Source organism: Arthrobacter sp. NPDC056691, assembly GCF_042791415.1.
In the GTDB taxonomy this organism is placed as follows: Bacteria; Actinomycetota; Actinomycetes; order Actinomycetales; family Micrococcaceae; genus Arthrobacter.
Map to the genome: position 1 here is coordinate 1 of NZ_JBHTXX010000015.1, position 111,375 is coordinate 111,375.

The 111,375-nt window shown below is 66.7% G+C and carries 101 protein-coding genes, 2 tRNA genes, 1 rRNA gene, 2 pseudogenes and 3 riboswitches; of the genes and pseudogenes, 60 read left to right on the forward strand and 46 right to left on the reverse strand.

Going from position 1 to position 111,375, the window contains the following annotated elements:
• Nucleotides 1-94 (forward strand): 5S ribosomal RNA (gene rrf, locus ACFRAU_RS13320); the annotation flags it as partial.
• 308 nt (nucleotides 95-402) lie between these two features.
• Complete coding sequence (locus tag ACFRAU_RS13325; RefSeq protein WP_378000248.1) at nucleotides 403-891, forward strand: hypothetical protein; 489 nt, start codon at nucleotides 403-405, stop codon at nucleotides 889-891.
• Nucleotides 892-904: 13 nt separating this feature from the next.
• On the opposite strand, the gene ACFRAU_RS13330 is transcribed toward ACFRAU_RS13325, so the two are convergent.
• The gene (locus ACFRAU_RS13330; RefSeq protein ID WP_378000249.1) at nucleotides 905-1,918 is read right to left on the reverse strand and encodes a LacI family DNA-binding transcriptional regulator; all 1,014 of its coding nucleotides are present in this window, start codon (nucleotides 1,916-1,918) and stop codon (nucleotides 905-907) included.
• A gap of 3 nt (nucleotides 1,919-1,921) precedes the next feature.
• Nucleotides 1,922-3,667, reverse strand: a complete 1,746-nt coding sequence (locus ACFRAU_RS13335) for a glycoside hydrolase family 13 protein (protein WP_378000250.1) — start codon at nucleotides 3,665-3,667, stop codon at nucleotides 1,922-1,924.
• Between the two features lie 219 nt (nucleotides 3,668-3,886).
• On the opposite strand from ACFRAU_RS13335, the gene ACFRAU_RS13340 reads away from it, so the two are divergent.
• Nucleotides 3,887-5,257 carry an FAD-binding oxidoreductase gene (locus ACFRAU_RS13340; protein WP_378000251.1) on the forward strand — a complete coding sequence of 457 codons (1,371 nt, stop codon included), beginning with the start codon at nucleotides 3,887-3,889 and terminating at the stop codon, nucleotides 5,255-5,257.
• 75 nt (nucleotides 5,258-5,332) lie between these two features.
• On the opposite strand, the gene ACFRAU_RS13345 is transcribed toward ACFRAU_RS13340, so the two are convergent.
• From ACFRAU_RS13345 to ACFRAU_RS13360, 4 genes are all read right to left on the reverse strand, one after another.
• Nucleotides 5,333-6,751: a DUF4032 domain-containing protein gene (locus tag ACFRAU_RS13345; RefSeq protein WP_003798280.1), complete on the reverse strand. Its 1,419-nt coding sequence runs from the start codon at nucleotides 6,749-6,751 to the stop codon at nucleotides 5,333-5,335.
• Between the two features lie 171 nt (nucleotides 6,752-6,922).
• Nucleotides 6,923-8,005 (reverse strand): ABC transporter ATP-binding protein, encoded by a 1,083-nt coding sequence (locus tag ACFRAU_RS13350; protein WP_102973130.1) that lies wholly within the window; start codon nucleotides 8,003-8,005, stop codon nucleotides 6,923-6,925.
• Between the two features lie 236 nt (nucleotides 8,006-8,241).
• Nucleotides 8,242-9,072, reverse strand: a complete 831-nt coding sequence (gene otsB, locus ACFRAU_RS13355) for a trehalose-phosphatase (protein WP_378000252.1) — start codon at nucleotides 9,070-9,072, stop codon at nucleotides 8,242-8,244.
• Entirely contained in the window at nucleotides 9,062-10,588 is a 1,527-nt protein-coding gene (locus tag ACFRAU_RS13360) for a trehalose-6-phosphate synthase (RefSeq protein ID WP_378000253.1), read from the reverse strand. Before ACFRAU_RS13360 ends, otsB begins: the two co-directional genes overlap by 11 nt.
• Before the next feature lie 179 nt (nucleotides 10,589-10,767).
• Here ACFRAU_RS13360 and ACFRAU_RS13365 point away from each other — a divergent pair, with 179 nt between their 5' ends.
• Together ACFRAU_RS13365 and ACFRAU_RS13370 are read left to right on the forward strand one after the other, a co-directional pair.
• Nucleotides 10,768-11,658 carry a DsbA family protein gene (locus ACFRAU_RS13365; RefSeq protein WP_377996312.1) on the forward strand — a complete coding sequence of 297 codons (891 nt, stop codon included), beginning with the start codon at nucleotides 10,768-10,770 and terminating at the stop codon, nucleotides 11,656-11,658.
• A gap of 160 nt (nucleotides 11,659-11,818) precedes the next feature.
• Nucleotides 11,819-11,892 (forward strand) — tRNA-Thr (locus ACFRAU_RS13370).
• Nucleotides 11,893-11,993: 101 nt separating this feature from the next.
• Here ACFRAU_RS13370 and ACFRAU_RS13375 read toward each other — a convergent pair.
• The 6 genes and pseudogenes from ACFRAU_RS13375 to ACFRAU_RS13400 all read right to left on the reverse strand — a co-directional run bounded on the left by ACFRAU_RS13375 (nucleotide 11,994) and on the right by ACFRAU_RS13400 (nucleotide 16,385).
• A complete protein-coding gene (locus ACFRAU_RS13375; protein WP_377996311.1) occupies nucleotides 11,994-12,323 on the reverse strand; it encodes a pyrroline-5-carboxylate reductase family protein in 330 nt (109 codons plus the stop codon).
• A 47-nt stretch (nucleotides 12,324-12,370) separates the two neighbouring features.
• Nucleotides 12,371-12,523 (reverse strand): hypothetical protein, encoded by a 153-nt coding sequence (locus ACFRAU_RS13380; protein WP_377996309.1) that lies wholly within the window; start codon nucleotides 12,521-12,523, stop codon nucleotides 12,371-12,373.
• Nucleotides 12,524-12,549: 26 nt separating this feature from the next.
• A pseudogene (locus tag ACFRAU_RS13385) lies at nucleotides 12,550-12,732 on the reverse strand (acetolactate synthase); the annotation flags it as partial.
• 198 nt (nucleotides 12,733-12,930) lie between these two features.
• Nucleotides 12,931-14,229 (reverse strand): flavin-containing monooxygenase, encoded by a 1,299-nt coding sequence (locus ACFRAU_RS13390; RefSeq protein WP_378000254.1) that lies wholly within the window; start codon nucleotides 14,227-14,229, stop codon nucleotides 12,931-12,933.
• A 36-nt stretch (nucleotides 14,230-14,265) separates the two neighbouring features.
• Nucleotides 14,266-14,985 (reverse strand): SDR family NAD(P)-dependent oxidoreductase, encoded by a 720-nt coding sequence (locus ACFRAU_RS13395; RefSeq protein WP_378000255.1) that lies wholly within the window; start codon nucleotides 14,983-14,985, stop codon nucleotides 14,266-14,268.
• Nucleotides 14,986-15,005: 20 nt separating this feature from the next.
• On the reverse strand, nucleotides 15,006-16,385 hold the full coding sequence (locus tag ACFRAU_RS13400; protein WP_378000256.1) for an MFS transporter: 1,380 nt from the start codon (nucleotides 16,383-16,385) through the stop codon (nucleotides 15,006-15,008).
• A gap of 138 nt (nucleotides 16,386-16,523) precedes the next feature.
• Between ACFRAU_RS13400 and ACFRAU_RS13405 the strand changes: the two genes are divergently transcribed.
• Complete coding sequence (locus tag ACFRAU_RS13405; protein WP_377996305.1) at nucleotides 16,524-17,462, forward strand: LysR family transcriptional regulator; 939 nt, start codon at nucleotides 16,524-16,526, stop codon at nucleotides 17,460-17,462.
• A gap of 74 nt (nucleotides 17,463-17,536) precedes the next feature.
• Here ACFRAU_RS13405 and ACFRAU_RS13410 read toward each other — a convergent pair whose 3' ends face one another.
• The 7 genes and pseudogenes from ACFRAU_RS13410 to ACFRAU_RS13440 form a co-directional block, all read right to left on the reverse strand.
• Nucleotides 17,537-17,797, reverse strand: coding sequence for a hypothetical protein (locus ACFRAU_RS13410; RefSeq protein ID WP_378000257.1), 261 nt, complete (start codon nucleotides 17,795-17,797; stop codon nucleotides 17,537-17,539).
• A gap of 77 nt (nucleotides 17,798-17,874) precedes the next feature.
• Nucleotides 17,875-18,840, reverse strand: a complete 966-nt coding sequence (locus ACFRAU_RS13415) for a flavin-containing monooxygenase (protein WP_378000258.1) — start codon at nucleotides 18,838-18,840, stop codon at nucleotides 17,875-17,877.
• Nucleotides 18,837-19,574 (reverse strand): SDR family NAD(P)-dependent oxidoreductase, encoded by a 738-nt coding sequence (locus tag ACFRAU_RS13420; RefSeq protein WP_378000259.1) that lies wholly within the window; start codon nucleotides 19,572-19,574, stop codon nucleotides 18,837-18,839. The genes ACFRAU_RS13415 and ACFRAU_RS13420 overlap by 4 nt, the downstream gene beginning before the upstream one ends.
• A gap of 35 nt (nucleotides 19,575-19,609) precedes the next feature.
• Nucleotides 19,610-20,476 carry a substrate-binding periplasmic protein gene (locus tag ACFRAU_RS13425; RefSeq protein ID WP_378000260.1) on the reverse strand — a complete coding sequence of 289 codons (867 nt, stop codon included), beginning with the start codon at nucleotides 20,474-20,476 and terminating at the stop codon, nucleotides 19,610-19,612.
• A 45-nt stretch (nucleotides 20,477-20,521) separates the two neighbouring features.
• Nucleotides 20,522-21,175, reverse strand: coding sequence for an amino acid ABC transporter permease (locus ACFRAU_RS13430; protein ID WP_377996301.1), 654 nt, complete (start codon nucleotides 21,173-21,175; stop codon nucleotides 20,522-20,524).
• Nucleotides 21,175-21,805: pseudogene (locus ACFRAU_RS13435) on the reverse strand (amino acid ABC transporter permease). The gene ACFRAU_RS13430 and the pseudogene ACFRAU_RS13435 overlap by 1 nt, the downstream one beginning before the upstream one ends.
• Before the next feature lie 5 nt (nucleotides 21,806-21,810).
• Complete coding sequence (locus ACFRAU_RS13440; RefSeq protein WP_378000261.1) at nucleotides 21,811-22,599, reverse strand: amino acid ABC transporter ATP-binding protein; 789 nt, start codon at nucleotides 22,597-22,599, stop codon at nucleotides 21,811-21,813.
• A gap of 207 nt (nucleotides 22,600-22,806) precedes the next feature.
• Between ACFRAU_RS13440 and ACFRAU_RS13445 the strand changes: the two genes are divergently transcribed.
• The 12 genes from ACFRAU_RS13445 to ACFRAU_RS13500 all read left to right on the forward strand — a co-directional run bounded on the left by ACFRAU_RS13445 (nucleotide 22,807) and on the right by ACFRAU_RS13500 (nucleotide 38,630).
• The gene (locus ACFRAU_RS13445) at nucleotides 22,807-23,718 is read left to right on the forward strand and encodes a LysR substrate-binding domain-containing protein (RefSeq protein ID WP_377996298.1); all 912 of its coding nucleotides are present in this window, start codon (nucleotides 22,807-22,809) and stop codon (nucleotides 23,716-23,718) included.
• A 389-nt stretch (nucleotides 23,719-24,107) separates the two neighbouring features.
• On the forward strand, nucleotides 24,108-26,201 hold the full coding sequence (locus ACFRAU_RS13450) for an Ig-like domain-containing protein (protein WP_378000262.1): 2,094 nt from the start codon (nucleotides 24,108-24,110) through the stop codon (nucleotides 26,199-26,201).
• 81 nt (nucleotides 26,202-26,282) lie between these two features.
• Nucleotides 26,283-27,374 (forward strand): hypothetical protein, encoded by a 1,092-nt coding sequence (locus tag ACFRAU_RS13455; RefSeq protein WP_377996295.1) that lies wholly within the window; start codon nucleotides 26,283-26,285, stop codon nucleotides 27,372-27,374.
• A 10-nt stretch (nucleotides 27,375-27,384) separates the two neighbouring features.
• Nucleotides 27,385-28,197 (forward strand): glycosyltransferase, encoded by an 813-nt coding sequence (locus ACFRAU_RS13460; protein WP_378000263.1) that lies wholly within the window; start codon nucleotides 27,385-27,387, stop codon nucleotides 28,195-28,197.
• Between the two features lie 11 nt (nucleotides 28,198-28,208).
• A complete protein-coding gene (locus ACFRAU_RS13465; protein WP_378000264.1) occupies nucleotides 28,209-29,480 on the forward strand; it encodes a lipopolysaccharide biosynthesis protein in 1,272 nt (423 codons plus the stop codon).
• Between the two features lie 8 nt (nucleotides 29,481-29,488).
• Nucleotides 29,489-30,898, forward strand: coding sequence for a hypothetical protein (locus tag ACFRAU_RS13470; protein ID WP_378000265.1), 1,410 nt, complete (start codon nucleotides 29,489-29,491; stop codon nucleotides 30,896-30,898).
• A 382-nt stretch (nucleotides 30,899-31,280) separates the two neighbouring features.
• On the forward strand, nucleotides 31,281-32,609 hold the full coding sequence (locus ACFRAU_RS13475; RefSeq protein WP_378000266.1) for an MFS transporter: 1,329 nt from the start codon (nucleotides 31,281-31,283) through the stop codon (nucleotides 32,607-32,609).
• Nucleotides 32,610-32,925: 316 nt separating this feature from the next.
• Entirely contained in the window at nucleotides 32,926-34,311 is a 1,386-nt protein-coding gene (locus ACFRAU_RS13480; protein ID WP_377996289.1) for a protoporphyrinogen/coproporphyrinogen oxidase, read from the forward strand.
• A gap of 77 nt (nucleotides 34,312-34,388) precedes the next feature.
• Nucleotides 34,389-35,282 carry a 4-hydroxy-tetrahydrodipicolinate synthase gene (gene dapA, locus ACFRAU_RS13485; protein ID WP_378000267.1) on the forward strand — a complete coding sequence of 298 codons (894 nt, stop codon included), beginning with the start codon at nucleotides 34,389-34,391 and terminating at the stop codon, nucleotides 35,280-35,282.
• Nucleotides 35,283-35,285: 3 nt separating this feature from the next.
• Nucleotides 35,286-36,770: an alanine/glycine:cation symporter family protein gene (locus tag ACFRAU_RS13490; protein WP_378000268.1), complete on the forward strand. Its 1,485-nt coding sequence runs from the start codon at nucleotides 35,286-35,288 to the stop codon at nucleotides 36,768-36,770.
• A 50-nt stretch (nucleotides 36,771-36,820) separates the two neighbouring features.
• Complete coding sequence (locus ACFRAU_RS13495) at nucleotides 36,821-38,314, forward strand: aldehyde dehydrogenase family protein (RefSeq protein WP_378000269.1); 1,494 nt, start codon at nucleotides 36,821-36,823, stop codon at nucleotides 38,312-38,314.
• Nucleotides 38,315-38,351: 37 nt separating this feature from the next.
• A complete protein-coding gene (locus ACFRAU_RS13500) occupies nucleotides 38,352-38,630 on the forward strand; it encodes a hypothetical protein (protein WP_378000270.1) in 279 nt (92 codons plus the stop codon).
• Nucleotides 38,631-38,751: 121 nt separating this feature from the next.
• Here the strand turns inward: ACFRAU_RS13500 and ACFRAU_RS13505 are convergent, their stop codons facing one another.
• Nucleotides 38,752-39,099 carry a hypothetical protein gene (locus tag ACFRAU_RS13505; RefSeq protein ID WP_377996283.1) on the reverse strand — a complete coding sequence of 116 codons (348 nt, stop codon included), beginning with the start codon at nucleotides 39,097-39,099 and terminating at the stop codon, nucleotides 38,752-38,754.
• A gap of 207 nt (nucleotides 39,100-39,306) precedes the next feature.
• Between ACFRAU_RS13505 and ACFRAU_RS13510 the strand changes: the two genes are divergently transcribed.
• The 4 genes from ACFRAU_RS13510 to ACFRAU_RS13525 all read left to right on the forward strand — a co-directional run bounded on the left by ACFRAU_RS13510 (nucleotide 39,307) and on the right by ACFRAU_RS13525 (nucleotide 42,643).
• The gene (locus tag ACFRAU_RS13510; RefSeq protein WP_378000271.1) at nucleotides 39,307-39,567 is read left to right on the forward strand and encodes a hypothetical protein; all 261 of its coding nucleotides are present in this window, start codon (nucleotides 39,307-39,309) and stop codon (nucleotides 39,565-39,567) included.
• A gap of 120 nt (nucleotides 39,568-39,687) precedes the next feature.
• The gene (locus ACFRAU_RS13515; RefSeq protein ID WP_378000272.1) at nucleotides 39,688-41,115 is read left to right on the forward strand and encodes an IS1380 family transposase; all 1,428 of its coding nucleotides are present in this window, start codon (nucleotides 39,688-39,690) and stop codon (nucleotides 41,113-41,115) included.
• Between the two features lie 289 nt (nucleotides 41,116-41,404).
• Complete coding sequence (locus ACFRAU_RS13520; protein WP_076798765.1) at nucleotides 41,405-41,707, forward strand: DUF4193 domain-containing protein; 303 nt, start codon at nucleotides 41,405-41,407, stop codon at nucleotides 41,705-41,707.
• Nucleotides 41,708-42,094: 387 nt separating this feature from the next.
• Entirely contained in the window at nucleotides 42,095-42,643 is a 549-nt protein-coding gene (locus tag ACFRAU_RS13525) for a hypothetical protein (protein WP_378000273.1), read from the forward strand.
• 176 nt (nucleotides 42,644-42,819) lie between these two features.
• Here the strand turns inward: ACFRAU_RS13525 and ACFRAU_RS13530 are convergent, their stop codons facing one another.
• Genes ACFRAU_RS13530 through ACFRAU_RS13540 form a run of 3 tightly spaced genes read right to left on the reverse strand, consistent with a single transcriptional unit; the run spans nucleotide 42,820 to nucleotide 46,460 of the window.
• Entirely contained in the window at nucleotides 42,820-44,376 is a 1,557-nt protein-coding gene (locus ACFRAU_RS13530; protein WP_378000274.1) for an APC family permease, read from the reverse strand.
• 12 nt (nucleotides 44,377-44,388) lie between these two features.
• Entirely contained in the window at nucleotides 44,389-45,414 is a 1,026-nt protein-coding gene (locus tag ACFRAU_RS13535; RefSeq protein WP_378000275.1) for an agmatine/peptidylarginine deiminase, read from the reverse strand.
• On the reverse strand, nucleotides 45,411-46,460 hold the full coding sequence (locus ACFRAU_RS13540; RefSeq protein WP_378000276.1) for a nitrilase-related carbon-nitrogen hydrolase: 1,050 nt from the start codon (nucleotides 46,458-46,460) through the stop codon (nucleotides 45,411-45,413). The genes ACFRAU_RS13535 and ACFRAU_RS13540 overlap by 4 nt, the downstream gene beginning before the upstream one ends.
• 215 nt (nucleotides 46,461-46,675) lie before the next feature.
• Here ACFRAU_RS13540 and ACFRAU_RS13545 point away from each other — a divergent pair, with 215 nt between their 5' ends.
• Complete coding sequence (locus ACFRAU_RS13545) at nucleotides 46,676-47,155, forward strand: Dps family protein (protein WP_377996276.1); 480 nt, start codon at nucleotides 46,676-46,678, stop codon at nucleotides 47,153-47,155.
• 80 nt (nucleotides 47,156-47,235) lie between these two features.
• On the opposite strand, the gene ACFRAU_RS13550 is transcribed toward ACFRAU_RS13545, so the two are convergent.
• Nucleotides 47,236-48,810, reverse strand: coding sequence for an MFS transporter (locus tag ACFRAU_RS13550; RefSeq protein WP_378000277.1), 1,575 nt, complete (start codon nucleotides 48,808-48,810; stop codon nucleotides 47,236-47,238).
• A 66-nt stretch (nucleotides 48,811-48,876) separates the two neighbouring features.
• Between ACFRAU_RS13550 and ACFRAU_RS13555 the strand changes: the two genes are divergently transcribed.
• The 6 genes from ACFRAU_RS13555 (at nucleotide 48,877) to ACFRAU_RS13580 (ending at nucleotide 57,726) form a co-directional block, all read left to right on the forward strand.
• On the forward strand, nucleotides 48,877-49,416 hold the full coding sequence (locus ACFRAU_RS13555; protein ID WP_377996274.1) for a TetR/AcrR family transcriptional regulator: 540 nt from the start codon (nucleotides 48,877-48,879) through the stop codon (nucleotides 49,414-49,416).
• A gap of 190 nt (nucleotides 49,417-49,606) precedes the next feature.
• Nucleotides 49,607-49,705: riboswitch (glycine riboswitch) on the forward strand.
• Nucleotides 49,706-49,895: 190 nt separating this feature from the next.
• Complete coding sequence (gcvP, locus tag ACFRAU_RS13560; protein ID WP_378000278.1) at nucleotides 49,896-52,754, forward strand: aminomethyl-transferring glycine dehydrogenase; 2,859 nt, start codon at nucleotides 49,896-49,898, stop codon at nucleotides 52,752-52,754.
• 76 nt (nucleotides 52,755-52,830) lie between these two features.
• Nucleotides 52,831-53,964 carry a glycine cleavage system aminomethyltransferase GcvT gene (gene gcvT / locus ACFRAU_RS13565; RefSeq protein ID WP_378000279.1) on the forward strand — a complete coding sequence of 378 codons (1,134 nt, stop codon included), beginning with the start codon at nucleotides 52,831-52,833 and terminating at the stop codon, nucleotides 53,962-53,964.
• 502 nt (nucleotides 53,965-54,466) lie between these two features.
• Nucleotides 54,467-54,850 (forward strand): glycine cleavage system protein GcvH, encoded by a 384-nt coding sequence (gcvH, locus tag ACFRAU_RS13570; RefSeq protein WP_377996271.1) that lies wholly within the window; start codon nucleotides 54,467-54,469, stop codon nucleotides 54,848-54,850.
• The gene (gene glyA / locus ACFRAU_RS13575) at nucleotides 54,847-56,181 is read left to right on the forward strand and encodes a serine hydroxymethyltransferase (protein ID WP_378000280.1); all 1,335 of its coding nucleotides are present in this window, start codon (nucleotides 54,847-54,849) and stop codon (nucleotides 56,179-56,181) included. Before gcvH ends, glyA begins: the two co-directional genes overlap by 4 nt.
• Before the next feature lie 132 nt (nucleotides 56,182-56,313).
• A complete protein-coding gene (locus tag ACFRAU_RS13580; RefSeq protein WP_378000281.1) occupies nucleotides 56,314-57,726 on the forward strand; it encodes an L-serine ammonia-lyase in 1,413 nt (470 codons plus the stop codon).
• Between the two features lie 27 nt (nucleotides 57,727-57,753).
• Here the strand turns inward: ACFRAU_RS13580 and ACFRAU_RS13585 are convergent, their stop codons facing one another.
• Nucleotides 57,754-58,323 (reverse strand): TspO/MBR family protein, encoded by a 570-nt coding sequence (locus ACFRAU_RS13585; RefSeq protein ID WP_378000282.1) that lies wholly within the window; start codon nucleotides 58,321-58,323, stop codon nucleotides 57,754-57,756.
• A 61-nt stretch (nucleotides 58,324-58,384) separates the two neighbouring features.
• On the opposite strand from ACFRAU_RS13585, the gene ACFRAU_RS13590 reads away from it, so the two are divergent.
• The 3 genes from ACFRAU_RS13590 to ACFRAU_RS13600 all read left to right on the forward strand — a co-directional run bounded on the left by ACFRAU_RS13590 (nucleotide 58,385) and on the right by ACFRAU_RS13600 (nucleotide 61,970).
• On the forward strand, nucleotides 58,385-59,236 hold the full coding sequence (locus ACFRAU_RS13590; protein WP_378000283.1) for a DNA/RNA non-specific endonuclease: 852 nt from the start codon (nucleotides 58,385-58,387) through the stop codon (nucleotides 59,234-59,236).
• Between the two features lie 125 nt (nucleotides 59,237-59,361).
• A complete protein-coding gene (locus ACFRAU_RS13595; RefSeq protein ID WP_378000284.1) occupies nucleotides 59,362-60,435 on the forward strand; it encodes a lipid II:glycine glycyltransferase FemX in 1,074 nt (357 codons plus the stop codon).
• 38 nt (nucleotides 60,436-60,473) lie between these two features.
• The gene (locus tag ACFRAU_RS13600; RefSeq protein WP_377996388.1) at nucleotides 60,474-61,970 is read left to right on the forward strand and encodes a threonine/serine exporter ThrE family protein; all 1,497 of its coding nucleotides are present in this window, start codon (nucleotides 60,474-60,476) and stop codon (nucleotides 61,968-61,970) included.
• A gap of 21 nt (nucleotides 61,971-61,991) precedes the next feature.
• Here the strand turns inward: ACFRAU_RS13600 and ACFRAU_RS13605 are convergent, their stop codons facing one another.
• From ACFRAU_RS13605 to ACFRAU_RS13615, 3 genes are all read right to left on the reverse strand, one after another.
• Nucleotides 61,992-62,831, reverse strand: a complete 840-nt coding sequence (locus ACFRAU_RS13605) for a siderophore-interacting protein (RefSeq protein WP_378000285.1) — start codon at nucleotides 62,829-62,831, stop codon at nucleotides 61,992-61,994.
• A gap of 10 nt (nucleotides 62,832-62,841) precedes the next feature.
• Nucleotides 62,842-63,561 carry a uracil-DNA glycosylase gene (locus ACFRAU_RS13610; protein WP_377996455.1) on the reverse strand — a complete coding sequence of 240 codons (720 nt, stop codon included), beginning with the start codon at nucleotides 63,559-63,561 and terminating at the stop codon, nucleotides 62,842-62,844.
• 62 nt (nucleotides 63,562-63,623) lie between these two features.
• Nucleotides 63,624-64,343 (reverse strand): aspartate/glutamate racemase family protein, encoded by a 720-nt coding sequence (locus ACFRAU_RS13615; RefSeq protein WP_378000286.1) that lies wholly within the window; start codon nucleotides 64,341-64,343, stop codon nucleotides 63,624-63,626.
• A 205-nt stretch (nucleotides 64,344-64,548) separates the two neighbouring features.
• Here ACFRAU_RS13615 and ACFRAU_RS13620 point away from each other — a divergent pair, with 205 nt between their 5' ends.
• The 6 genes from ACFRAU_RS13620 (at nucleotide 64,549) to ACFRAU_RS13645 (ending at nucleotide 70,295) form a co-directional block, all read left to right on the forward strand.
• A complete protein-coding gene (locus ACFRAU_RS13620; protein WP_378000287.1) occupies nucleotides 64,549-64,911 on the forward strand; it encodes a DUF3263 domain-containing protein in 363 nt (120 codons plus the stop codon).
• 49 nt (nucleotides 64,912-64,960) lie between these two features.
• The gene (locus ACFRAU_RS13625) at nucleotides 64,961-65,584 is read left to right on the forward strand and encodes a LytR C-terminal domain-containing protein (protein ID WP_378000288.1); all 624 of its coding nucleotides are present in this window, start codon (nucleotides 64,961-64,963) and stop codon (nucleotides 65,582-65,584) included.
• A gap of 158 nt (nucleotides 65,585-65,742) precedes the next feature.
• Nucleotides 65,743-65,946, forward strand: coding sequence for a cold-shock protein (locus ACFRAU_RS13630; RefSeq protein ID WP_378000289.1), 204 nt, complete (start codon nucleotides 65,743-65,745; stop codon nucleotides 65,944-65,946).
• A complete protein-coding gene (locus ACFRAU_RS13635; RefSeq protein ID WP_378000290.1) occupies nucleotides 65,946-67,220 on the forward strand; it encodes an ABC transporter substrate-binding protein in 1,275 nt (424 codons plus the stop codon). Before ACFRAU_RS13630 ends, ACFRAU_RS13635 begins: the two co-directional genes overlap by 1 nt.
• A gap of 290 nt (nucleotides 67,221-67,510) precedes the next feature.
• Nucleotides 67,511-69,139, forward strand: a complete 1,629-nt coding sequence (gene groL / locus ACFRAU_RS13640) for a chaperonin GroEL (protein WP_377996401.1) — start codon at nucleotides 67,511-67,513, stop codon at nucleotides 69,137-69,139.
• 103 nt (nucleotides 69,140-69,242) lie between these two features.
• The gene (locus tag ACFRAU_RS13645; RefSeq protein WP_378000291.1) at nucleotides 69,243-70,295 is read left to right on the forward strand and encodes an RNase H family protein; all 1,053 of its coding nucleotides are present in this window, start codon (nucleotides 69,243-69,245) and stop codon (nucleotides 70,293-70,295) included.
• Nucleotides 70,296-70,343: 48 nt separating this feature from the next.
• Here ACFRAU_RS13645 and ACFRAU_RS13650 read toward each other — a convergent pair whose 3' ends face one another.
• The 6 genes from ACFRAU_RS13650 to ACFRAU_RS13675 all read right to left on the reverse strand — a co-directional run bounded on the left by ACFRAU_RS13650 (nucleotide 70,344) and on the right by ACFRAU_RS13675 (nucleotide 77,582).
• Complete coding sequence (locus tag ACFRAU_RS13650) at nucleotides 70,344-70,631, reverse strand: WXG100 family type VII secretion target (RefSeq protein WP_111902971.1); 288 nt, start codon at nucleotides 70,629-70,631, stop codon at nucleotides 70,344-70,346.
• A gap of 157 nt (nucleotides 70,632-70,788) precedes the next feature.
• Complete coding sequence (locus tag ACFRAU_RS13655; protein WP_378000315.1) at nucleotides 70,789-72,339, reverse strand: sensor histidine kinase; 1,551 nt, start codon at nucleotides 72,337-72,339, stop codon at nucleotides 70,789-70,791.
• A gap of 74 nt (nucleotides 72,340-72,413) precedes the next feature.
• Nucleotides 72,414-73,127, reverse strand: coding sequence for a response regulator transcription factor (locus ACFRAU_RS13660; protein ID WP_043419482.1), 714 nt, complete (start codon nucleotides 73,125-73,127; stop codon nucleotides 72,414-72,416).
• A 61-nt stretch (nucleotides 73,128-73,188) separates the two neighbouring features.
• Complete coding sequence (locus ACFRAU_RS13665) at nucleotides 73,189-74,832, reverse strand: DNA repair helicase XPB (protein WP_377996404.1); 1,644 nt, start codon at nucleotides 74,830-74,832, stop codon at nucleotides 73,189-73,191.
• Nucleotides 74,833-74,845: 13 nt separating this feature from the next.
• Nucleotides 74,846-77,338, reverse strand: coding sequence for a helicase-associated domain-containing protein (locus tag ACFRAU_RS13670; RefSeq protein ID WP_378000292.1), 2,493 nt, complete (start codon nucleotides 77,336-77,338; stop codon nucleotides 74,846-74,848).
• 10 nt (nucleotides 77,339-77,348) lie between these two features.
• Nucleotides 77,349-77,582 carry a hypothetical protein gene (locus ACFRAU_RS13675; protein ID WP_378000293.1) on the reverse strand — a complete coding sequence of 78 codons (234 nt, stop codon included), beginning with the start codon at nucleotides 77,580-77,582 and terminating at the stop codon, nucleotides 77,349-77,351.
• Between the two features lie 182 nt (nucleotides 77,583-77,764).
• Between ACFRAU_RS13675 and ACFRAU_RS13680 the strand changes: the two genes are divergently transcribed.
• Complete coding sequence (locus ACFRAU_RS13680; protein WP_377996407.1) at nucleotides 77,765-78,148, forward strand: cold-shock protein; 384 nt, start codon at nucleotides 77,765-77,767, stop codon at nucleotides 78,146-78,148.
• Nucleotides 78,149-78,156: 8 nt separating this feature from the next.
• Nucleotides 78,157-78,759, forward strand: a complete 603-nt coding sequence (locus ACFRAU_RS13685; RefSeq protein WP_378000294.1) for a DUF3027 domain-containing protein — start codon at nucleotides 78,157-78,159, stop codon at nucleotides 78,757-78,759.
• A gap of 139 nt (nucleotides 78,760-78,898) precedes the next feature.
• On the opposite strand, the gene serC is transcribed toward ACFRAU_RS13685, so the two are convergent.
• Entirely contained in the window at nucleotides 78,899-80,029 is a 1,131-nt protein-coding gene (gene serC / locus ACFRAU_RS13690; RefSeq protein ID WP_377996410.1) for a phosphoserine transaminase, read from the reverse strand.
• Nucleotides 80,030-80,372: 343 nt separating this feature from the next.
• On the opposite strand from serC, the gene ACFRAU_RS13695 reads away from it, so the two are divergent.
• The 10 genes from ACFRAU_RS13695 (at nucleotide 80,373) to ACFRAU_RS13740 (ending at nucleotide 91,653) form a co-directional block, all read left to right on the forward strand.
• Nucleotides 80,373-81,068 (forward strand): metal-dependent transcriptional regulator, encoded by a 696-nt coding sequence (locus ACFRAU_RS13695; protein ID WP_377996412.1) that lies wholly within the window; start codon nucleotides 80,373-80,375, stop codon nucleotides 81,066-81,068.
• A 151-nt stretch (nucleotides 81,069-81,219) separates the two neighbouring features.
• Nucleotides 81,220-81,461, forward strand: a riboswitch (cyclic di-AMP (ydaO/yuaA leader).
• 11 nt (nucleotides 81,462-81,472) lie between these two features.
• Nucleotides 81,473-82,288, forward strand: coding sequence for a M23 family metallopeptidase (locus ACFRAU_RS13700; protein WP_377996458.1), 816 nt, complete (start codon nucleotides 81,473-81,475; stop codon nucleotides 82,286-82,288).
• 112 nt (nucleotides 82,289-82,400) lie between these two features.
• A riboswitch (cyclic di-AMP (ydaO/yuaA leader) is annotated at nucleotides 82,401-82,594 on the forward strand.
• Between the two features lie 70 nt (nucleotides 82,595-82,664).
• A complete protein-coding gene (locus tag ACFRAU_RS13705; protein WP_378000316.1) occupies nucleotides 82,665-83,357 on the forward strand; it encodes a C40 family peptidase in 693 nt (230 codons plus the stop codon).
• Nucleotides 83,358-83,459: 102 nt separating this feature from the next.
• A complete protein-coding gene (locus ACFRAU_RS13710) occupies nucleotides 83,460-84,248 on the forward strand; it encodes an NlpC/P60 family protein (protein ID WP_378000295.1) in 789 nt (262 codons plus the stop codon).
• 223 nt (nucleotides 84,249-84,471) lie between these two features.
• Nucleotides 84,472-84,972 (forward strand): HNH endonuclease, encoded by a 501-nt coding sequence (locus ACFRAU_RS13715; protein WP_306921098.1) that lies wholly within the window; start codon nucleotides 84,472-84,474, stop codon nucleotides 84,970-84,972.
• 35 nt (nucleotides 84,973-85,007) lie between these two features.
• Nucleotides 85,008-85,601: a molybdenum cofactor guanylyltransferase gene (locus ACFRAU_RS13720; RefSeq protein WP_378000296.1), complete on the forward strand. Its 594-nt coding sequence runs from the start codon at nucleotides 85,008-85,010 to the stop codon at nucleotides 85,599-85,601.
• Nucleotides 85,602-85,637: 36 nt separating this feature from the next.
• Nucleotides 85,638-85,985 carry a DUF6457 domain-containing protein gene (locus ACFRAU_RS13725; RefSeq protein WP_378000297.1) on the forward strand — a complete coding sequence of 116 codons (348 nt, stop codon included), beginning with the start codon at nucleotides 85,638-85,640 and terminating at the stop codon, nucleotides 85,983-85,985.
• A complete protein-coding gene (locus ACFRAU_RS13730) occupies nucleotides 85,982-87,517 on the forward strand; it encodes a molybdopterin molybdotransferase MoeA (protein ID WP_378000298.1) in 1,536 nt (511 codons plus the stop codon). Before ACFRAU_RS13725 ends, ACFRAU_RS13730 begins: the two co-directional genes overlap by 4 nt.
• Nucleotides 87,518-87,563: 46 nt before the next feature.
• Nucleotides 87,564-88,436: a formate dehydrogenase accessory sulfurtransferase FdhD gene (gene fdhD, locus ACFRAU_RS13735; protein ID WP_378000299.1), complete on the forward strand. Its 873-nt coding sequence runs from the start codon at nucleotides 87,564-87,566 to the stop codon at nucleotides 88,434-88,436.
• Between the two features lie 190 nt (nucleotides 88,437-88,626).
• Nucleotides 88,627-91,653 (forward strand): alpha-mannosidase, encoded by a 3,027-nt coding sequence (locus ACFRAU_RS13740; RefSeq protein ID WP_378000300.1) that lies wholly within the window; start codon nucleotides 88,627-88,629, stop codon nucleotides 91,651-91,653.
• A 10-nt stretch (nucleotides 91,654-91,663) separates the two neighbouring features.
• On the opposite strand, the gene ACFRAU_RS13745 is transcribed toward ACFRAU_RS13740, so the two are convergent.
• The 7 genes from ACFRAU_RS13745 to ACFRAU_RS13775 all read right to left on the reverse strand — a co-directional run bounded on the left by ACFRAU_RS13745 (nucleotide 91,664) and on the right by ACFRAU_RS13775 (nucleotide 97,245).
• Nucleotides 91,664-92,500: an amino acid ABC transporter ATP-binding protein gene (locus tag ACFRAU_RS13745; RefSeq protein ID WP_378000301.1), complete on the reverse strand. Its 837-nt coding sequence runs from the start codon at nucleotides 92,498-92,500 to the stop codon at nucleotides 91,664-91,666.
• Nucleotides 92,487-93,152, reverse strand: coding sequence for an amino acid ABC transporter permease (locus tag ACFRAU_RS13750; RefSeq protein WP_378000302.1), 666 nt, complete (start codon nucleotides 93,150-93,152; stop codon nucleotides 92,487-92,489). Before ACFRAU_RS13750 ends, ACFRAU_RS13745 begins: the two co-directional genes overlap by 14 nt.
• A complete protein-coding gene (locus ACFRAU_RS13755; protein ID WP_378000303.1) occupies nucleotides 93,153-93,974 on the reverse strand; it encodes an amino acid ABC transporter substrate-binding protein in 822 nt (273 codons plus the stop codon).
• A 289-nt stretch (nucleotides 93,975-94,263) separates the two neighbouring features.
• On the reverse strand, nucleotides 94,264-95,001 hold the full coding sequence (locus tag ACFRAU_RS13760; protein WP_378000304.1) for a hypothetical protein: 738 nt from the start codon (nucleotides 94,999-95,001) through the stop codon (nucleotides 94,264-94,266).
• Nucleotides 94,998-95,741: a hypothetical protein gene (locus tag ACFRAU_RS13765; RefSeq protein WP_377996430.1), complete on the reverse strand. Its 744-nt coding sequence runs from the start codon at nucleotides 95,739-95,741 to the stop codon at nucleotides 94,998-95,000. The genes ACFRAU_RS13760 and ACFRAU_RS13765 overlap by 4 nt, the downstream gene beginning before the upstream one ends.
• 35 nt (nucleotides 95,742-95,776) lie before the next feature.
• Entirely contained in the window at nucleotides 95,777-96,511 is a 735-nt protein-coding gene (locus tag ACFRAU_RS13770; RefSeq protein ID WP_378000305.1) for a hypothetical protein, read from the reverse strand.
• A complete protein-coding gene (locus ACFRAU_RS13775; RefSeq protein WP_378000306.1) occupies nucleotides 96,508-97,245 on the reverse strand; it encodes a hypothetical protein in 738 nt (245 codons plus the stop codon). Before ACFRAU_RS13775 ends, ACFRAU_RS13770 begins: the two co-directional genes overlap by 4 nt.
• Nucleotides 97,246-97,440: 195 nt before the next feature.
• Between ACFRAU_RS13775 and ACFRAU_RS13780 the strand changes: the two genes are divergently transcribed.
• Nucleotides 97,441-99,105 (forward strand): ABC-F family ATP-binding cassette domain-containing protein, encoded by a 1,665-nt coding sequence (locus tag ACFRAU_RS13780; protein WP_378000307.1) that lies wholly within the window; start codon nucleotides 97,441-97,443, stop codon nucleotides 99,103-99,105.
• Nucleotides 99,102-101,015 (forward strand): ABC transporter ATP-binding protein, encoded by a 1,914-nt coding sequence (locus ACFRAU_RS13785; protein ID WP_377996435.1) that lies wholly within the window; start codon nucleotides 99,102-99,104, stop codon nucleotides 101,013-101,015. Before ACFRAU_RS13780 ends, ACFRAU_RS13785 begins: the two co-directional genes overlap by 4 nt.
• Nucleotides 101,016-101,099: 84 nt before the next feature.
• On the opposite strand, the gene ACFRAU_RS13790 is transcribed toward ACFRAU_RS13785, so the two are convergent.
• The 3 genes from ACFRAU_RS13790 to ACFRAU_RS13800 all read right to left on the reverse strand — a co-directional run bounded on the left by ACFRAU_RS13790 (nucleotide 101,100) and on the right by ACFRAU_RS13800 (nucleotide 102,126).
• Nucleotides 101,100-101,504, reverse strand: coding sequence for an NUDIX domain-containing protein (locus ACFRAU_RS13790; RefSeq protein WP_377996437.1), 405 nt, complete (start codon nucleotides 101,502-101,504; stop codon nucleotides 101,100-101,102).
• The gene (locus tag ACFRAU_RS13795; RefSeq protein WP_378000308.1) at nucleotides 101,501-102,052 is read right to left on the reverse strand and encodes a DUF6314 family protein; all 552 of its coding nucleotides are present in this window, start codon (nucleotides 102,050-102,052) and stop codon (nucleotides 101,501-101,503) included. Before ACFRAU_RS13795 ends, ACFRAU_RS13790 begins: the two co-directional genes overlap by 4 nt.
• 1 nt (nucleotide 102,053) lies before the next feature.
• A tRNA-Arg gene (locus ACFRAU_RS13800) sits at nucleotides 102,054-102,126 on the reverse strand.
• Between ACFRAU_RS13800 and ACFRAU_RS13805 the strand changes: the two genes are divergently transcribed.
• Entirely contained in the window at nucleotides 102,100-102,996 is an 897-nt protein-coding gene (locus tag ACFRAU_RS13805; RefSeq protein WP_378000309.1) for a hypothetical protein, read from the forward strand. The two genes, ACFRAU_RS13800 and ACFRAU_RS13805, sit on opposite strands and share 27 nt — an antisense overlap.
• Here ACFRAU_RS13805 and ACFRAU_RS13810 read toward each other — a convergent pair.
• Nucleotides 102,993-103,652, reverse strand: a complete 660-nt coding sequence (locus ACFRAU_RS13810) for a hypothetical protein (RefSeq protein ID WP_378000310.1) — start codon at nucleotides 103,650-103,652, stop codon at nucleotides 102,993-102,995. The two genes, ACFRAU_RS13805 and ACFRAU_RS13810, sit on opposite strands and share 4 nt — an antisense overlap.
• 77 nt (nucleotides 103,653-103,729) lie before the next feature.
• On the opposite strand from ACFRAU_RS13810, the gene ACFRAU_RS13815 reads away from it, so the two are divergent.
• The 7 genes from ACFRAU_RS13815 to ACFRAU_RS13845 all read left to right on the forward strand — a co-directional run bounded on the left by ACFRAU_RS13815 (nucleotide 103,730) and on the right by ACFRAU_RS13845 (nucleotide 111,326).
• Nucleotides 103,730-104,605, forward strand: coding sequence for an inositol monophosphatase family protein (locus tag ACFRAU_RS13815; protein WP_378000311.1), 876 nt, complete (start codon nucleotides 103,730-103,732; stop codon nucleotides 104,603-104,605).
• A gap of 120 nt (nucleotides 104,606-104,725) precedes the next feature.
• The gene (gene pcrA, locus ACFRAU_RS13820; protein ID WP_378000312.1) at nucleotides 104,726-107,269 is read left to right on the forward strand and encodes a DNA helicase PcrA; all 2,544 of its coding nucleotides are present in this window, start codon (nucleotides 104,726-104,728) and stop codon (nucleotides 107,267-107,269) included.
• A gap of 2 nt (nucleotides 107,270-107,271) precedes the next feature.
• The gene (locus tag ACFRAU_RS13825; protein ID WP_378000313.1) at nucleotides 107,272-108,003 is read left to right on the forward strand and encodes a hypothetical protein; all 732 of its coding nucleotides are present in this window, start codon (nucleotides 107,272-107,274) and stop codon (nucleotides 108,001-108,003) included.
• Nucleotides 108,004-108,227: 224 nt separating this feature from the next.
• Nucleotides 108,228-109,397 (forward strand): ADP-forming succinate--CoA ligase subunit beta, encoded by a 1,170-nt coding sequence (sucC, locus tag ACFRAU_RS13830; protein ID WP_377996447.1) that lies wholly within the window; start codon nucleotides 108,228-108,230, stop codon nucleotides 109,395-109,397.
• Between the two features lie 11 nt (nucleotides 109,398-109,408).
• The gene (gene sucD / locus ACFRAU_RS13835; protein ID WP_377996448.1) at nucleotides 109,409-110,311 is read left to right on the forward strand and encodes a succinate--CoA ligase subunit alpha; all 903 of its coding nucleotides are present in this window, start codon (nucleotides 109,409-109,411) and stop codon (nucleotides 110,309-110,311) included.
• A 176-nt stretch (nucleotides 110,312-110,487) separates the two neighbouring features.
• Nucleotides 110,488-110,856: an ArsR/SmtB family transcription factor gene (locus tag ACFRAU_RS13840; RefSeq protein WP_377996450.1), complete on the forward strand. Its 369-nt coding sequence runs from the start codon at nucleotides 110,488-110,490 to the stop codon at nucleotides 110,854-110,856.
• Nucleotides 110,853-111,326, forward strand: a complete 474-nt coding sequence (locus tag ACFRAU_RS13845) for an SRPBCC family protein (protein ID WP_378000314.1) — start codon at nucleotides 110,853-110,855, stop codon at nucleotides 111,324-111,326. The genes ACFRAU_RS13840 and ACFRAU_RS13845 overlap by 4 nt, the downstream gene beginning before the upstream one ends.
• Nucleotides 111,327-111,375 lie beyond the last annotated feature (49 nt).

Sequence of the window (111,375 nt, forward strand, 5' to 3'; positions counted from 1 at the left end):
AACGCCCGGTCCCATTCCGAACCCGGAAGCTAAGACCCACAGCGCCGATGGTACTGCACCCGGGAGGGTGTGGGAGAGTAGGTCACCGCCGGACACTATTTACGGCTCAGGCCCTGACGATGAACGTCAGGGCCTGAGCCTTTTAACACCCTCCTGCTAAAACCCAGGGCAACCCACCATCCCTCACCTCCCGCAGGTTTTCCGCAAACGCTCCATCACATCCTGCAGCGTATCCTTCAACGCTCCATCACGTCCTGCAGCGTTTCCCTCAACGCTCCATCACATCCTGCAGCGTATTCCCAAGCGCTTCCGCAGTTCCCCGCCAGGGGTGCGGAAGCGTTGGGGGCGGGGCGGCAGGATCTGAGGGAGGATCCGGGTTTGGGGCCGGTAGAGTTGGTAGCCATGGAAAACCTCTTCAGCCACGCAGCCGGTAGCGACGTGCCCCAGCCCATCGAGAGCCTGGACCCCGTCATCTGCACCGTGGTGGTCCCCGGTCCTGTTTCCCGGGCCTTCATGGGGTTCACCGACCATACACATCTCTGGTGGCCCATGGAGACCAACAGCGTCTACGGTCCCGGCTCCTACGTGGAGTTCGAGGAGAACCTCATCCTGGAGTCGGCTGACGACGGCCGCAGCACCATCTGGGGAACCATCGACGATTGGCAGCCTCCGCTGTCCTTCCACGCATCGTGGTACCCCGGCAGCACCGCCCTGTGGTCCACCGAGCTGCGTGTCGTGCTCCGGGGCGTCGAAGCAGGCACTGAGGTGCGCGTAGTCCATGACGGCTGGGAAGGTGCAGAGGATCCGGCCGGCACCCGTGCCGTCTGGGAGAAGGGTTGGCCCGAGGTCCTGGGCCGGTACGTGCGGTTCATGGGCGGGGTTTCAAAGTAGGACCAGTCCGGTCCTACGCCGGAGGAACCGCAGTGCTCCGCCGAATCACATACCGGGTGGGGTATTCGGTGCCCACAGCCGCCCGGTCCGCCCCGCCATCGAACCCTTGGAGCAGCAGCCGCACCGCCAGGGCTCCCTGGCCGCGCGGATCCTGATCGATCGTTGTCAGCCCGAACAGTTCACCCAGCTCGTGTCCGTCCAGGCCGATGACTGAGAGGTCGTCTGGCACCCTGAGCCCGAAGTCCCGGGCCGCCAGGATGGCGCCAATCGCCATCTCGTCAGAGGCGGCGAAGACTGCGGTGGGCCGTTCGGCGGTCCCGCCCAGCAGGCTCCGTGCCGCGGCGTAGGCGCCCTCGACGGTGAAGTCCGCCCGGACCACCCATGAAGGCCGCAGCGGAAGTCCCGCCGCCTTCATGGCCTCCTCATAACCTGCACGCCGGGTGCTCGGGATCTTGAAGTCCGGCTCATTCAGCGAGTCGCCCGTAATGTGCGCAATACGGGTGTGGCCGAGCCGGATGAGGTGATTGACGGCGGCCTCCGCCAGGCCGTGGTCGTCAACGCGGATGGTGGAAGCTCCGGGCAGCGGTCCGCCGATGCCCACGAGCGGACGATCGATGGACAGCATCTGGCTGATTTCCTCCTCCGTCAGCGCCAGCGCCACCGCGATGACCGCATCGACCCGTTTCCGCAGCAGGAAGTCCTGGAGGATGCTTCGCCGCCGGACCGCCCCCTCGGTGATGTTGTAGAGCGTCAGGTCGTAACCGGCGTCGAGGAGGGCAGCCGAAACTCCCTCCACCACCGAGGAGAAGTACCAGCGGCGGACTGTGGGGACCAGGACACCGATGTTGCGGGTACGGCCGGAGGCGAGGCTGGACGCCTGATAGGAGGGCACGAAGCCGAGCTCGACGGCGGCCGCCTTGGCACGCGCGCGGCTCGCCGGCGATACATGGCCCTTGCCGCTCAAGGCGCGCGAAACGGTGGCTATGGAAAGCCCGGCCTGTTCCGCAACGTCCTTGATGCCGGCCATGCCTTAGCCCCCCGTGGCCTCGGCGGACATCCGCAGCCAGACGGTCTCGCCGGAGCCCAAGGCAAACTGCTGGTCATCCTCGCCGTAGCCTGAGGACGAACTGCGGAGCACGACCTCGCCGGCGGGGAGATCCAGCGGATCGGTGCCGATGTTCATGGCCACCAAAATGTCCCCGTTGAGGAACGCGAGGGACGAAGCGGTGCACCATTCCTCCGCCCACGCGAGGGAGCCCCGCCCAAGATCCAGTTCGCGGCGGACAGTGAGCATTCTGCGGTACAGGTTCAAGTGCGACGACGGGTCCCCGGCCTGGGCGTCACGGGCCAGTTTCGCGAAGCTCTCCGGCTGGGGGAGCCAGGGCGCATCGCCGTCGCCGAATCCGCCGTGGCGCTCGGACGCCTTCCACGGCAGGGGGACCCGGCAGCCGTCACGTCCCAGCCGGGCGCCCCCGGACCGCGCGAACGTCGGGTCCTGCCGCTGCCGGTCCGGGATATCGATGCCGTCGGGCAGGCCAAGCTCCTCGCCCTGGTACAGGTAGGCGCCGCCGGGGAGCCCCAGCATGAACAGGGATGCCGCCGCGGCCCGGGTCCTGCCCAGCTCCTCGTCCGGCTGGGGGTCCAGGGGGCCGATGCCGTCGCCGTCCCGCGGCCCGGACCAGTCGTACCCAAAGCGGGTGGCGTGCCGGACGACGTCGTGGTTGGACAGCACCCAGGTGCTCGGCGCGCCCACGGCATCAAGGCACGTGAGGGATTCGGTGACGACGTGGCGCAGCCGGGGGAGGTCCAGCCCTGCGTGGAGGTACGGGAAGTTGAAGGCCTGGTGCATTTCGTCGGGCCGGACCCAGTGGGCCAGCCGCGGCAGTTCAACACTGGCTTCGGCGCAGAGGATGCGGTCGGGGCCATACTCCTCCAGGATCCGGCGCCACGCACGGTAGACGTCGTGCAGGGCCGGCTGGCCGAACATCGGAGCTTCGTGTCCGGGGAACCCGTCGGAGCTGGCGCCGTCCGCGCGGCCGCCCCAGGCGGGAAGGCCCGGTGCTTTGACAAGGGCATGCGCGACGTCCACACGGAAGCCGGAGACACCCCGGTCCAGCCAGAAACGCAGGATGCGCTCAAACTCGTCATGCACCGCTTGGTTGTCCCAGTTAAAGTCAGGCTGCGATGAATCGAAGAGGTGCAGGTACCACTGGCCAGGAGAACCGTCGGGTTCGGTGGTGCGGGTCCAGGCTGAGCCGCCGAAGTGCGACTGCCAGTTGTTGGGTGGTTCATTACCCTCGGCGCCCTGGCCGTCGCGGAAGATGAACATGTCCCGTTCGGGGCTGCCCGGCCCGGCAGCCAGTGCCGCCCGGAAATCGCGGTGCTGGTCCGAGCAGTGATTCGGGACCAGATCCACGATGACGCGCAGGCCCAGGCGGTTAGCCTCGGCCACCATGCCGTCGAAGTCGCCGAGCGTGCCGAAAATCGGGTCGACGTCGCAGTAGTCGCTGACGTCATATCCGGCGTCGCGCTGCGGAGAACGGTAGAAGGGCGACAGCCAGACGGCGTCCACGTTGAGCTCGGCAAGCTGCGGCATCTCGGCGGTGATCCCTGCCAGGTCACCGATGCCGTCGCCGTTCATGTCCCGGAAGGAACGCGGGTACACCTGGTAAATGACGGCAGACCGCCACCAGCCGTGTGCGTTGTCGGGGGCGTGGATGGGCGTCAGGGCGCCGGCCTGCGGCGACGCCGGGTGCAGAAACGAGTCAACAGACATTGGGCAATCCTAAAGGGGGGATGCGCATAAATGAAAGCGCTTACACCATCACGAGGGTTGACAGTTCAGGTCAACCTTGCGGGTGGCGGCGTCAGTACCATCACAAAGTTGGAAACGCTTCCATGAGCGAATTGCAGGCCCACCGGCGAGGGACCCGGCAGGGCAGAGTGTGGCCCGGGTGACATCTAGACTGAAGCAAAGTGATCGAACGGGAGACCCATGGGCAGCATCGCCGACGAACTGACATCAATCCTGGGGCCGGGGAAAGTGCTCCGGGACGGGGCCGCACTAGCCGCCTACGCGGTGGATCAGGCCCCCGTGGTGGACTACCGGCTGCCCGCCGCCGTTGTTTTGGCGGAGTCGGTCGACGACGTCCAGGCCGCCGTCAAAGCCTGCGCCGCCCGGAATGTGCCGCTGGTGCCACGCGGCGCCGGAACCGGAGTCTCGGGAGGCGCCCACGCCAGCGAGGGCTGCGTCGTCCTCGGTCTGGAACGGATGAACCGCATTCTGGAGCTTAACGCGGATGACGAGACCGCCGTCGTCGAACCCGGCGTCATCAACGCCGACCTGAACGACGCCGCCGCGGCGCACGGGCTCATGTTTGCCCCGGACCCGGCGAGCTTCAGGATGTCCACCATCGGCGGCAACGTGGCCACCAACGCCGGCGGCCTGCGGTGTGCCAAGTACGGCGTGACCCGGGATTCCGTGCTGGCGCTGGACGTGGTTCTCGCGGACGGATCGCTGCTCCATACCGGGCACCAGACCTTCAAGGGCGTGGCCGGCTACGACCTGACCGGGCTGTTCGTGGGTTCGGAGGGCACGCTGGGCATCGTGGTCGGCGCGACGGTCCGGCTGAAGTACCTGCCCCGCGAGGTGCACACCATCGCCGCGTTCTACCCTGATTTCCGGCAGGCGGCAGCCGGTGTGCTCGCCGTCGGCAGGGCCCGCGTCCAGCCGGCCATCATGGAACTTCTCGACGGCGGGTCGCTGGCCCAGTTGGATGAGCTGCACGGCTCGGACCTCGCAGCGCGGGGAGCCTCGCTGCTCCTTGTCCAGACGGACGGTTTCGGGGCGGCGGCGGAGGCCGACGTGGTGCGGAAGGTCCTGGCAGCCGGCGGTGCCGTGGTGACCACGGAGGCCAACGCGGAGGCGGAGCATCTGGTGGAACTGCGGCGGAACAGCAGGGGCGTCGAGGTGGACGATCAGTACCGGGTCGGCGAGGACATTGCCGTGCCGCGCTCCAGGCTGGTGGACTACGTGGCGGCGCTCGAGGCGCTGGCCGAGGCCCACGACGTGAAGCTGAAAGTGGTGGCCCACGCCGGTGACGGAAACCTGCATCCGACGTTCTGGATCGACCGCGTCAACGACGAGGTGGACGCAGGTGCCATGCGCCGGCTGAACACGGCACTCGACGCGTCCATCGTGGCGGCACTGGAGATGGGCGGGACCATCACCGGCGAGCACGGCGTGGGGCAGTACAAGCTGCGCTGGCTGGGCCTGGAACAGCCCGAGCCGCTGCGGGAACTGCAGCGCCGGGTCAAGGACCTCTTCGATCCCGCCGGCATCCTGAATCCCGGCAAAGCGATCTAAAGCAAGGGGCGATCTATAAGAGGGCTAAGGCCGGGCCCCGCAAAATTCAGGGCCCCGCCGGACCGGCCAGAAGACTCAGTCGTCGGCGTCGGGATACTCGTCCTCGGTCTCATCGGCCCCGTACCGCGACTCCTCGGTCTCCACGGCGAGGATTTTCAGCATCTCCGTGTCCGGGTTCAGCATGATGGCGGCTTCGTCGCGGCGGTGGCGCAGGATGGAGTCGATGTAGGACTGCACGGCCTCGGCCAGCGGGATGTGCCGTTCCTGCTTTTCCGACATGTACCAGCGGTGCTCCAGCACCTCATGCACGGCTTCGGCGGGTTCGAGCTTTCCGGAGAGGTCGCGGGGGATCGACCGGACGATCGGCTCGAAGATCTGGCTGACCCACAGGTGCGCGCTGTATTCCTCGTCCATCTCCGGGTTGTTGTCGGCCCGGAAGGAGTCCATGTCGTTGAGCAGGCGGCGGGCCTGGTTCTCCTGGGCGTCGAGTCCGGTCAGGCGCAGCAGGCGGCGCATGTGGTGGCCTGCGTCTACCACCTTCGGCTGCAGCTGGATGGTGGAGCCGTTCTGGGTGGTCTTGATCGCGTACTCCTCGACGTCGAAGCCGAGTTCGTTGAGCCGGCGGATGCGGGCGCCGACGCGCCAGCGCTCGCCCAGTTCGAAGGATTCCTTGGCGGTCAGCTCCGTCCACAGGCGGCGGTAGCTCTCCATGATGAGTTCGCTGGTGGCCACGGGGTCCACTTTCTCCTCGATCAGGCCGCCGTCGAGGAGGTCCATGAGTTCGCCGGCGATGTTGACGCGGGCGATCTCCAGGTCGTACTCGCGCTGTCCGGTGGAGAGGTCGGGGTACAGTTCGCCGGTCTCGGCGTCCACCAGGTAGGCGGCGAAGGCACCGGCATCGCGGCGGAACAGGGTGTTGGACAGCGAGACGTCGCCCCAGTAGAAGCCGATGAGGTGCAGCCGGACCATCAGCAGCGCCTGGGCGTCGATGAGCCGGGTGAGCGTGTCCTTGCGCAGCATCTGCGAGAAGAGCGCACGGTACGGCATGGAGAACTTCAGGTGGCGGGTCACGAGGACCGGGTTCAGGGGGCGGCCGTCGGGCGTGGTGCGGCCGGTGATGACTGCCACCGGCTCCACGCAGGGCACATCCAGCCGGGCGAGCTTGCGGAGCATGTGGTATTCGTGCCGGGCCACGTGCTCGGACGTTTCCTTGATGGCGATGACGGAGCCGCCCAGGTGCGCGAAGCGGACGATGTGCCGGGAGATACCTCGGGGGAGGGCCGCCAGGTTTTCGGCCGGCCAGTCCTCAAGCGCGATGTGCCAGGGCAGGTCGAGGAGTTCGGGGTCGGCGGCAGCGGCCGTGATGTTGAGGTTGCTTGCGACCGAGGCTGCCTTGTCGTCATTGGCGCTGGCCGCTTCGAACCTCGGCAGTTTGCCGATCTGCCCGTAGTCGGTGGGTTCGTCGTGCCACTGCGCGTTGTGTTCCTCGGTCATGGGTCAATTCTTCCGTATTTTGCAGGGGGTGCCTAAAGGGGCAGCGGTTAAAGCCCGACGGCGGCCCTCCGATTGAGGAGGACCGCCGCCGGTTTCAGGCAGTGCTACCTTGGGCCCACGCCGGCAGGGTTCCCTGGCCGAAGCGGAGCGAGGTTAGGGTGCCGGTGGGGACTAGTCGCCCAGGCGCTCGCCGGTCTTGGTGTCGAACAGGTGCACGTGGCCTGACTGCGGACGGACCCAGATGGACTCGCCCTTCATCGGGGGGCGGCGGCCGTCGACGCGGGCCACGATGTCGTGGGTCTTGCCGTCCAGCGTGGTGTGGCCGTAGACGTAAGCGTCGGCACCGAGTTCCTCGACGACGTCGACCTCAACCTGGATGCCTTCGCCCTGGGCTGCGGTCTCGAGGTCCTCGGGGCGGGAACCCAGGGTGACGGTCTGGCCGTGGGCCTCTTCAAGGATGTTGCGCGGCACAGGGTAAACGGTGCCGCCGAACTGGACGCCGCCGTCGACCACGGGAAGTTCCAGCAGGTTCATGGCGGGGGAGCCGATGAAGCCGGCAACGAAAACGTTCTTGGGGCGGTCGTACAGGTTGCGCGGGGTGTCCACCTGCATCAGCAGGCCGTCCTTGAGGACCGCAACGCGGTCACCCATGGTCATGGCCTCGACCTGGTCGTGCGTCACGTAAACGGTGGTGACGCCCAGGCGGCGGGTGAGGGAGGCGATCTGGGTGCGGGTCTGGACGCGGAGCTTTGCGTCGAGGTTGGAGAGCGGCTCGTCCATGAGGAAGACCTGCGGGTTACGCACGATGGCGCGGCCCATGGCAACACGCTGGCGCTGACCGCCGGAGAGTGCCTTCGGCTTGCGGTCGAGGTACTGCTCGAGGTCCAGGAGCTTCGCGGCTTCACGGACGCGCTCGGCACGCTCTTCCTTGCTGACACCGGCGATCTTGAGCGCGAAGCCCATGTTGTCGGCAACAGTCATGTGCGGGTACAGGGCGTAGTTCTGGAAAACCATCGCGATGTCGCGGTCCTTCGGCGGAACGTCGGTGACATCGCGGTCGCCAATGAGGATCCGGCCGGCGTTGACGTCCTCAAGGCCTGCGAGCATGCGCAGGGAGGTGGACTTACCGCAACCGGAGGGTCCAACGAGGACCAGGAATTCGCCGTCGGCGATTTCGATGTTGAGCTTGTCAACAGCGGGCTTTTCTGTGCCCGGGTACAGACGCGTAGCGTTGTCAAAAGTAACTGTTGCCACAGTTATCAATCCCTTCACCGGCAGGTACGTGCCGGACGATCCGTAGTGAATGGTTCATGTAATTCAGTTGTGCCCTACATGATGACTCCCCGGCAGGGGCCGAGGAGCATCGAGTGACGCCGCACGGTTCCTGTGCGCCACATCACAAAGAAGAGTATGTCAGATTTATCGCGATTCGGACAAAATGTTACGGACGTCACATATGAGATGCCCCATAGGGGCGCCTGTGTGCGGCGTCAGGAGGCGGCCGCGATGGCCTTACGGCGTTCGCGCAGCAGCGCCTCAAGGAGTTCGGCGATGTGGGCAGGTGCCTCCACCCGGAACTGCGCCTGGGTGAAGTCGAGGCCCACCTTCACTCCCACGTCGTCCTGACCGAGGCGGGCCAGGGCGTCCTCGTCGGTGGTGTCGTCGCCGGCGAAGAGCACTCCGGTGGCTCCGGTGGCCTGGCGGAGGAAATCGACGCCCTCGCCCTTGGACGCGTGCACCACAGACGTTTCCAGGACGCGCTTGCCGTTCTTGAGGTAGACGCCTGTCCGGTCCTGAAGGGCGGCGCGGGCGGCCGCGACCGCGTCCTCTGCAACGTCGTCCGCCGCCAGCCGCGTGTGCAGCACAACACCGGCAGGCTTTTCCTCCAGCACGGTCCCGGGAGCCAGTTCCGCGATCTCGGTCAGGATGCCCCTGACCTCCTCGAGGAGTGACAGCTGCTCGGGGTCCAGGGTCAGCGGCGCCGAGCCCGGACCCAGCCACGCCTCGGCGCCGTGGCTTCCGATCAGCAGGGTCTCCTCCGGAGGGGAGGCGACCGCGCGCAAACTGTCCAGGGCCCGCCCGGAGATGAGTGCCGTCGTCGTACGCGGCAGTGCGGTCAGTTCGGCGAAGGCGGCAGCCGAGCGTGGGATCGGGCGCGCGTCCCCGGCGCGGTCAACGATGGGGGATATGGTGCCGTCAAAATCCATGGCCACCAGCAGGTGCTCCGTGCCGGCGATGCGGCGCACCGCCTCCAGCAGCGCGGGTGGCAGCGTCAGGCGGGTGCTGCCGGCCTCATCGATGTGCTCTGCTTCAGGAGTCATCGCGGACCACCTTCTCGTGGAGGGCATTCAGGAAGTCGGCCGACCAGTGGTCGACGTCGTGGTCCAGGATCTGCTTGCGCATGGAGCGCATGCGCCGCGCGGCTTCCTTGGGGGCCATGTTGACGGCCCGCATCACGGCGTCCTTGAGGCCGTCGATATCGTGCGGGTTCATCAGCAGCGCCTGCTTGAGCTGGTCCGCGGCGCCGGCGAATTCGCTGAGCACCAGCGCGCCGTCGTTGTTGGTGCGGGCTGTGACGTATTCCTTGGCCACGAGGTTCATGCCGTCGCGCAGGGCGGTGACCAGCATGACGTCCGCTGCCAGGTACAGCGCCACCATCTCCTCGACGGGATAGCTGTGGTGCAGGTAGCGGACTGCCGTGTTTTCGATCGTGTCGTAGGTGCCGTTGATGTGGCCCACGGTGCCTTCGACCTCTTCACGCAGGAGCCGGTACTGCTCAACGCGCTCGCGGCTGGGGCTGGCAACCTGGATCAGCGTCGCGTCGCCCACCTTGAGCTTTCCCTCCTTCAGGAGCTCTTCGTAAGCCTTGAGGCGGTGGCCGATGCCCTTCGTATAGTCCAGCCGGTCCACGCCCAGGAGGATGGTCTTGGGATTGCCGAGGTCCTGCCGGATCTGGCGGGAGCGTTCGATGATCTCGGGCTTCCGGGCCAGTTCAGAGATGTGCTGGACGTCGATGGAAATGGGGAAGGCCTGGGCCCGCGCGATGTGCGTGTGCTCGCCGTCGGCGTCCTTGACGTGGACCTGCTGCTGCTTGACGCTGGCGCCGAGGAAGCGCCGGGCCGAACGCATGAAGTTGCCGGCGTCGCTGCTGCGCTGGAAGCCCACCAGATCGGCCCCCAGCAGCCCGTCGATGATGGCCTGTCGCCAGGGAAGCTGGGCAAAGATTTCCGGTGGTGGGAACGGGATGTGGTTGAAGAACCCGATCTTCAGGTCCGGCCTCGCCTGGCGCAGCATGCGCGGCACCAGCTGGAGCTGGTAGTCCTGCACCCAGACGGTTGCGCCCTCATCGGCAGTACGGACGACGGCGTCGGCGAACCTTCTGTTCACCCTGCGGTACGCGTCCCACCAAGTCCGGTGAAAGTCGGGCGGAGCGATGACATCGTGGTACAGGGGCCACAGTGTTGCGTTGGAGAAGCCTTCGTAATACAGCTCAACGTCATCGCTGCTGAGCTGCACCGGGACAAGGTCCATGCCTCCGTGGCTGAACGGCTCGACCGTCTCATCGGCGGCACCGTGCCAGCCCACCCAGGCGCCGTCCGTCCGGGTCATCATGGGAGCAAGGGCGGTGACCAGACCGCCGGGCGAGCGCCGCCAGCCGGAGCCGTCGTCGCCGGGCTCGCCGGGTGCGCAGCGGTCCACCGGCAGGCGGTTTGAGACCACCATGAAGTCGTATTTGGTGGCATCCTGGGTGGCGTTCTTGGTGGCGTCCGAGCTGCCGCCGGGCAGGGCCGAGCTTTCCGTTTTTGTGTCGGATTTGTCGCTTACGGCTCCGTACATTGGGGCTCCCTAAGGTTGCTTGTGACTTCCATCAACCCTATCGGGCCGGAATCTTACGGGCCATTCGTCCGTTGGGCAGGCTGAAACGAATACTTGAAAGCGCAAGCTCCAGGGTTCTCCCCTAAACTGGGGGAGTTGCCCCTGGTGGCCCGCACCTGTCCGTACGACACGAGGAACTAATGAGCCCCGCAAACGAACCCCGCCAGTCCAAAGCAGAACGCACAGCCGAGGCCCGCGAGAAAGCCCGCGAAATCCGGGAGGCGAAGCTTAAAAAGGACAAGCGGAACAAACTGCTCATTGGCTGGGGCATCGTGGTGGCCGTCGTGGCCATCCTCGCCGTCGTCGCGCTGGTGGTGACCACCAGCCTTAAGAACAACGCGCCGGTCGCGGACCAGGGTCCCACCCCGGCCAACGGCAACGTCCACGGCGGCATCACGCTGCTCAAGGGCACCGAGGTGGCAAAGTCCGCCGCCGCCAACGTGAACGTCGCGGACATTCCGTCGCCGGCAGCCTCGGCGCCTGCGACCGTCACGGCGCCGGGCGCGGAAGCCGAAAAGGGCAAGCCCGTCAAGGTGGTCCTTTACATCGACTTCATCTGCCCCGTCTGCAAGAACTTTGAGGCGACGTACAACGAGACCCTGACGAAGCTCCGCGACGAAGGCAAGATCACCGTGGAGTACCGTGCCCTGGGCTTCCTGGACAGCCGCTCCTCCACCAATTACTCCTCCCGCGCAGCCAACGCCGCCGCCTGCGTGGTGAACGAATCCCCGGAGAAGTACTCGGACTTCGTGAACGCACTTTTCGACAAGCAGCCTGCTGAAGGCAGTGCCGGGCTCTCCGACGACGAACTGAAGAAGCTGGCCACGGACACCGGCGCAAAGGACATCAGCTCCTGCGTCGAGAACAAGACATACCGCCCGTGGGTCAAGTACACCACCCAGGAAGCCGCAGCCATTGGCGTGACCGGCACCCCGACGGTCCTCGTAGACGGCAAGCAGTGGGGCAAGGGCGACAGCGCGCAGACCGAATTCCCGGCCTTCGTCGACGCCGCCATCAAGGCCAAGGCCTAAGCGTTTTTTGGGCAGTGGCCCGGTCTCCGGATTTTTCCGGGGCCGGGCCGCTGTTCGTTTCACCGTCGGCTCGTTTCTTGCCGGGCGTCCGTTTTTACGGGCGGGCGGTGCTTGGGCTAACCTTATCTAGCGCCATAGCGGCGCCAGCCCTGACGGGCACGCCTCCTTAGCTCAGTTGGCCAGAGCACCGCTCTTGTAAAGCGGGGGTCGTCGGTTCGAATCCGACAGGGGGCTCTTGCAAGGCCCTGACCTGCGGTTTTACTGCCTAAGGTGAGGGCCTTTCGACTTTCCGGCTGGCAACTCACCGGATGCCTGCTTGGCGCAGCGTCTGAACGTTACCCGCGCTGCGTCGCTTCCTGCTCGACGGCCGAGCGTAGGCCCGCTGCCACCAGCGACAGAAGGCCAAGCTCGTCGAAGACTGCAATGGCGCGTTCCGTCATGGTGCCCCGGCTGGCCATCTCGCTGCGGAGGGCGGCCGGGTTTGCGCCGTCCTCGGCGAGCAGGAAACCTGCACCGGCCACAGTTTCCCTGGCCACAAGCACGGCAGTTTCAGGCTCCAGCCCCAGTCCGACGCCAGCGGCTGCCATGGCCTCTGCCAGCTGAAATGTGTAGGCGGTCCCGGTTTCCCGGAAGACCGTCACGATGCGTTCGACTGCCAATTCCATTGCTGCGGCTCCACTTCCTGGACGAGAACCCATCGTCAAGGAACCGGTCAGTCGGTTTCGGGGCCCTGGCAGAAGGGGCAATCGTCGTCGCAGTCCGGACCCAACGGTAATGCGTTGATGGCGGGCAGGGAACCGATTCGCGGCGGAGAACACGCATCCAATACGGGCTTGCGGTCCAGCAGGGCGGTGCGGGATTTCATGACGTGACTCCTTGGGTTGGAAAGCGTTAGTAGGCCTTGACGCGCTGTTCCACGACGAGATGGATCAGGGCGAAAACGTTGTCATGCTCGATGGCGTCGAAGGCGGCTGCCAGTGCTGCGGGGACATCCACGTCCTCGTGGACGCGGATGCCGAACCCGCCGAAGGCGCGTGCCATCATGGCGAAATCCGGGTTGCGGAGTTGGAGGCCCACGCACAGCACCATCGGCGTCGAATCCTGCCATATAGGCGGCTCCGCCTTCGTGGCGGCAGACGACGGTCTGGATCGGCGAGCCGTGCAGCCCGTCCAGGACATCGAGGAAGCTCTCGTCAGCTGCGCTGCCATGGTGATCAGGGAACTCTTTCTGTGTCTGGTTGGGTGGGAAGACGTACGACGGCGGTCCGCGGCTTAGGCGTTCGAGGTCGCCGGAACGGGGGCGGACTGGGCGGCCTCGAAGGCGTGCAGGAGGCGTTCGGTGTCCTTCATCTGGTCGAGCCAGATGTCGCGGACGATGTCGATCCGGTCCTCGGGCTCCTGCAGTCCGGAGATGTAGGTGCCGATGCTGGCCCCGTTCCCGCCGGCACGGGTGTGGAGGCCGATCATCCTGGCCACGAGCTTGGCCTGCATGCCGTAGATGGGAATCTGCGGGCCGCGCGGAGCGATCATGCCCACGTAGTAGAGCTTCTCCAGGCCCTCGGGAACGATTCCGGCGCCGTACCGGACCGGAGCGCCTTTCCTGCGCGGGACCAGGGTGCTGTCAAGGAACGGCAGGCTCGAGTGGAAGCCGGTCGCCCAAAGGATGGTGTCGTACTCGCGGGCCGTGCCATCGGTGAAGTGGACGGTCTTGCCTTCGAAGCGCTCAATGCCCGGGACGATGCCAACGCGGCCGTGGTGCACCCAGTAGAGCAGGAGATCGTTGACCACCGTGCTGCCCTCGGCCAGGGTGTGGTGCCTGGGCTCAGGCATGCCTGGATAGTTGTTCCACTCGCCGATGGAGACACGGGCCAGGAGCCGGTTGATAAGATCCTGCTCGTCGGGGCGGAAGCCGGCGAGGAACTGGACTTCCTGGCGCGGCTTGCCGAAGTAGGTTTTGGGCTGGAAGTAGACGCCGTCACGGATCACGATGTCCGCCTCCAGACGGTGCTGGGCCACGTCCACGGCAAGGTCGCAGCCGGAGTTGCCGTTGCCCACCACCAGCACCCGGCTGCCGTCGACGTCCCTGACGTTGTTGTACTCGCTGGAGTGGAGCTGCTTTCCGGTGAATTCGCCCGGGAACTGGGGGACTTTCTTGTCCCAGAGGTGGCCATTGGCGACGACGACGCCGTCGTACGTTTCAGAGCCGTTGGATGTGGTGACCGTCCAGCCGGCTGAGCCGGTGGTGCCGTCGGTGGGAACAGGGGTGACGGACAGGACCTCGGTGTTGAACTGAATGATGTCGTAGTGGCCGTGCTTGCGTGCGTAGGACTCGATATAGTCGCGGACCTGGTCCCGGCGGGGGAAGTGCGGGTAGTGCGCCGGCATGGGGAAGTCCTCGAAATGGGTCATTTCGCGGGACGTGATGAGGTGCAGCGCCTCGTAGTCGGTGTGCCAGTGGCCGCCGACGCGGCTGCTCTTTTCGAAGCAGTCGACGTCGTAGCCTGCCTGGCGCAGTTGCTGGAGGGCTGAGATGCCGGCGGCGCCGGCACCGATGACGCAGTAGCGGGTCATGGTGTTGTCCGTTCAGGTAGGAGGGGTTGGAACCAGTTAGCGGATGACGTCGCCGCCGGAGAGGGTGACGGTTTCGCCGGTCATGAAGCCGGCCGCGTCACTGCCGGTGAGGAGCCAGGCCCAGCGGGCGATTTCCTCCGGCTGGGCCACCCGGCCCACCGGGATCGCAGCCGCGGCGGCTTCCATGCGGCCGGTGGCCCGGTTTCCGGGGGTGTCCACCCAGCCCGGCGCGATCGCGTTGACGCGGATTTTCCGGTCGGCCAGTTCCAGCGCCGTGGCCTTGGTGATCATGATGACGGCGGCCTTGGACGCTCCATAGACCAGCTGGCCAGGAGATACGTGGTAGCCGTCCACTGACGCGAAGTTCACCATCGCCGATCCTTCAGGCATGGACCTCGCTGCGGCTGCCATGACATTGAGAACGCCCAGAACGTTGACGTCGAAGACCAGGCGGTAAAGCTCCTCGGTGTACGTGTCCAGGCTCGACGGCGGGTAGACACCTGCGATGTTGGCGACGGCGTGGATGGAGCCGCCCAACTCCGGCAGAACGTCGTCGAGCTTTGCTTCCAGGGAGGCGCGGTCCCGGACGTCGGCCACCAGCGGGGTCACCCGTGTGGAATGACCGTTGAATTCGGGTGCGGTGACGTCGACGGCGATCACGTGCCAGCCTTCGCTGAGGAAGACTTCGGCGGTGCTCCGGCCCATGCCGCTGCCGGCGCCTGTGACGAGGGCGACGCGAGGGGATGTGTTGTTCATGGTGGCTTTCCTTGGATCTCTTAGCCCTTGACCGTGGTCAGGATCTGGGTGGTGAGTGAACTGAGGGATTTGTTGCGGGTCTCTTCGGCCCAGGCGATGGTGATCAGCAGGCCGAGGATCGTCAGGCCGACGCCGATCATCATGGTGGGGCCGGTGCCGAGGCCGCTGAGCGAGAGCGGCACCATGTACGTGCCGATGGCGGCACCGATGCGGCTGATGGCCGTTGCGAGTCCGACGGCGGAGGCCCGGACGCTGGTGGGGAACAGCTCGTTGGGGTAGATGAACACGAGGATGGTTCCGGCGCCGCTGGCCAGGGTGAAGAGGAAGAAGAACACCATGACGAGCCAGGCGGGGCCTTCCGGCCAGAGTCCCAGCGGGAGGAGGAACACCGCCGCTGCCACGAACGTCCAGATCATAAGCGGGCGCCGGCCCAGGGTTTCAACCCAGCGGAGGGCCGGGAGGGTGCCGATCAGGAAGCCCAGGTTCAGGACGATCTGGCCGAGGGTTTCCTCCGCACCGCCGTGGGCCAGACCGAATTGGGACAGGATGATGGGTCCGTAGGTGAAGAGCGCGAACTGCGGCAGGGCGATGCACATCCAGGTCAGGCCGCAGAACAGGGTCCGCTTCAGGAAGGGGGCCTTGAGCAGCGTGCCGAAGCCGGACGTGGTCCCGGGTTCGTCCGTGGCGATGAGCGCGCGTACTTCCTCGGTGGTGACGTCGCGTTCGAGTGCCTTGGAGAGAGCTTCGCGGGCTTCTTCGAACCGGCCCTTGGCTACCAGCCAGCGCGGCGACTCATGGGCGCCGAAGCGCAGAAGCATCACAAGGATGCCGAACACCGCGCCGCTTGCCAGCATCCACCGCCAGGCCTCCGGCCCAAAGGCACTCGAGAGCAGGAAGCCCACCAGGTAGGCGACGATGGCCCCCACCAGCCAGATGGTGGAGAGCCAGCCGATGATTGCACCGCGGCGGCTCTTGGGCATCCATTCGGTCAGGAGCGCTGTGGCAATCGGGTAGTCGGCGCCGACGGCCAGGCCCACAATCAGGCGGAGGAGGATCAGCTGGAAGCCGTCACCGATGAACAGGCAGGCGGCGGAGGCGATCACCATGGCCAGCAGGTCCACGGTGTACATCATCTTCCGGCCGATGCGGTCGGTGATGGGGCCCAGGACCAGGCTTCCAAGGAACAGGCCCACCAGGGATGCGGCTCCTGCGAGGCCCAGCTCCACCGAACCAAGCCCCAGCTCTGCGCTGGCGCCGGTCAGGGCCACGCCCACGATGCTGAGCAGGTAGCCGTCCAGGAATGGACCGCCTGAGCAGGCAGCAATGAGCCGGCGGTGATACCTGGTGAGTGGTCCGTCGTCTATGAGATGCGCGGACGGAGCAGCAGTTGTCGCAGTCATGGCGTAGTCCTAAGTCAGGTGGAAATAGGCCGGATTCGGCTGGGTGTGATTGCCGTCACCGGCGAGTGAAATCAACAGTACGGAGAGTTTTGCTCGAGGTGTAGACTCAATTCACGACTCTTCCTCAAGGAAACGCCTATGTCTAATCTCACGCTCCAGCAGCTCCGCTACTTTCTCTCCGCCGCGAAGCACAAGACCCTGTCCGCGGCCGCTGAGGCGGAGCACATCGCGCAGCCGAGCCTGTCCGAGCAGATCCGCCGACTGGAACAGAGCCTCGGGGTGAAGCTGTTCACCCGCACCAACCGGGAGCTGCAGCTCACGGAAGCAGCGCGGCTGCTGCTGCCCAGCGCGCAGCGTGCGCTGGCGGAGGTGGATGGCCTGACTGACCTGGTTCGGGAAGTGCGCACCCTGCAGGGCGGCACGGTGTCGTTCGGCACGTTCAACAGCGCGCACCTGTACCTGCTGACCGGCCTCATCCGTGACTTCCACGAACAGTATCCGCTGGTCAAAATCCGCGTGGTGGGCCTGAACTCTTCGGAGGTTGCGGACGCCGTGCGCTCAGGTGAACTGGAAGCCGGACTCGTGCAGCTTCCGGTGGATGACCGGGGCCTCTCGGTTGGGCCTCCAGTCCTTCGCGACGAGGTGGTCTATGTCAGCGCCGATCCGGGACGCCTGCAGGGCCCCATGTCGATCGAAAAGCTGGCGACAGCCCCGCTGATCCTGTCCGAGGCGCGGTGGTCCGATTCGGACCCGCTTCGGCTTTCCTTGACCGAGCGTGCCCAGCACGCAGGAGTCACCCTGGACCCCATCGCCGAGGTGGAGTTCCAAACGCACGCCGTGGAGTTGGCTGCGCAGGGCGTCGGAGATTCCCTGGTTTCGTACCATGTGGCCAAGTCGATGCTTCAGCAGCACGGACTCGGGCATGTCCCGCTCGAGCCGGCCTTCCACGAGCACTTCGCCTTCATCACACGGATCAACGGCTCGATTTCACCGGCGACCCGAGAATTTATCAAGCATGCCCATCGGCACATCTCACTCCTGCAGAACACCAGGCCGCGGGAACGCAAGGGCTCGTAGCCGGTTCACCCTGGGCGCAGTGAGGCACCGGCCCGGCCCGGCCTGGACGGCCAGGCCGGCGCCTGCGGGTTCACCTATGCCGCGTTGACGTTTTCCCGGGCCGGAACCATCCGTGCTTTCGGGTAGGCCGCAAGCAGCCGGCGGGTGTCTGCCATTTGCTCTTCCCAGACCGCGCGGACTATGTCGATTCTGTCGTCGGCGGCCTGCAGGGCCGAGAGGTAAGCCGCAATTCCTGCTCCGCCCTTGCCGGCCGTTTCGTGCAGTTCGATCATCTGCAGGGCAGCCTTTGCCTGCACCCCGTAGACCGGAATTTGCGGACCGCGCGGGGCGCTCATTCCGATGAGATACAGCTTTTCCAGGGTCGCTGGGACAATGCCGCCGGCATACCGCAACGGGACCCCGCCGCGGCGGCTCAGGAGGGTCTCGTCGATGAACGGCAGGCAGCGTGAAAGCCCGTTGCCCAGAGTATGGTGTCGTATTTCTTGGACGTGCCGTTGGTGAAGCGCACGGTTGTGCCGTCGAAGCCCTCGATGCCGGGCATGATGCCGACGCGGCCATGGTGGATCCAGTACAGCAGCAGGTCGTTCACCACCGTGCTGCCCTCCGCGAGGGTGCGATGCTTGGGTTCGGGCATGCCGGGGTAATTCTGCCATTCGCCTATGGAGACACGGGCCAGGAGCCGGTTGATCAGATCCTGCTCGTCCGGGGCGAACTGGGCCAGGAATGCAACTTCCTGGCGGGGCTTGCCGAAGTAGGTCTTCGGCTGGAAGTAGGTGCCTTCGCGGATGACGATGTCCGCTTCGAGCCTGTGCTGGGCAACGTCGACGGCCAGGTCGCAGCCCGAGTTCCCGGCGCCGACCACCAGCACCCGGGTTCCCTCGATGTCCTCGACGTTGCGGTAGGAGCCGGAGTGGATCTGTTGTCCGGTGAAGGTTCCGGGGAAGGCAGGGATTTTCTGGTCCCAGAGGTGGCCGTTGGCCACGAGGACACCGTCGTAGTCGATGCTCTCACCGGTTGCGAGGGTCACCGTCCAGCCCGCGGACCCGGCGGGGCCGTCTGCCGGGATCGGCACCACCGAGTTGACGGCGGTGTTGAACCGGATGATGTCGTAGTGGCCGTGGTGCCGGGCGTAGGACTCCAAATACTCCCGGACCTGGTCCCGGCGCGGGAAATGCGGATAGTGCGCCGGCATCGGGAAGTCCTCGAAATGGGTCATGTCCCGGGACGTGATCAGGTGGAGGGCGTCATAGTCGGTGTGCCAGTGGCCTCCGACCCTGTCGGTCTTTTCGAAACAGTCGACGTCGTAGCCTGCCTCGCGCAGCTGCTGGAGGGCCGAAATCCCCGCGGCTCCGGCGCCAATCACGCAGTACCTGGTCATCGCAGCGTCACCCCGCCGTCAATGAGGAAGTCCGCGCCGGTGGCAAAAGATGATGCCTCGGAGGCGAGGTACACCACCAGCGGGGAGATTTCCTCGGGCCGGGCGCGGCGGCCCAGCGGTGCGCTGGAGGATGTGCCGCCGGCGGGCTCGTCATCGTTCATGGGCGTTTCGACGCCTCCCGGGCTGATGGAATTTACCCGGATGTTGTGGGGTGCGTATTCCAGGGCGGCGGCGCGGGTGAGGGCCAGAACGGCCGCTTTTGACGCGGAGTATGCGCCGTAGGCTTCGGCACCTCGGTGGGCTGCGGTGGAGGCGACGTTGATGATGGTGCCCCCGCCACGCCGCGCCATGGCCGGGAAGGCGGCCTTCATTCCGAGCAGCACCGAGGTGGTGTTCACCTTGTGGATCAGATCCCACTCGGCAACGTTCAGTTCGTTCAGCGGGGTGACGCGGATGATGCCGGCGTTATTGACCAAGGTGTCCAGTCCGCCGTCGTGCTTTTCGATATTTTCGACGGCGGCCGCCCAGGCCGCTTCATCGGTGACGTCAAGGTGGATGTAACGAACGGCGTGGCCCTTCTCGGCCAGGGCCGCCGCCGTCTTTTCACCCACCTCGTCCAGGACGTCGGCGATCACGACCCGCCGCCCTGATGAGGCGAGGGCTTCTGCGTGTGCTGCGCCCTGACCCCGGGCGCCTCCGGTGACAAGTGCGACCCGCTCGTTGTGCTCAGTCATTGTGGCTGTTCCTTTGTGATTAGTGGCGTAACGGCTTAGAGCATGTTCGGTTCGCCGACTTCAGCGGCGCTGGGATCCATGCCATATTTCTTCAGCAGCCCGGCGATGGTTCCGTCCTTGCGCAGTTCCTCGATGTTCTCGTTGATGGCTTTGGTGAGTTCGGGGCTGTCCAGCTTGGTGGGCCAGTTCAGCTGGCCGGGGTGAGCCGTGACGGGGATGCGGGGATCGGGCTGAAGCGGGATGATCTTGGCATCCTTGATGGGGTTGGATTCGAAGCGTGCCGTGGTGGCTCCGACGCTGTCGATGACGGCGTCGATGCGGCCGGCGGCGAGGTCGTTGAAGACGGCTTCCGGATCCTGGTAGACGGCGAACTTGTCGCCAAAGACCTGCGCAAATTCGTCGTTCCAGAGGTTGCCGGACACGGAACCGATCTTCTTGCCGTCGAGCTCTGCGACCGTCTTGTAGCCGGCGACCGAAACCAGGGCGCCCTGGTCGAGGTAGACGGGGTTGCTGAGGGCCACGAGCTTTGCCCTTGCCTTGGTGCGCCACCAGTCGCTTGCTGCCAGGTCGGCGCGCCCCGCCTGGACTGCGGGGATGGCGGCGCCGGCGCCTCCGGAGGCTTCGACGCTGACGGTGAGGCATTCCCGTTTGGCGATCTCGTTGAGGAGATCGCCTTCCACTCCGGTGATCTGGTTGCCCTCGAGCTTCAGGTGGGGGGCGAAGTCATAGGCCGCGACGGTCAGCGTGCCTTTGGTGATGGTGCTGAACTGGTGTTTTGGGGTACAGGAGGGGTCGACGGCGGCACCTGCGGTGGGACTGCAGCCCGAGAGGGCGAGGGCGAGCAGGCCGGCGGCCGCGCTGAGGGGAGCGGTTTTGCGGATCCAGGCGGGGGTTGTTTTCACTGTGGGTCTTCCTTGTCGGGAGGGCTGAAATGGTTGGGGATGTGCTTAGAGGTACCGGTTGAGGCGGCGTTCGCCGAGCCGGACGAACGCGAGGGCGAGCAACGTGATGGAGCCATAGAGGACTGAGGTGAGGCAGAAGATGCTGAGGTATTGGAAAGTGATGGATCCCAGCGCGTAGGCCTTGGACATGAGTTCGGGGACTGCGATGACGAAGGCGAGTGAACTGGTCTGGAAGATCGTCACTGCCAGGCTGGCCAGCGGCGGGGTGGAGATCCTGATGGCCTGGGGCAGGATGATGTACCGGAACCCGGTCCAGCCGCGCAGGCCTGACGTCAGTGCAGCTTCGCGCTGGCCCCTGGGCACTGAGGCGATCCCGGAACGGAACAGCTCACTGGAGTAGGCGCCGGTGGTCCAGGACAGGGAAATCACGGCTGTGGCGAAGGCCGGAAGGGTGACACCGCTTTCGGGCAGACCGAAGTACAGCAGGTACAGCAGCACCAGCGCAGGGGCGCCCCGGCCAATTTCCACCAGCACGAGAGCCACGATGCGCAGGGGAGCGGTGCTGCTTTCGATCGCCAGTGCCAGCAGCAGGCCAAAGGGCATGCCGAACAAAAGGCACAGGCCTGTCAGCGTGAGGCTGATGCCGAGCCCGGGGGTCAGCGCGGGGAGCCAATCGATCCATTGGTCAAAAATGCTCATCAGGCCACCTCGAGTTTCTGGCGCAGGCTGCGGTCAACCCGCCGGGCGGCGAGGGCCAGCGGCACACTCATGGCGATGTAGAGGGCTCCGGCAATGCAAAAGGCAAGGAGTCCCTGGTGGGTGGCGCGTGAAACGGCACTGGCCTGGTAGGTGATTTCGTGGACTCCGATGGTGGAAGCCAGGGCCGAATCCTTGAGCAGCGCGATCGCGTAGGCGGCGACTGCCGGGAGGGTCACCCGGAAGGCCTGCGGGGTGATGATGCTGCGTGTGGTGGCGAAGAAGCCCATACCCAGTGGCCGCTTCCCATTGGCCGCGGGAAATGCCGAGCAGGCCCGAGCGGTAGGTTTCTGCCATGTAGGCCGAAGCGATCACGGAGAAGCCCAGGACGGATGCGGACACGGAGTCCAGCCGGAGGGCGTACTGGGGGAGTCCGAAGTACATGAGGAACAGCCAGGTGATGGGCGGAATGGCCCGGACGACGTCGATGTACAGCGTTGCGGCGACCCGGAGGGGTGTCCATGTGGAGCGGCGGGCGGCGACCAGTGGCAGGGCGAGCACACCACCGATGCCCAGGGACACCAGGGTGATGCAGGCGGTCAGGCCGATACCGGAAGCGATCTGCGTGAGCATTGGGGTCACCGGTCCAATACGGCGCGAAGGAACTTCTTTGTCCGTTCGTGCGCGGGGGCCGTCATGACCTGCTGGCTCGGACCGACTTCGAGCACTTGCCCGTCGGCCATGACCATGACCCGGTCCGAGACGTCGCGGGCGAACTGCATTTCGTGGGTAACAACGATCATGGTCATGCCCTCATCGGCGAGGTCGCGCATGACGGCGAGGACTTCGAGGCCGAGTTCCGGGTCCAGGGCAGAAGTGGGTTCGTCAAACAGCATCACCTTCGGCGTCAGGGCCAGCGCGCGGGCAATGGCGATGCGCTGCTGCTGGCCTCCGGAGAGGCGGGAAGGGTGCTGGTCGCTCTTGGCTGCCAGGCCCACCCTGGCAAGCAGGGATTCGGAGACGGCGCGGGCTTCTTCACGGCTGCGGCCCAGGACCTTTACCTGGGGAAGGGTGATGTTCTCCATCACGGTCAGGTGGGGGAAGAGGTTGAACCCCTGGAAGACCATTCCTGTGACCCGTCGTAGCCTGTCCAGGCTCCTTCGGTCCGGACGTTTGGCATGGGCGTCCACCGTTGTTCCATCGATGGTGATGGTTCCCGCCGTCGGGACTTCCAGGTAGTTCAGGCACCGAAGGAAGGTGCTCTTTCCGGCTCCGGAGGGGCCGATGATTGAGACGACCTCTCCTTCGGTCATCTGCAGGTTTACGTCGGTAAGGACGGTGTGCTTGCCGTAGGACTTGTGGAGGCCCGCCACGTGCACCGCACCCAAAGTGGGTGGTGACGTGGGGGGCACTGTTGCAGTTTCCATGACATGAGCCTCCCGGCTATCCATAGGTTTTGTCTTGGGATAAGAAAGATGTAATCAGGATCACCTTTGGATTACAAGAGTCATCCGAAGAATTTTCGGATGTTAAACAAGCGGGAAACATGAGCCGGTAGGTCTATCCATAGGCTCTATCTATGCGATTTCAAGAAGCCGCCTATAGACTGGCAGCACTCGAGGAAAGGAGTCGCCGTGACCATCCTTCAGGTCAACTACTTCCTGGCGGCGACAGCTGCCGGATCGTTGACGCAGGCCGCCGAAGAGCTGGGTATTTCCCAGCCCACGCTGTCAGAGCAGATCCGAAAATTGGAACAGGGCCTCGGCGTCGCGCTCTTCACGCGTGCCAAGCAGGGGCTCACGCTGACGGAAGCCGGCCAGCGTTTCCTGCCCCATGCCCGAAAAGTGGCACGCGACTACGAAACGGCGATGCACTCGGTCTCCGGGATTCGCGACCGTGAAGAGGGCACCGTTGCATTCGGGATGTTCAATAGCGGTCAGTACGTCCTGTCCGGGCTTGTCCCGGCCTTCCGCGCCCAGCATCCGAACATCCATGTGCGGGTAGTCGGGTGGAACTCAGCCCAGGTGGCCGATCAGGTCAGATCCGGGCGCCTTGAAGCCGGGGTGGTGGCACTGCCGATCGATGCCCGCGGCCTTACCATCGGTGACGTCCTCTGGTCCTGCGAAGCGGCCTATTTCCATACCAAACCCGCACTGACCGAACCGGTCACCATCGAGGGGCTGCTGCAGCGGCCGCTGGTCCTCCCCGATTCCGGGTGGGCGCAAAACGACCCCACCCGGCGCCAACTCAGCGAGCGGGCCCAGACCCTGGGGATGCCCTTCACGCCGGATATCGAAGTGGAAACTGGCTCCGCCGCACTGTCAGTGGCTGCGGCAGGGACAGCCGGAGCAGTGGTTTCCGTTCCGGTTGCCGAAGCCCTCGGCTACACCAAGAAACTCAACTGGGTCAGCCTCGACCCGCCCCTGATCGAAACCTTTGCGATCATCAGCCGGGACCCGGCCAGTCTTTCCCCGGCAACCCAGGCCATGATCAAGCTGGCCGAGGAACACATGCGCATGCTGCACCGGGAGTACCAGCCGTCCTAGCTCTCACGCCAAGGATGCTGGACCCCCAAAACTGGGGCTCGTTCAGGAAACGCCAAGCTTTTTACAAGTTGTTCACCAGAACATGTTCCGAGGGGGAGTGCACGCAAGTTGCCAGGACCACGGCGGCAGGCGCTTCGATTATTCGAAGCCGACTTGGAGGGTTGCTCTGGTCTGGCATAGGCAGACAACTCCAAAAAGTGGTGAGGCTAGTGAGCATCCCTATACAGGCCGACGTTCAACTCCCGGGAGCAACGTTACTGGACCCTGCATTCCCTCCCACGGGCGGGAGTGGTAGAGGTCGCAGGACATCCTGGCCCGGCCTAAGGCAGGGGGGTGATCGCTCAGCTGGTCTTCGCCTGCGCGCGTCACGGAATCCGGGGCTCCCTGCGTTGCTGGCAGCGCTGTTGCTTGCGCTGGGTGTCCTGGTGGTGCCGGTGACGGCGACGGCGGCTCCGGGTGATGTTGGTGTTGACGCTGCATCACACGTGGGGACAGGGACGCCGACGGGAACGAAGCGGCAGACAAATGCGCTGTGGTTCAACGACGGGATCTGGTGGGGGAACCTGTGGGACACCGGTAGCTCGGATTTTCACATCTTCCGGTTCAATGCGGCGACGAATTCGTGGGCTAATACGGGTGTGGCGACGGAGACACGGGCGAACACCCATCATGACGTGCTGTGGGACGGGACAACGTTGTATGTGGCGAGCTATCGGTTCGTCAACGACGGCTTGCCGGCAGAGCCGAACTTCCCGACGACGATGCGGCGTTACAGCTACAACTCGAATACGAAGACCTACTCGCTGCTAAGTTCCAGAAACATCCACAATCACAAAGTTGAGACCATGTCCATCGACAAGGACTCCAGTGGCCGGGTGTGGGCCACCTGGCAGCAGGACAACCGGATCTATCTGAACGTCACTGGCACTGACGGCACGACATGGGGTACCCCGTTCCCGCATCCTTCGTCGTTGGGCAGCGTGTCTGTAGACGACAATTCGGCTCTGATCGCGTTCGGGCCCGGCAAGATCGGTCTGATGTGGAGCCGGCAGGTCGGTGATGCCACCGACGGCATGTACTGGAGCTCCCGCGTCGATGGAGCGGCGAACACCGCCTGGACCACTCCTGTGGCGGTGGTGAAAGGGCCGCGCACCGGTGATGACCATATGAACCTGAAGTGGCTGGACTCCTCGAATTCCCGGGTTTTCGCCGCAACTAAGACGTCATTCACGTCGGCGTCTGAGCCGCTGATCCAGCTGTTGGCATTCGACGGTACGACGTGGTCGTCGCACACGATCGCGACTGTGTCGGAGTGCCCGAACCGGGTGATCGTCCTGATTGATGAGAGCACGCAAAGGCTGCGTACCTTCGCTACCTATCCGAAGCCGAGCGGCACGACGAACGCTGGTGTCTGCACAAGCTCCGGAGGCGCGATCTACGAGAAGTCCACGCCGCTGAACAGCATCAACTTCACCACCGCGAAGACCGCCCGCATCGTGGATGCCGACCAGTACGTGCACAACGTGACGTCGACGAAGCAGAACCTCAACAGTGCGGCGCGGGGCACGGCCAACAGCGGTCTGCTGCTGCTCGCCGATGTGAACGCCACGAGCCGGTACTGGCACTCCTACGACCCCAGCAGCGGTCCCGGTGGTGATACGACGGCTCCGACGGTGACGGGCACGTCTCCGGCCGCTGGTGCACCTGGTGTGTCGGTGACGGCGGATGTGACCGGGACGTTCTCGGAGGCGATGAATGCGTCGACGGTCACGTCGAGCACGTTCACGTTGACTGACGGAGCGGCGACGGTGCCGGCCGCTGTGACGTACAACAGCACGGACAGGACTGCGACGGTGAACCCCGGCGCGGATCTGGCAGCTGGCAGGACGTACACGGCTACGATCAGGGGCGGCTCCACTGGGGTAAAGGATGTTGCCGGCAACGCATTGGCGTCGAACAGGACGTGGACCTTCACCACGGCTGCCGCAGGCGGAGGCACCTCGCAGACCGTCACGCTCACGGCCACCGCCGACAGTTATGTGTCGAACGGGGCGGCGGCAACGAACTTTGGTGCGAGCACACTGCTTGGCGTGGACAACAGCCCGGTGGAGGTCACCTACCTGAAGTTCGACCTGTCGGCGTACGCGGGCAGGACACTGGAGAGTGCGACGTTGCAGCTGCGTAGCGCCGGGAGCGGATCGACGGGTACGCAGAGGGTCAAAGTGGTCGCTAGCGACACCTGGACCGAAGGCGGGATCACCTTCAGCAACCGACCGGCGCTCGGCACCACCACGATTGGCACGCTCGGTCCGACAACGACCAACACCAACTACAGCGTGCCGCTGACAGTCACCGGCCTGACCGGTGAGCTCGGACAACAGCTTTCCCTTGGTATGGACTCCAGCAGCAGCGACGGCCTGGACCTCAGCTCAAGGGAGGTCGGCAGCACTGCCGCACCCAAGCTCGTGCTCACCCTGAACTAGTAGGCGGACGGTGTCGGCTCGGCCGGCACCGTCCACACCGGCAACACCATCAGCCCGACACCACCCAGACAGGGGACGACCATGCGCACCAGGCAGACCAATGCACTGCACTTCGACATCCATGGCCGCGTCACGATCCGCGTTGACGCAAAGGCGCCGGCAGCGACCCAGCTGCAGACTATGTTGGCGTGCTTCGCCAGCGACACTGAACGGCCGGCCGATATCGTCGTCGATGACCGGCCGGAGCCGATGCCGGATGCGGGCCTGCTCGAGCACGAGCTCGCGTACACGGGCAACAGCGTGCGTTTCCAAGCCGATCGGGTCCAGGTAGTGAGGGACGCAGAGCAGTGGCGCATTCATGGGCCTGGCGAGCTGTTGACCACCGTGGTCCCTGTTCTCGATTCCGCCATGGTGGGTCGCGGAGCCGCCATGATCCACGCGGCAACGATGGCGTACCGGGGTCACGCGATCGCGCTTCCCGCCGCCGGGGGGACCGGCAAGACGAGCACCGTCGCCAAGCTGATGCGGCGCGAGGGGTGGTCGTTCATGGGCGACGACTGGGCCTTCCTCGCCGAGGACGCCACGCTGCTCGGCTACGCGAAGCCGATGTTCATCAAGCCGCACCACCGGGCCATCTACCCGCACCTGTTCGAAGGTGTCCGGAAGCCCCTCGTCCCGTCCCGGCTCTCGCAGAGCGTCGGTCGTCTTACCACGGTGGTGCACCCGTACGTCATCCGTTATCCGCGCCTCGCGGACATCGCCCGGCGATGGTCGCCGGAGCACCGCATGGTCAGGCCAGGGACCGCGTTCCCGGGCCGGGAAGTGACGACTTCGGCCCCGCTCGCGGCCGCCGTCTACATCGAGCGCTTCGAGGGCGCCCGGTCCCGGATCGTCGAGCGGACGAGCGAGTGGATGGTCGACCGCATGCTCGGCAACTTCCACATCGAGATGGCGGGCTTCTCGCAGCAGGTCGTGACCGGCCTGGCTGCCACGTCCGTCGTCCCGTGGCGCGAGCACTTCGACGCGAAGGGGGTCGTGCTGAACAAGGCGCTCGACGGACGGCCCTGCCACCTGCTGCAGGTGCCTTCTGCATACTCGGCGGACGAGGCGTCGGACGACATTGTCCAACATCTCGAGCAGCTGTTGCCGTCCTTCCTCGACGAGCAGGCGTGAGGAGGACACAGTGGATCACAGCACTGCCGATGTCACCGCCGTCGTTCCGGCACGCAACGCGGAGCGCATGCTCCCGCGCTGTCTGGAGGCCCTGCGTCAGTCGGGTGTCGCCGAGATCATCCTGGTGGACGGGTGCTCCACCGACCGCACCGTCGACCTCGCCCTCGCGGCCGGTGCCCGGGTCGTAAGTGACGAGGGCCGCGGCCTGCCATGGGCCCGAACGCTCGGTGTGCGGAACAGCAGTACCCGCTGGGTCCTGCTCGTCGACACCGACGTCGTGTTCGGGCCCACGGGGGTCGCCGATTTGCTCACGGAGCTGGTCGAAGGCGGCTATGACGCCCTGCAGGCCGGGCTGGAAAGTGTCGGTGGACCGGGATACTGGGGGCAGGCGCTGGCTCATCACCATCGGACCGGCCGCAGCCGCAACTGGTTCGGGCTCGTGGCGACTGTCGTCGACCGGGACCTGATGCTGGGCGTGGGTTTCGACGACTCGTTCAAATCGGGGGAGGACATCGAGTTGCGTTGGCGGATGCGGGAGTCCGGGCTGCGAACAGGAGTGTCACGCCGTGTCGTCGTCGAACATCGTTTCGCCGCAGACGGCTTCGACTTCGCGCTGGACCAGTTCCTCATGGACGGAACGGGACTGGGGCGGATGGTCCGCAAGCACGGCTGGCGCGGTGCGAGGTTGGCGCTGCTGCCCGCCGCTGCGGCGGTCCGGGGCAGCGCCTTGAGCCTCGCGGCGGGCCAGCCCCGGTGGCTGCGCTACTACGTCGCCTTCTGCTGGTACAACTACGTGGGCCTGACAAGGGGCCTCGCGTCGTGATGGCCAGGGGCGTGAGGGTTAGGCGGGGGACCGCTGTCACGGACGCCTCGATCGTCCGGCACTCCGCCCTGCGCAGCTCGCTCGGCCTGGTTGTGGCCAAGGCTGCCCAGACGGGCGCTGGTTTCGCCTTCTGGATCGTGGCCGCGCGCGCGACGTCCGACCGTGAAGTCGGGCTCACCACGGCGGCGGTCTCGGCGGTAATGATCTGCACGCAGCTCGCGGTGCTGGGCGCGGGGTCTGCCGTGATCGTCTCGGTGGGGCGGGGGGAGCCGCCCGCGCGGGTGCTGGACGCGGCGTTCGCCATCGTGGGGGTAGCAGGAACAGGGCTGGCCCTCGGCTACCTCGTGCTGCAGTCTGCCGTGGCGCCGGACACGGCCTCGGCATCGGTTCTCTTCTGGCTCACGTTCCTGGTGGCTGCCGTGGCCGGCACCCTGGTCATTGTGCTGGACCAGGCCCTCGTGGCGCTGGGACGCGGTTCCAGCGCAACCTTGAGGTACGCGCTGGGCGGCGGGGTCTCTCTCGCAGCGGCAGCGCTCGTGGCCTGGCAGGCGCACGGCGCCTCCGCCGACATTCTGATGGCCTGCTGGACCCTCGGGACCGCCGTGGCATGCGTCGTCGGCGCGGTCCAGCTGCGAAGACTGGTCGGCTACCGGCCGCGACCATCATTGCGCTCGATGCGTGGCCGTCCACTGCTGGCGCTGGGCATTCCGCACCAACTCCTCACCCTCACCGAGCGCGCCCCCGGGTTGGTGCTGCCGCTCCTGCTCGCGCACATGGTAGCGCCGGAGGCCGCTGCCTACTGGTATCCCGCATGGATGATGGCTTGGGCCGCCTACACAGCTCCGGTGCTGATGGGCATCGTCCAGTTCTCCGAGGGTGTCCGCGACGCGGACCGCCTGGTGTCGACCACCTGGGCGAGTCTCCGTTGGTCCCTCGCCGTAGGAGGCCTGGCTGCCGCCGTACTCGTCATCTTCGCTCACCCGCTGCTCAGTCTGCTGGGGGAGCGGTACGCCGACTCGTCCGCCGGCGCGCTGCGTTGGTTGGCGGCCGGACTGGTGCCGTACGCGGTGCTGCAGGCCTACAACGCCGTCTGCCGTGCCCGGGGCCGCTACACGGAGGCGATCGTGTTCGGCGTGACGCTCGGTACCGCCCTCTGCGCCTCAGCTCTGTCCGCCACCGACAGGGGCGCAAGCGCCATGGCCCTTGCGTGGTTGGTGGTGCTCTCCATCGGGGCCGCGATAGTCGGGCTCCGGCTGGTCGCCGTCCTCCGGCGCCTCACGTAGGACACGCGATGACCAGCACGCTTGATGGAACCGGCCGCAGCGAGGGGCGCTGGAATGCCCGTTCCGTGTGGCCGGTCGCGATGTGGCTCGCCGTCGTACTTGTGCTCGTGCTCTTCGGGGCCGGAGCCTTCGCGACGGACGTACCGCGGGATCAGCTCGCGTTCCGTGATCTGGGCATCGACGCGCTCTCGCGCACCCAGGGGATCGGCCCCGACATCGAGGGGCACTTTAGCTGGCCAGGTTTCCTCGCCCTCCGAGGTCCGATGAGCCGCACCAGTCACCGGATAGCCCACATTCCAGAGGCTCCCTGGCTCGTGGATGGTGTAGCTGCGACTCTTCCTTCCACGCGTTCCGGGACTGCTGGCGTGGAACGCGCAGGGCAGTGGTGGCTCGTCAGCGACCTCCACCTGGGCATGTCGGACGACGACCCCAGGTGCCCCGGCAGCGTGCTGCCCCAGTTCCTGTGCCGCGAGGTGCTCGCCGCCTCCGGTCCGCAGCAGCACGTCGCCTTCGTCGGTGACACGTTTGAGCTGGTCGGGTTCGCCGAGGACGAAAGCCTGGCCCGGCTCGAGTCCATCCTGACCCGCCACCCTGACACGTTCTGGGCGCTCCAGGCGTGTGCGGCGCGTGGCGTGCAGCTGCACTTCGTGTGCGGCAACCACGACGCGGAGCTGGCCCGGCCGTCGGTTGCCGCCCGCCTGTCGGCGCTGTTGTCACCCGTCGAGCCGGCGCGGGTCCGGGTGTATCCGTGGTTCCTCCACGTGCCCCACGTGCTCGTGGCCGAGCACGGGCACCAGCACCACGCGCTGCATCGGATACCCGAGGTGCTCCGGGTGGCCGTCAACGGCACCGACGGGTTGGACCTGCCACCGCTCGCCGCCTGGAACGCCGATCCGTCCAGGTCGCGCCTGAGCCGTGTCGGGGACCTTGCCCGGGCCTGTCTGGCGTCCGAACGGGCGGAACGCCGCGTCCGGAAGCTCGCGTACTTCCAGCTGTTGCAGGCCGAGTCACTGCGGCTCGCGCTCGACGAGGTGGCCGTTCGCGACCTGGCGCACCTCTCCCGGTTCCGGACGGTGTCGGCGCTCCCGGTCGCCGCAACCCGCATGCTGCTCGCGGCAGCCGGGCGGAGAATCGCCCGCGAGGAGCCTCCTGCTGCAGCGGGCCGGGTCGCGCGCACCCTGGAGGCGCACGATTCCGGGGTGGCCTGGTACGTCTCGGGCCACACCCATCGTGCCCTCGAGGCGGCACTTGAGGCGTGCCCCACCCGGTACGCCAACACCGGCACATGGTCTTCGGATGTCCGCGGTCGCGGACCTGACCAGTCGGACCGTCGGGCGTTCCCGTATGTCATGGTCGACGTCGCCCGCGACGGGGCCACCAGCGGCGGGCTGCGGTATTGGCGTCCGGACGGCGGCTGAGTCGCGCAGGTGTCGGTGCGGGGGCCGGCACGGGTGCCCGCACCCATGCAACTCGCGCGGAGTTTTTGTCCATTTGTCGCGACTTCCGAGGGCCATAGGGCCCCATATCTGGACAAAAACTCGGGGGTTCCAGGAGCTAAGAGAAGCACGACGTCGGCCGGTCACCTTGCGGGGTGGCCGGCCGGCGTCGTTGTGGTCAGCCCGGTGCGAATAAAGCTATTGCATTAATCATACAATGATGTATCTTTGATGTGTGACTTGAGCCACACGCGGCTCCCGGGGTGCACCGCCCCACAGCTTCACCAACCGGCAAACCCGCCTGAGAATAAGACCAAAACCACTCTTTCATCCCCAACCCGCAGGAGTGACGACGATGTCATCCATGAAGAATCCAACAGCCCAACAGGGCCTGGCCTCATCAGCCAGCAAGCGACGCTTCCTCATCAGGATGGTCACGGTCCTGATCGGGGGGATGTTTCTGGACGGGTACGTCCTTGGCATCATCGGCCCGGTAAGCGGGGCGATGGCCAAGGACCTGCAGCTCACGGCGCTGTGGCAGGGCCTCATCGCCGCAGCCGCCCTGATCGGTATCCTGGTCGGTTCACCCGTGGGCGGCTGGATCTCCGATAAGTGGGGCCGAAAGCCAATCTTCATGTTCGATATCGCACTGTTCGCGGTGGCGTCAGGCATGCAGTTCTTCATCGACTCGCCGGCATGGCTGCTCGTGGTGCGGCTGCTGATGGGCATTGCGATCGGTACCGAGTACGCCGTCGGCTGGCCGCTGATGGCCGAGTTCTCGCCTACGCATTTGCGCGGCCGGCTGATGGGTGCCATGGGCATCGCCTGGTATGCCGGGTTCATGATCGCGTTCCTGATCGGCCATCTGCTCACTGAATTCACCGACCTCAGCTGGCACTTCATCCTGGGAACGAGCACGTTCATTGCAGTGGCCCTGTTCCTGGCCCGGCTCGGCATGCCGGAGTCACCACGCTGGCTCTGGAGTGTGGGCCGCAAGGACGAAGCCCGTGCCCTCGCCTACAAGTACATGCCGGAGGACGCTCTCGACGACGTCCAGCATGAGGACGTCCGCAAGGGCAGCTTCGGGATGCTGTTCTCCAGGGAGTACTGGCGCTCCACGCTGTTCATCTCGGGCTTCTGGTTCTGCGCTGTGACACCGTACTTTGCGATCGCCACTTTCGCCGACAGTGTCCTGGACCAGTATGGCCTCGCCGGCGGCCTGGCCGGCGGCGTCGGGCTCTCCGCCGTCGCCCTGGCCGGAGTAGTCATCACGTTCCTGCTGATCGACAAGGCCGGGCGCCGGGTATTGACCGTTCCCACGCAGTGGCTGTGCGCCGTCGTCCTCGCGGTCATCGGCCTGTGGGCCGGAGCGCCGGCACCCGCCGTGCTCGTTCTCTTCCTGGTCTTCTCCTTCTTCAATGCCGGGTACAACACGTTGACGAATGTCTACCCGGGGGAGGTGCTCCCCACCGAGATCCGCGGAATCGGGACCGGCTTCGCTGCCGCTGTCAGCCGGGTCGGGGCGGGCATCGGCACGTTCCTCATGCCGATGTCGATGGAGAACCTCGGACCCGGCCCCACCATGCTGATCGCCGCCTTTGTCGCCCTGGCCGGCGCTGCGCTTTCCCAGTGGCTCGCCCCGGAGACCAAAGGCAAGTCGCTCACCGAAGCAGCCGCCGGGTACGCACACTAGCGGCGGCGTCCGTCCCCTATGTGAATCAAGAACGACGCCGGCCGGTCACCTTGTGAGGTGGCCGGCCGGCGTTGTTGTGGTGAGGCCGGCCGGACATGCCGCGGTGGCGGTCATATCTCCTGGTCTTCCGTAGCAGTTCCGCGCATCCGCAAAAAAGCTATTGCATTAATCATACAATGATGTATCTTTAATGTGTGACTAGGGGCACATCCCGCTCCAAGGACGCACTTGTCACCACAAATCTTCCCCACCGGCCGCTGCCTTATTGGCCGGCAGCCCCGGCACCTGGATCCCTGAGTCAGAAAGTTCAAAAATCATGAAAGATGTAGTCATTGTCGGCGCTGGACTCGCCGGCCTGTCAGCAGCATGGCGGCTGCGGCACTGGGACACTGTTGTTCTGGAGTCGGAGAACCGCGTCGGCGGCCGGATCCGCTCGGAGCGCCGCGGTGCCTACTGGCTGAACTGGGGCGGACACGTCTTCGCCGGCGCAGGATCCTCCACCGATGCACTGCTCAACGAGGTCGGCGTGACCGCCGTCAGCATCCCGGGTTCACTCCAGGCCCTGTCGATGAACGGGAAGTTCATCCGCAAGGGGCACATCGCCACGTACCCCTTCCGCATTCCAATGTCCCTGACATCGCGCATCGACACGCTGCGGGCCGGCATGAAGGTTGTCAGCGGCGTCGCCAAGTACACCGGCGTAGTTCGGAAGCGTTCAGGGGAGTCCGGTGCGATGCGCCAGCAGCGCATCTACGACTTCGAGAACAACGCCTCGTTCCAGGACTTCATTGGAAACCTGTCAGAGGACGCAGCCGCACTCTTCAAGACCACTGTCACCCGCTCGGCCGGTGACATGAACGAGATCTCCGCCGGCGCCGGCATCGGATACTTCAGCCTGGTGCTGGGTATCGGCCAGGGACTGAGCCAGGGCATCGTGGGTGGCCCGTCCACCCTGACCGAATCAGTCGCGGCCTCGCTGGGTGACCGTATCCAGCTCGGTGCCGCCGTGCAGGAGGTCGTGCACAAGAAGGAATCCGTCGTCGTCCGGTACACCCAGGGCGGTGTCGAGCATGAGGTGGAGGCCCGCACCGTCGTCCTCGCGACCACCGCTGACGTGTCGCACCGGATCGGCGTGGACCTCCCGGAGGAGCTGCGCGGTGCGCTCAGCCAGATCAAGTACGGCCCGCACGTCAGCACGGCGTTCCTGACCAACGAGACCTCGGCACGGCCCTGGGACGACATCTACGCCATCGCGGCGCCGAAGCGCTCGTTCGCGATCGCGCTGAACCAGGCGAGCATCGTTCGCGGTACCGAGTCCGTGCGGAAGCCGGGCGGCAGCTTCATGACGTTCTCGCCGGCCAGCCTCGGTAAGGCCCTGCTGGAGAAGAGCGACGAGGAAGTCATCAAGACCCACCTCACCGACCTCGACCAGGTCCTCGGCCACGGTTTCGCCGACAGCGTCGTTGAAGCCAAGACCGACCGCTGGAAGGTTGCTTCCCCGTACTGCTTCCCCGGCCGGGCCAAGATCCAGTCCACGCTCATGCGCGGGACCGACCGCGTGTTCCTGGCCGGTGACTACCTCGGAACCCTCTACACCGAAAGCTCCATCACTACCGGGTTCTCGGCAGCGCAGGAGGCCGCCAGCCTGCTGGCCACGCACCGCCAGGCCCCGCCGCATTCCGGCCTCTCGATCGTCGCGTAACAGCGACCGTCCCCTGCATCAACCACCGTTTTCCACCCACGTACCTAAACCCCGTACTTAAGAAGAGGAATCATTCAATGTCCAACGACCTCCGCGGTGTCCTGACCGCACTGTCCACCCCCTTCGGCCAGGATGGCGCCATCGACGTCGATACCCTGCGGCTCATCGTCGACCGCTCCATCGACGCCGGCGTCGACGGCGTCGTCGCGGCCGGTTCAACCGGCGAGGTCGGTGCCCTGTCCTCCGAGGAGCGGCTGCTGCTCATCAACACCGTCATCGACCAGGCCAACGGGCGCGTCCCGGTCATCGCCCAGACCGGCGCCACCTCCACCGCCGAAGCCATCCGTCTGTCGCAGGCAGCCGAGAAGGCCGGCGCGGACGTGCTCATGCTGATCACCCCGTACTACGAGCCGCTGTCCCTGGCGGAAACGGTCACGTACATCAAGGACGTCGCCCGGTCCGTCACCATTCCGGTCATGCTCTACAACATCCCGGCTGTCACCGGCGTCAACCTCGACCCGGCAACAGTCCGTGCGCTGGCCGAAGAGGTGGAGAACATCAAGTACATCAAGGACTCCAGCGCCAACTGGGAACAGGCACTGCAGCTGATCCACCACCACTCGGACGTCATTGGCACCTTCATTGGCTGGGATGTCTACCTGTACAGCGCCTTGGCCGAAGGCGCAGCGGGCGTCATGGCCGGCACGGCCAACGTCGTCCCCAACGAAATCGTGGCCGTCAGCCGGCTCATCGCCGAAGGCGACCTCACGGGCGCCCGTGAACTGTGGAACGGCCTCTACCCGGTCATCGACGCCCTGCTCTCCGTGCCCTTCATCCCGGCCGTCAAGGCCGGTCTTGCCCTGCAGGGTCTTCCCGCCGGTTCCCCCCGGCAGCCCACTGCCGACCTCAACGCCGGGGACCTCGCAAGGGTTGAACAGGCGCTCTCTGCCCTCAAGCAGACGGTGGGATAAGCGATGGGTGACTTCGCGGAGCTCCTGTCCGCTGTTTCCGACGCGATCTGGGCACCCATGGCCTACGTCGTGCTTGGGCTCGGCATCGCCTACTCGGTGGCCACCAAGGGCGTGCAGTTCCGGAGGATCCCCGACATGCTGCGGCAGCTGAGGGACAGTGAAGGCGGCGAAGGTGGCCTGTCCTCCTTCCAGGCCCTCGTGCTGGCCCTGGCCAGCCGGGTCGGCGTCGGCAGCATCGCCGGTGTGGCAACCGCCGTCGGCGCCGGCGGCCCGGGGGCCCTCGTCTGGATGGCCGTCACCGGACTGGTCGGATGCACGGTCGGCTACGCGGAGGCAGCCCTGTCCCAGACGTTCAAGCGCCAGGTCAAGGACGAGGACCGCCGCAATGCCAACGAGGACATCGGCGGCATGCCGTACTACATCAGGTACGGCCTGAAACTCCCCAAGGTGGGGGCACTCGTCGCGGTGCTTGGCGTCATCGGCTACGGGTTCGTCTTCCCGGGCCTCCAGGTCAACACCATTGCCGCCAGCGCCAAACTGGCTTTCGGCCTGGACAGCTGGGTCCCCGCTGTGCTCGTCACAGTGCTGATCGCCCTGGTCATCTTTGGCGGCACCACCCGCCTGGTGAAGGTCACCCAGGCACTGGTCCCGGTGCTCGCCATCGGCTACCTGGTCCTGGCACTGGCTGTCATCGGCATCAATATCGGCAGTGTTCCGGCCGCAGTGGCCCTGATCTTCCAGTCGGCTTTGGGTATCCACCCAGTACTTGGCGGCATCGCCGGTGCTGCTGTGGCGTGGGGCGTACGCCGGGCGGTGTTCGCCTCGTCGAACGGTTTGGGGGAAGCAACGTTCGCGGCCGCTGCGGCCCGCACCTCCCACCCGGGCAAGCAGGGGCTGGTCCAGACGTTCAGTATCTACATCGATGTGCTGCTGATCTGCATGGCCACCGGCCTCATGATGGTCGTGTCCGGCAAGTACAACGTCTCGGACGGTTCCGGCGGCTACATCGTCAACAACATGCCTGGCGTGCCGGTCGGCGCCAACTGGGTCCAGGAAGCCATCGACACGCTGCTTCCAGGCTGGGGAGCCGGCTTCGTTTCAGTCGCCGTGCTGCTCTTCGGCTTCACCTGCCTGCTGGCCTACTTCTACGTCGCCAACTCCAACCTGCTCTACCTGCTCGACGGGAAGAACGGGCACGGGTGGAAGACCACGCTCAAGGTCGGAACCATGGCCATCGTGTTCTTTGGATCCGTGGTGAACGCCCAACTGGTCTGGGCCGCGGGCGACATCGGGCTCGGCCTGATCGCCTGGGTCAACCTCATCTGCCTGGCCTTCCTGTTCCCGCTCGTCCGCAAGATCTACCGCGACTACGAACGCCAGCGGAAACTGGGCCTGGATCCCACCTTCGATCCCAGGGCCTTGGGCATAGAAGGAGCCGAGTTCTGGGAACACAAGACCGAAAAGTCGCCCGTCGCCGTCGTCAAATAGGCACGTCAGGCAGGCACATCCCGTAAGCCAAAAGGACTGAAGGAAAAACCATGACCACCACAGAAACAGCATTGTTCACCGTCCGCAGGGCGGGAGACGTCCCCACGCCGTCCCTGCCGCCTTTCGGCCAGTTCATCGGCGGGGCGTTCGTCGCCCCGGTTTCGGATGCCACCGCCGACGTGGTGAATCCGGCCACCGAGGAAACCATCATGCAGGTTCCCTCCGGCTCCGTTGAGGACGTCGACGCCGCCGTCGCCGCTGCAGTGGCGGCCAAGGCCGGCTGGGCCGCGAAGACTCCCAAGGACCGGTCCGCGGTCCTGCTGCGCATCGCGGCCATCATTGAGGACAACCGCGAACTACTCGAAACCCTCGAAGCTGCCAACACCGGCAAGCCCGCTGCCGTGGCCGAGGACGACATCTCGAGCGCGGTTGATACCTTCCGGTTCTCGGCTGGCGCTGCCCGGGCGTTCACCACGCTCGGCGCGGACGACTATGCAGAGAACCACACCTCGGTGATCTTCCGGGAACCCGTGGGCGTCGTCGGCGTCATCACTCCGTGGAACTACCCGCTGTTGATGGCTGCCTGGAAGATCGCCCCGATCCTGGCCGCCGGCAACACCCTGGTCCTCAAGCCCTCGGAGCAGACACCTTTGACCACGCTCAAGCTGGCCGAACTCATCGCCGCCGAGGTTCCCGCCGGTGTCCTTAACATCGTCACCGGCTCCGGCCGGGTGGTGGGCAACCGGATTTCGGAGCACCCGGACATTGACCTGGTCGCCATCACCGGAAGCGTCGGCAGCGGCCAGAAGGTCGCCGAAAGCGCAGCCGCCTCTGTCAAGCGTGTCCACCTGGAACTGGGCGGCAAGGCGCCCGTCGTCGTGTTCGAGGACGCCGACCTGGAAGCTGCCGCCAAGGGAGTGCGCGAGGCCGGGTTCTGGAACGGCGGGCAGGAATGCGGTTCCGCCTGCCGCGTCCTGGTCCATGAGTCCGTCGCCGAGAAGTTCACTGAACTGCTGGTGCGTGAGGTGAGCGAGATTTCGGTCGGCGCCCCGGGTGCGGGCGACGACGTCGAGATCGGTTCCATGATCTCCAAGGCCCACTACGAGAGGGTCCTGGCGGCACTGGAGGACATCCGCAAGGACGGCCTGACGATCGCCGTCGGCGGCAACGCCCTGGACGGTCCGGGCTACTTCATCGAACCCACAGTCGTGACCAACGTGCCGGCCGGCGCCCCGATCACCAGCACGGAGATTTTCGGCCCGGTGGTGTCGGTGGAGACCTTCAGCACCGATGAGGAGGCCATCACGCGGTCCAACGAAACCGTGTACGGACTGGCCGCCTCCGTGTGGACCACGAACTCCGCGCGCTCGCTGTCCGTTCCGCGCCGGCTCGACTTCGGCACCGTCTGGGTCAACTCCCACCTGGTCATCGCCAACGAAATGCCCTGGGGCGGCTTCAAGGGCTCCGGCTACGGCCGTGACCTCTCCATTTACGCCCTGGAGGACTTCTCCCGCACCAAGCACGTCATGTATAACCGCGGCTGAGACCAGTCTCGGGCACAACCGGAAGGGAAGATGCAGGTTGAATAGCAGTCGCACGGCGAAGTGGTTGTCGCTCGCCCAGGGGGACGTCATAACGTTCAGCCGCCAGGGACGGACCCTGTGGGGCGGTGTCATCGATGACCGCACTGAAGACGGCCACATCATTTGGGTGACTGACGAGGTTGGCACCCGCCGGCTGGTCCATTCCCAGGACGAATACGACTTCGCCGTCACCGGCAACGTCTATTTCAGACCGGATCGCCGGGCGGGTGAAGCCTTGGCCAGTGAAGCACTGGCCAGTGAAGCACTGGCCTGCTGAGCCTTAGGGTCGCAATCCCCTCCGTTCCGGCACTTCGCCGGGACGGAGGGGTTTCCTTCGTGTACCCCGCCAGTACTCCGCCAGGCAGCCGGCATTTGCCTGGCGTTCGGCAGCGACGCAGTCAGTCGGCGTCAATCTCCTCCAGCAGATCCTTCGCGGCCTTGCGGATGTCGTCGTGGTCGTGCTGCGCGGCCCTGCTCTCCAGCGAAATGATGGCGCAGCGGTGGACTTTCTTGAAATCCCCGAAAGGAAAACTCACGCTCCCCTTCGTGCCCTCGGATTTCTCGCTGTCAATGCCGAGATGCCACTTCGAGAACTCCTCGAAGCCGTGCTTGTCGATGAAGGAGTTCTCGTCATCCGCTGAGGGTGCGTGTTCGCTCCAGTCATCACGGACGTCCCGCTCCACCTTCCCCTTCTTGACGAGGCTGCGTGCGTGCTCCAAAGCCTTGCGGTTCAGTTTCGTAGCCATGAGATACCTCCGCCTGCCGGGTTGTCAGATCCACGAACAGCTCAAGGCTAAGACCGACGACGGCGGCCCGCCAGTCCGGCGGTTGGGCCCGGTTCCCGTTGGGCCCGGACAGTCCGGCCCAGCCGGGCCCGGCAGACCCCCTGCCCAGGCGGGCCCAGCCGGGCCGTCCGGGCACGTGGGTTAACTGTCCGGAGACGCGGCGGAAACGTGTCCACAACACAGTCCGCATACCTTGGCGCCATGACCATCACAGAGTTACTCAGCCGGGCGCGTGCGGCGCTCGCGGACGCCCTGCTCCTGCCGCCGGTTCCTGCCACTGCCGAGCAGGCCAATGACGCCCTCCAGGAGGTCACCCGGTGGGCGTGGCTGCCTCCCCTCAGCGGCGTCGCCGTCGCGGGAGACCACGCGCTCACGGCGCACGTAAATGCCGCCGGCAACGCCGCCGAACAGGCGGAAAAGACCAATTAGCCCCGGCATTTCATGAGCCGGTGATCCCGGGTGCGTGTTTAAACAGGGGAAGGGCGCTCTGAGCTGGGAAAATAGTGGTTGTCGAGACCGTTATTCGCCGAGCGAAGGAGCACCCTTCCGGTGCCTAATCTTAGCCGTACTTTCCCGTCCCTGCCGGTCTCTTTCACCGGCCAGTCGCTCGTCTCCCACGCCGGCACGAAGGTCCTGACGGAATTCCTTGACGCCCTGGACTTCGGCCGGCTCTGCGACGACAGGCTCGGCCAGTTCGTGCCCGCCGGCGCCCGGCACCGTCCCGGCCGGCTGATCGGTCCGCTGGCCCTGATGCTGACCGCCGGTGGCGAGCATGCCAGCGACCTGGACATATTCCGCGCCGCACCGGACATGTTCGGCCAGCTCCCCTCGAACGCGACGGTGTCGCGGTTCTTTGAACGCACCGTGGCCAACCCGGAACTGTTCGCCTACGGCTTCGAAACCCTCACCCGGGAACTGCGGTCCAGAGCCTGGGAGGCTGCCGGCAACCGGAATCCGGCCGTGCGGGCCACGGCCGCGGACCCCCTGATCATTGACCTGGACGCCACGCTCGTGACTTCACACTCGGATAAGGAAAGGGTCGCGGGCACGTACAAGGGCGGGTACGGGTTCGCCCCGTTCGTCGCCAGCGCTGATTACGGCACGGCCAACGGCACCGGGGAAATCCTCGCTGTCCTGCTGCGCCCAGGCAACGCCGGCGCCAACAGCGCCGATGACCACATCCGGGTCTTCGAAACCGCGACCGCCCAGCTGCCTGCGGCCTTCAACGACGCCGTGGGCAGGCTTGACGGGAAAAGGATCCTGGTCCGCACGGACAGCGCCGGGGCCTCGCGGAAGTTCCTCTGGTACCTGCACGCCGCAGGCGCCCAGTTCTCCGTTTCCTACCCCGTCCCGGCCGCCAAAGCCCACATGATTGACTGGATCAACGACAAAACCAACTGGCAACCGGCCCTGGACCAGCACGGCAACGAACGCACCGACGCGTGGGTCATCAACGCCACCGACATCATCCCCCTGACGGACTACCCGCCAGGGACCAACATCTACCTGCGCGCCGAACCCCTGCACCCAGGAGCGCAGCCGACGCTGCTGGACCTGGACGGGCACCGGATCACCGCGTTCCTGACCAACTCACCGCGCTGGCACGGCCCGTTCCTCGACGCACGGCACCGGGCCCGCGGCCGGTGTGAGAACCGGATCAAGACCCTGAAAAACACCGGGCTGGGCAAACTCCCGTTCTTCGACTTTGCCGCGAACCAGGCCTGGGCCAACATCGCCGCACTGGCCGGCAACCTCGTCTCCTGGCTGCAGCTCACAGCACTCCCGGACGGCCACCACGCCAGGAATTGGGACATCAAAGCCTGGCGCTACCGGCTCTTCGCGGCCGCCGGGAAAATCATCTCCCGCGCCCGGCGCAAGCACCTGCTGCTTCCTGAAAAGGCAGCCGAGAGGGCACTCATCGCCAGGATCCTGGACGCAATTGAACAGTTACGAGACCCACGGCCCGTCCCCATCTGAGAACCAGCCACCACGCCCTGATCCGACGAACAGAAGCACGCAACATCACACCGGCCGTGGAACCGGCACCCGCCCCGGGCGACCCGACGGGCCATCCCGCACGCCCCCAAGCGATCCGCCCGAACAAGCCGGTCAGAATCGAGTCCCGGGCGTCGGGTCAAACAACCGACGAAAAATCGGGGTTAGTGTCGCGTTGGCCACACTATTCTTGACGTTGCAGCTTTATGACCTAAACTGCTTCACTGAGGTGCCTGAATGGCGCTGTGCAGCAACGAAAGTGAACAACGCTATGGCTACCGATTACGACGCCCCACGCAAAACAGAAGAAGAGTCTCCCTCCGAATCGCTGGAGGCACTCCAGGCGTCCCGCGGCGGCGGTGCCCAGACCGCCGTTATCGACGTCGACGAGAACGACACCGCCGAGGGCATCGACCTTCCGGGCGCCGATCTTTCCAACGAGGAACTGACGGTCATCGTCGTTCCCGAGCAGTCCGACGAGTTCACCTGCGGCTCCTGCTTCCTGGTCCGTCACCGGTCCCAGGTAGCCAAGGAAAAGAACGGCATGAAGTACTGCCACGACTGCGAAGGCTAAGAGACAGCCCACCACGCAAGTCCTGCTTTGCAGCCAGGCAGCCTTCATAGCCAGGCAGCCGCCAGAGCGAAGCCACGCGAGGCGCCGGCTCCCCATCGGGAGGCCGGCGCCTCGCTTTGTTGCGCCAGCATTTCCGCCGGCGTTCGGCCGCGCCCGCACCCAGCCTCAAGGGCCTGCACCAACGCCGTTATCTGCGGTAACGGAAGCGTGGAGAAAGGGCCACGAACGCCTCTCGATACGCTTAAAAGCGCCCCCGGAATTACGGCCCCGTGACCCGCATTTTGCGAGATTAACGGTTGCGCCCCGAACCGGCCACATCCCTCGTTTAGGGCTTTTGGCGCTCCTACTCTGGAGCTATCCAATCACTCACTCGAAAGGGGTGGCCAAATGAAAAAAATACCCGCCTGGCTCACAGTCATCCTTCTGGCTGTTGGACTGGGCCTGCTGGCTCCGGGCTCCGCCTCGGCAGCCTCCTACTGCGGGCAGGTGTGGGGCTCGCTGGCGAAGGCTGACAAAAACCTGAGCACCGCAGCCATCACCAATGTCCGCACTGGGCAGCACTACTGCTTCGACCGCCTCGTGTTCGACCTCAAGGGCAAAGCCAAGGGCTATAACGTCCGCTACGTTTCCGAGGTGGCCCAGGAGGGCTCCGGCCTGCCGCTCAAACTCCGTGGCGGGGCATTCCTGCAGCTCACCATCAACTCCCCGGCCTATGACAACGCCACCGGCAAGGCCACCTTTACCCCGGCCAACCGGTCCGAGGTAACCAACGTATCCGGTTACCACACGTTCCGGCAGGTGGCGTGGGCCGGCAGCTTCGAGGGCTACACCACCCTTGGGCTGGGCGTCCGTGCCAGGTTGCCGTTCAAGGTGTACACGCTGGACGGTCCCGGCGCCGGCTCCAGGCTCGTCGTCGACGTCGCCCACTACTGGTGAGATGCCCACTACAGGGGAGCACAGCACCAGCGGGCCAGCGCAACCAGGGACCAGCGCAGCCAGGAAACAAGGGGTCCCGGCACTTTCAGTTTCCTGACAGCTAGTTAAGAGCAGCGATGCCCCGCCTCCCGGGCCAGTTCAGGCCGGGAGGCGGGGCATCGCTGCTTCCGCTGGTGCTATTCGGGAACCACCAGCGCGGGGGTGTCCTTGCGGATGGTGTCGCCGCGGAAGTAGCCGGGCCGCAGCCGCGCCATCACCAGCATGAAAACGATCCCGAGCGCCAGGATCCCCACGCCGAGCACGAACACCAGCCCCACACCGAAGATCTCCGAGCCGCTGCCGAACTCCGGCGCCCAGCTGTCGATGGCGGTCTGCAGGAAGACCACAGCCAGCCCGATACCGCCCAGCAGCGGGCACAGCAGCCGCATCACGAAGTTGCGGGCACTGCTGAAGACGCTCCCGCGGAAGTACCAGGCGCACGCAAACGCCGTCAGCCCGTAGTAGAAGCAGATCATCAGGCCCAGGGCCAGGATTGTGTCGTTCAGGACGTTCTCGCTCACCACATGCATCACGGCGTAGAACCCGGCGGACAGCACGCCGGCCGCGACGGTGGCGAAGCCCGGCGTCGAAAATTTCTTGCTCATGTGGCTGAACTGCCGTGGCAGGGCGCCGTAGTGCGCCATGGCGAGCAGGCTGCGCGACGGTGACGTGAACGTCGACTGCAGCGACGCCGCCGAACTGGACAGGACCGCCAGGGACATCAGGATGGCAAACGGGCCCATGACGGGTGAGGCCAGCGCGGTAAAGACGTTCGCGTGGTTTTCCGCGTTGTTAAGGCCGATCCCGGTGTCTCCGACGCCGGCGAACATCATGGTGGCGATGGTCACCAGCAGGTAGATGCCCAGGACGACGACGGCGGTCAGGGTGCCGGCGAGGCCGGCGGTCTTCTTGCCGTTGGCCGTTTCCTCGTTGACGGTCAGGCACACGTCCCAGCCCCAGTACACGAAGATGGACAGCGAGATTCCCGCGGCGACCTGGCCGAACGTCTCGATCTTCGTCACGTCGAACCAGTCCCAGCTGAACGGGATGGCGGTGCCGGACGTGGACCAGTTGGCGAACGCCATGGCCACGAAGAGGCCCAGAACCACCAGCTGGAATCCAACCAGCCCGTACTGGACCACCTTGGTGGTGTGCAGGCCGCGGTAGCTGACCCACACGGCCAGCGCCACGAAGACGAAGCACGTCAGCACGTTCAGCGGCTTGTTGGCGGCCAGGTCCGCCAGTTCCGGCGACCCGGTCAGCTGCGCCAGGAAGAGGTAGAAGAAGTCCACCGCCACCCCGGCCAGGTTGGACAGCACGATGATGTTCGCGGCCAGCAGGCCCCAGCCGCCCATCCAGCCAACCCACGGTCCGAACGCCTTGGTCACCCAGGTAAACGTGGTGCCGCTGTCCGGGGAGTCCGCATTCAGCTCACGGTAGGCCAGCGACACCAGGATCATGGGGATGAAGCCGATGAGGAAGATCACCGGCAGCTGCAGCCCCGCCTCATTCACGGTGGGACCCAGCGCGCTGGTCAGCGTGTAGGCCGGCGCGATGGTCGAAATACCCAGGACGACGACGGCCAGGAGGCCCAGCTGCCCGCCCTTCAGGCCCTTCCCGGTAATGCCGTGCGTTGCTTCGCCAGCCGGGGAAGTGCTCTTCCCTCCGGGCTGGACGCTCGTGGTTTGGCTCATGACTGGCCCTTTCTAGATTGCAGCGGGCTGCTGCTGGGTAATGCAGTGGATGCCCCCGCCGCGGGCGAAGAGTTCGCGGGCATCGATGCCCACCACCTTGCGCCCGGGATACGCATCGGCAAGGATGCGGAGTGCCTTCTCGTCGCTGGGGTCGGAGAACGTGCAGGCGATGACCCCGCCGTTGACAACCACATGGTTGATGTAGCTGTAGTCCACGAAGCCCTCCGGGTCCGTCAGGGCCACGGGTGCCGGGACTTCGATGATGTTCCATTCCCTGCCGGCAGCGTCCGTGGTGGAGGACAGGAAACTGATGATGTCGCGGCTCACCTCATAGTCCGGGTGGGCAGGGTTCTGCTGGGAATGGACCAGCAGGGTGCCGGGGGACGGGATGGCGGCAACAATGTCGACGTGCCCGCGCGTTCCGAACCGCTGTGCGTCACGGGTGAGGCCGCGGGGCAGCCAGACCACCTTCGTGGCGCCGATGGTCCTGGCCAGTTCGGCCTCGACGTCGGCTTTGCTGAGTCCGGGATTGCGGCCCGGATCCAGCTGAACCGTTTCGGTGACCAGCACTGTGCCCTCGCCGTCCACCTGGATTCCGCCGCCCTCGTTGATCAGCTCGGACACGAGGTGCCGGGCGCCGGACCTGCCGGCCACCTCGGCGGCGACCAGGGAGTCCTTGTCCCAGCTGGCCCAGTCCTGGGCACCCCAGCCGTTGAAGACCCAGTCGACGGCGCCCAGGGCGCCGTTACCGTCCAGGACAAACGTCGGGCCGATGTCGCGCATCCAGGCGTCGTTGAGTTCCGCCGCCAGCACCTCGACGGCGGGTGACAGGTAGCGGGCGGCGGTTCCGACGTCGGACGGGTCCACCACCATGGTGACCGGTTCAAACTCGACGGCGGCGTTCGCGACGGCGGCCCAGACGGAGCGGGCGGCGTGCGCCGCTTCTGCCGTGTCGCCGAGGGTGTACCCGCCCGTGGGGAAGGCCATCCAGAGCCGCTCCTGGCGGGCCGTCTCGGCCGGCATGCACCACGTGCTCATGCGTTTACCCCGCTGGTTGAGCCTGTAGAAACCAGCGAATCGTCGCTGCCGAAAGGCTCCTCCGGGCGGACCGGCTCGGTGAGCCGGGCGTAGGTGTCCGGGCGGCGGGTGGTCAGGAACGGGAACAGCGTCAGCCAGTCCTTGCGCTGGTCCAGGTCGAGGTCGGCCACGAGAACAGCCGACTCGTCGCGCGGCGCCTGGACCAGGATGCGGCCGTAGGGGTCCGAAATGAAGGAGGAGCCGTAGAAGTTCAGGCTGCCCTCCTGGCCCCAGCGGTTCGGGACCACCATGAACAGGCCGTTGGCGATGCCGTTGCCCACGATGACCTGCTGCCAGAGCGGCTGGGTGTCAAAGTCCGGGAACAGCGGCTCGGAACCGATCGCCGTCGGGTACACCAGCAGCTCGGCGCCCCCGAGGGAGTACATGCGGGCCAGTTCGGGGAACCATTCGTCCCAGCAGGTGGGCATGCCCAGCCGGGCGCCGCCGAGTTCGGCCGGGACGTGGACCTGGTAGGCGTCCTCCGCGGCGGGACCCTGGCGGAAGAACTTGTCCTCGTAGTATCCGGCGGTCACCGGAATGTGCAGCTTGTGCGTGCGGGCCAGGAGTTCGCCGGCCGGGGATACGAGGATGGAGGTGTTCAGCCCGAGGCCGTCATCCGAGCCGTCCGGGTTGCCTGCGCGCTGATACAGCGAGGCGTGGACGGTGATGCCGTTCCTGCGGGCGGCCTCGGCCGCGAAGCGGAAGGTGGGGCCGGTCAGCAGGTCCTCGGCGCCGTCGGCGGGGCGCGGCCGGTCCTGGCCCTGCCGCGCCAGGTCATTCTCCGGAACCTGGTCCGCGGGGTAGCGGGAGAGGGTGAGCTCTGGCAGGAACACCACGGTGGCGCCCAGCCGTGCAGCCCGGTCAATGCCGTCGTTGAGTTCGGCGCGGACTGCGGCGGCGCTGCTGTGCCAGCGGTGCTGCACGACGCCGATCCTCAGGGCGGGACGGCCGGACGGCGCTGTCCGGGCGAGCGAAGCAGGCGCGTTCAGGCAAGTTATTTCGATCATGATGATGATTACTCCAGTGAGACGACCGTCACTAAATGAATGACGTTCATTTAGTATGCATGCGCGGCGGGGGTGTGGCAAGGGGTATTTGAATGCCGATCATTTATGACCCGCCAAGTAGTAAGTAAGCTGATCGTGAAATTGGGGCGCCCGGGCTCCCCGTGCCGGGGCGGCTGCGGTAGCGTCAAAACCACTGGACCAATCGAGGAGGATTCATGAAGGCTTCACCGACACTGACCAACAACATGCAGGCCGTCCTGACGGACCTGATCGAACTGCACATCCAGGGCAAGCAGGCGCACTGGAACATCGTTGGAACCAACTTCAGGGATCTGCACCTTCAGCTCGACGAGATCGTGGATGCCGCCCGTGCCTTTGCCGACGACGTCGCGGAACGCATGCGCGCCCTGCACGCCCTGCCGGACGGCCGCACCGCCACCGTGGCGAAGTCGACCCACCTTCCGCAGTTCCCCGACGGGCTCATCAACACCAAGGATGCGATCGACCGCATTGTGGCGGCACTCGAGGCGGCCGTAGGCACCATGCGCAAGGTCCATGACGAGGTGGATGAGGAAGACCCCACCACCGCGGACCTGCTGCACACCTTCATCGAAAAGCTCGAACAGTACGCGTGGATGGTCGGTGCCGAGAACATGAAGGCGTCGGCCAGCGTCACGCATCCCGACAGCAAGTAGCCGGCCAGCGGGACACGCTCGCGCCGACGGTAACGGGCAGCCCCGGGGAGATTCTCCGGGGCTGCCCGTTTCTGTGCCGGCTACTTCGCGCGCGGGATGCGGCGAAGTGCGACGGCGGCCAGTACCGACGCTGCTGCCATCAGTGACAGTGCAATCGCCGCGGTGATGTGGACGCCCGAATCGAACGCGGCCCGGGCGGCCCCAGTGAGCGCCTCGGCCAGCGGGGCCGGAAGTGAGCCGGCGAGCTCCATGGCGCCGGCCAGCGTTTCCCGGGCCTGGTCCGCCGACGCTGCCGGGACCGTCTGGCCAACACCGTCGGGCAGGGCGAGGTGCTGCTGGTACGACGCCGTCAGAATGGATCCCAGGATGGCTGTTCCGAGGAGTGAGCCCACTTCATACCCCGTCTCCGAAATCGCCGCAGCCGCTCCCGATTTCTCCGCCGGCACGGCTCCCAGGATCACGTCGTTCGAAATGGTCTCCGCCGACCCCACACCCAGCGCCAAAACGAGGAGCGCTGCCAGCAGCGCCGTGGGCCCGGCGTCGTGATTCCCGAACGCAACCACGCCGTAGCCGGCGGCACTCAGCGCCAGCCCCGCGGCCACCACAAATCCCGGCCGCACCTTCCGGACCAGCGGAACCACGAGGAGGCCCGCCACCACGGTGGCCGTCAGGGCCGGCAGCATGGCGGTGCCCGACTCCGACGGCGACATGCCTTCGAGCAGCTGCAGATGCTGGGCCAGGAACAGGATGAAGCCGTTGTAGGAGAACAGCGCCAGGACGTTGGCCGTGATCGCCGTGCTGAACACGCGGTTCCTGAACAGCGACATATCCAGCAGTGGGGACGCGTTCAGCAGCGGGGACGCGAGGGCCTGCTGGCGGCGGACAAACACGAGGCCCATGGCCAGGCCAAACGCCAGAACTCCGAATGACGTCACGCCGGGTCCGTGGGTGGCCAGTTCCTTGATGCCGTAGACCACCGGCGCCATGGCCAGCATCGACAGCGCCACGCTGGCCAGGTCCACGCGGCCGGGGTTCGGATCCCTGGATTCCGGAATGAGGAAGCGGCCCAGGATCAGGGGCGGCAGCATGATGGGGACGGCCACGAGCAGGACAGCGCCCCACCAGAAATGCTCCACCAGCCAGCCGCCAAAGATCGGCCCCAGTGCTGCGCCGCCGGAGAAGCCCGCCGCCCAGATGGCCACGGCCAGCCGCCGCCTGCCCTGCTCCCGGAAGATGTTGCGGATCAGCGACAGCGTGGACGGCATGAGCATGGCGCCGAAGAATCCGAGGGCGGCGCGGCCGGCGATGAGCCATTCTGCGCTCGGCGCGAATGCCGACGCCGCGGAGACTGCCGCGAAGCCCGAAATGCCGACCAGCAGCAACCGGCGGCGGCCGATCCTGTCGCCGAGGCTGCCCATCGCCACCAGGAGCCCGGCGAGGACCAGGGCATAGGCATCCACCACCCACAAAAGCTGCACGCCCGAAGGGTCGAGGCTGCGGGCGATCGCGGGAAGGGCGAACGTCAGCGCAGTGTTGTCCACGGCGACCAGGAGGACCGGGAACATGAGCAGGGCCAGGGCGAACCAGTCGCGCACGCCGCCGCCGGCCTGGGTTGCGGGAGTGCGCTCCGGGGAAAGGGCTGGGTGGATGGTCATGAAATAACTATACCGTCCAGACGGTATAGTTATAAACCCCGGGTGGGACCGGGCATGATGGAAGCCATGCCCAGAAAACCGGTCGCCCGCGGCGCAGTGCTCGATGCGTTTGAATCCCTGCTGATTGAGGTGGGGGAGCGCGCTGCCACCCTCGATGCCGTGGCTGCCCGTGCCGGCGTGTCCAAGGGCGGGCTGCTGTACCACTTCCCGAACAAGGAAGCGTTGATCGGCGTCCTGCTGGACCGGCTCGATGAGTTCGCGGAAGCGGACGCGCAGGCCATGGCCGCGGCTCCCGAGGGTGCAGCCGCATACTTCATCAAGTCGTCGGTCTGGGCGGACACCCCGCTGGACCGCGCCATCGTTGCCGCGACCCGGCTTGCCGAGGTGGCGCACGAGGAGACCCGGCGCCGGTTCGCCCACATCCAGCAGCGGTGGCTCGGCGAGATCGCCCGCGACGTGGGGCCGGGCCTGGCCAAAGCGGTGCTGTACATGGGTGACGGGCTCTACTTCAACGCCATGCTGTCCGTCGGCCCGGCGGCGACGCCGTCCGAGGCCGCGGCAGACGTCGAAAGCCTCCTCGCCGCGCTTGACCGGCTGAGGGCGTAGGCCGGCGCCGTCGAAATCGCCGGAAACCTGCGTAGTCGCCGGAAACTCCGGCGAACTGGCAGCTTTCCGGCGATTTCGCACGTGCGTCTCCGGGGGTGTGCCAGCCCACGCCGCCACAGTTTGCGGACGCGATCCCGGCGTAGGACAATAGCCTCTGTGACAGCTGTCACCGCACAATTGAATAAGCCTTTGATCTGCGGCGGGAGAGTCCTGCAAGTAGGTACAAGCAGGCGCCGTAGGAGCAAAACCTCCCCAGGAATCTCTCAGGCCCATGTACCGCCGCGGCAAGGCAACTCTGGAAAGCAGCAGGCTGCCCGCTTGAAATTTTCCGCCTCCGCGCGGACGGTTCAGGGCGTGCTGTGCTCACCGACGGTGCAAGCGGTGCTGTGCGAAGGCGCAGCAAACGCGGAAACTCTCAGGTCCAATACAGAGCGGGGAGGAACCCGAATCAATGTGGCGTACCCTGCGTCGCCTTAGTTATGGAGTTCCTTTTGACCGTTAATTCAGCCTCCTCGTCCTTCGTCGACCGGCATATCGGCGCACGCCGCCAGGCCGACGTCGAAGCCATGCTCAAGGCCGTCGGCTACGACTCTGTCGACGCGCTGGTTGATACGGCAGTGCCCAATGACATCCGGCAGGACTCACCGCTGGAGCTCGCCCCGGCCCTGAGCGAGGTTGAAGCACTCGCAGAACTCCGGAAGCTGGCTGCCAAGAACAAGACCGCCGTCCAGATGATCGGCCAGGGCTACTACGACACCGTGACGCCCCCGGTGATCCGCCGAAACATCCTCGAAGCACCGGCCTGGTACACGGCCTACACCCCTTACCAGCCGGAAATCTCGCAGGGCCGTCTCGAGGCGCTGCTGAACTTCCAGACCATGGTCCAGGACCTCGTGGGCCTGCCCATCGCCAATGCCTCGCTGCTGGATGAAGCAACCGCCGTGGCCGAGGCCGTGCTGCTGATGCGCCGGGCCAACAAGAACAAGGCCGCGCATGACGGCAAGACGGTCCTGGATGCGGACTGCCTGCCGCAGACCATTGCCATCGTCAAGGGCCGCGCCGAGGCCCTCGGTTTCGAGGTGGAGGTGGCGGACCTGTCCCAGGGACTGCCCGACGGCGACATCAACGGCGTCGTCCTCCAGCAGCCCGGTGTCTCCGGCCGGGTCTTCGACCACAGTGAGGTCATCGCCGCCGCCAAGGAACGCGGCGCCCTGGTGACGGTGGCCGCCGACCTGCTGGCCCTCACCCTCATCACGCCGCCGGGCGAGCAGGGCGCGGATATCGCCGTCGGCTCCGCCCAGCGCTTCGGCGTGCCGCTGTTCTTCGGCGGCCCGCACGCTGCCTACATGGCCGTGCAGAAGGGTCTTGAACGCTCCCTGCCGGGCCGTCTCGTAGGCGTCTCCAAGGACTCCGCCGGTGTTCCCGCCTACCGCCTTGCGCTGCAGACCCGCGAGCAGCACATCCGCCGCGAGAAGGCCACGTCCAACATCTGCACCGCACAGGCGCTGCTGGCCATCGTGTCGTCCTTCTACGCCGTCTACCACGGACCGGAGGGCCTGAAAGCGATCGCCGAGACCGCCCACGGCCACGCCAGGACCCTGGCCGCCTCGCTCAAGGCCGCCGGCCTGGACGTCCTGCACACCAGCTTCTTCGACACCGTGACGGTTTCCGTCCCGGGCAAGGCCGCCGGCATCATCGCCGCCGCCGAGCAGAAGGGCATCAACCTCCGCAGCATCGACGCGGACAACGTCGGCATCTCCGCCGATGAAACCACGACGCCGGCCATCGTGGCCGACCTTCTCGCAGCCTTCGGTGCCGAGGCAGTGGAGGCGACCGACGGGTTCGCCCTGGACGCCGCCGTCGAGCGTTCCTCCGCATACCTGCAGCACCCGGTGTTCAACACGCACCGCTCGGAAACCCAGCTGCTGCGCTACATCCGCAGGCTCTCCGACCGCGACCTGGCGCTGGACAGGACCATGATCCCGCTGGGCTCGTGCACCATGAAGCTGAATGCTACGGCCGAGATGGAAGCCATTTCCTGGCCGGAGTTCGCCTCGATCCACCCGTTCGCCCCGGATTCCCAGACCGAGGGCTGGCGTGAACTCATCGCCGACCTTGAGGCGCAGCTGACCGAGATCACCGGCTACGACCAGGTGTCCATCCAGCCCAACGCCGGCTCGCAGGGCGAGCTCGCGGGGCTGCTGGCCATCCGCGGCTACCACCGGTCCCGCGGCGATGAGCAGCGCAACATCTGCCTGATCCCGGCCTCGGCGCACGGCACCAACGCGGCTTCGGCCGTGCTGGCCGGCATGAAGGTGGTCGTCGTGGCCACCGCCGCCGACGGCACGATCGACCACACCGACCTGTACGCGAAGATTGAGGCGCACAAGGACGTCCTTTCGGCGATCATGATCACCTACCCGTCCACGCACGGTGTCTACGACGCCGACGTCCGCGAGGTCTGCGACGCCGTGCACGCGGCCGGCGGCCAGGTCTACATCGATGGTGCCAACCTGAACGCCCTGGTCGGCCTGGCGCAGCCGGGCAAGTTCGGCGGCGACGTCTCGCACCTGAACCTGCACAAGACGTTCTGCATCCCGCACGGCGGCGGCGGACCCGGCGTCGGCCCGGTCGCGGCCAAGGCGCACCTGGCACCGTTCATGCCGGGCGACGCGGCAACCTGGACCGAAGGCAAGGACGTTCCGATCTCCGCCTCGCGCTTCGGTTCCGCTGGCGTGCTGCCCATCTCCTGGGCGTACGTGAAGCTCATGGGCGGCAGCGGACTGACCGAGGCCACCAAGTCCGCGCTGCTCGCCGCGAACTACGTGGCGGCCAGCCTCAACGACTTCTTCCCCGTGCTCTACACAGGCGAAGGCGGCCTCGTGGCGCACGAGTGCATCCTGGACCTGCGCGAACTCACGGCCAAAACTGGCGTGACCGCCGAGGACGTGGCCAAGCGCCTGATCGACTACGGTTTCCACGCCCCCACGCTGGCGTTCCCGGTGGCCGGCACCCTGATGGTGGAGCCCACCGAGTCCGAGGACCTGGGCGAGATCGACCGCTTTATCAAGGCGATGATCAGCATCCGCGGCGAGATCGACCAGGTGGCAAACGGCGACTTCACGGTGGAGGGCAGCCCGCTGCGCAACGCCCCGCACACCGCAGCGGCCGCGATCAGCTCCGATTGGGACCGCGCCTACCCGCGCGAGCAGGCCGTCTTCCCCGGGCACACCCACAAGCAGGACAAGTACTTCCCGCCGGTGGGTCGCATCGACGGCGCAGCCGGTGACCGCAACCTGGTCTGCTCCTGCCCTCCGATCGAAGCGTTCGAGAACTAGATCCATCCGGCCGTTGAGCCTGGGCAAACCCGGGTCTCCACAGGCTCAGCCACCCCCCCACCCAAAGGATTCCTCAATGACTGAGAACTACACTGCCCTCTACGAGGAGCACAAAAAGCTGGGCGCCTCGTTCACCGACTTCGGCGGCTGGCAGATGCCCCTGAAATACGGCTCCGAACTGGCCGAGCACCACGCCGTCCGCAACTCGGCCGGCATCTTCGATCTCTCCCACATGGGCGAAGTCTGGGTCGCCGGCCCGGACGCCGCCGCGTTCCTGGACTACGCACTGGCCGGAAAGATCTCCGCCATGGCCGTCGGCAAGGCCAAGTACTCCCTGATCTGCAACGAGGACGGCGGCATCATCGACGACCTCATCGTCTACCGCCGTGGCGACGAGAAGTTCCTGGTGGTCCCGAACGCCGGCAACGCCAAGGTAGTGGCCGACGCGCTGGTGCAGCGGGCAGCGAACTTTGACGTCGCCGTCGAGGACGCCTCCGCGGAGACGTCGCTGATCGCCGTGCAGGGTCCCAAGGCCGAGGAAATCCTTCTGCGCCTGGTCCCGGCAGCCCAGCACGGGCTGGTGACCGGACTGAAGTACTACGCCGCCGTCGAGGTTTCCTTCCTGGTCAGCGGCGCCAGCCGGGACCTGCTGCTGGCCCGCACCGGGTACACCGGCGAGGACGGTTTCGAAATATTCGTGGAGAACGACGGCGCCGCCGCCCTTTGGCAGTCCATCGTCGCCATCGCGGACGAGGGGGAGCTGACGCCGTCCGGCCTCGCCTCCCGCGATTCGCTCCGCCTTGAGGCCGGCATGCCGCTGTACGGCAACGAGCTCTCCCTCGAGGGCGACCCGTTCGCCGCCGGCCTGGGCCCCGTCGTCGCGCTGTCCAAGGAAGGCGACTTCGTGGGCAAGGCGGCGCTGGCTGCCAAGAAGGAAGCCGGCGCCGGCTCCTCCACGGGCCGCAAGCTGGTTGGCCTCAAAGGACTGGGCCGCCGTGCCGGCCGAGGTCACTACCCGGTACTCAAGGACGGCAACGTCGTCGGCGAAGTCACCTCCGGCCAGCCCAGCCCCACCCTCGGCTACCCGGTTGCCATGGCCTACGTCGACGTCGCCTACGCCGAACCCGGCACGGCACTGGACATCGACCTGCGGGGCAAGGCGGAGCCCTTCGAAGTCGTCGCACTGCCTTTCTACAAGCGCTCCAAGTAGTCCAACCTCCCGGGAGCTGACCGTGGTTGCGTCTGCCCGTCGGGCCCGACATCCTCTGCATGCTCGGTCGCGTAGACGCCCGCTGCGCGGACGTGACGCTCCCGAAGGGGCCCACGCCGTCCGGGTTCCCTGGCCGAGCTTGCGAGGTTAGGGGGACGGCGGGGAGCATGCTGCCGGATATCGGGCCCGAAGGGGCCTGCAGCTCACCTCGAGTGCCACTCACCTCCCGTTCCAAGCGTGATTGCCGGCGCCTTCGTAAGCCAAGGGTGCTCGGGAGGGGGCGCCGTCGGTTGAGTCCTCTCGAAACCAGACCGCTGAGTTATGCCCTCGCCAAGCTCGATCATTGGGGGTTGAGCTTGTCGGCACATACTCGAGAACGGCCAATCGCCGTCGTAATTTTTCAGCTGCCGGCGTTCTACATAACTGAACACTGGCGCGTCCCCTCGCGTAACCCAGCCACAACTGATTTAGCAACGACGTTTCAACAGTTAGGAAAAAACACATGGCAAAAGTTGCCGCTGAACTGCAGTATTCCGACGAGCACGAGTGGGTCTCCCGCGAGGATGGGAATGTGGTGTCCATTGGCATTTCCGCCGTGGCCACTGATGCCCTCGGCGACATTGTCTACGTGGACCTGCCCGAGGTCGGCTCGGCCGTGACCGCGGGGGAGACCTGCGGCGAGGTGGAGTCCACCAAGTCGGTCTCGGACCTGTATGCCCCGGTCACGGGTGAGGTTACGGAGATCAACCCGGTCGTCGTCGAGGATCCCGCGCTGATCAACAGCGACCCGTACGGTGCAGGCTGGCTGTTCAAGGTGGCCGCCGAGTCCGAGGGCCCGCTGCTGTCGGCCGAAGAGTACGCAGCCAAGAACGGCGGCGAGCTGTGAGCGCCGCCCGTGCCGCAGGCGCAGAGACAGTAGCTTTCGAGCAGGTTGTGTCGCCGAGCCTGAACGCGGACCTCGCGGAGCTGGACCCGGAGATCGCGGCGAAGATCGACGACGAACTCACCCGCCAGCGCACCGGCCTGGAAATGATCGCCTCGGAGAACCACACCGCCGCGGCCGTCATGCAGGCCCAGGGCTCGGTCCTGACCAACAAGTACGCCGAAGGCTACCCGGGCAAGCGCTACTACGGCGGCTGCGAGCACGTTGACGTAATCGAACAGCTGGCGATCGACCGGGTCAAGGCCCTGTTCGGCGCCGAGTTCGCGAACGTGCAGCCGCACTCCGGTGCGCAGGCCAACGCCTCGGTGATGCACGCGCTGATCAAGCCGGGCGACACCATCATGGGCCTGAACCTGGCGCACGGCGGGCACCTGACCCACGGCATGCGGATCAACTTCTCCGGCCGCCTCTACAACGTGATCCCGTACCAGGTCCGCGAAGAGGACCACCGGATCGACATGGCCGAGGTGGAGCGCCTGGCCCAGGAGCACAAGCCGCAGCTGATCGTCGCCGGCTGGTCCGCGTACGCCCGGCAGCTGGACTTCGCCGAGTTCCGCCGGATCGCCGACTCCGTGGGCGCGTACCTGATGGTGGACATGGCGCACTTCGCCGGGCTCGTCGCCGCCGGGCTGCACCCCTCCCCGGTGCCGCACGCGCACGTCACCACGTCCACCACGCACAAGACCCTGGCCGGTCCGCGCGGCGGCATCATCCTCTCCAACGACGCCGACATCGCCAAGAAGATCAACTCGGCTGTGTTCCCCGGCCAGCAGGGCGGGCCGCTGGAGCACGTCATCGCTGGCAAGGCCGTGGCGTTCAAGATCGCCGCTTCCGCCGAGTTCAAAGAGCGCCAGGAGCGCGTTCTGGCCGGCGCCCGGATCCTGGCCGACCGCCTGGTCCAGCCGGACGTCACGGCCAAGGGCATCTCCGTGGTGTCCGGCGGCACCGACGTGCACCTCGTGCTGGTGGACCTTCGCAACTGCGAGCTCGACGGGCAGCAGGCCGAGGACCGCCTCGCCGCGATCGACATCACTGTGAACCGCAACGCGGTGCCGTTCGACCCGCGTCCGCCGATGGTCACCTCCGGGCTGCGCATCGGCACCCCGGCCCTGGCCACCCGCGGCTTCGGCGAAGCAGCCTTCGCCGAGGTTGCGGACATCATCGCCGAGGCACTGACCGCTGACGCCGGCGCGGACCTGTCCGGACTGCGAAACCGCGTGGAGGCACTGGCCGCCGCGCACCCGCTCTACCCGTCAGTCGCCCCGCTGGGTTAATCCCTCCGGGCGACCGGCACCCCTCACGGGTGGAGTTTTTGTCCAGATACCGGGACTTCGAAGCCCGTTAGGAGCCATTATCTGGACAAAAACTCCGCCCTCGCCGGACCACATGTCTAGTTAGGATTGATTATGGCCGTTGGAGTCTTTGATCTCTTTTCCATTGGGATCGGCCCCTCGAGTTCCCACACAGTGGGGCCGATGCGTGCCGCTGCCGTTTTCGCGGAGGAGCTGAAGTCCTCCGGGAAGCTCGGAGGCGTGGCGTCGCTGCGGGTTGACCTGTACGGCTCGCTCGCGGCTACCGGGCACGGGCATGGCACCATGACGGCGGTCCTGCTGGGCCTGGAGGGGTATCACCCGGAGCTGATCCTGCCCGATGAGGTCGAAGAGCGGCTGGCCTCGATCGCGGAGACCGGCACCTTGCAGCTGGCAGGATCGGTTCCCCTGCCTTACGGCGTGGAGGACATGGTGCTGCGGCCGCTGACCGTGCTGCCGCGGCACACCAACGGCATGACGTTCACGGTGTCCGACGCCGGGGCGAACGTGCTTCACCAGGCAACGTTCTTCTCCGTAGGTGGCGGGTTCATTGTCCGCGAGGGCGAGGAGGACGCGGCGCAGCTGGAGCTTGAGGAGTCGAAGAAGGAGCTGCCGCTGCCGTTCCGCACGGCGGCGGAACTGCTGGAGCACTGCCGCGCGCAGGGCTTGTCCATCGCCGACATCATGCTGGTCAATGAGCGCGCCTCCCGGTCCGAGGAGGAGATCCGGGCGGGCCTGCTGCACATCTATTCGGTGATGGAAGGTTGCGTGGAGGTCAGCCTGAAGCGCGAGGGGCTGCTGCCCGGCGGACTGAAGGTCCGCCGTCGTGCTCCCGACTGGCACGAACGCCTCCTGAAGGAAGGCCGTGACCACGGAGGGAACCACCGGGACCCGAAGTACTGGCAGGAGTGGGTGAACCTGATCGCCCTGGCCGTGAATGAGGAGAACGCCTCCGGCGGCAGGGTGGTCACCGCCCCCACGAACGGCGCGGCGGGCATCATCCCGGCGGTCCTCTACTACGCTCTGCACTTTGCCCCTGGCATGGACCAGGCCTCGCAGGAAGACCGCGACGACGTCGTGGTCAAGTTCCTGCTCGCCGCGGGTGCCGTCGGGGTGCTCTATAAGGAGCAGGCGTCGATTTCGGGCGCGGAGGTGGGCTGCCAGGGCGAGGTGGGGTCGGCGTCGTCGATGGCCGCGGCCGGACTTGCCGAGGTCATGGGCGGCACGCCGGCGCAGGTGGAGAACGCCGCCGAAATCGCGATGGAGCACAACCTCGGCCTGACCTGCGATCCGATCGGCGGGCTGGTGCAGGTGCCCTGCATCGAACGCAACGCGATCGCCGCGGCCAAGGCCATCAACGCGGCGAAGATGGCGCTGTGGGGCGACGGCTCGCACCGGGTCTCGCTGGACGAGGTCATCGTGACCATGCGCGAGACCGGCAAGGACATGAGCTCCAAATACAAGGAAACGGCCATGGGGGGACTGGCGGTCAACGTCGTCGAGTGCTGACCCGGTCGCTGACCCACCAGACGGGACTTAGTTGTTGGCAGCCGCCCAGAGGTTCAGGCTCGACGCGAAGATGACCCATGACAGGTAGGGCAGCATCAGCAGGCCAGCCGTGCGGCGGATCGGCCCGAACAGCAGCACAGTGGCGGCCACAGCCAGCGCCAGCGCAATGATGATGCCCAGTGCCAGCCAGAGCGCGGCCGGACCCCACACCGGATACAGCCCAAAGAAGACGGGCGTCCACGCCAGGTTCAGGGCAAGCTGTACGCCGTAGGCAGTCAGCGCAGTCCTGCGCTCCGGGCTTCTGCTTCGCCACACAAGCCATCCCGCCACGGCCATGGCCGTGTACAGCGCGGTCCAGACCGGCCCGAACACCCAGTTGGGCGGCGACCACGGCGCCTTGTCTGCCGCCGCGTACCAGCCGGTGACGTTGCTGATGGTTGCCTGTGAGCCCAGCCAGGCCACCAGCGCGCTGCCCGCCAGGAAAGCCAGGAGCGCAAGAAGGTCGACGGCGGTGCGCCGCGGCTCAGGCTGCCCGCCGTCACTGCCGCTATTGCCGCCCCCGGCTCCGGCGGCGGCCACAGGGTCCATGCTTTCCATTGCTCTACAGTTGCGAAGGCCGCAGCCGGAGTCAAGGCGGCCCTGCCCGGGGGAGGGCAAATTGTCAGGCAGGGGTGCCACCATGGGAGCCATGGGTGATGGCTACGATCCCGGCTTCCTGCGCGAGGCCCTTGACCTGCCGGGCCCGGACGCGCCCTCGGTCCTGCTTAACTACACGCACTTTTCTGTGCGGCTGATGCCCGCACGCAGGCTTGCAGCAGTGACCGGCGTCAACATTGACGGAAAATCCCTGGTGCCGCTCCAGCGCGCGGGAACCTGGCACTACGATGTCCGGGTGCCGCAGGGGCTTCAGACCGGACCCGAGGTGTACCAGAACAATGACCTGGACCGGGGCCACCTCGTCCGCCGCCTGGACCCCGTGTGGGGTGATGACGTCACCGCGGCGACCGCCAACCAGGACACCTTCTCATACCCGAACGCGGCGCCGCAGGCAGCTGAATTCAACCAGGGCAAGGAACTCTGGGCGGGCCTGGAGGACCACGTCCTCAACCACGCCAGCCAGTACGACGCCAGGATCAGCGTTTTTACCGGACCCGTCCTCGACGCCAACGACCTTCCTTACCGGGGCATCCAGATACCCCGGAAATTCTGGAAGATTGCGGCCTGGACAATGGACGGCCGGCTGGCCGCGGCCGGCTTCCTGCTGGACCAGTCCCCGCAGCTGGGCCCGGAGGAACTGGCGCGGGACGTCAGGAAACGCCTGCTGGCCGACGAGCCGCCGCCGCTCGGACCCTACCGGACCTTCCAGGTCCCCATTCCGCACATCGCTGCCCTGACCGGCATGGCGCTGACCCGCCTGGCCGACGCCGACCGGTTCGCCGCAGGCGTTCCGGAAGGCACACCGGGCGGGGCCGCCCTGGTGCTCACCGACCTTCGGCAGGTGCGGCTCTGACCAGGATCACCTGCCGGTCAGGACCGCGTGCAAGCGTCAAGCGGGCCGGGAGGCCGGACCGATAGACTTGAGGCTGCTTCTCCGGCACCTGCACGAAACGTAAGCGAAGATTGGACACGGCACACTTGCGAGAATTCACTGCCCGCTTTGCCACCTCCGAAGAGGTCGCAAACTGGGACTCCCACGTCACCGCGAATCCGAACGGCGGAAACCTGCTGCAGTCGGAGGCCTTCGCGGAGGTCAAGCAGCACTTCGGCTGGAAGACCCTCCACCTCGTCTACGAAACAGCCGACTACACGAGCTACAACCTGGTACTGGAAAAAAGCTTCCCACTGCTCGGCAAACTCTGGTACCTCATCAAGGGACCGGACGTGGCCGGCGTCGAGGACATCCCGGGCATTGCCGCGGCAAACGCAGAGTTCGTCAAGCGTGCGCGGCTGGGCGTCTTCGCCATCAAGATCGAGCCGGACATCATCCTCAGTGACGCCGCCCGCGGGGTCATCGAGGGGGCGGGGCTGGTCAAGACGCACAACCTGCAGCCCAACGACTCCACGGCTCTGCTGGATATTTCCCCCGAGGAGAACCAGCTGCTGCGCAACCTCCACTCGCGGGGACGCAACGCCGTCCGCCGCGCCATCCGCGAAGGCGTCGAGGTGCACACCGTGGACCCCAGCGAGGAAAACTTCAAGGCCATGTACGCCCTGATGACGGACACGGTCCAGGCGAAGTCGCAGGTCCGCGTCCGCGAATACGACTACTACCGCCAGTTCTGGACGAACTTCATCAAGCGCGGCCAGGGCAGGCTTATGTTCGTGTACGAAAACAATGTCCCCTCCGTGGGCGCCTTCGTGATCAACTATGGCCGCAAGGGCACCTACAAGGACGGCGGATCCCTGCAGAAGCGCAACCAGTACGGCGATTCGCATCTGGTGCAGTGGACCGCGATCAACCAGCTCAAGGAGCTGGGGTGCACGGAATACGACTTCTGCGGAACGCCGCCCAGCGACAAGCTCAAGGACACGTCGAATCCCTTCCACGGACTGGGGCTCTTCAAGACCAGCTTCAGCAAGACGGTCACGGACTTTGTCGGCTGCTATGACCAGGTCATCAGCCCGCTGAAGTACCGGGCGTGGATTGCTGCCGGCGAACGCGTCGCCCGGCAGCTCTATACCCGCCGCACCGGGCAGCAGTTTTACTGAGATATTGAACTGGTAAGGCGACAGAAGGGGGAGCCCTGATGACCAAACAACCCCGCGGCTCCAACCGGCCGCCCACTGACGGGCTGCCCAAGACGGAGCCGCTTACCGCCTCGCAGCTGCACCAGAACGCGGCGGCCAAGCGCATGCTGCGCCGGCTGGTGCAAGGCGAAAATCCGCCGACGGCGCCACTGAGCATCGTGGACAGGCTCGCCGGGAGCCCCTACGCCAATCCCATGATCCAGGTGGGCGGGATCGATGAGTCCGCACGCAAGACGATGGACTTTGCGCTGCACCTTGCCGAGTCCATGTTCCGGTACGGCGCCGGCGCCCTCGAGGTCGAAACGAGCATCATCGCCGTGACAGCGGCGCTAGGGCTTAAAAACATCGAGGTGGACATCACCAACCAGTCCGTGGGCATCAATTACGCAGCCAAGGACCAGACGCCCATCACCCTCCTGCGGGTGGTCCGTTCCTGGACGAACAATTATGCGGGGCTCGCCCAGGTCCACCAACTGGTCACCGATATCGTGGCCGGCGGTGTCGGCCGGGACGAGGCCGTCCGCCGCCTCGACGAGATTGTCCGCCGCCCCAAGCCATTCCCGCGCTGGATGGTGACGGTGGCATTCGCGGTGTTCTCGGCCGTGTTCGTGGCAGTCATCGGCGGCGGACCCGGCGCCTCGGCCGTAGCGTTCGCCTCCAACCTCCTCATCAGCCTGCTGGCCAGGAAGCTGGGCCGCTGGCGGACGCCTGACTTCTTCATTACGGCGGCCTGCTCGTTTGTGGTGACGGTGATCGCGCTGCTGCTGTGGAGGTTCGGCAGTCCCGTGGGGATCCGGCTGGCCCCTGCCATTGTGGTGGTGGGCGGAATCCTGCTGCTGCTTCCCACCGGGCGGCTCGTGTCCTCGGTCCAGGACGCCATCAACGGCTTCCCCGTGACGGCGGCCGGCAGGTTCCTGTCCACCCTGCTGACGTTTGGGGCCGTCGTCGCCGGGATCGCGGTGGCGTTTGTGGTGGGGGACAGGATCGGCATGGAGCCGATCGACGTCACCGAAACCTTCCCGCCCGCGTACCCGCTGTGGGTGCAGGTGATCCTGGTTGCCATCGCCGTCGTGGCGATCGGTGTTACGGAACAAACCGACTGGAAGCTGCTGCTTCCGACGGCGGCCGTCGGTGTGGTGGGGCACCTGGCCCTCATCGGCAGCGAGGCGATAGGCGTTGGCCCGCGGTTCTCGCCGGCGCTCGCCGCCGTGGTGATCGGCCTGCTGGCCCGTGTGGTGGCCCTGAAGATGGGCGCCCCGCAGCTTGTGGTCGCCGTCCCCGCCGGCCTGATTCTCCTGCCCGGTCTCACCATTTTCCGGTCGATGTACGTCCTGACCATCGAAGAATCTGAGATCCTGCTTGGGGCCGGCGGGATGCTCAGCGCCGGGGCGATCGTCTTTGGCGTGGCCGGCGGCATTGTGCTTGGTGACACGCTGGCCCGGCCGCTCACGCGGAGCCTTGCCAGCAATGAGCGGCGGCGGTCCCGCCGCCGCTAGGGCCGCTTGGATCTTTGCGGGTCAGATCTTGCCTATCGGCAGCTTCTTCTCGGCCTGGAACACGTCCTCGACGCGGCCACTGGCCCAGTAGCCTGACAGCGAAACCTGGCTGCGGTCTAGGCCACGCTCGCGGAACAGCACGTCCCGCAGGCCCTTCATGTAGCCGCGCTCGCCGTGCGCAAAAACGTCCACGCGGCCGTCGGGCCAGACGGCGCTGCGCACCGCCTCCACCAGCTGGCTGCTCTCACCGGCTGGAACATCGCCGCGCTGCAGCCAGACCAATTCGAGCCCGGCCGGGGCAGCAATCTCCTGGACGTCCGCGTCCGTACCCACCTCGATGAAGGCCACGCCGCGGGCGTGCGCGGGGAGGGACTCGATGACGGCTGCCAGTGCCGGCAAGGCGGCCTCGTCACCGGCCAGCAGGTACCAGTCCGCGTCCGGATCGGGGTTGTAGCCGCCGCCGGGGCCGGTGAAGATGAGGCTGTCGCCCGGTTTGGCCGCGACGGCCCAGGGCCCGGCCAGGCCCTCGTCTCCGTGGACCACGAAATCGATGGCAAGCTCGCCGGCGGCCGTGTCCACCCAGCGGACCGTGTAGGTGCGGGTGTGCGGCCACTGCTCCCGTGGCATCGTTTCCCGGATCGCCCACAGGTCCAGGGGCTGGGGGTAATCCACCCCGGGCTGCGGGAAGACGATCTTGACGTAACGGTCCACGAAGTCGTTGTTGACGTAGTCAGCGAACCCCGCGCCGCCGGCGACAATGCGCACCATATTCGCGGAAAGCTGCTCCCGCCGAAGGACAGCCAGGGTGACCTGCGGGCGGGATTTTTTGGTGGCGGTGGTGGCGGCCGGAAGGGAAGTCATGCAGGTAAGCCTAGCCTAAGTACCTTGGTGGTACGGCCGGAAGTTTCCAGTCCACCGCACCGGCGCCCTGCTCCGCCAGCAGCGCGTTGGCGCGGCTGAACGGCCGGGAGCCGAAGAACCCGCGCGATGCAGACAGCGGGCTCGGGTGGACGCTGGACACCACCGGGGTGCTGCCCAGCAGGGGACGGACGCTCTCGGCGTCCTTGCCCCACAGCACCGCCACCAGGGGAAGCGGCCCGCCCTCTCCGGTCCGCCGGCCGGCGACGGCGGCAACAGCCGCCGTCGTAATCGTTTCCCAGCCCTTGCCGCGGTGCGATCCGGCAGCGCCCTCGCGCACGCTCAGCACGCGGTTGAGCAGCAGCACCCCTTGCTCCGCCCAGGCGCCCAGGTCGCCGTGGATGCGTGCCGGCAGGCCCAGGTCCGCCTCAAGTTCCTTGTAGATGTTGGCCAGGCTGCGCGGAATGGGACGGGTCCTGGCGTCCACGGAAAAGGCGAGTCCCACGGCGTGGCCGGGAGTCGGATAAGGATCCTGGCCCACGATCAGCACGCGCACCTCCGCCAGCGGCTGGCGGAAGGCGCGCAGAAGATTCGGCGCAGCGGGCAGAACCCGGTGCCCGGCGGCCTCCTCGCCGGCCAGGAAGGACAGCACAGACCTTAGTTCCGGCTCCACGCCGGCCAGCGCCGCGGCCCAATCCGGGGCCACCAGTTCCGCCATCGGCATCCCGGCCATCTCAGCGAAGCCAACGGTGTCCGCCCCGGTGGGCGCCAGGTGGAACAGGGGTTCCGGCTCCACTAGTGTTGCCCGCCGGCGGGAGTGGAGGCCAGCGCGAACTCGACAGCGGCCTCCACATGGATGCCGGTGGAGTCAAAGCCTGGCAGCGGCAGCTGCGCCGGGTCGAGTAGCAGGCAGATCTCTGTGCAGCCGAGAATGATGGCGTCAGCACCGTCCGACTTTGCTCGTTCCATGAGCGCGACCAGGGCCTTGCGCGAGGTGTCAAGTACTTTGCCGGCACACAGCCCGTCAAAAATGATGCTGTGCGTGAGTGCCCGGCCGTCGGGGTCCGGCACCATGACGTCGATGCCGTGTCTCTTCATTCGCTCGGCGTAAAAGCCGTGCTCCATGGTGTAGCGGGTAGCAAGCAGGAGGGGCCTCTTGGCGCCGGCGGCCTGGAGCCGAAAGGCGGTCTCGTCGATGATGTTGATCATTGGCACCCCGACGGATTCCCCGACGGCGTCGGCCACCAGATGCATTGTTACCGCGCAGATCATCACACAGTCGGCGCCGGCCGCCTCCAGTCCCCGGGCGACCCGGGCCAGGGACCGTCCCGCGTCCTCCCAGCGGCCGGCCTTCTGCAGGTCGACGATCTCCTGGAAATTGACGGAATGCAGGAGCACCTCCGCGGAATTCAATCCGCCCAGGCGTTCGCGCACAGCTTCGTTGAGCATCCGGTAGTAGACGGCCGAGCCTTCGAAACTCATGCCGCCGATCAGGCCGATCCTGCGCATCTCCATGTCGGGCATCCTTTCCTCGGTAATGAGCATAATTCAGCGGAAACTGCTGCACGGCGCTCGTCTTCGCCGTCCCCGGGACCTGCGGCAGGCGGCCGGCAACTGGCGGGCCGGCCGCCGCCGGATGCCCGTGCCCCAAATGACAATGCTGTTATTCCTCCGTAACATAGGCGAGGTACTTTGACCGGATTCAGCTAAGGAGAGCGCAGTGGCCGAGCCGTTGCAGGACCATCTCACGGAGCAGGATTCAGGGCAGGGCCCGGCGCCGGAGCGGGGCCTGCGAAGCGGCTCGCTCCTGGACGACTTCAAGCTCAGGGATTCGCCGCTGAGCGAGCGGGAGCAGCAGATTCTCGCCCTGGAGCGGCAGTGGTGGAAGTACGCCGGCGCCAAGGAACAGGCCATCCGGGAGCTCTTTGACCTGTCCGCGACGCACTACTACCAGATCCTCAATGCCCTGATCGACACAGAGCACGCGCTGGCGCACGACCCCATGCTCGTGAAGAGATTGCGTAGACTACGTACGTCACGTCAGCGGGCCCGCACTGCACGCCGCCTGGGATCTGACGCGTAATTGCTAGTGCCGGACTGCCGGCGAAAACCAACAAGGACGCCTGTTTACCATGACTAATTTTGCTCGGGACGAATTCGACAGGGTGCCTGAGGTCTCCTCCCGGCAGGGCGTGCACCGCGCTGTCTCCGCGCCGTCGCGCCCGAAGTTGTGGCCCATCCTTTCCGCGGGAATCGGGGCGCTCGCCGTCGGCCTCGTTGCTTTCCTCCTGCTGCCGCAGCTGGGTTTCCAGCCCACCATCGCGCCGCCTGCCGCGGCGGCTGACACTTCCAGGGCATCGGCCAGCCCCACAGCGACGCCCTCTGCAAAGGCAACGCCCAGCGCCTCGGCGTCGGCTTCCGAATCGGCGTCGCCCTCCGCGCTGGAACCCGCCACATCGGAAACCGTTGCCCCTGCGGCGGTGGACAAGTCGCAGCCGGTAGCCATCTTCAACGGAACGCTGACCTCCGGCCTGGCCGGCCGGGTGGGCGCCACGGTCCAGTCCGACGGCTGGGTGCTCGGTGAGGTGGCCAACTGGCAGGGCGCTCCCCAGCAGCAGTCCGTGATCTTCTACTCGGACGCCGCCCACCGGGCCAACGCCGAGGCACTCAGTGCACTGCTGGACATCCCCACGCTGGTGGAGAGCAAGGACTTCCCCACGCCCGTTGCGGTGGTGCTGGGCCCTGGCTACCAGTAGCCTTTCCGGTTACGCCTGAATAACTATTGCCTCCGCTCCGGTCCGCTGGCCTGCGCCTCTCAGGGCCTGACTGGATAGAGTGAAGGCAGGCTTCGAGGCGTAATTCATGGCACACACCGACGTGGGCCTTACGCAAGCAACCTGAAAGTGTGGGGATCATGGCATTGGGCACCGTGAAGTGGTTCAACGCGGAAAAGGGCTACGGCTTCATCACCGTTGACGGTTCGGGCGATGACGTCTTTGTGCACTGGTCGGCCATCCAGACCGACGGGTTCCGGGCGCTCGACGAGGGCCAGCGCGTGGAGCTGGAAGTGGGCGAAGGCGAAAAGGGTCCGCAGGCAGAAAAGGTCCGGCCCGTCTAGTGGCACTCCGCACAGGTCTCCGGTGTACTGCTGTCTGGGGCACCGCCGTCGTGATGACGCTGGGTGCCTGCTCGGGATCGGGAGACAACGCCCGGACAGCTCCGGTTGAAGCCAGCGGCGACGGAACGCTGCGGATCGGTCTGATCCTGGACAACACCGGACCCCAGGCCTTCCTGAACGCCGCCCAGCTGGCCGCCGCTAAGCTCGCTGTCCAGGAGATCAACGCGGCGGGAGGGCACAAAGGCAGGCCAGTCGAGCTGCTCCCCGAGTCCACCGGCGCCGACACTGCCGCGCAGGCCCGGGAACTCGCCGACGCCAAGGCGGACGTGGTGATCGGTCCCACCGATTCCAGCCACGCCCCGGCCGCTATCGACGTGCTGTCCAAGGCCAGGATCACTCTCATCTCTCCCGCAAACACCGCCGCGGAACTCAGCAGCTACAAGAGCGGCGGCTACTACTTCCGCACGGCCGCGGCGGACATTGCGCAGGCTCCCGTCCTGGTGAAGCTCGCCAGGGACGCCGGGGTCAAGAGCCTCGCGGTGCTCTACGAGGACGGCAACTACGGCCAGGACGTGTCTGCCGCCGTTTCCGCTGCCGCCAAAGCCGGCGGGCTGGACCCCGTCACCGTTTCCGGCTTCAAGGCGGGCGAGGCGCAGAAGTCCGCTGGCGGCGTCCGCGACGCAGCGCCGGACGCCGTCGTCGTCATTGCCCGCGACGGTGCGCAGGGAGCCATCGCCGAGCTCACCAATGCAGGAGTGCCGGGCAACAAGCTCATCCTCGCCGACGGTGCCTTCAGGCAGTACGGCTCAGCCCTCGGGTCGAGATCGCTGGAAGGAACGCGCGCCCTGGTGCCCGGCGTCTTTCCTTCAGCGCACTTCCAGGCCGAACTCGTGGCCATCGACGCGAAACTCAAGGACACAACGTTCGCGGCCGAGACCTATGATGCCGTGAACCTCGCGGCCCTGGCCGCCGCTGTGGCGGAGGACGACGCCGGTGCCTCCATTGCCGGTACGCTCAGCGCCGTCTCCGGCGGCACTGCCGGAAGCCGGGCGTCCGCTTCCCGGTCTGGCCAGCCGGCCGTCTGCTCGACGTACAAGGACTGCCTCGCCGCGATCCGGGACGGCAAGGCCATTGACTACGACGGTGAGTCGGGGCCAGTCCGCTTCGATGCGAACGGCGACGTCACCGTCGCGAAGTACATGGTGTTCACCTATGGAGCCGACAATAAAGCCAAGCTCACGGGCAGCGAGGCCGCCGGAAGGTCTGCCGGCTGATCGCTGGCAGCGAATACTCCGCCCGATTGCGGGATAAAACAAGCACATCTGCTTGCACTCTCCCCGGGGGAGTGCTAATTATTGATTAGCACTCCAGCGTGCCGACTGCTAAAGGGTCGTCCGGTTCCGGCCGGCACCACCCCGGCGGCGGCGCAAGGAGCGAAAGAAACACCTGGTTGGGGTGAGATCCGGACTGTCGGGCGTACAGAGGCCCGCGGAAAGGATCGTCCGTCGCGGGCACCGCAGCGAGGTTCCTTCTTAACGACTGTCCCGAAAGGACTACTGCCGTTATGGCCAAGATCATTGCATTTGATGAAGAGGCACGCCGCGGTCTTGAGCGGGGCCTGAACATCCTCGCCGACGCCGTCAAGGTCACCCTCGGCCCGCGTGGCCGCAACGTCGTCCTCGAAAAGAAGTGGGGCGCCCCCACGATCACCAACGATGGTGTCTCCATCGCCAAGGAGATCGAGCTGGACGATCCCTACGAGAAGATCGGCGCCGAGCTGGTCAAGGAAGTTGCCAAGAAGACGGATGACGTCGCTGGCGACGGCACCACCACGGCTACTGTCCTGGCCCAGGCACTGGTCAAGGAAGGCCTGCGCAACGTCGCGGCCGGCGCTGACCCGCTGTCCCTCAAGCGCGGCATCGAGAAGGCCGTTGAAGCCGTCACCACCGAGCTCCTGGCCTCCGCCAAGGAAATCGAAACCAAGGAAGAGATCGCGGCCACGGCTTCCATCTCCGCCGGTGACGACGAAATCGGCGCCCTGATCGCCGAAGCCCTGGACAAGGTGGGCAAGGAAGGCGTCATCACGGTCGAGGAGTCCAACACCTTCGGCCTCGAGCTGGAGCTCACCGAAGGCATGCGCTTCGACAAGGGCTACATCTCCGCTTACTTCGTCACGGACACCGAGCGCCAGGAAACGGTCCTTGAGGACCCGTACATCCTGATCGTCAACTCCAAGATCTCCAACGTCAAGGAACTGGTTGCTGTCCTCGAGAAGGTCATGCAGTCCAACAAGCCGCTGCTGATCATCGCCGAAGACATCGAGGGCGAGGCCCTGGCCACCCTGATCGTCAACAAGATCCGCGGCACCTTCAAGTCCGTCGCCGTCAAGGCTCCGGGCTTCGGTGACCGCCGCAAGGCGCAGCTGGCCGACATCGCCATCCTCACCGGTGGCCAGGTCATCGCCGAGGAAGTCGGCCTCAAGCTTGAGACCGCCGGCCTCGACCTCCTGGGCAAGGCACGCAAGGTTGTCGTGACCAAGGACGAGACCACCATCGTCGAAGGTGCAGGCGACGCCGACCAGATCGCCGGCCGCGTTTCCCAGATCCGCGCCGAGATCGAAAACTCCGACTCGGACTACGACCGCGAGAAGCTGCAGGAACGCCTGGCCAAGCTGGCCGGCGGCGTTGCAGTCATCAAGGCCGGTGCCGCAACGGAGGTTGAGCTCAAGGAGCGCAAGCACCGCATTGAGGACGCTGTCCGCAACGCAAAGGCTGCCGTCGAAGAAGGCATCGTTGCCGGTGGTGGCGTGGCCCTGATCCAGGCCGGCGCCAAGGCATTCGCCAACCTGCAGCTCCAAGGCGACGAAGCAACCGGTGCGAACATCGTCCGCGTTGCCATTGACGCCCCGCTGAAGCAGATCGCCTTCAACGCCGGCCTTGAGCCCGGCGTCGTGGTGGACAAGGTCCGCGGCCTGCCCGCCGGCCACGGCCTGAACGCTGCAACCGGCGAGTACGTCGACCTGCTGGCTGCCGGCGTGAACGACCCCGTCAAGGTAACCCGCTCTGCCCTGCAGAACGCGGCTTCCATTGCCGGCCTGTTCCTCACCACCGAAGCCGTTGTGGCTGACAAGCCGGAGAAGAGCGCTCCGGCCGTCGGCGGCGGCGACGACATGGGCGGCATGGGCGGCTTCTAGCCTCCCGCTGCTCCAAGCTGGCTAATGAGTGCGGCCCCCTCCACGGAGGGGGCCGCACTTTTGTCTGCGCATGTTTGTCCTTGCAGTCTGGCAGGATGGTTCGGTGACGATTACTGCAGCAGCCGACGGTTCGGCATTGGGAAACCCGGGTCCCGCAGGATGGGCCTGGTACGTGAACGACGACTGCTGGCGGGCCGGCGGCTGGCCGCACGGCACCAACAACCAGGGTGAGCTGATGGCCGTGCTGGACCTCTTCCGCTCCACCGCGCACCTCCCCGACGAGGACCTGCACATACTCTGCGACAGCCAGTACGTGATCAATTCGGTGACGAAGTGGATGCCCGGCTGGAAGCGCAAGGGGTGGCGCAAGGCGGACGGCAAGCCCGTGCTGAACGTGGACATCCTCAAGGACATCGACCGGGAGCTCGCCGGGCGCAAGTACCGCTTCGAATGGGTCAAGGGGCACGCCGGGCACGAACTGAACGAGGCCGCCGACGAGCGGGCAAGGGCCGTGGCACTCGCCTACCAGCAGGGCGTTGCCGCGCGCTCAGGACCGGGGTTCCCCGACGCGGAACCGGCTGCAGCCCGGCGGCCTGTCAAGGAGGGCCGTGGCGGGGGCGGCATCCCTTCGCTGTTCGAACCTGTTGCACCGGCCCGGGGCGCGGCCGCGACCCCGGCCCGCAGTGATGCCGCCAACCAGGGCCGCATTGAGCCAGCACCCCCGGCTCTCTTCGGATCCGACGCGCCTGATCTCTTCAGCGAACTGGGTGCCGGCGAACTTGGTGACGAGGCGTTTGCGGAACTCCCGGCGGGCGCCACGCCCGAAGAAATTGTCGAGGCCCTGGAACGAGAGCTCCTCCGCCCGGACGTCCGCAGCGACATCGGGCGCACCGGACAGCTCCTGCACCCGGACTTCACGGAAATCGGAACCGCCGGCCGGCTCTGGACCCGCGACGCGATGATGATGTCCCTCGAGGAAAGCCCGGGCGGTCCCGTCGACCTGGACGTACTCAGCGCCGACCGGATCGGTGCGGACACGATCCTGCTGACCTACCGCAGCTATTCCCGCGCCGGCTCAGCGCTGCGCAGCTCCCTGTGGGTTCTGGACGGCGACCAGTGGCGCCTGCGGTTCCACCAGGGCACGCCCGAGGCCTGAGCGGCCCCCGGCGTCAGCTGAACGCTGTGTCAGCTGGAGCGCCCGGCGTCAGCTGAAGCGTTGCGCGTTGCCCTGCTCCGCCTGGGCGTAGGTGTCCGCGGCCGACGACAGGGCCAGGTTGATGGAGGCGAGCGAGGCCTCAACCTTGCCCTGCGTCAGCGTCCACTCGGCCACAAGGGCCTGGAAATTGGTTGCCGCCGAACCGCGCCACGTGGCCTGCAGTTCGTCCAGGCCATGCTTCATCGCCTGGACGTCGGCGCTGATCCGGTCAACAGTTGCCTTGACGTTGGCTGACTTCACCTGCAGTAGGTCGGTATCGACGGAAATGATACTCATGGCGGGCCTCTCGACAATTAGGGCGACTGCCCCGGAAGGACAGCCGCTGTGGCTGGCGGACCGGCCGTTTCGGTCCGCTACGTCGAGCCTAGGAACCCGCCGGCACCCGCCGCCACAGCGGGATTCGCCATGTGGATAACCTCCGTCGGCAGCCCGGCTACCGCCCGCCGGCTGCCCGGTTCCCGCCGGTAACGCCGTCCCCGCCAACACGGTCCCCGGCAACGCTGTCCGAGAACGTCCCGATGCCATCGACCCCGATGCCACCCACCTCCGTACTGACCGCTTCCGCACCGTCCACGCCATGGCTGTCTGCCTCACGACCGTCCCACTCGGGGGAGTCCTCGCGAACGGGGAGGCTGACCACGAGTGTTGCGCCGCCGCCGTCGGTACCGTCCACCCGGACAGAGCCGCCGTGCGAGCCGACAATGGCAGCCACGATAGCCAGTCCCAGACCGCTGCCGCCCGTCTCCCGGGTGCGCGACGTGTCGGCCCGGTAGAAGCGTTCAAAGACCCTGGGGGCCTCTGTGTCGGAGATCCCGGGGCCGTGGTCCCGGACTTCGAGGACGGACATGGCGGCACCGTCGTCGGCCCGCCGGACGCCCACAGCCAGCTCGATGGGTGTTCCCCCGGGCGTGTAGCGCAGCGCGTTTCCCACCAGGTTGCCGATGACCTGGCGCAGCTTCGCCTCGTCGCCGAGCACGGGCGCCGGTTCGGCGCTGCCGCTGTGCAGGCCGGTCAGGGTGATGGCGCGCTTTCGTTCGCTGGCCTGGGTGTCCACCACGGCGTCATGCGCGAGCAGCTGCAGGTCGATGGGCTTGCGCTGCAGCGGCCGCTGCTCGTCCAGCCGTGCCAGCAGCAGCAGGTCCTCCACCATGGAGCCCATCCGCTTGGCCTCGCTCTCGATCCGGCCCATGGCGCTGGCCACATCCTCCGAGGACTGCAGCGCGCCATGCCGGTAAAGCTCCGAGTAGCCCCGAATCGTCACCAGCGGGGTGCGCAGCTCGTGGGACGCGTCCGCGGCAAACCGGCGCATCCGGTCCTCGGAGGCCATGCGGGCCGCGAACGCCGCTTCGATGTGGGCGAGCATGGCGTTCAGCGACCTGCCGAGACGGCCCACTTCCGTGGAGGGGTTCTGCACATCGACGCGCCGCGACAGGTCGCCGGCGGCAATGGCGGCGGCGGTCTTCTCCACCCTGGCCAGGGGGCGGAAGGACCTGGTGACGGTCCAGTTGGCGATAAAGAAGGCGAGGACGAGCGTCAGCAGGCCAACACCCACCACCACGAGGCTGATGTGGCGCAGTACCTCATCTACCGTGGAGAGCGGCAGCCCGATGACCACCACCGCCCGCTGCTGCTCAGTCCCAACCACAACAGGGACCGCCACCACGCGCCAGTTCTTACCGTCGGTGCCCCGCACCTGGTAGGGGCGGAAATCACGCTCGCGGGCCTCGTCCACGGAGATCGACGCGATGTCCGGGCGGGCGCCCTTGTCGTCGATGGGATCCGGCTGCGTCCCCGGGTAGTAGAGCGTCACCGTGTAGTCCGTGGGGACCGCCGGGTTGGCAATGGGGGAGATCGAGCGCTGCGACTGGGCGGCGGTGACGGCGGCCCGCAGCTTGTCGTCCACCTGGCCCTCGAGGTAGCCGCGCAGCAGCGTCAGCGCACCCGCCCCCGTTACGGCCAGGGCCACCAGCAGGAGGGCCATCATGATGGCCACCAGCTGGGACCGAAGGGTGGCGGACTTCCAGCGCTCCAGCGCGGACTTCCAGCGCTCCAGCAAGATCAGCGCTTCTCTGCTGTCCGCAGCACGTAGCCGACGCCGCGCTTGGTCTGGATCAGGGCCGGGGCGTCGGGATCGATGTCCACTTTGCGCCGCAGGTAGGAAATGTAGGACTCGACGATGGAGGCGTCACCGTTGAAGTCGTATTCCCAAACGTGGTCCAGGATCTGTGCCTTGGACAGGACCCGGTTCGGATTGAGCATCAGGTACCGGAGCAGCTTGAATTCGGTGGGGGACAGCTCGATCACCTTGCCGCCGCGGCGCACCTCGTGCGCGTCGTCGTCGAGCTCCAGATCGTCCACCCGGATGACGGCCTCGTCATCCTCCAGCATCGGCTGCGTCCTGCGGAGCACGGCGCGGATGCGGGCCACCACCTCATCAAGGCTGAAGGGTTTGGTGACGTAGTCGTCCCCGCCCACCGTCAGCCCCGTGACCTTGTCCTCGGTGTCATCCTTGGCGGTCAGGAAGAGGACCGGGAAATGCTTGCCCGCCGCGCGCAGCCGGCGGGTGACGGTGAAGCCGTCCATGTCCGGAAGCATGACGTCCAGCACCGCGAGGTCGGGCGCGTGCGCCTCGACGGCTGCCAGCGCCTCCCGCCCGTTTCCCGCCGACACCACTTCAAAACCGGCGAAGCGCAAGGACGTGGAAAGCAGTTCGCGGATGTTCGGTTCGTCATCAACCACGAGGAGCTTCGCTTCGGCGCTGTTCTTTTTCATATTTCCCATGATGCTCCCAGAATCTGGGAGTTTTCTGAATGAATGTTGTGTGTTGCTTGGGTCAGCAGGATTCGACGTCCTTGGCGTCCATGATGCGGTAGGCGTAGCCCTGTTCGGCCAGGAAGCGCTGGCGTTTGGCCGCGAAATCCTGGTCAAGGGTGTCCCGGGCAACGAGGGAGTAGAAACGTGCCGCCCGCCCGTCCTGCTTGGGCCGGAGCAGCCGGCCGAGCCGCTGGGCCTCCTCCTGGCGTGAACCGAAGGAGCCGGAGACCTGGATGGCCACGGAGGCCTCCGGCAGGTCGATGGAGAAGTTGGCCACCTTGGACACCACGAGGGTCTGGAGCTCCCCGGCGCGGAAGGCGTCAAAGAGCTTCTGGCGGGCCTTGACCGAGGTTTCGCCTTTGATGACCGGAGCGTCCAGCCGCTCGCCGAGTTCGTCGAGCTGGTCGATGTACTGCCCGATCACCAGGACCTGCTCGCCCCGGTGGTGTTCCACCAGCTGTTCGGCCACAAGGGTCTTCGTCTCGGAAGTGGCGCACAGCCGGTACTTGTCCGCATCCTCGGCCATGGCGTAGGCCACCCGCTCGTCCTTGGGCAGGTCCACGCGGACCTCCACGCAGTCCGCGGGGGCGATGTAGCCCTGGGCCTCGATGTCCTTCCACGGCGCGTCGTAGCGCTTGGGGCCGATGAGGCTGAAAACCTCGCCTTCCCGGCCGTCTTCACGCACCAGGGTTGCCGTGAGTCCGAGCCGCCGGCGCGCCTGCAGGTCCGCCGTCATCCGGAAGATCGGCGCGGGCAGCAGGTGGACCTCGTCGTAGATGATCAGGCCCCAGTCGTGGCCGTCGACGAGCTCAAGGTGCGGGTACAGGCCGCCGCGCTTGGTGGTGAGGACCTGGTAGGTGGCGATCGTCACCGGCCGGACTTCCTTGACGGCGCCCGAATACTCGCCGATCTCCTCCTCCGTCAGCGAGGTCCGCCGGAGCAGCTCGTCCTTCCACTGCCGTGCCGCCACCGTGTTGGTGACGAGGATCAGCGTTGTGGTGGAACTCGTGGCCATCGCCGCCGCGCCCACGAGCGTCTTTCCCGCGCCGCAGGGGAGCACCACGACGCCGCTGCCGCCCGCCCAGAAGTTCTCCGTGGCCAGCCGCTGGTACGGCCTCAGTTTCCATCCCGACTCGTCCAGCATGATGAGGTGCGGCGTGCCGTCGACGTAACCGGCCAGGTCCTCGGCGGGCCAGCCGATCTTGAGCAGCAGCTGCTTCAGCTGGCCGCGCTGCGAGGAATGGACCACCACGGTCTCGGCATCGATCCGCGGACCCAGCAGCGGTTGGATCTTCTTGGCCCTGCTGACCTCCTCCAGCACAGGGTAGTCGTTGGTGCGCATGACCAGCCCGTGTTGCGGGTCCTTTTCCAGCCGCAGCCTGCCGTACCGGGACATGGTTTCCTCGATGTCGATCAGCAGCGAGTGCGGCACCGGGAAGCGGGAGTATTTCAGCAGGGTGTCCAGTACCTTCTCGGCGTCGAGCCCTGCGGCCCGGGCGTTCCAGAGCCCCAGCGGGGTGAGCCGGTAGCTGTGCATGTGCTCGGGTGCGCGCTCCAGTTCGGCGAAGGCCGCGATGGCGTGCCGGGCCTCCGTCGCCTGCTCATGGTCCACTTCGAGGAGGATGGTTTTGTCGCTCTGGACAATCAGGGGGCCGTCATTCACGCAGGTACAACCTTCACTGCTGTATTTCCTCTGCTGCCTCGATGTCGATGATCCGGTGGATGGAAAGCACCCGCTCGGTATCCTTCGCGGGGTCGAAGACGCGGACCCGCCCGCCCGCCACGGATACCGGAACAACCGTTTCCAGTTTCGCATTCCCCAGGCTGTCCACCACGTTCATCACGACTTTTTGCCTGAGCCGGATGGCCTTGTGCAGCGTCTCCAGTCCCAGCTGGGTTGCCTCCTCGCCTCCGGCGGCGGCCGGACGGGAACCGTTGGGACTGGCGCCGTGCTCCGCATGGCTGCGGAGGACGGCGAGCTGGGCGGTGACATCGGCGTCGGGAAGGGCCGAGCGCGGCGCGCTGTAAACCGGGCGGCCGGCGCCCGGAAGGGGCGCGGTGCGGTTGAGGCGGACGACGGCGGATCCGGCCTCTTCGACGGCGGGCGACAGTCCCAGCCCGCGCAGCACCAGGGCAGTCTGCCGGGGTGAGGCCATGGAGACCAGGACGGTGGGGGCGATCCGGACCAGACCCAGGGACGACGCCGCAGCCTCCCGGCAGAGTTCACTGAGTGCGGCTTCGTCGTCACTCTGGATGAAGCTGGCGGCCGCCCCGACCCGAAGCTTGCCGTGCCGGGCCGCCGTGTCCTCCACGAGGTACTGCAGCGGCTGCGGCACGGCGGTGGCCGAGTGCCGGCGGAGGAAAGCCAGGATGGCTGCGGCGTCCTGGCCCGAGTCCAGGGCGCGGCGGATGGACTCCACGGAGAACCGGTATGTCGTGGCCGGGCCCTGCCCTTCGGCGTCGGCCATCCGCTGGAGCTGCTCGGCCAGATCGGGGGCCAGGTAGCCCGGTGCGACGGCGGTCAGGTCGGCCTGCAGGAGCACGTGGTTGAGGGCCGCCGGGAGGTGTTCGCCAAGGAGGTTCATGGCGTCGTCAGGCGCGTCCGCGGCGATGGCGGCACCCAGCTGGCTGAGCGCGCCGGACCCGATCAGCCCCAGCAGCTCCGCCTCGGCCAGGACGCCGCTGATCAGGGAACTGAACCGCCGCGCCATGCGGGGCTGCGCCCATTCGGCACGCTGCAGCACGGCTTCCGCATTGAGCACAGGTGCCGCCCCGTCCGGCATCTCCGCCTCGAGCGTCAGCTCCCGCAGTATCTCGAGGATCCTCTTGCGGATGACGGGCGCGTCGGACCGCTGTGCCTCGGCGGAGAGCGCGTTGACGGTGGCCGCCGGGGTGGCCCGGTGGTTGGCGGGGCCGGCGGGCTGGCCGTTGATGGGCTGGCCCACGAGTGAGGGGGCGCGCTCGCTGGCCAGCCAGGCGTTGACGAGCCACAGCCACTGTTCCTGCCGCGGCAGCCCGAGCCATTCCAGCTGGGGCGGCTGCACCCAGCATGAGCTGTCCACGTCCAGTCGGATCAGGCCGGACAGGGCGCAGAGCTCCAGCAGCACGGCGGTGGTGTGGTGATCCACGCGGAGTGTCTCGGCGAGTCTCCGCATTTCGCGGATGCCCACGCCGCCGCTCCGCAGGGTGGCCAGGGGCTGGTCCCTGACCGCGTGGAGCAGTTCGCCGGTGAGGCGCAGGGTCTCGGCGATGGCCCCGAGCGCGGCGTTGCGGCGGAGCGCCGCGGTGGTGACGCCCAGCGTGGGCGCCGGGGGAACGAGGGAGAAGTTGTCGATGATGGCGCCGCCGCGCAGGGAGATACCCACGCTGTGCGGCAGTTCCACGTGGGCGGCGTCCAAAGGCACCAGGAGGCCCCGGGCCAGCAACCAGTCGACGGGCCCGACGTCGTGACCTTCAGTTGTGACCGAAGCCTTCCGCTGGGCCTGGGGTACGGCGCCCATGGCCCAGTTGCTGAACCGCGCCAGCAGCGCAGACGTCCGCTCCGGGGCGCTGGCGAGGAGGGACTGCAATGCATCAGGGGAAGAGGTCCAGTGCTGCAGCGCCAGCGCTGCCTCCATCGGGGTGGTGGCCGCCTGCACGGCGGCGCCGCTGCGGTGCAGCTCCGCGACAAGCTGGACAACGCGCTGGGCGAAGGCCGGCTGCAGCCTGACCAGCTCGGTGTAGCTGCGGCCCAGCCCGGCCGGGTAGATCCCGACGACGTCCTTCAGGCTGCTCACCGGGAGGTAGAAGCGCTGCCTCTGGGCGCCGGGGCCCGCGCCGTGCGGCGGCTCCGCCCGCTGCACGAGGGCAAGGTCGTGCAGCGACTGCAGGAGCTGCTCGACGGCGGCCACCGTGGATCCCGCGATGGCCTTCTTCAGCGCCGCGGCCGATGCGCTGTGCCCGGTGTCAGTGTTGGTGCACAGGTGCAGGGTCTCAAGGACCTGCATCTGGGGACGGTTCAGGCGTTCGAGGGCCCGCTGAACGCTGACCCGTGCGCTGGCGCGGGCGGCTAAGGCGGGGAAGTCGGGAACGCCGGGGGAGATCAGGTCCGGCCGCGCAGCGAACAGTGCACGCAGTGACTCGTCGCTGCGTGCCTCCAGTTCCTTGCTGAGCGCGCGAATGAGGGACATCAGTCCAACGTTACCGCCCGCCCGAGGTTCCTGCCCGGCGGCGGGCTGCAACGCCGTCGGCCACCAGCACGAGCATCAGCAGGAACGCCGCCGGAAGGCCGTACAACGCCGTCGAGGTGATCCACTGCGGCGCGGCCTGGCCCGCACTGGCCAGTGCCATGACCGCCCCGACGGCGGCGAGGGACAAAACTGCAAGGAGCACTGCCGCGGCCATCAGTGGCCGCCGGATACGCGCGGATGTCATGGAAGTAACCTAACAGCAGCGCCGCGGCCGCGCCTCAAAGCGGGATTAGCCTGCCAGTCAGGATAACCTTGAAGGAACAGACCAACATGGACCAGGCAGTCATACCCTGAACCCGCACATCGGTGCGGATGCGGTGACGGCCGGCCGTGTCCCAAAACGTCAGAACGAAGAAGGTTGATTAGGTGCCTACCGGCAAGGTCAAGTGGTACGACAAGGACAAAGGTTTCGGATTCCTCGCGGGCGAGGACGGGCAGGAAGTGTTCCTGCCCAAGTCAGCGCTGCCCTCCGGAGTGTCCGAGCTTAAGGCCGGCACCCGGGTTGAGTTCGGCGTCGCGGATGGACGCAAGGGCGCCCAGGCCCTGGGCCTGCGCGTCCTCGACAAGACACCCTCCATCGCAAAGGCCAAGCGCCCCAGCGCCAAGGATCTTGCCCCGCTGGTGCAGGACCTGGTGACGGTTCTGGACAACCTGTCCGGCACTCTGTCGTCCGGAAAGTACCCGGACGGCAACAAGGGCAAGGCCATTGCCGCTGCCCTGCGTAAGGTTGCCGACGAGCTGGACGCCTAGGCCGCCCGATGAACCCGGAACCTGAACAGGCCGCATCCAAGGTGGAACCCAAGGCTGAACCCAAGACCGCCAAGAGGCGCGCCGGGGTCCCGGTGTGGCGGACGGGGAAGCCGGACGCTGTGCTGGCCGCTGCCGTGGACACCGCCCGGACCGCCATTGAGGGCATTGCGAAGGCATCCGAAATCGGGGACCACCTGGCTGCCCGCACCGAGGGCGACCGTGTGGTGACGCACCTTTTCGAATCGCGGCTGCCCGGGTACCTCGGCTGGCAGTGGTACGCCGTCCTGACCCGCAATTCGCGCTCCAAGGTGATCACGGTCAACGAGCTCGGCCTGCTTCCGTCCGAGGACTCGGTCCTCGCTCCGGAGTGGGTGCCGTGGGCGGAGCGGGTACGCCCAGAGGACGCCCAGGACCAGGACGCGGACGAAGCGCAGGAGGAAGCTCCCGGGGAGGGCGCACCCAGCGAGGCTGCGGACGGAGCCCCGGGCGGGACTGCCGCGGACGCCGGGTCAGAGCCCGGCGCCGAAATACAGTCCGACGCCGGTACAGAGCCCGGTGCCAAAACTGAACCGGGTGCCGGGACAGATCACGACAGCCCCGAGCAGGGCTGACCACAACGCCAAACGGCGCCGTCCGGACGCAAGCCCGGACGGCGCCGTCGTACTTTAAGGGGTGGAGTTTTTGTCCAGATAATGGGGCTAAACGGCCTTCGAACCCCGATTATCTGGACAAAAACTCCACCATAGCGGCTTACTTTTTGAGCTCGCCCACGACGTAGTCGATGCACTCCAGCAGGGCGGTGACATCGGACGGCTCGATGGCCACGAACGTGGCGATGCGCAGCTGGTTGCGTCCCAGCTTCCGGTAGGGCTCGGTGTCCACGATGCCGTTGGCGCGGAGCACCTTGGCGATGGCGGCGGCATCGATCGAGTCATCGAAGTCGATGGTGGCGATGACGTTGGAGCGCTCGGCGGCATTGGCTACGAAGGGCGTCGCGAATTCCGAGGCTTCCGCCCACTTGTAAATACGGCCGGCCGAATCGGCCGTGCGTCCGGCCGCGAAGTCCAGGCCGCCGTTGGCGTTAAGCCACTGCACCTGGGCGTCCAGCGTGACGAGCGTTGACAGCGAAGGCGTGTTGTACGTCTGGTTCAGCTTGGAGTTGTCGATGGCGGTCTTCAGGTCCAGGAAGTCCGGGATCCAGCGCCCGCTGGCCTTGACGCGCTCGGCCCGCTCCAGTGCGGCCGGGGAGAAGAGGCCCAGCCACAGCCCGCCGTCGGAGGCGAAGTTCTTCTGCGGCGCGAAGTAGTAGACGTCGGTCTGGGCCACGTCGACGTCAAGGCCGCCGGCAGCCGATGTGGCGTCCACCAGCACCAGCGCGCCCTCGTCGGCGCCGTTCACCCGCTGGACGGGTGCGGCAACGCCGGTCGAGGTCTCGTTCTGCGGCCAGGCGTACACGTCAACGCCGGCCTCGGCCCTGGGGGCGGGGCAGGTGCCGGGCTCGGACTTGATGATGGAGGACTCCGCAAGGAACGGTGCCTTGTTCGTGGCCGCTGCAAACTTGGACCCGAATTCGCCGAAGGACAGGTGCTGTGCCTTCTCTTCCACCAGTCCGAAGCTGGCAACGTCCCAGAACGCGGTGGAGCCGCCGACGCCGAGGACCACCTCGTAGCCTTCGGGGGCGCGGAAGAAGGTGCTCAGGCCTTCGCGGACGGAGCCCACGAGGTTCTTCACCGGGGCCTGGCGGTGGGACGTGCCCAGGAGCGTCGTCGCGGCTGCGGAGAGAGCCTCGATCTGCTCCGGCCTGACCTTGGAGGGACCGGCGCCGAACCGTCCGTCCTTGGGCAGGAGGTTTGCGGGAATAGTGATGCTGGTGTCGCTCACAATGGCTCCAATTTTCGGCATGGAAAGTGCGGTTCGGCTGGGTCGGGGCGATGGCCGGCAGGCAACCATGACCGCCACGAAGCCCTCCTTATTCTGCCCGAACCGCGGATACCGCGGGAACACGCCCCCGTCATAGTCCAGTCATTGAGACAGCGCCGTCGTCCGCCGTGCGGATTATCCGGAGTAATTCAAAATAGGCTAAGCTGGCACTGAACGTACGGGCAGAGCGCCGGTGCTGCGCCGCCGTCATATACGACCGCCGCTGCAGCTTGCCGGATCCCGGTGCGGCGGGCCCGCGGTACGGTGGGACGGACACAATACTGTGCTCGAGGAGCTGAGCTGAATGACGGATCTGATCGACACCACGGAGATGTACCTTCGCACCATTCTGGAGCTGGAGGAAGAGAACATCGTGGCGCTTCGGGCACGCATCGCCGAACGGCTCCGCCACTCGGGCCCAACCGTCTCGCAGACAATTGGCAGGATGGAGCGCGACGGCCTCGTCGTCGTCTCCGGTGACCGCCACCTTGAACTGACCGAAGTGGGCCGGAAGCGCGCCACCGAAGTGATGCGCAAGCACCGGCTCGCCGAACGCCTCCTCGCCGACGTCATCGGCCTTGATTGGGCCTACGTCCATGACGAGGCCTGCCGGTGGGAGCACGTCATGAGTGAGCGCGTGGAGCGCAGGATCTACGAAATGCTCGACCACCCCACCGAGTCGCCGTACGGCAACCCGATTCCCGGCCTGGCTGCGCTCGGCGGGCCGCCCGCCCGCCCGTTCTCGGACGGCGTGGTGAACCTGCTGGATGCCATGACTGGCTACGGCCCGGAATCCAAGGTCACCGTCAGCCGCCTGGCGGAACCCATCCAGGTGGAGCCGGAGCTGCTGCTCCAGCTGGATGAAGGGGGGATCCGGCCTGGCGCCGTCGTCTCGCTCGAACGCGTGGGGGAGTACATCTCGGTCCGCGTGCCCGGGTTTGAGGGTGCCCTTGAGCTCCCGCCGGAAGTTGCCGCGCACGTGTTCGTGCGCCTGGACTAGCTCCCAACGGGCCCGTGGGCCGGGTGCGGCTTCCTGTCTGACATCTGCAGGCAGGATGACCTACCACTTTTGCACAGGGAATATAACGGAATTATTACTGCGCTTCTTTAATCGCCTATAGTTAAACGGCAACGCCGATACTAAAGCGTTACCTGATCTGGAGCCGAACCTTGCCAGCAGATCAGTAGTACGAGTCACCCACTGGCAGGGGCGGGGGAACCACAACCGGCTGTTTCAACAGCCTTGGGGTGAAGTCCGCAGCAGCAAGTCTTTTCCGCAGAAGGAATCCTCTCGGGATACCCCTGTGCCGGAACGGCTTGTTACGGCGGACCGGGTCCGAACTCTCTGACCCGAATCCGACAGCTAACTTCGCAGGCTATCCAGAGAGGAAACAGTACTTGTCCATGCAGAATGCCCGGGGCCGCCGCCGCGCGACCGGTCCCGCTCCGGAGCCGCGCCTCGCGGAGGCCATTGCCGCGGACCGTCCCCGGGACGCCCAGCGTGAAGCGCGCCGCCGCCGGGGTCCCTTCCGGCAGGTTACGGATTTTGCCTCGGCCAGTGGCGTGGGGCAGAAAGCCGGCGTAGTCCTCGCTGCCACCGGCCTGCTGCTGACTGTTACTGTCCCCGCCACCAGCCCTGTCCTGGCCGCCGGAGAGCCGGGAGGGGCGTCTGCGTCCGCTGCCTCGGCCCAGCCGAAGGTCTCGGCTGAAGCGGCAGCAAAGATCGACTTCAGCCGCACGTCCGTCTCCACCACCGGCGACCCGGACGGAAAGCTGAAGCAGCTCCTCAGCGCCCAGTCAGCCGGCAGCATCAGCCGTTCGGCCTCGGTGGGTACCCTGGGCGGCCCGCTGACCACGCTGGTCAGGTCCTCGCCGTTCGGTTACCGGGTCAGTCCGATCACCGGCGGCGCCGGCGAGTTCCACCGCGGCCAGGATTTCGCTGCCCAGTGCGGCACCCAGGTGCTTGCCGCGGCCAGCGGTAAGGTCACCTTTTCGGGATGGCACCCCTATGGGGGAGGCAACCGCGTGGTGATCGATCACGGCAACGGCCTGGAGACCACGTACAACCACCTGTCGTCCTCCAGCGTCCAGGTTGGCCAGAAGGTCACCCGGGGCGAAGTTATCGCCCTCAGCGGGACCACGGGCGCCTCCACGGGCTGCCACCTCCACTTCGAGGTGATGGTCAACGGGGACGTCGTTGATCCCCTCGGCTGGCTCTGAGCCACGTCGAGCGAGCACTCTCATTCCTGTGACACGCCGTGACCTGAATGTGACATTGGCTCCGAACTGCTGTACCGTCTAAACCGCGTCAACTTTTCCGAAGTTGACGCTCTTGAGTGGATTGCCTAACTCTGCCACCGCTCAAGGTCCGTTCGCATTACATCGTCTGGCAGGGGCGGGGGAACCAATTTTGGTCTTCGCAAGAAGGCCTTGGGGTTAAGTCGCAAAGCTTCCCAGGAAGCGGAGCGGCCGGGTGACTCCCATCCGAATCCGACAGCTCACCTCGCAGGCATTGGGAGAGGCTACCTTCGTGTCTTCACGCCACAATGCCGCGCGCCACCGCGCGCAAACGGTTCGTATGAACCCGTTGGACTCCGTGTCCAAGGCGGTTAGCGCCAATGCCGGCACAGTAGGTCGCCAGGCAGCTGTTATCGCAGCTGCTTCAGGACTCATCCTGAGTGTTGGCATGCCTGCCAACGCAGCCGACGCCAACATTGGTGTTTCCGCCTCCTCGGAGACCGGATCCCAGGCCGCACAGCTTGCTGTGACCGCCGCGCCCACCGCCACTGTCTCTTTCGAGCGTCCTGCTGTCACCACCGTGGCAGCCCCGGTCGCCGAAGCCATCGCTCCGCAGTCGAACGATGAGAGCCAGACGGCCGATGCAGGCCAGGCCGGCGACGAGAGCGCCGGTGCGGCCAAGGCCGTCACCGCAAAGTCCACTGATGGTGCGGCCTCCGCAGCAGCTTCCGGACTGGCAGCAATCGCGTACACCGGCATCGGCAGCCCCTACGTCTGGGGCGGCACCACGCCCAGCGGCTGGGACTGCTCCGGCTTCACTCAGTGGGTTTACGCACAGGCAGGCATCAGCATTCCCCGCGTCAACGCGTGGAACGCCATGAAGCCCACCTCCACGCCTGCTCCCGGCGACCTGGTCATGCAGAACGGCGGCGCCCACGTGGGCATCTACGTCGGCAACGGCATGATGATCAGCGCGCTGAACCCCTCGCAGGGCACTCTCCTGCACGCGGTGTCCGCAACGGGCACGTCCGCTTTTTACACCCTTCGCTAAAAATCCGATTCGAGGCGGGCCGGCTTACCCCCAAGATGCCGGCGCGTCGATAACCCACGGCCTGCTACCGCGGTCTGTGGAACACGAAAGAGAGAAACTTTAATGACTACACGTGCGACCATTGCACGGCACCGCGCCGAGGTCACCAAGACCAACTCGCTGGCTGTCATTGCCAAGGCCGTCGGCGACAACGCCGGTGGCATGGGCCGCCAGGCCGCAGTTATCGCTGCTGCTTCGGGTCTTGTCCTGACCAGCGGCATCGCCGCCAACGCTGCTGAGGCCAACGTTCAGCGCGAATCCGTTCCGGCTTCCACGCTGGAGGTCCAGTCCGCTGCGCCGGCCACCATCTCCGCTGCTTCCAGCATCGCCATCTCCTACGAGAAGCCTGCTGTTTCCACCGCGCCGGCTCCCGTTGTCGAGGCTCCCAAGCCTGTAGTCAAGGTCCAGGAAGCCACCCCCGCGGTTGACGCCGCTCCGGCTGCTGACGCAGCACCGGCAGTCCAGGCCACCGCCGCCGTCGAGACCGCTGCCCCGGCAGCGCCGAAGACCACGGCTGCCAGCGGCCAGGGTGCTGCGATTGCTGCGGCTGCCTACGCACAGCTGGGCGTCTCCCAGGACTGCACCGCGCTGGCCACCAACGCACTCGCCGCCGTGGGCATCCACTACCACGGCTGGCCGGCAGGCTACCTGTCCCTCGGCCGCACCGTCAGTGCTGCTGAAGCCCAGCCGGGCGACCTCGCCTACTACCAGAACGGCGGCATGGGCCTGGCCCACATCGCTGTGTACGTCGGCAACGGGCAGGCCGTCCACGGCGGTTGGAACGGCGGAACCACCGCACTGTTCAGCGTGAACGTCGGCTCCGGCCCCGTCTTCATCCGCGTCGGCGGCTAAGACACCCCAAAGCATTACGGAAGGACCCCCGCCAACTGACGGGGGTCCTTTTTTGCCTTGCGTCCGCATGAATTTTTGGTGACACGCCATGACGATGCTTGTGTTCGATTCGCTCATCTGCCTACTGAGTGTTTACTCTTATGGTGTCGATCCATAGCCCGGACATGCAGAGGGCAGCCGGCCCTCGCGCCTCTGCCGGGTGCGGCCGTGAAGAGGTATGTGCATGCGCACACTCGTTCTGAATGCTGGATATGAACCGCTGGCGGTAGTGACCTTCCGCCGGGCGCTGGTCCTTGTGCTCACCGGAAAGGCAAGCGTGGTGGCCGAAGGCGACGATCCTGTCGTCGGGCCGCAGGACATCATGGGCCGTCCGTCCGTGATTCTCCTTAACCGCTACATCCGCCCCCGGTACAACATGATCACCGCGGTGAGCAGGCGCGGTGTGCTTCGCCGTGACGGACACCGGTGCGCCTACTGCGGCAAGGCAGCTCACACCATAGACCATGTCCAGCCCAAATCCCGGGGCGGTGCCGACTCCTGGGAGAACCTCGTTGCGGCCTGCCTCCGCTGCAACAACGTCAAGGGTGACCACACGCCCGGTGAAATGGGCTGGAAGCTCCGGTTCGATCCGGCTCCACCGGTGGGCACCATGTGGCAAATCAAGGAGCTGGAGAAGCCCACACCGGCGTGGGATCCGTTCCTGCTTCCGGAAAGGGCAGCCTGACGCTCGCCTGATCATCACGGCATTACGCTGGGTGTGTGGACTTTGACGCAATAATCCTGGCCGGCGGCCGCTCCTCGCGACTGGGCGGCTCAGCCAAGTCTGCCCTGATGCTCGACGGCGCCACCCTCCTTGAGCGCTCCGTCGCGGCAGCCGCGGGCGCGCGGCAGGCTGTTGTGGTGGGACCCGAGGCGGCGGGTCTTCCAGGTGGTGTCCTCAGCACGCGTGAGGATCCGCCCTTTGCGGGTCCCGCGGCGGCAATCGCCGCCGGCCTTTCCGCGCTTCGGGGGGCAGGCCGCGCTGACATGGTCCTGGTCCTCGCGTGCGATATGCCGCGCGTTGCCGATGCTGTCCACGCCCTGCTGAACGCCCTGCCCGGCGAGGGTGGTGACGGCGTCATCGCGGCGTCCGCCGACGGGCGGCAGCAGCCGCTGGCGGGTTTTTATAGCACAGCTGCGCTGGAACGCGCCGTGCAGGACGCCGCCGCACGCAACGCCTTGGTGAACGGGTCAGTCTTCGCCCTCCTTGCTAGTCTTGACGTGCAGGCTGTGGTTGTCCCTGCCGGCTCCACGGATGACGTGGACACCTGGGACGATGCGGCCGCGTTGGGAGTAGCTGTCCGGGAGCAATGACCCGCATTCCGGACCGCCGTGAATTTGGAGGCAGGCATGAAAAGCCAGGACGAGACGCTTGAGGAATGGTGCCGTCTGCTGCTGCGGGCCTTTGAGCTCGAGGACGTCGACGTGGACATCAACGAGGTGTTGTCCGTCGCGGGAGTGGCTGCACACTCCGTGGTGCGTCCCGCTGCACCCCTCACCACGTTCATAGCCGGGCTCGCCACCGGCCTTCAGTGCGCTGCGGGCCAGGCGCCGGACGTCCTGGCGATGCACAGCGCCATGGACGTGGCCCGTACCGCCGCCAAGGCCTACGCTGCCGAAGAGGCGCGGGCGGCGACAGGTTCCCCGGCCGCGGGTTCCGCCGGAACTTCGGCGCCCAGCGGGACTCCGGGGGAATGACAGCCGCGCCCGAGCACCGCTCCGACGACCCGCACACTTCAGCTCAGCCAACCCCTGCAGGGGACGGAGCTGCTGCAGGGGATGGAACTGCCTCCGGCACCGAACCGGCGCCTGACACAGACGCTGCGCCTGACACCGACCCCGCGGACGACGCCGCACCCGCCGCGGCGGGGGAACAGGAAGCACCAGGGGCGCCGGACGCGCATGCCAAGCACCTGGCTCACACCTGGGAGGAGGCCCGGCAGGCCGCCTTCGACTGTGCCGCCCCGATTCCGGCGGCACCCGTTCCCCTGCGCCTCGCCGTGGGCCGGACACTGGCCGCGGACATCACCGCCCACCAGGACATGCCGCACTATGCGTCGTCCGCCATGGACGGCTGGGCCGTTAACGGAAGCGGCCCCTGGATCCTGGCCGAGCCGGGGCAGCGGCTGGCACCGCACCAGGCGAGCGTGATCGTGACGGGCGGACTGATTCCCGCCGGCGCCAAGGCGGTGCTGCGCACCGAGAGCGGTGTGATCTCCGCGGACGACGACGGACTGCCTGTCCTGACGCTGGGCGGCGCCGCCCGCCCCGGCGAACCCAGGAACGGCCAGCACATAAGGAAAGCCGCAGAGGAGGCGGCTGCCGGGGACGTGCTGGTCAGGGCCGGCGTCGTGCTTAACCCCGCCCATGTGGCCCTCGCCGCCCTGGCCGGGTACGACGAGGTGAAGGTCCTCGGCAAGCCCGTGGTCAAGCTGCTGCTGACAGGTTCCGAAGTGGTGGAGCAGGGGCTGCCCGAGCCCGGGCGCGTGCGTGACACGTTCGGGCCACAGCTGGCCACGGTGGTGGAAATGCTGGGTGGACTGTGCCGTGAACAGGTCCGCATCGGGGACGGTTACACGGAATGGCTCGAGGGCCTCGAAGACTCAGGCATCCCCGAGGCACTGAACTTGCCGGCCGACGTCGTCATCACCACCGGTGGAACCGGCCGTTCCGGTACGGATCATTTTCGGCGTGCCGTGGCGGAACTGGGCGGTCGGCTGATCATCGACGGCGTGGCGATGCGGCCAGGCCATCCCGCCGTCCTCGCCGAGTTGCCGGACGGACGCTTCGTGCTGGGACTCCCGGGAAACCCGCTGGCGGCCATGATGACCCTGTCCACGGTGGGCGCGCCGCTCCTGGCGGCTTTGGGACACGGCCAGCTCCCGCCGGTCCGGGAAGTTCCCTGCGGCACCCTGATCGAACCCGATCCCGGGCGCACCCGGCTCATGCCCTTCCGGCTCCTCTACGGCATGGCCTCGCCCGCGCAGCACACCGGCCCGGGCATGATGCGCGGACTGGCATCGGCCGACGGCGTCCTGGTGGTGCCGCCGCACGGAGTGCAGCTGGGCGAGATGGTGCCGGCTTTCGCGCTGCCCTGGGGTCCGGCCATCCCCGAGCCCAAGACCGCCGAAGCCAAGCCCAAGAGCCCGGCGCGGAAGTCTGCCTCGCGGACCTCCGCCGGGCAGGCAGCCCAAAGCGGGCCGGTGGACTGGAGTGCCCTGCTCGACTGAGGTGCAATGATGGAGGCATGAACAGCCACTCAGCGCGGAGTCTCGCATGGGCCGTGTAACGCAACGACGCAAGGTATACCGCTACGTCCTGGACGGCTCGCCCGCGGCGTTGGAGTTCCCCGTCCGGCACCGTGAGGACGTGCTCGCGGTGGAGGAACCGCTGGAGATCCGGCTGGGCAACCTGTCCTTCTCAGTCACCATGCGCACGCCCGGGGACGACTTCGACCTTGTAGCAGGTTTCCTCGTCTCGGAGGGCGTCATCTGGGACGCCGACCAGCTGATCTCGCTCAGGTTCTGCGCCGGCGAGGACGAAAACGGGGTCCAGACATTCAACGTGGTCGAAGCCCAGCTGCGGTCCGATGTGCCCCTCCCGGACACGGGCCGGCACGTCTATACGTCCAGCTCGTGCGGGATCTGCGGCACGGACTCCATCGAATCGGTGACCAAGTCCTCGCACTTCAACCCCGCCGCGGACCAGCTCACCGTGCCGGTCGAAACGCTTGCCTCCCTGCCGGACAGGCTGCGGGAAGCGCAGGCGGTCTTCGAGGTGACCGGGGGAGTGCACGCTGCCGGACTGTTCAGGATCGACGACGCCGGCGGTGCGGATCTGCTGTGCCTTCGGGAGGACGTGGGCCGGCACAACGCGGTGGACAAGGTGGTTGGCTGGGCACTGCGTGAGCGGCTGCTGCCCCTTACCAACACCGTGCTCCAGGTATCCGGCCGGGCCTCCTTCGAGCTCGTCCAGAAGGCCGCACTGGCCGGCATCCCGGTGCTCGCGGCGGTCAGCGCGCCCTCGAGCCTGGCCGTAGAACTGGCCGAGTCCACGGGCGTCACGCTTGCCGGGTTCAGCCGGGGAACCAGCCTGAACGTCTACGCAGGCTCCAGCCGCATTTCCATGCCCGCACCGGTGGCGCGGTAGGGGCGTGGCCCCTTGGCGGCCGGACGCCAAGGCAGTAGATTTTATCCATCGAATGGAAGCGTAGATCCGCACACACGGCAGCTGATCTGCCCGGACCCAAACTGCCCGGACCCAAGCTGACCGCGACGCCCATGCCCCCACGAAAGCCAGCACAGCCCGCTTCTGCTTTCCCGTACTAAAGAGGTACACATTGCACGACGACCGCCGGATCACGGAAGTGCGCCTGGACCGCTTTCTCCGCGAACGGATCACCCCGGCCATCTATGGGCGCAGCGTGCCACTGGAGCTCAGCAGCTGGGACGTTCCGGATGAACCCGTCCCGGTCCTGGAGGCGCTGCGCCAGGAGTTCGTGCCGCAGGAACACGGTGCCGCATGGGGGCGCCCGTGGAGCACAAAGTGGCTGCGGCTCCAGGGAGAGGTGCCGGATGCCTGGGGAACCGCCCCGGACACCGAAGTGGAGATCGTGGTGGACCTCGGGTTCACCACGGAGATCCCGGGCTTCCAGTGCGAGGGGATCGCGTGGCGGCCGGACGGCAGCATCATCAAGGCCATCTCGCCCCGCAACCAGCACATCCCGCTGAAGCTGCTGGGCAGCGGACTCGCCGTCGACTTCTACGTGGAGGCGGCCGCCAATCCCGACGTCGCCCAGGGCTGGAGCTTCGCGCCCACGCCCTACGGGGACAAGGCTACGTCGGGCAACGCGCCGCAGTACCGCCTTGGCAGCATCGCCATCGCCGAGCTGAACCGCGCCGTGTGGGAGCTCCAGCAGGATGTGGTGACGCTCAGCGGCCTCATGCACGAGCTCCCCACCGAACTGCCGCGCCGGCACGAGATCCTGCGTGCCCTCGAACGCATGATGGACATCATGGACCCGGACGACGTCGCGGGTACGGCGCCCGCCGGGCGGGCAGCGCTGGCCGAGGTGCTGGCCCGGCCGGCCTACGCCTCCGCCCACCGGCTGCTCGCCACCGGGCACGCGCACATCGACTCGGCCTGGCTGTGGCCGGTGCGGGAGACCATGCGCAAGTGCGCCCGGACCTTCTCCAACGTGGTTGCCCTCATGGACGAGGACCCGGACTTCGTGTTCTCCTGCTCCTCGGCCCAGCAGCTTGCCTGGATCAAGGAGTACTACCCGGAGCTCTTCGCACGCATCCGGGAGAAGGTGAAGTCCGGCCAGTTCATTCCCGTGGGCGGCATGTGGGTGGAATCCGACACCAACATGCCAGGCGGTGAGGCCATGGCCCGGCAGTTTGTGGAAGGCAAAAGCTTCTTCCTCAGGGAATTCGACGTCGAGTGCAGGGAAGCCTGGCTCCCGGACTCCTTCGGATACTCCGCGGCCCTGCCGCAGATCGTCAAGGCCGCCGGCAGCCGCTGGTTCCTGACCCAGAAGATCTCCTGGAACCAGATCAACCGCATGCCGCACCACACCTTCAACTGGGAAGGCATCGACGGCACCCGCCTCTTCACGCACTTCCCGCCGGTGGACACCTACAATTCCGAGCTCAGCGCCCGGGATCTGGCCCATGCCGAGCGCAACTACCGGGACCACGGATATGGCACCACGTCGCTCGTCCCGTTCGGCTACGGCGACGGCGGCGGCGGACCCACGCGCGAGATGCTCGCCGCCGCGCACCGCGCGGCGGACCTGGAGGGCTCGCCGAAAGTCCGGATCGGAACGCCGCACAGCTTCTTCGAACAGGCCGAGGCCGAGTACAAAGCGCTGCCGGTCTGGGTGGGGGAGATGTACCTGGAGCTGCACCGCGGCACCTATACCAGCCAGGCCAGGACCAAGCAGGGCAACCGCCGGTCCGAGCACCTCCTCCGCGAGGCGGAGCTCTGGTGCGCCACGGCCGCCGTCCGCTCCGGCGGGGAGTACACGTACCCCGCGGCCGAACTGAAGCGGCTGTGGCAGCTGGTCCTGCTGCAGCAGTTCCACGACATCCTGCCCGGCAGCGCCATCGCCTGGGTGCACCAGGACGCCGAACGCAACTACGCGGCCGTGGCCAGGGGGCTGGAAGCGCTCATCAGTGAGGCGGCTGCCGCGCTCCTTGGCGAAGGGACACAGGAGTTCCTGCTCAACGCCGGCCCGCATGCCCGCCATGGGGTCCCGGCGCTCGCGGCAGCTGCGGCTGAGCCAACGAAAGCTGAGGTTGCCGCCACGCCACTGGACGGCGGATTCGTCCTGGACAACGGCGTTATCCGTGCCGTGCTGGATGACAACGGTCTGCTGATATCCCTGCGGGATCACGGAACAGGCCGCGAAGCCATCGCCCCCGGCCAGTTCGGAAACCACCTGGAACTGCACCGCGACACCCCCAACGAATGGGACGCGTGGGACATCGACGAGTTCTACCGGCGCAACGTCACCAGCCTGACCGACGCCGCGGAGGTGCGGCTGGAGCGGCACGGCGGGGACGCCGTCGTCGTGGTGGAACGGCTCACCGGATCCTCCCGCATTACCCAGCGCATCACGCTGGCGGCCGGCAGCCCGTCCCTGGGGATCTCCACCGAGGTTGACTGGCAGGAACGCGAGAAGCTGCTCAAGCTGGGGTTCCCGCTGGACCTGAGGGCCGACCGCTCGGCCGCGGAGACCCAGTTCGGCCACGTCTTCCGGCCGACCCACGTGAACACCTCGTGGGAGGCGGCGAAGTTCGAGATCTGCGCCCACCGCTGGATCCACGTCGCCGAACCCGGGTACGGCGTGGCCATCGCCAACGCCTCCACCTACGGGCACGACGTCGCCCGGTTTGTCCGGGACGACGGCGGGACCACCACCACCGTCCGGCTCTCACTGCTGCGCGCGGCCAAGTTCCCCGACCCCGAGGCAGACCGCGGCCGGCACGTGCTCGACATCCGGGTCCGCCCGGCCGCGGGAATCGCAGAGGCTGTGGAGGAAGGCTACCGCGCCAACCTCGCACCGAGGACGGTCCGGGGCGGCCACCCGGCCGAGGCGCTGGTTTCGGTGGACAACCCGGCCCTGGTGATCGAAGCCGTGAAGCTCGCCGAAGACGGCTCCGGCGACGTCATCGTCCGGCTGTACGAATCACTCGGCCAGCGCTCGGCCGGACGGCTCACCGCCAACTTCCCGGCCACGGGAATCCAGAGCGTGGACCTGCTCGAGCGGCCGGCCGAGGCGACGGGCGTCGCGGCCGGCGCGGACACCGCCGAGCTCACGCTGCGGCCGTTCCAGCTGGTGACACTGAGGCTCGCGCGCTGAGACCTGGTACTTAGAACTCGTGGAGCAGGCGCCGGACGAACTGCCGCGTCCGCTCCTGCCGCGGCGCGCGGAGGACCTCGGCGGCCGGTCCGCGCTCCACCACGAGGCCGCCGTCCATGAAGATGACCTCGTCCGCCACCTGCCGGGCGAAGGCCAGCTCGTGGGTGACGATCACCATGGTCCATCCCTCGTCGGCGAGTTCCTGGATGACGCCCAGGACGTCGCCCACGAGTTCCGGGTCCAGCGCCGAGGTGGGCTCGTCGAACAGCAGCAGCTGCGGCTTCAGGGCAAGGGCACGGACAATGCCCACGCGCTGCTGCTGGCCGCCGGAGAGTTCGAACGGATACGCATCGCGCTTGTCCGCCAGACCCACGCGGGCCAGAAGCTTTTCGGCGTCGGCCACCGCCTCGGCCCGCTTGCGTTTCTGGACCTGGACGGGTCCCTCAATAACGTTCTGCAAGACCGTCATGTGCGGGAACAGGTTGTAGTGCTGGAACACCATGGCACTGCGGTCCCGCAGCTCTGAAATCTCCTTCTTGGAGACCTTGGCGGAGAAATCCAGCGCCAGATCTGACCCGGCACCCGCGGAGGTGCCCGGCCCCGTAAAGGTGACCGTCCCGGCGTCGGGCGTTTCCAGTCCGTTGAGTGAGCGCAGCACTGTGGTCTTGCCCGAACCCGACGGCCCGATCAGGGCCACCACGTTGCCCCGGCGCACGTCGAGGTCGATGTCCCGCAGCACCACGTTGCTGCCGAACGCCTTCGCGAGGTTGCGGACGGCCAGGACCGGCCTGGCCTGCGCTCCGGCGCGGTGGGGAGCGGGTCCCCGTGTTTCGTCAGTGGGCGACATAGCGGTCCAATCTCCTTTCAAGGACGGACTGCCCGGAGGAGAGCGCCAGGCAGATCACCCAGTAGACCAGGGCTGCCTCGAGGTACAGCACCATGAACTCCTGGCTGAAGGCCGCGATCTGCTGCGCGTTGCGGAAGAGTTCCGTGACCAGGATCAGGGAGGCCAGAGACGTGTCCTTGACCAGCGAAATGAACGTGTTGGACAGCGGCGGCACCGATACCCTGGCGGCCTGCGGAAGGATGATCCGGCGCAGCGACTGGCCCCGGGACATGCCGATGGTGTGGCCGGCTTCCCACTGGCCCTTGGGGACCGACAGGATGGCGGCGCGGATGACCTCGGCGGCATAACCGCCCACGTTCATGGAAAAGGCGATGATCGCGCTGGGCCACGGATCAAGCTTCAGGCCCAGGCTCGGCAGGCCGTAGAAGATCACAAACAGCTGCACCAGAAGCGGCGTGCCGCGGATCACCGAAACGTAGAACCGCGCCAGGCCGGACACCGCCACGTTCCGGCTCAGCCGCATGAGCGCCACCAGCAGGGCCAGCGCGAGGCCGATCACGAACGACGCCAGCGTCAGCGGGATGGTGCCGGTGACTGCGCCCGTCATAATGGGGCCGAAGGAGCTCCAGACGAGATCCCAGTTCAACGGCATCTACTTGGTGACGTCCGTGGCGAAGTACTTCTCCGAGATTTTGGCCAGCGTTCCGTCGGCGCGAAGGTCATTTAGCGCCTTGTCCACCGCGGACGTGAGCTCCGTGGAACCCTTGCGGAACACGAAGGCGCTTTCCGACTTCTCCGTGGTTTCGGCAGCGATCTTCAGCCCGGCGTCCGGATTCGTCTTGGCGTAGTCCAGGTACGTGAGCTTGTCATTGACGGTCGCATCCACGCGTCCCTGGCGGACCAGCGCCACGCTCTGCGCCCAGCCTTCCACCGACTGCACGTTCGCGCCGGCATCCACCGCCAATTTGTAGAAGTTACTGGTGAGCGACTGGGCCGTAGTCTTGCCCTTGAGGCTGTCAAAGCCGGAAATGCTGTTGTTGTCCGCCTTCGTCACGATCACGCCCGTGGAGACGGTGTACGGCTTGGAGAAGTCGTACTTGGCCTTGCGTTCGGCGTTGATGGAGATCTGGTTCGCGATGGTGTCGAAGCGCTTGGCGTCGAGGCCAGCGAAGATCCCGTCGAACTGGGTCTCCTGGAAGGTGGCCTTCACCCCGAGCTTCTCGGCCACGGCCCGGGCGATCTCGACGTCGTAGCCCGTGAGGTCGCCGGCACCTTCTGCGTGGAAGCTGAAGGGCTTGTAGGTACCCTCGGTGGCGATGACGATCTCGCCCTTGGACTTCACGTCGCTGAGCGACGTGTCCGAGCCGCCGGAGGCGGGAGCCTGTGAACCTCCGCCGCCGCAGGCCGTCAGGGCCAGTGCCAGTCCGGCAAGGGTGGCCGCAAGGGCGGAGCGGCGGGAATGGACACGGTTCATGGCGGGTACCTTCTTCTTCAGGCTGCGGCGTTGGCATTGCGGCGGCCGGACCCGGCTCCCGCTGCGCCACTGCGTGCAACGCATTGGCAGAGACCTTTTATTTCGCCATCATACGGGGGCACAAAACGTGCCCTTAAAAAGGCTGAGTGGGGGCGGTCCCCAACGGCCGCCACCACTCATCCCCCCAATGTGTGATCCGGCAGGCGCCACAGCTGGTAAGCCAGGCAGCAACTGCTTTCACACATTCATGATTCTCTCACGGTCTAATGATTTTGTGAATCCCGGTCTGCTACCTTTCGGTAGATGACGTTCCGTGACCCCGGCGTTTGGCGGCATTCACGCGTGCCAGCCACACCATGACGAGGCCTGAGGTATAGAAAACCACCGCCCCGTTGTTCACGGCCGGCGCCGCCGGAAGGAGCTGGGGAGGCGCGAACTCAAGCCACAGACCGGCAACTGTGGTCACCGCTCCGGCCGCCATCAGGGCTGCCCCGGTCCTGACGAGCGGGGGCAGGCGTTCCTTGACAGTGCGGAGCAGTGCAGGCAGCAGTGCGATCGAGACATAGGCCAGGTAGCCCCTGGCCGCGGCCCAGTAGAACGGCAGCAGGGCCGCATTCCGGGTGCTGGCAGAGCCGGCGTCCCTGAAACGGACCGACGAGGACGAAGGATCCATCATGAGGAAGATGGCCACCAGGGCCACGGAGAAAACCGCGAGCATGGCCAGCCCGGGGCGGCCGGCGATCATGCGGTGTGCGTCAGGGGCTCCGAACCCCTTCGTGACGCGGACCGCGATGAGGTAGATCGCCGCAAAAACAATCAGGCGCAGCACGACGTGGGCGATGTTGATGCCGCCGAGGGAACTGTCGATGGCCACGTAGAACTGTTCGATGCTCAGGACCGCTGCGGCCGTCGCCAGCAGGAAAATGAAGAACAGGGCCGGGTTGACCCCGCGCAGGGTGCTCGGGATCCTGGCCAGGGCGGCAGCCGCGCAAACCACCAGCGTTATCCAGGGGAGAATCTCGCTCATACCAGGTTCTCCCAGATTCTTTCTGTTTGATCCTGGTCCTGTTCCTGCCGCCGCAGGGTCTTACCGAGTGCCTGGAGGCGTTCCCCGGCCAGGGCTGTGAGGTCGCCGTCGCTGAGCCGGTCCAGCGCCGCCTGCCGTGCGCCGGGTGGCCAGCCGGCTTCGGTTTCGGTCACCAGGCCGGCGGCCACGAGTCCGCCTGCCGGTCCGACGCCGGCAGCCCGGGAGGTGGCGACGGCCAGTTCCGGGGCGAGCCGGTTGGCTGTCAGCTGTGCTGAGTAGTTTTGGGGGGCGATGCCGGTGGCGGCGGAAACGCGGTGGCGGAGTTCGCCGTCGTCGATTGCGTCCACCCAGTTTTTCACAGAGGTGGCGTGCGGCGGCGGGCTGAGCTCGGGCCAGCCGGTGGAGCCCGCCGGGCCAGTGGAGCCTGTGGGTGCGGTGCGGACAATGACCGCCCGCAGGAGGTCGACGGTGGCGATTTGGCTTACCAGTTCCTTGTCGGTAGGAGGGGTGGCGGAACTGGCGAGGTCGCTGTAGGTATCGAAAGTGGCCAGGGCGGCAACCGGATTGATGTTGTAGGCCCGGCTGATGCTCACGACTGTAGTTTCGGCAACCTTTCCCCGCACCATCTGCTGGGCGAGGGTGGTGCGCTTGACCCCTGAGACCCTGCAGACATCGGCCGTGCTGGTATCCGGTGCCACGCCACTAAGCCAGCGCTGGAATGCTTTGGCGGGGAGGGGCATGAAACGCTCTCTGCTGAACGAAGGTTTGACTCATACTAGCGGCGTTCGGCGGACAGCGGCCGGTGCTTCCGGCCGGCCCGGCCACTGGCCACCCAGATGAGTGCCAGGCCGATGACGAAGCAAAGGATGGACGTGTAGTTGACGACGAAGCGAAGGAATCCCAGCGCTGGCGGGACCACCGGGAACAGCAACGACAGGGGGATGGCGACGCTGCCCACAGCCAACAGCGCCGCGCTTATCCGGAGCAGGACGGGCAGCGGGCTCCTGACGGCCCTCAGCATCCCCGGGAGAATCGCGAGGCACACGTAGGCCGGGTAGGCGCGGCCGGCGGCACCGTAGTATTCGACGAGCAGGGCGTTGCGCTGGTCCTTGGCCGCCACGTCCGCCAGGCCCGCGGAGGACCCGGAGGCGTCCATGAGGGCAAAGCACACCAGCAGCGCGGCGGAAATCACGCCCAGGGCAAGCATGCCGGCGCGTCCCCGGACCAGCTGGATTCCGCGGCTGTCCCCAAACCCGGCGGCAATCCGAAGGGCCAGGAAAAGGATGGCTCCGAAGATGATGAAGCGCAGCAGCAGGTTGGCGATATTTATTCCGCCCAGCAGGGTATCGATCGCCAGGTAGGGACCCCGGATGCTCAGCAGGATGGCCAGCGTCAGTAGCGCCAGAGCATAGAAGATGGACCGGTTCTTCCGGCGGACCAGGTTCGGGATCCGGCTCAGCGTTGCGGCGCCGGCCACGATCAGGGTGGTCCACTGCAGGATCTCAATCATCCGAGGTTCTTCCAGATCTGTTCGGTTTGTCGTTGGTCGTGTTCCTGCCGCCGCAGGGTCTTGCCGAGTGCCTGGAGGCGGTCGCCGGCCAGAACGGTCAGTTGGCCGTCGGTCAGGCCGTCGAGTGCCGCCTGCCGTGCGCCGGCCGGCCAGCCGGCTTCGGTTTCGGTCACCAGGCCGGCGGCCACCAGTCCGCCTGCCGGTCCGACGCCGGCAGCGCGGGAGGTGGCGACGGCCAGTTCCGGGGCGAGCCGGTTGGCGGTCAGTTGTGCTGAGTAGTTTTGGGGGGCGACGCCGGTGGCGGCGGAGACGCGGTGGCGGAGTTCGCCGTCGTCGATTGCGTCCACCCAGTTTTTCACAGAGGTGGCGTGCGGCGGCGGGCTGAGCTCGGGCGGTCCTGTGCCTCTGACCGTGCCCGCCTCCGGCTCGGTGCGGGCAATGATGGCGTGCAGCAGGTCCGCGGTGGCGATCTGGCTGACCAGTTCCTGCAGTGTCGGCGGAACCGGCGGCTCTGCCAGGTCCCGGTAAGGCTCGAAGGAGCCCAGCGCCGCCACCGGATTGACGTTGAAGGCCCGGCTGATCCCCACCACGGTTGCCTCGGCCACCTTGCCGCGGACCAGCTGCTGGGCCAGGGTGGTGCGCTTAACCCCTGAAGCCCTGGCCACATCAGCAACGCTGGCGTCCGGCGCGATGCCGTGCAGCCAGCGCTGGAAGGCCTTGGCGGGTAGGGGCATGGAACGCTCTCTGCTGACGGGCGGGGTGATGCGAAGTGGCGGCCCGCCGGCCTCGATTTTACCTAGCGCGCCGCTTCAACTATGCTAAGTGGTCGAACCCGCTGGTCCGTACACCCCCCAAGTCCGGACCAGCGGGTTCTTTCATGCCCGCCTGAGTTTTCGGGCGAAAACGGGCAGCGGTGAGAGGATGGATTGATGACTGCAACCCTTGTTGCGAAAGACCTTTCGGGCGGTCATGATCACCGCACCCTCTTCTCCGGGCTGTCCCTCACAGTGGCTCCCGGGGACGTTGTTGGCGTGGTCGGCGCCAACGGTGCGGGCAAGTCCACGCTGCTGCGGCTCCTTGCCGGCGTGAACCAGGCGCAGGACGGCACCGTCAGCCTCGCGCCCGCCGATGCCTTTGTGGGCTGGCTGCCGCAGGAGCACGAACGCGTCTCCGGCGAGACGGTTGCCGCCTACATCGCCCGCCGCACAGGCTGCGCCAAAGCCACCGCTGAGATGGAGTCCACGGCCGAGGCCCTCGGTTCGGGAGCACCCGGAGCGGACGATGCCTACTCGATGGCCTTTGACCGGTGGATGGCCTCAGGCGCCGCGGACCTGGACGAGCGGATAGCCCCCGTCCTCGCTGACCTGGGCCTGGACGTCGGCCCCGGCGCCGAAATGACCGGGCTGTCCGGTGGCCAGGCTGCGCGCGTGGCGCTCGCCGCCCTCCTGCTGAGCCGCTTCGACGTCGTGCTTTTGGACGAGCCCACCAACGATCTTGACCTGGACGGCCTGGCGAAGCTGGAAGCCTTCGTGCAGGGCCTTCGCGGCGGCGTGGTGCTGGTCTCCCACGACCGCGAGTTCCTCGCCCGCTGCGTGACCTCCATCGTGGAGCTGGACCTCGCCCAGAATTCGGTGGCCGTGTACGACGGCGGCTACGAAGCCTTCCTCGAGGAACGCGCCGTGGCCCGCCGGCACGCCCGCGAACGGTACGAGGAATTTGCCGCAACCAAGGCGGACCTGGTGTCCCGCGCCCGCACGCAGCGGGAATGGAGCTCCCAGGGCGTCCGGAACGCGATGCGGAAAAGCCCCGACAACGACAAAATCCGCCGTGCCGCCAGCACCGAGTCGTCCGAAAAGCAGGCGCAGAAGGTCCGGCAGATGGAATCGCGCATCGCCCGCCTGGACGTGGTGGAGGAACCCCGCAAGGAATGGCAGCTGCAGTTCAGCATCGGCCAGGCGCCGCGCTCCAGTTCCGTGGTGGCAACCCTGCGCGATGCGGTGGCGCGGCAGGGCAGCTTCACCCTGGGCCCGGTGAACCTGCAGCTCAACGCCGGTGAGCGGATCGGCATCACCGGGCCCAACGGCGCCGGCAAGTCGACGCTGCTGCGGCTGCTGCTGGGAACCCAGGAACCTGACTCAGGCGACGCCTCCCGCGGGGTGTCCGTGGCGGTCGGCGAAATCGACCAGGCCCGCGGCCTTCTGGCCGGACACTTGAAACTGGCGGACGCCGTCGAAGCCGTCCTGACCGATTACACGTCCGCCGAGGTCCGCACGCTGCTGGCGAAGTTCGGCCTCAAGGCCGACCACACCCCGCGCACGGTGGACTCGCTGTCGCCGGGGGAGCGGACCCGCGCCGCCCTGGCCCTGCTGCAGGCCCGGGGCGTGAACCTGCTGGTCCTGGACGAGCCCACCAACCACCTGGACCTCCCGGCGATTGAGCAGCTGGAGGAAGCACTGGAAAGCTACGACGGCGCCCTGCTGTTGGTCACGCACGACCGGCGGCTGCTGGAAAACGTCCGCCTGGACGTGCGCTGGAACGTGGAGAACGGCGTCGTCACCGAACTGGCGGCAGGCAAGATGGAGCAGAACAGATGAGCATGGACGGCGTCGCCTGGCGGTCGCTTTACAACATCACCCGGGCCAAGAGCGGCTCCAGGCCCTTCTCCAAGGAGACCCTGAAGCGCGTCATGGGCTTCGCCCGGCCGCACCAGGGCAGGCTGATCGCCTTCGTGGCCGTGTCCGTCGCCATGGCCTTCCTGGCCGTGGCCACGCCGGTGCTGGCCGGCCAGGTGGTCAACACGATCGTTGCCCGCGCCGATGCCGGCGAGGTGATCCGCCTGGCGGCCCTGATCGCCGGCGTCGCGGTGGCCGAGGCGGCCCTGGGAATGGTGAGCCGCTGGCTCTCCTCCACCATCGGCGAGGGCGTCATCGTGGACCTTCGGACCAGGGTGTTCGACCACGTGCAGAGAATGCCCATCGCCTTCTTCACGCGCACCCGCACCGGCGCGCTGGTCAGCCGCCTGAACAACGACGTCATCGGGGCCCAGTCCGCCTTCGCGGGAACCCTGTCCGGTGTGGTCAGCAACGTGGTGGCCCTCATCCTCACCCTCGTGGTGATGCTGAATACCTCCTGGCTGGTCACCGTGCTGGCCATGATCCTGCTGCCGATCTTCCTCATCCCCGCCCGCCGGATGGGCTCCCGGCTGGCGGACCTGCGGCGCGAGGCGGCCGAGCACAACGCCGCCATGGGTACCCAGATGACCGAGCGCTTCTCCGCGCCCGGCGCCACCCTGGTCAAGCTCTTCGGACGGCCCGACGAGGAATCCCGCGAGTTCGCGCTCCGGGCCGGCAGGGTCCGCGACATCGGCGTGCGGACGGCCATGCTGCAGTTCACGTTCGTGACGGCGCTGACGCTCGTCTCCGCGCTGGCCCTCGCCCTGGTCTATGGCCTGGGCGGCTGGCTGGCCATCGGCGGCCAGCTCGCCCCGGGCGACGTCGTGGTGCTGGCGCTGCTGCTCACCCGCCTCTACGCGCCGCTCACCGCGCTGTCCAACGCCCGCGTGGAAATCATGAGCGCCCTGGTCAGCTTTGAACGGGTCTTCGAAATCCTGGACCTGGAGCCCCTCATCCAGGAAAAGCCCGGTGCGCTGGCGGTCCCGCCCGGGCCCGTGGCCGTGGAGTTCGACGACGTGCGCTTCTCCTACCCCTCGGCGGACAAGGTCTCGCTGGCTTCCCTGGAGGAGGTCTCCACGCTGGACACCCGCGGCGGCGAGGAGGTGCTGCACGGCATCAGCTTCCGGGTGGAACCCGGACAGACCGTCGCGCTCGTGGGGTCTTCCGGCGCCGGAAAGTCCACCGTGGCCCAGCTGCTGTCCCGGCTGTATGACGTCGACTCCGGCGCAGTGCGCCTCGGCGGCACCGCCCCGGCCTCCGGCCTGGACGTGCGCGACCTGACCTTCGATTCCATCCGCGCCACCCTCGGCATGGTCACCCAGGACGGGCACCTGTTCCACGAATCCATCGCCTCCAACCTGAGGCTGGCCCGCCCCGGGGCCACCGACGAGGACATGTGGGCCGTCCTGCGCCAGGCCCGGCTCGAAACCATGATCCGTTCCCTTCCCGACGGCCTGGAAACCGTGGTGGGGGAGCGCGGCTACCGGCTCTCCGGCGGCGAACGGCAGCGGCTCACCATCGCCCGGCTGCTGATCGCCCAGCCCCGCGTGGTCATCCTCGACGAAGCCACCGCCGCGCTGGACTCCACTAACGAAGCCGCCGTGCAGGCGGCGCTGGGCGCTGCGCTCGAGGGGCGCACCGCCGTCGTGATTGCGCACCGGCTCTCGACGATCCGTGCCGCTGACGCCATCCTGGTGGTGGAGGACGGCCAGATAGTGGAGCGCGGAACCCACACCGAGCTGCTGGCCGCGGACGGCCGCTACGCCGAGCTGTACCGGACCCAGTTCGCCGAGGCCACGGCCGTGGCGGAGGAAGCGGTTCCGGAGTACTGACTTCTTCTCATCGAGGGGTGAGATCTCGGCGCTTAGCCCGGCGCAAAGCGACGAGATCTCACGCTTCGGCGCGGCAGTTCGGAGTCAGCGCCCGGATTCCGCCAGGGCCGGAAGGATGTGGTCCGTGAGCAGCGGCGCCAGGTCGCCGGGCCATTCCGCCGCGAGGTCCAGCCACCGGATCTCGGCGATCTCCGCGGAGGGGTGCGCCACCCACGTGCCCGGTGCCGTGAAGACGGTGGCTTCGATTTCCGTGGCCGCCTCGTTGGCGGCGTCGGCCAGCCAGACGCCCATGAGGGTCAGTTCGCGGGGATCGACGGTGATGCCGACTTCCTCCTCGAGCTCCCGCGCCGCGGCCTGCACCGCGGTCTCGCCGGGCTCGGGCTTGCCGCCGGGATGCATGAACTTGTCCGTGCCGCGCTTGCGGACGGTCAGGAGCCGGCCTGCGGTGTCGTAGACGCACACGGCGGAAACGATGATGCGGGGATTCACGGTTTCGAGCCTAGCCGGTTTGGTGCCGCCGTTGCGGGCAGCCGCCGCAGCACAGACTCCAGCAGGAGGTCCTTGCGGGGGCCGGTGACATCCCAGGCGTAGCTGAACTCGTCGTCGCCGTGGCGGACGTACGTGACCCGGTAGGTGTCCGGATCGCACCAGTGCCGGTCCTGGCTGGCCTCCGGCGAGAAGCTCATCCGGTGGAACGGCCGGCCGTCGGGAAACAGCATGTCCATGGCGTCCGGTGTGTCCGCGGGTCGGAGCAGGTAATCGCGGGTGGCCGGGCCGGTGAAGGTTTCGCCGTCCCCTGCTGGCAAACCGGCGGCGGGCCAGGCCACGGTCCCTTCCTCGTGGAAGCGGAGTCCGCCGTCGGCGTCGGGAGAAAAAATCACGACGCCGGTAAAGGTGCCGCGGGTGCCGGCGGCCCGGTCCAGCAGGGTCCGTTCCACGGTCCACCGCCCGGCATGGGGAACGTCGGCGGAGGAAGGGTCCGCCGGCAGGGTGCCCAGCAGATAGTCGCGGAGCCCGGGCGGGTGCTGCAGGTTCAAGTGCCCTCGATTGGAATCGAACCAACGACACCGGCTTTAGGAGAGCCGTGCTCTATCCACTGAGCTACGAGGGCGGGCGCCCGCCGCGGCCGGGTTTTGGACCGGCCCGTTCGGGCACGCTTACAAGCATACAAGGTGACGGCCCGTACTACGCTCTTGGCATGGCCGCCGCAGCTCAAGCCCCCGCCTTTCGGGAAACGTTCCTGCCAGACACCGCCTCCACACGGCAGTACATCGGGGCATGGGCGGTGCTCAGCGTCGTCCAGTATTTCGTGGCGGAGGCCGCTGTCATCGGGGCCTGGGCCGGACCCGGCCCCTACAGCCGGCGGACCGGCCTCATCAGCGACCTGGGTGCCCTCACCTGCGGGCTCTACAACGGCCGCAGCATCTGTTCGCCGCTGCACGTGCTCATGAATTCCTCCTTCGTGGCGCAGGGCCTGGGAATGCTGCTCGGCGCGCTGCTGCTGAGCTCGGCGCTGCTGCGCGTGGCCGCACGGGCCGGTGTCCGGGTGGCGGCAATCCATTCCGGGGAAGTGCCCTGGTATTCGGCGGTGGCGGCGCGGATCCTCACCGGGACGGCGGGCGCAGGAACGATCATCGTGGGGCTGGTCCCGGAGGACCTGGAGTCCGGCTGGCACTACGCCGGAGCCGTCATGTACTTCATCGCCGGGTCCCTGGCGCTGCTGCTGCTCGGCACGGTGTGGCTCCGGCAATCCCCGCTGGGCTGGTTTGTGCTGGCCTCCGGCGGGGTGTCCGCGGCCGCGCTTGTCACGGCAGCGGTCACCGGCCTGGACGTACCCGAGCCGGGAACCCTGGAGCGGCTGATGGGCTACCCCATCACCATCGGCCTCGCCGCCGCCGGCCTGGTCATCGCCCAGCGCGTCCGGCAGGAACGGCAGGCGCGCAAGGCCTTCGCCCGGGCGCAGGCGGCCCGGAGCGCCTAGGCTCCTTGATGCGTGGCTCCTTCTTGCATGGCGGTTTTCTTCGACGCCCGGCGCCCCAGGAACACGGCGGCGCCGCCGGCGAGAAGGCTGGCCACGAACAGTACCCAGCCGGCCACGGTGAGGCCCGATGCCAAGGCGACCTGGCCGCCGTCGAGGTTTACAGCCGCGATCATGGAATCAATGGTGACGTTGCCCCACAGCCGGACCACCACGAACAGCAGCGGCAGCGCCCAGAGCGCCCAGCGCAGCGCCTTCCGGGCCACGTTGGTGCCGATCAGCAGCAGCCAGGTGAAGCCGAAGATCAGCGGAAACAGGGTGCCCGCCGTCTTGTGGACGTAGTTGAGCTGGCCGCGGGCGTCCCCGTCCAGGGCACGGCGGAGCTGCTCGGCGTAGCCGGTGTCGAACCCGCCGACCACGGAATCGGGCATGGCCAGCCCGCCGGACAGCTGCGTGAGCTGGTTCAGCGTGAGCAGGTGGACGTACCAGAACAGGAACAGGCTGGCCACCACGCCGGCAATGACAATCAGGTTGGCGTTGTTCTGCGCCTTCGCGGGAGTGGGGCCCGTGCCGGGATTGATCACCGGAGGCAGGTGGTGCTGGGGTACCGCGGCCTTCGCGCCGTGCTTCTTGATCCGCTGTGCAGGTGTCTTGGCCATGCGTCCATTATCGCCCGTCGCAGTGCACAGGCCTGCTGTCAGCAGGCCCGCCGCATGCCAGGCCTGCTGTGCAGCGCATGCCCGGCGCCGATAGGGTGGGAACCGTGACGGAACTGGGCAGACACAAACTGGGCAAACACAGCGCAACCAACCTGAGCCCCGGGCTCGATGACTATGAGCTGGCGGCCCAACTGGTCCGGGAGGCCGGACAGCTGGCCCTGCTGATGCGGCAGGGCGGCCTCGACGCCCAGCGCAAGACCTCGATCTCCGACGTCGTCACCGCCGCGGACCACGCGGCCGAAGCGTATGTGCTGGAGCAGCTGCAGCGCTGCCGCCCGGACGACGGCGTCCTGGGCGAGGAAGGCGCCGCGGTGCACGGCAGCAGCGGGCGGACCTGGGTCATCGACCCGGTGGACGGCACCTACAACTTCCTCCAGGGCTCCACCTACTGGTGCTCAGCCATCGCCCTGAAGGACGAATCCGATGTGCTCCTCGGTGCCATTTTCCAGCCCGAGGAGGACAAGCTCTGGATCGGCGGCAAGCAACGCGCCACCACCCTCAACGGCGATCCCGTCACCACCTTCAAAGAGGACGGAACCAACCGCAACGCCGCAGACCTCTCCGACCTCGGCGCCGCCACCTACATCCACCCGCGCTGGCTCTCCGACCCGATGTGCGCCATGCCCTGGCACGCCGCCGCGACGTCGGCCGCCACGCTGCGGATGCTCGGATCCGGCTCGTGCGACCTCGGGCGGGTGGCAGACGGCCAGCTTGGCTGCTGGTTCCAGCACAGCTGCCCCGAATGGGACTGGCTCCCCGGGAAGGCGATCGTGACGGCGGCCGGCGGCGTCGCCGGGAGCGTCCGCGTCAACGGCCTGGAATGGTTCATGGCGGGAGGAACGACGGCGGTGCACCAGTTGCGTGCCGCCCTCGAGTCAGGCTCTGTCGACTAGGTTTCCGCTGGCTGGATCTGGCCGCGGAGCGAGTTTCGCGGGCCCAGGTCTCCGCTGCGCGCCGGGTTATCCACAGGGCGGATTCCAGTGTCAGCCCCACCGCCTAGACTTGTAGTCACCATGGATATGTTGTTTGACCCCTACGCTGACGGTCCGTTCAAGGCTGGTTCCCACACCGGTGCCAGCACCAGGTCGCGCCCCGAAACAGGGCTGATGACGCCCGCTTTCGGCGGCGGCCCGGGCGGATCCGCAGGCCGCCCGGTGGCTGGCCCGGCGGCCGGCCAGGCAGAAGGAGACCGGGCGGAGGAGCACGCCCGGCACCAGCTTCCTGACGCCGGGGCTCTGCTGGCGGGCCTGAACCCGCAGCAGGAGGAGGCGGTCAAACACTCCGGCAGGGCTCTCCTGATCGTGGCCGGAGCCGGCTCCGGCAAAACCCGCGTCCTCAGTAACCGGATCGCCTACCTGATCGCCACCAAGCGGGCCCACCACGGCGAGATCCTGGCCATCACGTTCACCAACAAGGCCGCCGCCGAAATGCGCGAACGCATCGAGGCCCTCGTGGGCGGCAGGGCCAAAGCCATGTGGATCTCCACGTTCCACTCGTCCTGCGTCCGGATCCTGCGGCGCGAGGCCGCCAACGTCGGCCTGAAATCCAACTTCTCCATCTACGACTCCGCCGACTCCCTGCGGCTGATCACGCTGGTGGCCAAGAACCTGGACCTGGACCCCAAGAAGTTCGCGCCCAAGGCCATCCAGCACAAGATCTCCGCGCTGAAGAACGAACTGATCGACGCCGATTCCTTCGCCTCAAGCGCCAACCACAAGGATCCCTTCCAAAGCGCCGTGGCCGACGTCTTCGCGGGCTACACCCAGCGGCTGCGCCAGGCCAACGCCATGGACTTCGATGACCTGATCGCCGAGACCGTGTACATGTTCAGGGCGTTCCCGGCGCTCGCAGACTCCTACCGGCGCCGGTTCCGGCACGTCCTCGTGGACGAATACCAGGACACCAACCACGCGCAGTACGCCCTCGTCCGGGAAATCGTCGGCGAGGGGCCGGGAGCGGCGGAACTCACCGTCGTCGGTGACTCGGACCAGTCGATCTACGCGTTCCGCGGCGCGGACATCCGCAACATCGTGGAGTTCGAGAAGGACTACCCCGACGCCCACACCATCAAGCTGGAGCAGAACTACCGCTCCACCCAAAACATCCTGACCGCGGCCAACTCCGTCATCTCCCGCAACCCCAACCGCCCCGAGAAAAGGCTGTGGACCGCGGAGGGGGAAGGCCACAAGATCATCGGCTACGTGGGCGAGAACGAGCACGACGAAGCCCAGTTCATCGCCAAGGAAATCGACCGGCTCCAGGACGAGGACAACCTCCGCCCCGGCGACGTCGCCATCTTCTACCGCACCAACGCCCAGTCGCGTTCCATTGAAGATGTCCTGGTGCGGGTCGGTCTGCCGTACAAGGTGGTGGGCGGCACCAGGTTCTACGAACGCAAGGAAATCAAGGACGCCCTGGCGTACCTGCGCGTGCTGGTCAACCCGGACGACGACGTCAACCTCCGCCGTGTCCTCAACGAACCCAAGCGCGGCATCGGTGACCGGGCCGAGGGTGCCGTTGCCGCCCTGGCCGAGCGGGAACGCACCTCCTTCATCGCAGCTGCCCGCCGCGCCGACCAGGCGCCAGGCATGGCCACCCGCTCCGTCAACGCGGTGCTCGGTTTCGTGAAGCTTTTGGACGACCTCGCCGAGGTCGCCGCAGGCTCCGGGGCCACTGCTGCGCTGGTAGCCGTTCTGGAACAGACCGGCTACCTCGCCACACTGCGCTCCAGCAACGATCCGCAGGACGAGTCACGGGTGGAGAACCTCGCCGAGCTTGTCGCCGTCGTGCGTGAATACGAGCAGGAGAACCCCGAAGGGAGCCTCGAGGCCTTCCTGGAACAGGTTTCGCTCGTGGCCGACGCCGACCAGATTCCGGACGCCCCAGGGGCTGACATCGACGCCGCCGTGGCGGAGGCCAAGCGGCTGGGCGTGGTCACGCTCATGACCCTGCACACGGCCAAGGGCCTCGAATTCCCCGTGGTGTTCCTGACCGGCATGGAGCACGGGCTCTTCCCGCACCAGCGTTCCGCCACAGACCCCAAGGAACTGGCGGAGGAGCGCCGGCTCGCCTACGTGGGACTGACGCGTGCCCGGAAGCGCCTCTACGTCACGCGCTCCGAGGTCCGCAGCATGTGGGGGCAAAGCCAGTACAACCCGGCCAGCCAGTTCCTGGAGGAAATTCCGTCCGAGCTCGTCGAATGGAAGCGCGAGGGCACCAGCCGGCAGGTCGGGGGCTGGGGGAGCGGAGCCGCCATCGGATCGAGCCGTTACAGCGGAACATTCTGGGGTGCCGGAACGGCCCGCGGCAACCGTGCGGATTCCTCGGCGGGCTTCAACGCCGACGTCCCTGCCGCCGTCGCGAAAAACCGCGTGCAACCGCAGAAGGAAGTCATTGCCGTCAGCGTGGGGGACATGGTCAACCACACCAGCTTCGGCAACGGCACCGTGCTCGCCGTTGAAGGCGCCGGGGACAAGACCGTAGCGAAGGTGAAGTTCGACGTCGGCGAGAAGCGGCTGCTGCTCCGGTACGCGCCGCTGACCAAGATCGACGCCTGACCGTGCCGGTGCGGCGCCTGAAACGCGTTGCTGCCGGCCTGCCGCCGGCGCTGCTGTTCGCGCTGGCCCTGTTCTCAATGACCCTGGCGGGCTGTTCGGTTACCGTCGCGGATCCGGAGTACACACCGCCGCCACCGCTGCCCGCCCTGGAGCAGCTGAACCAGGCGCCGCTCACAGACCCCGCCGCGTTTGCCGCCGGGGAGGACGTGCTGGCGTTCGTCACCGCGGACCGGAACGTGGTGTGTGCACTGACGTCCGCCAGGGGGCCGCACGTCAACCTGCCCTACGAAACCAACAACTTCAGCGATCCCGGCAATGCGAAACTCGCCACCGTGCCCGTGGCGCACTGCGAGCTCGCGGTGTATCCGGCGCCGGCAGCCGCGGACAGTGGTGACGACTGCTCCGGGACCGGACTCGGCTATCTGGGCGGCTCGGCACTCCTGACCCCTGACCGGGCACGGTACGGGGAATGCCGGTCCGGCGTCACGCAGATGGAGGCCGAGTACGGGCCAAAGGGAACACCCGACGGGCCCGTCTCCAGGTTTCCCGTCCTGCCCGATGGCGGCAACCTCGAACGGAACGGTTTGCGGTGCTCTGCATACCGCTCCGGGGTGGCCTGCGGCAACGTCTCAGGCGGCGTCGGTTTCTTTATCAGCCGGGATCATTACGAACTCATCTCCGGGAACGGCAAAAACGTCCAAACGGCGCCCGCCAAGGTCCCAAAAACCCCGTAATCCCGGGGTTTTTCTACCGTCCATAGAATAGTGTCCTTACTCACAGAACAGGTAGTCTGGAACGGGCCGGTCCCTCCAAAGGACTAGAGTTCCCAAAGGAGCATTGCGCCGCGTGGCTCGTTTCCGGACCTGCCGCAGGGCGCGTTAATTCCGCAGCCCGGTCCGCACCTTTTGGTGTTGTCCGGCTGTACAGAAACTACTTCGACGTAGAAGGACACTAAACCGTGGACCTGTTTGAATATCAGGCGCGCGATATGTTCGAAGCGCACGGTGTACCCGTGCTCGCCGGCATCGTGGCGCACACCCCTGAAGAAGCAAAGGCAGCTGCCGAGAAGATCGGCGGCGTAACTGTCGTCAAGGCACAGGTTAAGGTCGGAGGCCGCGGCAAGGCCGGCGGCGTCAAGGTTGCCAAGTCCGCCGATGAGGCACTTGAGCACTCCACCAACATCCTGGGCATGGACATCAAGGGCCACACCGTCAACAAGGTGATGATCGCCCAGGGTGCGGACATCGCCGAGGAATACTACTTCTCCGTCCTTCTGGACCGGGCCAACCGCAACTACCTGGCCATGTGCTCGGTTGAAGGCGGCATGGAGATCGAGCAGCTCGCTGTTGAGCGGCCCGACGCCCTGGCCAAGGTAGCCATCGACCCCGCCGTGGGCATCGACCAGGCCAAGGCTGACGAAATCGTCGCTGCGGCCGGCTTCGCTGAGGAACTGCGCGGCAAGGTCGCCGGCGTCATTCTGAAGCTCTGGGACGTCTTCAAGAAGGAAGACGCCACCCTCGTGGAGGTCAACCCGCTGGTCAAGACCGGCGCGGGCGAGATCGTCGCCCTCGACGGCAAGGTCACGCTCGACGAGAACGCCGAATTCCGCCACCCCAAGCACGCCCAGCTTGAGGACAAGGAATCCGCAGACCCGCTCGAGGCCAAGGCCAAGGCGCAGGACCTGAACTACGTCAAGCTGGACGGTGAAGTCGGCATCATCGGTAACGGTGCAGGCCTCGTCATGTCCACCCTGGACGTTGTCGCCTACGCCGGCGAGAACCACGGCAACGTCAAGCCCGCCAACTTCCTGGACATCGGCGGCGGAGCCTCCGCCGAGGTCATGGCTGCAGGCCTCGACGTCATCCTCGGCGACGCACAGGTCAAGTCCGTGTTCGTGAACGTCTTCGGCGGCATCACCGCCTGTGACGCCGTCGCCAAGGGCATCGTCGGTGCCCTGGCCGAGCTGGGCCACAACGCGAACAAGCCGCTGGTCGTCCGCCTCGACGGCAACAACGTTGAGGAAGGCCGCCGCATCCTGGCCGAGGCCAACCACCCGCTGGTTACCCTGGCCGCCACCATGGACGAGGGCGCCGACAAGGCCGCCGAGCTCGCCAACGCAGCTAAGTAAAGGGACGCACCATGTCTATCTATCTGAACAAGGATTCCAAGGTCATCGTCCAGGGCATCACCGGCGGCGAAGGCACCAAGCACACCGCCCTGATGCTGAAGGCCGGCACCAACATTGTGGGCGGCGTCAACGCCCGCAAGGCCGGTACCACTGTCCTGCACGGCGACACCGAAATCAACGTCTTCGGCACCGTCAAGGAAGCCATGGCTGAAACCGGCGCCGACGTCTCCATCGTCTTCGTGCCGCCGGCATTCACCAAGAACGCCGTTGTTGAAGCCATCGAGGCCGGCATCGGACTTGTCGTCGTCATCACCGAAGGCGTGCCGGTCCAGGATTCCGCCGAGTTCTGGGCACTGGCCCAGTCCACGGTTGACGCTGACGGCAACCAGGTCACCCGCATCATCGGACCGAACTGCCCCGGCATCATCACCCCCGGCGAGGCACTGGTTGGCATTACGCCGAACAACATCACGGGCAAGGGCCCCATCGGCCTCGTGTCCAAGTCCGGCACGCTGACCTACCAGATGATGTACGAACTGCGCGACCTCGGCTTCTCCACGGCCATCGGCATCGGCGGTGACCCCATCATCGGCACCACCCACATCGACGCCCTGGCTGCGTTCGAGGCTGACCCGGAGACCAAGGCCATCGTGATGATCGGCGAAATCGGCGGCGACGCCGAAGAGCGTGCCGCCGACTTCATCAAGGCCAACGTCACCAAGCCGGTCGTCGGCTACGTGGCAGGCTTCACCGCGCCGGAAGGCAAGACCATGGGCCACGCAGGCGCCATCGTCTCCGGTTCCGCCGGTACGGCCCAGGCCAAGAAGGAAGCCCTCGAGGCTGCCGGCGTAAAGGTCGGCAAGACGCCGTCCGAGACCGCCAAGCTGCTGCGCGAGGTCTTCGCAGCGCTGTAACGCGCACCCCAGACAACGCGGGGTCACTCCCAGCCCGATCCACCCCCCGGATTGGGCGAGGAGTGACCCCGCGTTTCTTTTTAACCCCTTGCCACGAGGTACGTGGAGGCCTATCGTTGTTATCAACCTAATGGTTGATAAACAGTTCGATTGATAACGAAGCCAGGTTAGAAGCAGTGGATTCCAGCAATGACGACGACCTTCTGAACGCGGCCTTCCTGGCCCTGTCGGATCCGGTCCGCCGCCGCCTCATTTCCCGGCTCAGCCGGGGACCTGCCACCGTCAATGAGCTGGCCGAACCCTTCGCGATCTCCAAGCAGGCGGTCTCGAAGCATATCCAGGTCCTGGAGCAGGCGCAGCTGGTCACGCGGAGCCGTGACGCGCAGCGCCGGCCCGTCCACCTGAATCCCGCACGGCTTGAGGTGCTCACCGCGTGGATCGACCAGTACCGGCTGGTCCGCGAAGCGCAGTTCCGGGACCTCGATGCCGTACTCCGCAACAAGACCGCCTCCGGCGGCAGCACCAGTTCAAAGGACCGACCATGAGCAACGCCCTTAAACTCACCGTCCCTGACGGCGTCCCGTTCATCGATTTCGAGCGGGAGTTCGATTTTCCGGTGGCGGAGGTCTTCCGTGCCCATCGCGAGCCCGAACTCATCACGCAGTGGCTGGGCCCGCGCGGCACCAACGTGGACATCGACCACTACGACTTCCGTTCCGGCGGCAGCTACCTGTACAACCACACCGGTCCCGACGGCGTGACCTACGCCTTCAGCGGCATCTTCCACACAGTCCGCGAGAACGAGTTCGCCATCCAGACCTTCGAGTTCAGCGGCTATCCGGACGTCGTCAGCATCGAATTCATGCACTTCGAGGACCTCGGCGGAAACCGGTGCCGACTGCGGGGCCATTCCGTCTACCCCACCATGGAAGCACGCGACGGCATGGCCCAGTCCGGAATGGAAGGCGGCATGACCGACGGCTACGAGCGGCTCGACGAACTGCTGGCCAAATAGGCAGCACAACCTAGCTTCCGACGGCGGCCGGTGACCTTTACGTTGAAGG

Coding starts and splice junctions, on each gene's coding strand:
- ACFRAU_RS13815 (WP_378000311.1), top strand. CDS start 103,730: ATGCCCGGCGCCGATAGGGTGGGAACCGTGACGGAACTGGGCAGACAC.
- ACFRAU_RS13580 (WP_378000281.1), top strand. CDS start 56,314: ATGGCCGTTGGAGTCTTTGATCTCTTTTCCATTGGGATCGGCCCCTCG.
- ACFRAU_RS13495 (WP_378000269.1), top strand. CDS start 36,821: ATGACCACCACAGAAACAGCATTGTTCACCGTCCGCAGGGCGGGAGAC.
- ACFRAU_RS13750 (WP_378000302.1), bottom strand. CDS start 93,152: ATGCCGTTGAACTGGGATCTCGTCTGGAGCTCCTTCGGCCCCATTATG.
- ACFRAU_RS13540 (WP_378000276.1), bottom strand. CDS start 46,460: ATGATCGAAATAACTTGCCTGAACGCGCCTGCTTCGCTCGCCCGGACA.
- ACFRAU_RS13395 (WP_378000255.1), bottom strand. CDS start 14,985: ATGAACAACACATCCCCTCGCGTCGCCCTCGTCACAGGCGCCGGCAGC.
- ACFRAU_RS13605 (WP_378000285.1), bottom strand. CDS start 62,831: ATGACTTCCCTTCCGGCCGCCACCACCGCCACCAAAAAATCCCGCCCG.
- ACFRAU_RS13530 (WP_378000274.1), bottom strand. CDS start 44,376: ATGAGCCAAACCACGAGCGTCCAGCCCGGAGGGAAGAGCACTTCCCCG.
- ACFRAU_RS13400 (WP_378000256.1), bottom strand. CDS start 16,385: ATGACTGCGACAACTGCTGCTCCGTCCGCGCATCTCATAGACGACGGA.
- ACFRAU_RS13380 (WP_377996309.1), bottom strand. CDS start 12,523: ATGAAATCCCGCACCGCCCTGCTGGACCGCAAGCCCGTATTGGATGCG.
- ACFRAU_RS13550 (WP_378000277.1), bottom strand. CDS start 48,810: ATGACCATCCACCCAGCCCTTTCCCCGGAGCGCACTCCCGCAACCCAG.
- ACFRAU_RS13715 (WP_306921098.1), top strand. CDS start 84,472: ATGCGCACACTCGTTCTGAATGCTGGATATGAACCGCTGGCGGTAGTG.
- otsB (WP_378000252.1), bottom strand. CDS start 9,072: ATGACTCCTGAAGCAGAGCACATCGATGAGGCCGGCAGCACCCGCCTG.
- ACFRAU_RS13490 (WP_378000268.1), top strand. CDS start 35,286: ATGGGTGACTTCGCGGAGCTCCTGTCCGCTGTTTCCGACGCGATCTGG.
- ACFRAU_RS13415 (WP_378000258.1), bottom strand. CDS start 18,840: ATGACCAGGTACTGCGTGATTGGCGCCGGAGCCGCGGGGATTTCGGCC.
- ACFRAU_RS13555 (WP_377996274.1), top strand. CDS start 48,877: ATGCCCAGAAAACCGGTCGCCCGCGGCGCAGTGCTCGATGCGTTTGAA.
- gcvP (WP_378000278.1), top strand. CDS start 49,896: ATGGAGTTCCTTTTGACCGTTAATTCAGCCTCCTCGTCCTTCGTCGAC.
- ACFRAU_RS13470 (WP_378000265.1), top strand. CDS start 29,489: ATGACCAGCACGCTTGATGGAACCGGCCGCAGCGAGGGGCGCTGGAAT.
- ACFRAU_RS13765 (WP_377996430.1), bottom strand. CDS start 95,741: ATGCCCCTCCCCGCCAAAGCATTCCAGCGCTGGCTTAGTGGCGTGGCA.
- ACFRAU_RS13375 (WP_377996311.1), bottom strand. CDS start 12,323: ATGGAATTGGCAGTCGAACGCATCGTGACGGTCTTCCGGGAAACCGGG.
- ACFRAU_RS13625 (WP_378000288.1), top strand. CDS start 64,961: ATGACTAATTTTGCTCGGGACGAATTCGACAGGGTGCCTGAGGTCTCC.
- fdhD (WP_378000299.1), top strand. CDS start 87,564: ATGGGCCGTGTAACGCAACGACGCAAGGTATACCGCTACGTCCTGGAC.
- ACFRAU_RS13340 (WP_378000251.1), top strand. CDS start 3,887: ATGGGCAGCATCGCCGACGAACTGACATCAATCCTGGGGCCGGGGAAA.
- ACFRAU_RS13695 (WP_377996412.1), top strand. CDS start 80,373: ATGACGGATCTGATCGACACCACGGAGATGTACCTTCGCACCATTCTG.
- ACFRAU_RS13775 (WP_378000306.1), bottom strand. CDS start 97,245: ATGCCCCTACCCGCCAAGGCCTTCCAGCGCTGGCTGCACGGCATCGCG.
- ACFRAU_RS13660 (WP_043419482.1), bottom strand. CDS start 73,127: ATGAAAAAGAACAGCGCCGAAGCGAAGCTCCTCGTGGTTGATGACGAA.
- ACFRAU_RS13430 (WP_377996301.1), bottom strand. CDS start 21,175: ATGAGCATTTTTGACCAATGGATCGATTGGCTCCCCGCGCTGACCCCC.
- ACFRAU_RS13335 (WP_378000250.1), bottom strand. CDS start 3,667: ATGTCTGTTGACTCGTTTCTGCACCCGGCGTCGCCGCAGGCCGGCGCC.
- groL (WP_377996401.1), top strand. CDS start 67,511: ATGGCCAAGATCATTGCATTTGATGAAGAGGCACGCCGCGGTCTTGAG.
- gcvH (WP_377996271.1), top strand. CDS start 54,467: ATGGCAAAAGTTGCCGCTGAACTGCAGTATTCCGACGAGCACGAGTGG.
- ACFRAU_RS13545 (WP_377996276.1), top strand. CDS start 46,676: ATGAAGGCTTCACCGACACTGACCAACAACATGCAGGCCGTCCTGACG.
- ACFRAU_RS13710 (WP_378000295.1), top strand. CDS start 83,460: ATGACTACACGTGCGACCATTGCACGGCACCGCGCCGAGGTCACCAAG.
- ACFRAU_RS13670 (WP_378000292.1), bottom strand. CDS start 77,338: ATGTCCCTCATTCGCGCGCTCAGCAAGGAACTGGAGGCACGCAGCGAC.
- ACFRAU_RS13475 (WP_378000266.1), top strand. CDS start 31,281: ATGAAGAATCCAACAGCCCAACAGGGCCTGGCCTCATCAGCCAGCAAG.
- ACFRAU_RS13770 (WP_378000305.1), bottom strand. CDS start 96,511: ATGATTGAGATCCTGCAGTGGACCACCCTGATCGTGGCCGGCGCCGCA.
- ACFRAU_RS13615 (WP_378000286.1), bottom strand. CDS start 64,343: ATGGAGATGCGCAGGATCGGCCTGATCGGCGGCATGAGTTTCGAAGGC.
- ACFRAU_RS13810 (WP_378000310.1), bottom strand. CDS start 103,652: ATGGCCAAGACACCTGCACAGCGGATCAAGAAGCACGGCGCGAAGGCC.
- ACFRAU_RS13360 (WP_378000253.1), bottom strand. CDS start 10,588: ATGTACGGAGCCGTAAGCGACAAATCCGACACAAAAACGGAAAGCTCG.
- ACFRAU_RS13655 (WP_378000315.1), bottom strand. CDS start 72,339: ATGATGGCCCTCCTGCTGGTGGCCCTGGCCGTAACGGGGGCGGGTGCG.
- ACFRAU_RS13455 (WP_377996295.1), top strand. CDS start 26,283: ATGCGCACCAGGCAGACCAATGCACTGCACTTCGACATCCATGGCCGC.
- ACFRAU_RS13440 (WP_378000261.1), bottom strand. CDS start 22,599: ATGGAAACTGCAACAGTGCCCCCCACGTCACCACCCACTTTGGGTGCG.
- ACFRAU_RS13505 (WP_377996283.1), bottom strand. CDS start 39,099: ATGGCTACGAAACTGAACCGCAAGGCTTTGGAGCACGCACGCAGCCTC.
- pcrA (WP_378000312.1), top strand. CDS start 104,726: ATGGATATGTTGTTTGACCCCTACGCTGACGGTCCGTTCAAGGCTGGT.
- dapA (WP_378000267.1), top strand. CDS start 34,389: ATGTCCAACGACCTCCGCGGTGTCCTGACCGCACTGTCCACCCCCTTC.
- ACFRAU_RS13585 (WP_378000282.1), bottom strand. CDS start 58,323: ATGGAAAGCATGGACCCTGTGGCCGCCGCCGGAGCCGGGGGCGGCAAT.
- ACFRAU_RS13325 (WP_378000248.1), top strand. CDS start 403: ATGGAAAACCTCTTCAGCCACGCAGCCGGTAGCGACGTGCCCCAGCCC.
- ACFRAU_RS13330 (WP_378000249.1), bottom strand. CDS start 1,918: ATGGCCGGCATCAAGGACGTTGCGGAACAGGCCGGGCTTTCCATAGCC.
- ACFRAU_RS13785 (WP_377996435.1), top strand. CDS start 99,102: ATGAGCATGGACGGCGTCGCCTGGCGGTCGCTTTACAACATCACCCGG.
- ACFRAU_RS13345 (WP_003798280.1), bottom strand. CDS start 6,751: ATGACCGAGGAACACAACGCGCAGTGGCACGACGAACCCACCGACTAC.
- ACFRAU_RS13365 (WP_377996312.1), top strand. CDS start 10,768: ATGAGCCCCGCAAACGAACCCCGCCAGTCCAAAGCAGAACGCACAGCC.
- ACFRAU_RS13630 (WP_378000289.1), top strand. CDS start 65,743: ATGGCATTGGGCACCGTGAAGTGGTTCAACGCGGAAAAGGGCTACGGC.
- ACFRAU_RS13525 (WP_378000273.1), top strand. CDS start 42,095: ATGAAAAAAATACCCGCCTGGCTCACAGTCATCCTTCTGGCTGTTGGA.
- ACFRAU_RS13755 (WP_378000303.1), bottom strand. CDS start 93,974: ATGAACCGTGTCCATTCCCGCCGCTCCGCCCTTGCGGCCACCCTTGCC.
- ACFRAU_RS13725 (WP_378000297.1), top strand. CDS start 85,638: ATGAAAAGCCAGGACGAGACGCTTGAGGAATGGTGCCGTCTGCTGCTG.
- ACFRAU_RS13650 (WP_111902971.1), bottom strand. CDS start 70,631: ATGAGTATCATTTCCGTCGATACCGACCTACTGCAGGTGAAGTCAGCC.
- ACFRAU_RS13405 (WP_377996305.1), top strand. CDS start 16,524: ATGTCTAATCTCACGCTCCAGCAGCTCCGCTACTTTCTCTCCGCCGCG.
- ACFRAU_RS13760 (WP_378000304.1), bottom strand. CDS start 95,001: ATGAGCGAGATTCTCCCCTGGATAACGCTGGTGGTTTGCGCGGCTGCC.
- ACFRAU_RS13780 (WP_378000307.1), top strand. CDS start 97,441: ATGACTGCAACCCTTGTTGCGAAAGACCTTTCGGGCGGTCATGATCAC.
- ACFRAU_RS13410 (WP_378000257.1), bottom strand. CDS start 17,797: ATGAGCGCCCCGCGCGGTCCGCAAATTCCGGTCTACGGGGTGCAGGCA.
- ACFRAU_RS13730 (WP_378000298.1), top strand. CDS start 85,982: ATGACAGCCGCGCCCGAGCACCGCTCCGACGACCCGCACACTTCAGCT.
- ACFRAU_RS13745 (WP_378000301.1), bottom strand. CDS start 92,500: ATGTCGCCCACTGACGAAACACGGGGACCCGCTCCCCACCGCGCCGGA.
- ACFRAU_RS13535 (WP_378000275.1), bottom strand. CDS start 45,414: ATGAGCACGTGGTGCATGCCGGCCGAGACGGCCCGCCAGGAGCGGCTC.
- sucD (WP_377996448.1), top strand. CDS start 109,409: ATGTCTATCTATCTGAACAAGGATTCCAAGGTCATCGTCCAGGGCATC.
- ACFRAU_RS13420 (WP_378000259.1), bottom strand. CDS start 19,574: ATGACTGAGCACAACGAGCGGGTCGCACTTGTCACCGGAGGCGCCCGG.
- ACFRAU_RS13480 (WP_377996289.1), top strand. CDS start 32,926: ATGAAAGATGTAGTCATTGTCGGCGCTGGACTCGCCGGCCTGTCAGCA.
- ACFRAU_RS13700 (WP_377996458.1), top strand. CDS start 81,473: ATGCAGAATGCCCGGGGCCGCCGCCGCGCGACCGGTCCCGCTCCGGAG.
- ACFRAU_RS13845 (WP_378000314.1), top strand. CDS start 110,853: ATGAGCAACGCCCTTAAACTCACCGTCCCTGACGGCGTCCCGTTCATC.
- ACFRAU_RS13685 (WP_378000294.1), top strand. CDS start 78,157: ATGAACCCGGAACCTGAACAGGCCGCATCCAAGGTGGAACCCAAGGCT.
- ACFRAU_RS13610 (WP_377996455.1), bottom strand. CDS start 63,561: ATGGCCGGGATGCCGATGGCGGAACTGGTGGCCCCGGATTGGGCCGCG.
- ACFRAU_RS13675 (WP_378000293.1), bottom strand. CDS start 77,582: ATGACATCCGCGCGTATCCGGCGGCCACTGATGGCCGCGGCAGTGCTC.
- ACFRAU_RS13390 (WP_378000254.1), bottom strand. CDS start 14,229: ATGACCCGCTACTGCGTCATCGGTGCCGGCGCCGCCGGCATCTCAGCC.
- ACFRAU_RS13600 (WP_377996388.1), top strand. CDS start 60,474: ATGACCAAACAACCCCGCGGCTCCAACCGGCCGCCCACTGACGGGCTG.
- gcvT (WP_378000279.1), top strand. CDS start 52,831: ATGACTGAGAACTACACTGCCCTCTACGAGGAGCACAAAAAGCTGGGC.
- ACFRAU_RS13520 (WP_076798765.1), top strand. CDS start 41,405: ATGGCTACCGATTACGACGCCCCACGCAAAACAGAAGAAGAGTCTCCC.